This window comes from Ruegeria sp. H4, from assembly GCF_056533065.1.
In genome coordinates this window covers 1-111,210 of sequence record NZ_JBQFOC010000003.1, presented here as the reverse complement: position 1 = coordinate 111,210, position 111,210 = coordinate 1, and the positions used below count along the sequence as shown (strand labels likewise).

General features: G+C 58.3%; 121 protein-coding genes and 1 tRNA gene (1 of these 122 only partly in view). 52 read left to right on the top strand and 70 right to left on the bottom strand.

Going from position 1 to position 111,210, the window contains the following annotated elements; translation table 11 throughout:
• Positions 1-144, top strand: the end of a protein-coding gene (locus ACR0KG_RS16775) for an MAPEG family protein (protein WP_480544365.1). 267 nt of this gene lie to the left of the window's left edge; only the last 144 of its 411 coding nucleotides appear in the window; its start codon lies beyond the left edge, outside the window; its stop codon occupies positions 142-144.
• A gap of 69 nt (positions 145-213) precedes the next feature.
• The gene (gene lpdA / locus ACR0KG_RS16770) at positions 214-1,602 is read left to right on the top strand and encodes a dihydrolipoyl dehydrogenase (RefSeq protein ID WP_480827913.1); all 1,389 of its coding nucleotides are present in this window, start codon (positions 214-216) and stop codon (positions 1,600-1,602) included.
• A gap of 21 nt (positions 1,603-1,623) precedes the next feature.
• On the opposite strand, the gene ACR0KG_RS16765 is transcribed toward lpdA, so the two are convergent.
• The gene (locus ACR0KG_RS16765; protein ID WP_480544367.1) at positions 1,624-2,202 is read right to left on the bottom strand and encodes a TetR/AcrR family transcriptional regulator; all 579 of its coding nucleotides are present in this window, start codon (positions 2,200-2,202) and stop codon (positions 1,624-1,626) included.
• Between the two features lie 103 nt (positions 2,203-2,305).
• On the opposite strand from ACR0KG_RS16765, the gene ACR0KG_RS16760 reads away from it, so the two are divergent.
• A complete protein-coding gene (locus ACR0KG_RS16760; protein WP_480548535.1) occupies positions 2,306-2,899 on the top strand; it encodes an NAD(P)H-dependent oxidoreductase in 594 nt (197 codons plus the stop codon).
• A gap of 9 nt (positions 2,900-2,908) precedes the next feature.
• Here ACR0KG_RS16760 and ACR0KG_RS16755 read toward each other — a convergent pair whose 3' ends face one another.
• From ACR0KG_RS16755 to ACR0KG_RS16740, 4 genes are read right to left on the bottom strand one after another with little or no spacing between them, the layout of a single operon-like run.
• Positions 2,909-3,514 carry a pyridoxamine 5'-phosphate oxidase family protein gene (locus ACR0KG_RS16755; RefSeq protein WP_480827912.1) on the bottom strand — a complete coding sequence of 202 codons (606 nt, stop codon included), beginning with the start codon at positions 3,512-3,514 and terminating at the stop codon, positions 2,909-2,911.
• Complete coding sequence (locus ACR0KG_RS16750) at positions 3,501-4,241, bottom strand: lysophospholipid acyltransferase family protein (RefSeq protein ID WP_480827911.1); 741 nt, start codon at positions 4,239-4,241, stop codon at positions 3,501-3,503. Before ACR0KG_RS16750 ends, ACR0KG_RS16755 begins: the two co-directional genes overlap by 14 nt.
• The gene (locus tag ACR0KG_RS16745) at positions 4,241-5,140 is read right to left on the bottom strand and encodes a cell division protein FtsX (RefSeq protein ID WP_480827910.1); all 900 of its coding nucleotides are present in this window, start codon (positions 5,138-5,140) and stop codon (positions 4,241-4,243) included. Before ACR0KG_RS16745 ends, ACR0KG_RS16750 begins: the two co-directional genes overlap by 1 nt.
• A complete protein-coding gene (locus ACR0KG_RS16740) occupies positions 5,137-5,814 on the bottom strand; it encodes a cell division ATP-binding protein FtsE (protein ID WP_170535793.1) in 678 nt (225 codons plus the stop codon). Before ACR0KG_RS16740 ends, ACR0KG_RS16745 begins: the two co-directional genes overlap by 4 nt.
• A gap of 182 nt (positions 5,815-5,996) precedes the next feature.
• On the opposite strand from ACR0KG_RS16740, the gene ACR0KG_RS16735 reads away from it, so the two are divergent.
• Positions 5,997-6,746: a zinc-ribbon domain-containing protein gene (locus ACR0KG_RS16735; protein ID WP_480827909.1), complete on the top strand. Its 750-nt coding sequence runs from the start codon at positions 5,997-5,999 to the stop codon at positions 6,744-6,746.
• Between the two features lie 5 nt (positions 6,747-6,751).
• Here the strand turns inward: ACR0KG_RS16735 and ACR0KG_RS16730 are convergent, their stop codons facing one another.
• The 5 genes from ACR0KG_RS16730 to argH all read right to left on the bottom strand — a co-directional run bounded on the left by ACR0KG_RS16730 (position 6,752) and on the right by argH (position 12,434).
• The gene (locus ACR0KG_RS16730) at positions 6,752-9,295 is read right to left on the bottom strand and encodes a TIGR02302 family protein (RefSeq protein WP_480827908.1); all 2,544 of its coding nucleotides are present in this window, start codon (positions 9,293-9,295) and stop codon (positions 6,752-6,754) included.
• Positions 9,296-9,331: 36 nt separating this feature from the next.
• On the bottom strand, positions 9,332-10,597 hold the full coding sequence (gene lysA / locus ACR0KG_RS16725; RefSeq protein WP_480827907.1) for a diaminopimelate decarboxylase: 1,266 nt from the start codon (positions 10,595-10,597) through the stop codon (positions 9,332-9,334).
• A gap of 71 nt (positions 10,598-10,668) precedes the next feature.
• Positions 10,669-10,818 (bottom strand): hypothetical protein, encoded by a 150-nt coding sequence (locus ACR0KG_RS16720; RefSeq protein WP_170535788.1) that lies wholly within the window; start codon positions 10,816-10,818, stop codon positions 10,669-10,671.
• Positions 10,819-10,863: 45 nt separating this feature from the next.
• Positions 10,864-11,049, bottom strand: a complete 186-nt coding sequence (locus ACR0KG_RS16715; RefSeq protein WP_480827906.1) for an argininosuccinate lyase — start codon at positions 11,047-11,049, stop codon at positions 10,864-10,866.
• Complete coding sequence (gene argH, locus ACR0KG_RS16710; protein ID WP_480827905.1) at positions 11,046-12,434, bottom strand: argininosuccinate lyase; 1,389 nt, start codon at positions 12,432-12,434, stop codon at positions 11,046-11,048. The genes ACR0KG_RS16715 and argH overlap by 4 nt, the downstream gene beginning before the upstream one ends.
• A gap of 21 nt (positions 12,435-12,455) precedes the next feature.
• Between argH and ACR0KG_RS16705 the strand changes: the two genes are divergently transcribed.
• The 10 genes from ACR0KG_RS16705 (at position 12,456) to yddG (ending at position 20,536) form a co-directional block, all read left to right on the top strand.
• Positions 12,456-13,022 (top strand): TlpA disulfide reductase family protein, encoded by a 567-nt coding sequence (locus ACR0KG_RS16705; RefSeq protein ID WP_170535784.1) that lies wholly within the window; start codon positions 12,456-12,458, stop codon positions 13,020-13,022.
• 64 nt (positions 13,023-13,086) lie between these two features.
• Positions 13,087-13,452, top strand: a complete 366-nt coding sequence (locus ACR0KG_RS16700; RefSeq protein WP_480544377.1) for a hypothetical protein — start codon at positions 13,087-13,089, stop codon at positions 13,450-13,452.
• A 131-nt stretch (positions 13,453-13,583) separates the two neighbouring features.
• Positions 13,584-13,970, top strand: coding sequence for a hypothetical protein (locus ACR0KG_RS16695; protein ID WP_480827904.1), 387 nt, complete (start codon positions 13,584-13,586; stop codon positions 13,968-13,970).
• Positions 13,967-14,938, top strand: coding sequence for a sterol desaturase family protein (locus tag ACR0KG_RS16690; RefSeq protein WP_480827903.1), 972 nt, complete (start codon positions 13,967-13,969; stop codon positions 14,936-14,938). The genes ACR0KG_RS16695 and ACR0KG_RS16690 overlap by 4 nt, the downstream gene beginning before the upstream one ends.
• A gap of 96 nt (positions 14,939-15,034) precedes the next feature.
• The gene (locus ACR0KG_RS16685; RefSeq protein ID WP_480548517.1) at positions 15,035-15,223 is read left to right on the top strand and encodes a hypothetical protein; all 189 of its coding nucleotides are present in this window, start codon (positions 15,035-15,037) and stop codon (positions 15,221-15,223) included.
• A gap of 89 nt (positions 15,224-15,312) precedes the next feature.
• Positions 15,313-16,146, top strand: a complete 834-nt coding sequence (locus tag ACR0KG_RS16680) for an EAL domain-containing protein (protein ID WP_480827902.1) — start codon at positions 15,313-15,315, stop codon at positions 16,144-16,146.
• Between the two features lie 192 nt (positions 16,147-16,338).
• The gene (locus ACR0KG_RS16675) at positions 16,339-17,514 is read left to right on the top strand and encodes an acetyl-CoA C-acetyltransferase (RefSeq protein WP_480548513.1); all 1,176 of its coding nucleotides are present in this window, start codon (positions 16,339-16,341) and stop codon (positions 17,512-17,514) included.
• A 186-nt stretch (positions 17,515-17,700) separates the two neighbouring features.
• Positions 17,701-18,423 carry an acetoacetyl-CoA reductase gene (phbB, locus tag ACR0KG_RS16670; protein ID WP_353012069.1) on the top strand — a complete coding sequence of 241 codons (723 nt, stop codon included), beginning with the start codon at positions 17,701-17,703 and terminating at the stop codon, positions 18,421-18,423.
• A gap of 302 nt (positions 18,424-18,725) precedes the next feature.
• Positions 18,726-19,673 carry a transcriptional regulator GcvA gene (locus ACR0KG_RS16665; RefSeq protein WP_480548511.1) on the top strand — a complete coding sequence of 316 codons (948 nt, stop codon included), beginning with the start codon at positions 18,726-18,728 and terminating at the stop codon, positions 19,671-19,673.
• Positions 19,670-20,536, top strand: a complete 867-nt coding sequence (yddG, locus tag ACR0KG_RS16660) for an aromatic amino acid exporter YddG (RefSeq protein WP_480548509.1) — start codon at positions 19,670-19,672, stop codon at positions 20,534-20,536. Before ACR0KG_RS16665 ends, yddG begins: the two co-directional genes overlap by 4 nt.
• On the opposite strand, the gene ACR0KG_RS16655 is transcribed toward yddG, so the two are convergent.
• From ACR0KG_RS16655 to ACR0KG_RS16645, 3 genes are all read right to left on the bottom strand, one after another.
• Positions 20,533-20,697: a YdcH family protein gene (locus ACR0KG_RS16655; RefSeq protein WP_083445267.1), complete on the bottom strand. Its 165-nt coding sequence runs from the start codon at positions 20,695-20,697 to the stop codon at positions 20,533-20,535. The two genes, yddG and ACR0KG_RS16655, sit on opposite strands and share 4 nt — an antisense overlap.
• A 115-nt stretch (positions 20,698-20,812) precedes the next feature.
• Complete coding sequence (locus ACR0KG_RS16650; RefSeq protein ID WP_480827901.1) at positions 20,813-21,592, bottom strand: tRNA1(Val) (adenine(37)-N6)-methyltransferase; 780 nt, start codon at positions 21,590-21,592, stop codon at positions 20,813-20,815.
• Complete coding sequence (locus ACR0KG_RS16645) at positions 21,589-21,804, bottom strand: putative signal transducing protein (RefSeq protein WP_170387439.1); 216 nt, start codon at positions 21,802-21,804, stop codon at positions 21,589-21,591. The genes ACR0KG_RS16650 and ACR0KG_RS16645 overlap by 4 nt, the downstream gene beginning before the upstream one ends.
• A gap of 56 nt (positions 21,805-21,860) precedes the next feature.
• Here ACR0KG_RS16645 and ACR0KG_RS16640 point away from each other — a divergent pair, with 56 nt between their 5' ends.
• Positions 21,861-22,859 carry a polyprenyl synthetase family protein gene (locus tag ACR0KG_RS16640; RefSeq protein WP_480548505.1) on the top strand — a complete coding sequence of 333 codons (999 nt, stop codon included), beginning with the start codon at positions 21,861-21,863 and terminating at the stop codon, positions 22,857-22,859.
• On the opposite strand, the gene ACR0KG_RS16635 is transcribed toward ACR0KG_RS16640, so the two are convergent.
• From ACR0KG_RS16635 to soxR, 4 genes are all read right to left on the bottom strand, one after another.
• A complete protein-coding gene (locus ACR0KG_RS16635; protein WP_480548503.1) occupies positions 22,852-23,673 on the bottom strand; it encodes a 4-(cytidine 5'-diphospho)-2-C-methyl-D-erythritol kinase in 822 nt (273 codons plus the stop codon). The genes ACR0KG_RS16640 and ACR0KG_RS16635 overlap by 8 nt on opposite strands.
• A complete protein-coding gene (locus ACR0KG_RS16630) occupies positions 23,663-25,375 on the bottom strand; it encodes a tetratricopeptide repeat protein (RefSeq protein WP_480827900.1) in 1,713 nt (570 codons plus the stop codon). Before ACR0KG_RS16630 ends, ACR0KG_RS16635 begins: the two co-directional genes overlap by 11 nt.
• 104 nt (positions 25,376-25,479) lie before the next feature.
• Positions 25,480-27,126 carry an electron transfer flavoprotein-ubiquinone oxidoreductase gene (locus ACR0KG_RS16625; protein WP_480827899.1) on the bottom strand — a complete coding sequence of 549 codons (1,647 nt, stop codon included), beginning with the start codon at positions 27,124-27,126 and terminating at the stop codon, positions 25,480-25,482.
• 135 nt (positions 27,127-27,261) lie between these two features.
• Positions 27,262-27,717, bottom strand: a complete 456-nt coding sequence (soxR, locus tag ACR0KG_RS16620) for a redox-sensitive transcriptional activator SoxR (protein ID WP_353013598.1) — start codon at positions 27,715-27,717, stop codon at positions 27,262-27,264.
• Between the two features lie 88 nt (positions 27,718-27,805).
• Between soxR and ACR0KG_RS16615 the strand changes: the two genes are divergently transcribed.
• From ACR0KG_RS16615 to ACR0KG_RS16605, 3 genes are all read left to right on the top strand, one after another.
• Entirely contained in the window at positions 27,806-28,186 is a 381-nt protein-coding gene (locus tag ACR0KG_RS16615) for a VOC family protein (RefSeq protein ID WP_480544390.1), read from the top strand.
• A gap of 235 nt (positions 28,187-28,421) precedes the next feature.
• Positions 28,422-28,892 (top strand): transcription elongation factor GreA, encoded by a 471-nt coding sequence (greA, locus tag ACR0KG_RS16610; RefSeq protein ID WP_480827898.1) that lies wholly within the window; start codon positions 28,422-28,424, stop codon positions 28,890-28,892.
• A 14-nt stretch (positions 28,893-28,906) separates the two neighbouring features.
• Entirely contained in the window at positions 28,907-29,902 is a 996-nt protein-coding gene (locus ACR0KG_RS16605) for a hypothetical protein (protein WP_480548497.1), read from the top strand.
• Here the strand turns inward: ACR0KG_RS16605 and ACR0KG_RS16600 are convergent.
• From ACR0KG_RS16600 to ACR0KG_RS16580, 5 genes are read right to left on the bottom strand one after another with little or no spacing between them, the layout of a single operon-like run.
• Entirely contained in the window at positions 29,899-30,447 is a 549-nt protein-coding gene (locus ACR0KG_RS16600) for a GNAT family N-acetyltransferase (RefSeq protein ID WP_480548495.1), read from the bottom strand. The two genes, ACR0KG_RS16605 and ACR0KG_RS16600, sit on opposite strands and share 4 nt — an antisense overlap.
• A 41-nt stretch (positions 30,448-30,488) precedes the next feature.
• Positions 30,489-32,534 (bottom strand): molybdenum cofactor synthesis domain-containing protein, encoded by a 2,046-nt coding sequence (locus ACR0KG_RS16595; RefSeq protein ID WP_480548926.1) that lies wholly within the window; start codon positions 32,532-32,534, stop codon positions 30,489-30,491.
• Between the two features lie 20 nt (positions 32,535-32,554).
• Positions 32,555-33,046: a molybdopterin-guanine dinucleotide biosynthesis protein B gene (mobB, locus tag ACR0KG_RS16590; protein ID WP_480827897.1), complete on the bottom strand. Its 492-nt coding sequence runs from the start codon at positions 33,044-33,046 to the stop codon at positions 32,555-32,557.
• A complete protein-coding gene (mobA, locus tag ACR0KG_RS16585) occupies positions 33,043-33,690 on the bottom strand; it encodes a molybdenum cofactor guanylyltransferase MobA (RefSeq protein ID WP_480827896.1) in 648 nt (215 codons plus the stop codon). The genes mobB and mobA overlap by 4 nt, the downstream gene beginning before the upstream one ends.
• Positions 33,687-34,625: a formate dehydrogenase accessory sulfurtransferase FdhD gene (locus tag ACR0KG_RS16580; protein WP_480548489.1), complete on the bottom strand. Its 939-nt coding sequence runs from the start codon at positions 34,623-34,625 to the stop codon at positions 33,687-33,689. Before ACR0KG_RS16580 ends, mobA begins: the two co-directional genes overlap by 4 nt.
• Here ACR0KG_RS16580 and ACR0KG_RS16575 point away from each other — a divergent pair.
• The gene (locus ACR0KG_RS16575) at positions 34,624-35,334 is read left to right on the top strand and encodes an AzlC family ABC transporter permease (RefSeq protein ID WP_480548488.1); all 711 of its coding nucleotides are present in this window, start codon (positions 34,624-34,626) and stop codon (positions 35,332-35,334) included. The two genes, ACR0KG_RS16580 and ACR0KG_RS16575, sit on opposite strands and share 2 nt — an antisense overlap.
• A complete protein-coding gene (locus ACR0KG_RS16570; protein WP_480548486.1) occupies positions 35,331-35,663 on the top strand; it encodes an AzlD domain-containing protein in 333 nt (110 codons plus the stop codon). Before ACR0KG_RS16575 ends, ACR0KG_RS16570 begins: the two co-directional genes overlap by 4 nt.
• Here the strand turns inward: ACR0KG_RS16570 and ACR0KG_RS16565 are convergent.
• The 7 genes from ACR0KG_RS16565 to ACR0KG_RS16535 form a co-directional block, all read right to left on the bottom strand.
• Positions 35,652-36,284 (bottom strand): hypothetical protein, encoded by a 633-nt coding sequence (locus ACR0KG_RS16565; RefSeq protein ID WP_170535739.1) that lies wholly within the window; start codon positions 36,282-36,284, stop codon positions 35,652-35,654. The two genes, ACR0KG_RS16570 and ACR0KG_RS16565, sit on opposite strands and share 12 nt — an antisense overlap.
• Positions 36,285-36,304: 20 nt before the next feature.
• The gene (locus tag ACR0KG_RS16560; RefSeq protein WP_170535738.1) at positions 36,305-36,439 is read right to left on the bottom strand and encodes an aa3-type cytochrome c oxidase subunit IV; all 135 of its coding nucleotides are present in this window, start codon (positions 36,437-36,439) and stop codon (positions 36,305-36,307) included.
• 67 nt (positions 36,440-36,506) lie between these two features.
• A complete protein-coding gene (locus tag ACR0KG_RS16555; RefSeq protein ID WP_480544400.1) occupies positions 36,507-37,067 on the bottom strand; it encodes a hypothetical protein in 561 nt (186 codons plus the stop codon).
• Complete coding sequence (locus ACR0KG_RS16550) at positions 37,054-38,892, bottom strand: glycerophosphodiester phosphodiesterase family protein (RefSeq protein ID WP_480827895.1); 1,839 nt, start codon at positions 38,890-38,892, stop codon at positions 37,054-37,056. The genes ACR0KG_RS16555 and ACR0KG_RS16550 overlap by 14 nt, the downstream gene beginning before the upstream one ends.
• A 56-nt stretch (positions 38,893-38,948) precedes the next feature.
• Complete coding sequence (locus tag ACR0KG_RS16545; protein WP_353013580.1) at positions 38,949-39,401, bottom strand: DUF6173 family protein; 453 nt, start codon at positions 39,399-39,401, stop codon at positions 38,949-38,951.
• 3 nt (positions 39,402-39,404) lie between these two features.
• Positions 39,405-40,430: an MBL fold metallo-hydrolase gene (locus tag ACR0KG_RS16540; RefSeq protein ID WP_480548480.1), complete on the bottom strand. Its 1,026-nt coding sequence runs from the start codon at positions 40,428-40,430 to the stop codon at positions 39,405-39,407.
• A gap of 19 nt (positions 40,431-40,449) precedes the next feature.
• Positions 40,450-42,153: an acyl-CoA dehydrogenase gene (locus ACR0KG_RS16535; protein WP_480544403.1), complete on the bottom strand. Its 1,704-nt coding sequence runs from the start codon at positions 42,151-42,153 to the stop codon at positions 40,450-40,452.
• Positions 42,154-42,292: 139 nt separating this feature from the next.
• Here ACR0KG_RS16535 and ACR0KG_RS16530 point away from each other — a divergent pair, with 139 nt between their 5' ends.
• Positions 42,293-43,240, top strand: a complete 948-nt coding sequence (locus ACR0KG_RS16530) for an L-threonylcarbamoyladenylate synthase (RefSeq protein WP_480548478.1) — start codon at positions 42,293-42,295, stop codon at positions 43,238-43,240.
• On the opposite strand, the gene ACR0KG_RS16525 is transcribed toward ACR0KG_RS16530, so the two are convergent.
• Complete coding sequence (locus ACR0KG_RS16525; protein WP_480548476.1) at positions 43,241-43,795, bottom strand: YqgE/AlgH family protein; 555 nt, start codon at positions 43,793-43,795, stop codon at positions 43,241-43,243.
• Positions 43,796-43,940: 145 nt separating this feature from the next.
• Between ACR0KG_RS16525 and ACR0KG_RS16520 the strand changes: the two genes are divergently transcribed.
• Positions 43,941-44,753 (top strand): protein-disulfide reductase DsbD domain-containing protein, encoded by an 813-nt coding sequence (locus ACR0KG_RS16520; protein WP_480544406.1) that lies wholly within the window; start codon positions 43,941-43,943, stop codon positions 44,751-44,753.
• A gap of 4 nt (positions 44,754-44,757) precedes the next feature.
• Positions 44,758-45,177, top strand: coding sequence for an NUDIX hydrolase (locus ACR0KG_RS16515; protein ID WP_480548474.1), 420 nt, complete (start codon positions 44,758-44,760; stop codon positions 45,175-45,177).
• Here ACR0KG_RS16515 and ACR0KG_RS16510 read toward each other — a convergent pair.
• The 5 genes from ACR0KG_RS16510 to ACR0KG_RS16490 all read right to left on the bottom strand — a co-directional run bounded on the left by ACR0KG_RS16510 (position 45,174) and on the right by ACR0KG_RS16490 (position 52,032).
• On the bottom strand, positions 45,174-48,575 hold the full coding sequence (locus tag ACR0KG_RS16510) for an efflux RND transporter permease subunit (protein WP_480827894.1): 3,402 nt from the start codon (positions 48,573-48,575) through the stop codon (positions 45,174-45,176). The genes ACR0KG_RS16515 and ACR0KG_RS16510 overlap by 4 nt on opposite strands.
• Before the next feature lie 5 nt (positions 48,576-48,580).
• Positions 48,581-50,029 (bottom strand): efflux RND transporter periplasmic adaptor subunit, encoded by a 1,449-nt coding sequence (locus ACR0KG_RS16505; RefSeq protein ID WP_480827893.1) that lies wholly within the window; start codon positions 50,027-50,029, stop codon positions 48,581-48,583.
• Between the two features lie 105 nt (positions 50,030-50,134).
• Positions 50,135-50,671 (bottom strand): molybdenum cofactor biosynthesis protein B, encoded by a 537-nt coding sequence (gene moaB, locus ACR0KG_RS16500; protein WP_480827892.1) that lies wholly within the window; start codon positions 50,669-50,671, stop codon positions 50,135-50,137.
• Entirely contained in the window at positions 50,672-51,268 is a 597-nt protein-coding gene (locus ACR0KG_RS16495; protein WP_480828049.1) for a metallophosphoesterase family protein, read from the bottom strand.
• Positions 51,268-52,032, bottom strand: a complete 765-nt coding sequence (locus ACR0KG_RS16490; protein WP_480828048.1) for a uracil-DNA glycosylase — start codon at positions 52,030-52,032, stop codon at positions 51,268-51,270. Before ACR0KG_RS16490 ends, ACR0KG_RS16495 begins: the two co-directional genes overlap by 1 nt.
• Before the next feature lie 169 nt (positions 52,033-52,201).
• Here ACR0KG_RS16490 and ACR0KG_RS16485 point away from each other — a divergent pair, with 169 nt between their 5' ends.
• The 8 genes from ACR0KG_RS16485 (at position 52,202) to ACR0KG_RS16450 (ending at position 57,422) form a co-directional block, all read left to right on the top strand.
• Positions 52,202-52,450, top strand: coding sequence for a hypothetical protein (locus ACR0KG_RS16485; protein ID WP_480827891.1), 249 nt, complete (start codon positions 52,202-52,204; stop codon positions 52,448-52,450).
• A 340-nt stretch (positions 52,451-52,790) separates the two neighbouring features.
• Positions 52,791-53,726: an aspartate carbamoyltransferase catalytic subunit gene (locus ACR0KG_RS16480; protein WP_480827890.1), complete on the top strand. Its 936-nt coding sequence runs from the start codon at positions 52,791-52,793 to the stop codon at positions 53,724-53,726.
• Complete coding sequence (locus ACR0KG_RS16475) at positions 53,723-54,241, top strand: hypothetical protein (protein WP_480827889.1); 519 nt, start codon at positions 53,723-53,725, stop codon at positions 54,239-54,241. Before ACR0KG_RS16480 ends, ACR0KG_RS16475 begins: the two co-directional genes overlap by 4 nt.
• Positions 54,226-54,612 carry a hypothetical protein gene (locus ACR0KG_RS16470; protein ID WP_480827888.1) on the top strand — a complete coding sequence of 129 codons (387 nt, stop codon included), beginning with the start codon at positions 54,226-54,228 and terminating at the stop codon, positions 54,610-54,612. The genes ACR0KG_RS16475 and ACR0KG_RS16470 overlap by 16 nt, the downstream gene beginning before the upstream one ends.
• Positions 54,609-55,889, top strand: a complete 1,281-nt coding sequence (pyrC, locus tag ACR0KG_RS16465) for a dihydroorotase (protein ID WP_480827887.1) — start codon at positions 54,609-54,611, stop codon at positions 55,887-55,889. Before ACR0KG_RS16470 ends, pyrC begins: the two co-directional genes overlap by 4 nt.
• Positions 55,889-56,494 (top strand): glycerol-3-phosphate 1-O-acyltransferase PlsY, encoded by a 606-nt coding sequence (gene plsY, locus ACR0KG_RS16460; RefSeq protein WP_480827886.1) that lies wholly within the window; start codon positions 55,889-55,891, stop codon positions 56,492-56,494. Before pyrC ends, plsY begins: the two co-directional genes overlap by 1 nt.
• On the top strand, positions 56,491-56,760 hold the full coding sequence (locus ACR0KG_RS16455) for a hypothetical protein (RefSeq protein WP_480827885.1): 270 nt from the start codon (positions 56,491-56,493) through the stop codon (positions 56,758-56,760). Before plsY ends, ACR0KG_RS16455 begins: the two co-directional genes overlap by 4 nt.
• Before the next feature lie 188 nt (positions 56,761-56,948).
• The gene (locus ACR0KG_RS16450; protein ID WP_353013544.1) at positions 56,949-57,422 is read left to right on the top strand and encodes a YHS domain-containing (seleno)protein; all 474 of its coding nucleotides are present in this window, start codon (positions 56,949-56,951) and stop codon (positions 57,420-57,422) included.
• 130 nt (positions 57,423-57,552) lie between these two features.
• Here ACR0KG_RS16450 and ACR0KG_RS16445 read toward each other — a convergent pair whose 3' ends face one another.
• The 3 genes from ACR0KG_RS16445 to ACR0KG_RS16435 form a co-directional block, all read right to left on the bottom strand.
• Entirely contained in the window at positions 57,553-58,536 is a 984-nt protein-coding gene (locus ACR0KG_RS16445) for a quinone oxidoreductase family protein (protein WP_480548454.1), read from the bottom strand.
• Between the two features lie 108 nt (positions 58,537-58,644).
• On the bottom strand, positions 58,645-59,631 hold the full coding sequence (locus tag ACR0KG_RS16440) for an NAD(P)H-quinone oxidoreductase (RefSeq protein ID WP_480827884.1): 987 nt from the start codon (positions 59,629-59,631) through the stop codon (positions 58,645-58,647).
• Positions 59,632-59,688: 57 nt separating this feature from the next.
• A complete protein-coding gene (locus ACR0KG_RS16435) occupies positions 59,689-60,381 on the bottom strand; it encodes a COQ9 family protein (protein WP_480544420.1) in 693 nt (230 codons plus the stop codon).
• Between the two features lie 111 nt (positions 60,382-60,492).
• On the opposite strand from ACR0KG_RS16435, the gene rpsU reads away from it, so the two are divergent.
• Together rpsU and ACR0KG_RS16425 are read left to right on the top strand one after the other, a co-directional pair.
• Entirely contained in the window at positions 60,493-60,699 is a 207-nt protein-coding gene (gene rpsU, locus ACR0KG_RS16430; RefSeq protein ID WP_008207378.1) for a 30S ribosomal protein S21, read from the top strand.
• 302 nt (positions 60,700-61,001) lie between these two features.
• Entirely contained in the window at positions 61,002-62,057 is a 1,056-nt protein-coding gene (locus ACR0KG_RS16425; RefSeq protein WP_480827883.1) for a CAP domain-containing protein, read from the top strand.
• Positions 62,058-62,123: 66 nt separating this feature from the next.
• Here ACR0KG_RS16425 and ppk2 read toward each other — a convergent pair whose 3' ends face one another.
• On the bottom strand, positions 62,124-63,059 hold the full coding sequence (ppk2, locus tag ACR0KG_RS16420) for a polyphosphate kinase 2 (protein ID WP_480544422.1): 936 nt from the start codon (positions 63,057-63,059) through the stop codon (positions 62,124-62,126).
• 235 nt (positions 63,060-63,294) lie between these two features.
• Between ppk2 and ACR0KG_RS16415 the strand changes: the two genes are divergently transcribed.
• Positions 63,295-64,125, top strand: coding sequence for a CPBP family intramembrane glutamic endopeptidase (locus ACR0KG_RS16415; RefSeq protein WP_480827882.1), 831 nt, complete (start codon positions 63,295-63,297; stop codon positions 64,123-64,125).
• Here the strand turns inward: ACR0KG_RS16415 and ACR0KG_RS16410 are convergent, their stop codons facing one another.
• Positions 64,126-64,584: an Lrp/AsnC family transcriptional regulator gene (locus ACR0KG_RS16410; RefSeq protein ID WP_480544424.1), complete on the bottom strand. Its 459-nt coding sequence runs from the start codon at positions 64,582-64,584 to the stop codon at positions 64,126-64,128.
• 138 nt (positions 64,585-64,722) lie between these two features.
• Here ACR0KG_RS16410 and ald point away from each other — a divergent pair, with 138 nt between their 5' ends.
• Positions 64,723-65,841, top strand: coding sequence for an alanine dehydrogenase (ald, locus tag ACR0KG_RS16405; RefSeq protein WP_480827881.1), 1,119 nt, complete (start codon positions 64,723-64,725; stop codon positions 65,839-65,841).
• 184 nt (positions 65,842-66,025) lie between these two features.
• Here the strand turns inward: ald and ACR0KG_RS16400 are convergent, their stop codons facing one another.
• Positions 66,026-66,835, bottom strand: coding sequence for a mechanosensitive ion channel family protein (locus tag ACR0KG_RS16400; protein WP_480544496.1), 810 nt, complete (start codon positions 66,833-66,835; stop codon positions 66,026-66,028).
• A 96-nt stretch (positions 66,836-66,931) separates the two neighbouring features.
• On the bottom strand, positions 66,932-67,360 hold the full coding sequence (gene mscL, locus ACR0KG_RS16395; protein ID WP_480548445.1) for a large conductance mechanosensitive channel protein MscL: 429 nt from the start codon (positions 67,358-67,360) through the stop codon (positions 66,932-66,934).
• A gap of 145 nt (positions 67,361-67,505) precedes the next feature.
• Between mscL and ACR0KG_RS16390 the strand changes: the two genes are divergently transcribed.
• Positions 67,506-68,204 carry a glutathione S-transferase family protein gene (locus tag ACR0KG_RS16390; RefSeq protein WP_480827880.1) on the top strand — a complete coding sequence of 233 codons (699 nt, stop codon included), beginning with the start codon at positions 67,506-67,508 and terminating at the stop codon, positions 68,202-68,204.
• A 63-nt stretch (positions 68,205-68,267) separates the two neighbouring features.
• Here ACR0KG_RS16390 and ACR0KG_RS16385 read toward each other — a convergent pair whose 3' ends face one another.
• On the bottom strand, positions 68,268-68,717 hold the full coding sequence (locus ACR0KG_RS16385; RefSeq protein ID WP_353013522.1) for a YtoQ family protein: 450 nt from the start codon (positions 68,715-68,717) through the stop codon (positions 68,268-68,270).
• 85 nt (positions 68,718-68,802) lie between these two features.
• Positions 68,803-69,372 carry a class I SAM-dependent methyltransferase gene (locus ACR0KG_RS16380; protein ID WP_480827879.1) on the bottom strand — a complete coding sequence of 190 codons (570 nt, stop codon included), beginning with the start codon at positions 69,370-69,372 and terminating at the stop codon, positions 68,803-68,805.
• A gap of 150 nt (positions 69,373-69,522) precedes the next feature.
• Here ACR0KG_RS16380 and ACR0KG_RS16375 point away from each other — a divergent pair, with 150 nt between their 5' ends.
• On the top strand, positions 69,523-70,407 hold the full coding sequence (locus ACR0KG_RS16375; protein WP_480548441.1) for a LysR family transcriptional regulator: 885 nt from the start codon (positions 69,523-69,525) through the stop codon (positions 70,405-70,407).
• A gap of 45 nt (positions 70,408-70,452) precedes the next feature.
• Here the strand turns inward: ACR0KG_RS16375 and pheT are convergent, their stop codons facing one another.
• The 9 genes from pheT to ACR0KG_RS16330 all read right to left on the bottom strand — a co-directional run bounded on the left by pheT (position 70,453) and on the right by ACR0KG_RS16330 (position 80,338).
• A complete protein-coding gene (pheT, locus tag ACR0KG_RS16370; RefSeq protein WP_480827878.1) occupies positions 70,453-72,849 on the bottom strand; it encodes a phenylalanine--tRNA ligase subunit beta in 2,397 nt (798 codons plus the stop codon).
• A gap of 78 nt (positions 72,850-72,927) precedes the next feature.
• Complete coding sequence (locus ACR0KG_RS16365; RefSeq protein WP_480827877.1) at positions 72,928-73,731, bottom strand: CE1 family esterase; 804 nt, start codon at positions 73,729-73,731, stop codon at positions 72,928-72,930.
• A 301-nt stretch (positions 73,732-74,032) separates the two neighbouring features.
• The gene (locus tag ACR0KG_RS16360; protein WP_480827876.1) at positions 74,033-74,476 is read right to left on the bottom strand and encodes a hypothetical protein; all 444 of its coding nucleotides are present in this window, start codon (positions 74,474-74,476) and stop codon (positions 74,033-74,035) included.
• Positions 74,473-75,546 carry a phenylalanine--tRNA ligase subunit alpha gene (gene pheS / locus ACR0KG_RS16355; RefSeq protein ID WP_480827875.1) on the bottom strand — a complete coding sequence of 358 codons (1,074 nt, stop codon included), beginning with the start codon at positions 75,544-75,546 and terminating at the stop codon, positions 74,473-74,475. Before pheS ends, ACR0KG_RS16360 begins: the two co-directional genes overlap by 4 nt.
• 85 nt (positions 75,547-75,631) lie before the next feature.
• Entirely contained in the window at positions 75,632-76,702 is a 1,071-nt protein-coding gene (locus ACR0KG_RS16350) for a Hint domain-containing protein (RefSeq protein WP_480827874.1), read from the bottom strand.
• A gap of 106 nt (positions 76,703-76,808) precedes the next feature.
• Positions 76,809-78,179 carry a glutamate--cysteine ligase gene (locus tag ACR0KG_RS16345; RefSeq protein ID WP_480548430.1) on the bottom strand — a complete coding sequence of 457 codons (1,371 nt, stop codon included), beginning with the start codon at positions 78,177-78,179 and terminating at the stop codon, positions 76,809-76,811.
• A 67-nt stretch (positions 78,180-78,246) separates the two neighbouring features.
• Positions 78,247-78,774: a hypothetical protein gene (locus ACR0KG_RS16340; RefSeq protein WP_170535662.1), complete on the bottom strand. Its 528-nt coding sequence runs from the start codon at positions 78,772-78,774 to the stop codon at positions 78,247-78,249.
• On the bottom strand, positions 78,771-79,616 hold the full coding sequence (locus tag ACR0KG_RS16335; RefSeq protein ID WP_480827873.1) for a GNAT family N-acetyltransferase: 846 nt from the start codon (positions 79,614-79,616) through the stop codon (positions 78,771-78,773). The genes ACR0KG_RS16340 and ACR0KG_RS16335 overlap by 4 nt, the downstream gene beginning before the upstream one ends.
• The gene (locus ACR0KG_RS16330; protein ID WP_480544437.1) at positions 79,613-80,338 is read right to left on the bottom strand and encodes a 16S rRNA (uracil(1498)-N(3))-methyltransferase; all 726 of its coding nucleotides are present in this window, start codon (positions 80,336-80,338) and stop codon (positions 79,613-79,615) included. The genes ACR0KG_RS16335 and ACR0KG_RS16330 overlap by 4 nt, the downstream gene beginning before the upstream one ends.
• 12 nt (positions 80,339-80,350) lie before the next feature.
• Here ACR0KG_RS16330 and ubiA point away from each other — a divergent pair, with 12 nt between their 5' ends.
• The 3 genes from ubiA to ACR0KG_RS16315 all read left to right on the top strand — a co-directional run bounded on the left by ubiA (position 80,351) and on the right by ACR0KG_RS16315 (position 83,618).
• Positions 80,351-81,313, top strand: coding sequence for a 4-hydroxybenzoate octaprenyltransferase (ubiA, locus tag ACR0KG_RS16325; RefSeq protein WP_480548427.1), 963 nt, complete (start codon positions 80,351-80,353; stop codon positions 81,311-81,313).
• A 63-nt stretch (positions 81,314-81,376) separates the two neighbouring features.
• Complete coding sequence (locus ACR0KG_RS16320; protein ID WP_480827872.1) at positions 81,377-83,296, top strand: OmpA family protein; 1,920 nt, start codon at positions 81,377-81,379, stop codon at positions 83,294-83,296.
• Between the two features lies 1 nt (position 83,297).
• Positions 83,298-83,618 carry a hypothetical protein gene (locus ACR0KG_RS16315; protein ID WP_170446384.1) on the top strand — a complete coding sequence of 107 codons (321 nt, stop codon included), beginning with the start codon at positions 83,298-83,300 and terminating at the stop codon, positions 83,616-83,618.
• Between the two features lie 39 nt (positions 83,619-83,657).
• Here ACR0KG_RS16315 and ACR0KG_RS16310 read toward each other — a convergent pair whose 3' ends face one another.
• The 4 genes from ACR0KG_RS16310 to pgsA all read right to left on the bottom strand — a co-directional run bounded on the left by ACR0KG_RS16310 (position 83,658) and on the right by pgsA (position 85,810).
• Positions 83,658-84,365 (bottom strand): hypothetical protein, encoded by a 708-nt coding sequence (locus ACR0KG_RS16310; protein ID WP_480827871.1) that lies wholly within the window; start codon positions 84,363-84,365, stop codon positions 83,658-83,660.
• A gap of 82 nt (positions 84,366-84,447) precedes the next feature.
• Positions 84,448-84,891, bottom strand: coding sequence for a molybdenum cofactor biosynthesis protein MoaE (locus ACR0KG_RS16305; protein WP_480544440.1), 444 nt, complete (start codon positions 84,889-84,891; stop codon positions 84,448-84,450).
• A 1-nt stretch (position 84,892) separates the two neighbouring features.
• On the bottom strand, positions 84,893-85,138 hold the full coding sequence (gene moaD, locus ACR0KG_RS16300; protein ID WP_480544441.1) for a molybdopterin converting factor subunit 1: 246 nt from the start codon (positions 85,136-85,138) through the stop codon (positions 84,893-84,895).
• A gap of 3 nt (positions 85,139-85,141) precedes the next feature.
• Positions 85,142-85,810, bottom strand: coding sequence for a CDP-diacylglycerol--glycerol-3-phosphate 3-phosphatidyltransferase (gene pgsA / locus ACR0KG_RS16295; RefSeq protein WP_480827870.1), 669 nt, complete (start codon positions 85,808-85,810; stop codon positions 85,142-85,144).
• Between the two features lie 169 nt (positions 85,811-85,979).
• Between pgsA and ACR0KG_RS16290 the strand changes: the two genes are divergently transcribed.
• Entirely contained in the window at positions 85,980-86,864 is an 885-nt protein-coding gene (locus ACR0KG_RS16290; RefSeq protein ID WP_480827869.1) for a DMT family transporter, read from the top strand.
• Here ACR0KG_RS16290 and uvrC read toward each other — a convergent pair.
• The 6 genes from uvrC to ACR0KG_RS16260 all read right to left on the bottom strand — a co-directional run bounded on the left by uvrC (position 86,861) and on the right by ACR0KG_RS16260 (position 93,534).
• Positions 86,861-88,735, bottom strand: a complete 1,875-nt coding sequence (gene uvrC / locus ACR0KG_RS16285) for an excinuclease ABC subunit UvrC (RefSeq protein WP_480827868.1) — start codon at positions 88,733-88,735, stop codon at positions 86,861-86,863. The two genes, ACR0KG_RS16290 and uvrC, sit on opposite strands and share 4 nt — an antisense overlap.
• Positions 88,736-89,025: 290 nt before the next feature.
• Positions 89,026-89,805, bottom strand: coding sequence for an SDR family oxidoreductase (locus ACR0KG_RS16280; RefSeq protein WP_480827867.1), 780 nt, complete (start codon positions 89,803-89,805; stop codon positions 89,026-89,028).
• A gap of 21 nt (positions 89,806-89,826) precedes the next feature.
• Positions 89,827-90,777 (bottom strand): calcium/sodium antiporter, encoded by a 951-nt coding sequence (locus ACR0KG_RS16275; protein WP_170535642.1) that lies wholly within the window; start codon positions 90,775-90,777, stop codon positions 89,827-89,829.
• A 168-nt stretch (positions 90,778-90,945) separates the two neighbouring features.
• Entirely contained in the window at positions 90,946-91,743 is a 798-nt protein-coding gene (locus ACR0KG_RS16270) for a S49 family peptidase (RefSeq protein ID WP_480548413.1), read from the bottom strand.
• Between the two features lie 103 nt (positions 91,744-91,846).
• A complete protein-coding gene (locus tag ACR0KG_RS16265; RefSeq protein WP_480827866.1) occupies positions 91,847-92,608 on the bottom strand; it encodes an ABC transporter permease in 762 nt (253 codons plus the stop codon).
• Positions 92,605-93,534, bottom strand: coding sequence for an ABC transporter ATP-binding protein (locus ACR0KG_RS16260; RefSeq protein ID WP_480544447.1), 930 nt, complete (start codon positions 93,532-93,534; stop codon positions 92,605-92,607). Before ACR0KG_RS16260 ends, ACR0KG_RS16265 begins: the two co-directional genes overlap by 4 nt.
• A 158-nt stretch (positions 93,535-93,692) precedes the next feature.
• Between ACR0KG_RS16260 and ACR0KG_RS16255 the strand changes: the two genes are divergently transcribed.
• Entirely contained in the window at positions 93,693-94,802 is a 1,110-nt protein-coding gene (locus tag ACR0KG_RS16255; RefSeq protein WP_480827865.1) for a CaiB/BaiF CoA transferase family protein, read from the top strand.
• 58 nt (positions 94,803-94,860) lie between these two features.
• Here ACR0KG_RS16255 and hemE read toward each other — a convergent pair whose 3' ends face one another.
• On the bottom strand, positions 94,861-95,895 hold the full coding sequence (hemE, locus tag ACR0KG_RS16250; protein ID WP_480827864.1) for a uroporphyrinogen decarboxylase: 1,035 nt from the start codon (positions 95,893-95,895) through the stop codon (positions 94,861-94,863).
• Positions 95,896-96,002: 107 nt separating this feature from the next.
• Here hemE and hemC point away from each other — a divergent pair, with 107 nt between their 5' ends.
• On the top strand, positions 96,003-96,974 hold the full coding sequence (hemC, locus tag ACR0KG_RS16245; RefSeq protein ID WP_480548405.1) for a hydroxymethylbilane synthase: 972 nt from the start codon (positions 96,003-96,005) through the stop codon (positions 96,972-96,974).
• Between the two features lie 218 nt (positions 96,975-97,192).
• On the opposite strand, the gene ACR0KG_RS16240 is transcribed toward hemC, so the two are convergent.
• The 6 genes from ACR0KG_RS16240 to ACR0KG_RS16215 are packed head-to-tail and all read right to left on the bottom strand — an operon-like array spanning position 97,193 to position 102,642.
• Complete coding sequence (locus ACR0KG_RS16240) at positions 97,193-98,464, bottom strand: aspartate aminotransferase family protein (protein WP_480548403.1); 1,272 nt, start codon at positions 98,462-98,464, stop codon at positions 97,193-97,195.
• Positions 98,465-98,497: 33 nt separating this feature from the next.
• Positions 98,498-99,604 (bottom strand): mandelate racemase/muconate lactonizing enzyme family protein, encoded by a 1,107-nt coding sequence (locus ACR0KG_RS16235; RefSeq protein WP_480827863.1) that lies wholly within the window; start codon positions 99,602-99,604, stop codon positions 98,498-98,500.
• On the bottom strand, positions 99,601-99,885 hold the full coding sequence (locus tag ACR0KG_RS16230; RefSeq protein ID WP_480548399.1) for a cupin domain-containing protein: 285 nt from the start codon (positions 99,883-99,885) through the stop codon (positions 99,601-99,603). Before ACR0KG_RS16230 ends, ACR0KG_RS16235 begins: the two co-directional genes overlap by 4 nt.
• Complete coding sequence (locus ACR0KG_RS16225; protein ID WP_480827862.1) at positions 99,882-100,988, bottom strand: mandelate racemase/muconate lactonizing enzyme family protein; 1,107 nt, start codon at positions 100,986-100,988, stop codon at positions 99,882-99,884. Before ACR0KG_RS16225 ends, ACR0KG_RS16230 begins: the two co-directional genes overlap by 4 nt.
• Positions 100,985-101,563, bottom strand: a complete 579-nt coding sequence (locus ACR0KG_RS16220) for a dimethylsulfonioproprionate lyase family protein (RefSeq protein ID WP_480827861.1) — start codon at positions 101,561-101,563, stop codon at positions 100,985-100,987. The genes ACR0KG_RS16225 and ACR0KG_RS16220 overlap by 4 nt, the downstream gene beginning before the upstream one ends.
• Positions 101,560-102,642, bottom strand: coding sequence for an alcohol dehydrogenase family protein (locus ACR0KG_RS16215; protein ID WP_480827860.1), 1,083 nt, complete (start codon positions 102,640-102,642; stop codon positions 101,560-101,562). The genes ACR0KG_RS16220 and ACR0KG_RS16215 overlap by 4 nt, the downstream gene beginning before the upstream one ends.
• A gap of 96 nt (positions 102,643-102,738) precedes the next feature.
• Between ACR0KG_RS16215 and ACR0KG_RS16210 the strand changes: the two genes are divergently transcribed.
• From ACR0KG_RS16210 to ACR0KG_RS16170, 9 genes are all read left to right on the top strand, one after another.
• Entirely contained in the window at positions 102,739-103,626 is an 888-nt protein-coding gene (locus ACR0KG_RS16210) for a MurR/RpiR family transcriptional regulator (RefSeq protein ID WP_480544457.1), read from the top strand.
• Between the two features lie 134 nt (positions 103,627-103,760).
• On the top strand, positions 103,761-104,462 hold the full coding sequence (locus ACR0KG_RS16205) for a hypothetical protein (protein ID WP_480827858.1): 702 nt from the start codon (positions 103,761-103,763) through the stop codon (positions 104,460-104,462).
• Positions 104,459-105,769, top strand: a complete 1,311-nt coding sequence (locus ACR0KG_RS16200; RefSeq protein WP_480827857.1) for a hypothetical protein — start codon at positions 104,459-104,461, stop codon at positions 105,767-105,769. Before ACR0KG_RS16205 ends, ACR0KG_RS16200 begins: the two co-directional genes overlap by 4 nt.
• Entirely contained in the window at positions 105,759-106,715 is a 957-nt protein-coding gene (locus ACR0KG_RS16195) for an AAA family ATPase (protein ID WP_480827856.1), read from the top strand. Before ACR0KG_RS16200 ends, ACR0KG_RS16195 begins: the two co-directional genes overlap by 11 nt.
• Positions 106,716-106,897: 182 nt before the next feature.
• Positions 106,898-107,995, top strand: a complete 1,098-nt coding sequence (locus ACR0KG_RS16190) for a DUF58 domain-containing protein (RefSeq protein ID WP_480827855.1) — start codon at positions 106,898-106,900, stop codon at positions 107,993-107,995.
• Positions 107,995-108,990 carry a stage II sporulation protein M gene (locus tag ACR0KG_RS16185; protein WP_480827854.1) on the top strand — a complete coding sequence of 332 codons (996 nt, stop codon included), beginning with the start codon at positions 107,995-107,997 and terminating at the stop codon, positions 108,988-108,990. Before ACR0KG_RS16190 ends, ACR0KG_RS16185 begins: the two co-directional genes overlap by 1 nt.
• Entirely contained in the window at positions 108,987-109,883 is an 897-nt protein-coding gene (locus ACR0KG_RS16180) for an RDD family protein (protein WP_480548381.1), read from the top strand. Before ACR0KG_RS16185 ends, ACR0KG_RS16180 begins: the two co-directional genes overlap by 4 nt.
• A gap of 118 nt (positions 109,884-110,001) precedes the next feature.
• On the top strand, positions 110,002-110,793 hold the full coding sequence (locus tag ACR0KG_RS16175) for a hypothetical protein (RefSeq protein WP_480548379.1): 792 nt from the start codon (positions 110,002-110,004) through the stop codon (positions 110,791-110,793).
• A gap of 141 nt (positions 110,794-110,934) precedes the next feature.
• Positions 110,935-111,024 (top strand) — tRNA-Ser (locus ACR0KG_RS16170).
• Positions 111,025-111,210: the final 186 nt, after the last annotated feature.

The window sequence follows — 111,210 nt, the reverse complement described above, 5'->3', positions numbered from 1 at the left end:
ACGACCACCTGCGCGTATATCTATCTGACTGCGCGCGTCCTGTATGTGCCAGCGTATTACTATGGCCTCAGACCCTGGCGCACACTGATCTGGTTGGTCGGATTTCTGGCCACAACCCTCATGCTTTTGGCGGTGTTATTGTGACCCCGCTGTTGTACAAATTGTTCATAGGCCCAAACCCTGTGACAGCCCGACTTCTCAAGGAGATCCCTCATGGCAAACTATGACGTCATCGTAATCGGAGCAGGCCCCGGCGGCTATGTCTGCGCCATCCGCTGCGCCCAGTTGGGCCTGAAAACCGCCGTGGTCGAAGGACGTGAGACGCTGGGTGGCACCTGCCTGAACGTGGGCTGCATCCCATCCAAAGCGCTTCTGCATGCCAGTCATCAATTGCACGAGGCCGAACATAACTTTGCCAAGATGGGTCTGAAAGGCAAAAGCCCCTCGGTCGATTGGAAGCAGATGCAGGCCTACAAAGAAGAGACAATTGAAGGCAATACCAAGGGCATCGAGTTCCTGTTTAAGAAGAACAAGATCGACTGGCTAAAAGGCTGGGGCTCGATCCCGGCTGCCGGCCAGGTTAAGGTGGGTGACGAATTGCACGAAGCCAAGAATATCATTATCGCTTCGGGCTCGGAACCGGCTTCGCTGCCTAGCGTCGAAGTGGATGAAAAGGTTGTTGTGACCTCGACCGGTGCGCTGTCTTTGGGCAAAATCCCCAAGAAAATGGTCGTGATCGGCGCGGGTGTAATCGGCCTGGAACTGGGCTCGGTCTATCAGCGTTTGGGGGCTGAGGTCACGGTAATTGAATTCCTCGATGTGATCACTCCGGGCATGGACCCCGAGGTGCAGAAAACCTTCCAACGTATCCTGAAGAAGCAGGGTCTGAAATTCGTGATGGGGGCCGCAGTTCAGAAAACCGAGGCCACTAAGACAAAAGCCAAAGTCACGTACAAACTGCGTAAAGATGACAGCGAACATGTGATCGACGCAGACGCCGTGCTGGTTGCCACCGGGCGCAAGCCGTTCTCAGACGGTCTGGGGCTGGATGCTCTGGGCGTCGAAATGACACCGCGTGGTCAGATAAAGGTCGGTGCCGACTGGCAGACCAACGTGCCCGGTATTTATGCCATCGGCGACGTGACCGAAGGCCCAATGCTGGCGCATAAGGCCGAGGATGAAGGCATGGCCGCAGCCGAACAGGTCGCGGGCAAGCATGGTCATGTCAACTATGGCGTCATTCCGGGTGTGATCTACACCTGGCCCGAGGTCGCCAATGTTGGCGAGACCGAAGAGACGCTGAAAGAACAGGGCCGTGCCTACAAAGTTGGCAAGTTCATGTTCATGGGCAACGGTCGCGCCAAGGCGAACTTTGCCGCCGATGGGTTCGTCAAGATTCTGGCCGATAAGGAAACTGATCGTATTCTCGGCGCACATATCATCGGCCCGGCCGCAGGTGATCTGATCCATGAGGTCTGCGTGGCGATGGAGTTTGGTGCCTCTGCCGAGGACCTCGCCCTGACCTGCCACGCCCACCCGACCTATTCCGAAGCCGTGCGCGAGGCTGCACTGGCCTGCGGTGACGGACCAATCCACAGCTAACGCTCATGACCCCGGCCGCGATCAGCGCGCTGGGGTCAGCCACGCCTCCAGATATGTTTCCAGCCGATCTGTAAATGTCGTCGCAGAATGCAGCGCGCAGAATCTCAGAGACATGGCCTGAATCGCAAAAGCCTGCACGCCCTCGGCCAATAGCTCTGATGGCACATCCTTGCGCATCTCGGTGGCATCAAGCCACATCATCACCACGCGGAAATACCGCTCAAAGCAATAGGCGATGGGCCCGATTTCAGCGATAGCGGTTGCACCTGAATATCGGATCAAAAGATCGAAGACATACCTCTCGGACGTCATGAAACTGTGAACCGGTTCAAGGGCGGTGATGATCTCGGCGACGGTTCCTGGCTTTGGCCCGTTGTCAGCCTGATCCAGACAGGCATTCAATTTGTCCGCGATCATGATCTCCATCAACGCATCTTTGTCGCGGAAATGGGCGAAGAAAGTGCCTTTGGCAACGCCAGCCAGTTGCACCACCTCCTCGACCCTTAAGGCCTCGTATCCGTTTTTCTGAATCAACTCTTCCGATGCTGCCATCAGGCGGGCGCGGGTTTTCAGTGTGCGTTTCTGAACTGTCTTTTGCATGAGCCCAGATTGCATATTTTTTGACCGCGGTCAAATTTATTATTGACCGTGGTCATTTTTTGATTCTATAAGATGACCGCGGTCATTTTTTAGGAGAAACCCAATGCAACCGAAGAAAATTCTGATCCTGGACGGGCACCCTGGTAAAAACAGCCTGTCACGCACCTTTGCGCAGACATATGGCGACGCGGCACGCCAGAATGGTCATGACGTGCGCGTCGTTCACCTAAGCGATCTTCAGTTTGACCTGGATTTCGGTCAGGGCAATTACCATGATTTCAAACCCCTCGAACCCGAACTGGAACAGGTTCTGCAAGATATTGAGTGGAGCAATCATCTGGTCCTGACTGCGCCTATGTGGTGGGGTGGATTGCCTGCGAAACTAAAAGGGCTGATCGACCGGATGTTCATCCCGGGGCGCACTTTCGACACGCGCAACACGACGAAACTCGGTTTTCCAGCCCCGATGCTGACCGGGCGTACTGCGCGCGTAATCCTGACCTCGGATACGCCCGGCTGGTTCATGCGCTTGATCTATCGCCAAGCGCTTATCCGTCAGGTGCGTGATCAGATATTGGGGTTTGTCGGCTTCAAACCAACGAAGTTCACATACTTCGCAGGTGCCAGCTATCCAAAAGCCGGCAGCGTCGAGCGCTGGATTTCGAAGGTTGAAAAAATCGGGGCGGCGGCGGTTTGATCGCGATGCCTACCACATCGTTTTGGCGGCGCGCGGAGCCCATTCCTGATCATAATGTGCGCCGCCTTCCTCACCGTCCGACGCTTCGGCAAGGATCTCTCCCACCGTTGGGAGACCTTGGGATTCATCTTCGCTTGACCAGGTTTTAGCCCGCATCAGCGCACGGGCGCATTGCGTGTAGACTTCCTGGATGTCAATCACGATAACGGTCGCTGGGCGTTTTCCGTGCTTTTCGAAGCGCGCGCGCAAATCGTCATCAGCCGTCAGCCGTGCCGACCCGTTCAAACGCACCACATTGTTCGAACCCGGCACAAAAAACATCAACGACACGCGCGGGTCACGCACGATATTGCGCAGCGAATCCAAACGGTTGTTTCCTCGCCAATCCGGCAGGGCCAGCGTAGCGGGATCCAGTTCCAGAACCACCGGGCCATCGTCACCGCGCGGGCTGCCATCTACGCCTTCCGGGCCAACCGTACTCAGAACGCATAGTCGGGACGCCATAATCCACTTACGATAAAGCGGCGTAAGCTGTCGCACCACCTTACGCAAAGATGGCGCGCCCGGTGTGCCGTAGAGCCCTTCTAACGTGCTTAGATCGTCAATGAACTGCATCCGGATCAAACCCCACTTCTTGCATCAGCGCGTCAGAACGTGTTTCGATTACGTTTTCTAGACGTTCCAGAAATTCTTCGCGTTCTACACCGGGCTCAATGGGTTCAAGGAAGTCTACAATCGCAAGGCCCGGCTTGCGCATGAGACCCGTACGCGGCCAAAACACGCCCGCATTTGTCGCCACAGGGACACAGGGAAAACCCAACCCTTCGTACAAAACGGCAGTGCCAACTTTGTAAGGTTTCTTGGCCCCCGGTGCGACGCGGGTGCCTTGCGGATAGATGACCAGCTGACCGGGTTCGGTGAATTCTTTAGCGACGTCCTTGACCATCTTGGCCACTGCGGCGCCCTTCTTGCCCCGGTTCACGGGAATACAGCCCAGACGGCGCGCATACATCCCGATGATCGGGGTCCACAACAGCTCTCGCTTCATGATGAACTTGCCATGCGGGATAGCGTTGAAGATCATGATGATATCGAGAAAGGATTGATGCTTGGCACCGATCACAACCTCACCTGTCGGCGGTGTACCGCGTACTTCGCTGCGAATACCCACCATCCAGCGCGCCAGCCACAATGTGCTGCGCGCATAGGTTTTGCAGGCCCTTGATGCCCCCCGTTTTGCAAAAATCGCATAGGGTAAAAATACGATGCCAAGAAGCAACATCCAAAGGTAGATCACGAACATAAAGACCAACGAGCGGACCCATTGAACAGCCTTGGACATCAGGAAAGCTCCTTCAACTTGCGGCGCGCAGCGGTCCAAGTCGCGAAGAAAGCGACAACGGCACCCAGAATTGGGATCACCACCGGCAGCGCCCAATCCGTCCCCTGAAATCCAACGCCGGACAAGAACCCTCCGGCATCCGAGGCTTCGGGCAATAGCAGAACACCGATCATGCCCAGCATTGTGCCCACAGCCGCACCGAACAGCGCGCGATAGGTGAACCGACGCACAAAGGCGCCCGCGATGAACCGGTCGCGCGCACCGACCTGACGCAACACCTCGATGATCTGCGCATTCGCCGCCAGCGAGGCATTGGCTGCCAGCGTGATCATGGCCGCCGTAGCCCCTCCGATCAGCAGGATCGAAATCCAGCCAAGCCGCCGCAGTGACATGGCCGCATCCACCAAAGGTTCGCGCCATCGCGTGTGGTCGTCCAGCACGGCACCTGGCACTTCAGCGCCCAAACGCAAGCGCAGGCCCGCGGCATCCAAGCCGGGCGCACCTTCGACAATCTCGATCAGCTGAGGGATCGGCAGTGTGTCCAGCGGCAGGTCCAGCCCGAACCAGGGCGACAGCAACGCCGCTTGCTCATCCGCAGTCAGTGCACGGGCTGATGCCACACCCGGTGTCTGATTCAGAATGGTCAGAGCGACCTCGGTCTGGGCAGCCAGTTGTTCACCAGGGGCGTTGATCCGCAGCGTTGCCGCCCCGGCCAGTTCCGAGGCCCAGCGATCCGCGATCCGGCCCGAGGCCAGAGACAAGGCCAACGCAAAAACCGTTAGAAAGGCCATCGCGCCAGAAACGAACAACGTCAGATGAGCGGTATACCCAGTGGGTGGCACCACCCGATCGGCGCGGCTGTCGCGGCGCAGCAGGTTTCGGATGTCACCCTTGCTCATAGATCGGCCCCCGCCAGTTGCAACCGGCGTTGCGAAATTCGCAGCACGCGGGCCTGAACCTGGCTTTTTGCGGCGCGGATCAGGCTTAGATCATGGGTGGCGATCAGGACGGTTTTGCCCATTTTGTTCAACTCGACCAGCAAGCGCAACAGACGCTGCGACATCTCCCAATCCACGTTTCCCGTGGGTTCGTCCGCCAATACGACATCGGGTGACAGGATCAGGGCACGCGCCAGTGCGGCACGTTGGCGTTCACCTCCAGACAATTCGGGCGGATGTGCTTCTAGCCGCGAACCTAACCCGACCCATCCCAGCAATTCTGACAGATTGCTTTGTTCCTCGGCCTCGGCGCGGCCCGAAACCATCAACGGCAAGGCCACGTTTTCTGCCAGCGTCATGTGATCAAGGAACTGACAATCCTGATGTACAACACCGATCCGGCGGCGCAGCAACGCCATCTCATCACGGTCTAAGGCTGAAACATCCTGCTCAAAGGCGCTCAGACGCCCCGACGTTGGCAACAACGCACCATAGCACAGCTTTAGAAAAGTGGTTTTGCCCGCCCCGGATGGACCCGTCAGAAAATGAAACGAGCCCGGCTGCAATTGCACCGAGACGTCGCTCAGCAATTCGCCGCCACCATAGGTGTAGCTGACATTCTCCAGCTCGATCACACTTGTCCCCTTTATTATGCTGCTCTTCTTGCCCGAGCGCGAATGTGGTTTCAATGCCTGTACCGAGTCCAATTGGTGACACTTGGACCCTGAAACCGAAATCGCGCTTTGCTGTTGGGTCTTAACGGAATAATATGCCTGAAAAAACTATTATCCGCCGAATTGCCGGCCGGGGAGGCAGCATGCGTCTTACATGTCCGAATTGCAGTGCCCAATATGAGGTGCCAGACGAGGTCATCCCCGAAGAAGGCCGCGATGTACAGTGTTCGGCCTGTGATCAGACATGGTTTCAGGCGAAATACCCCGCCGATGAAGCAGCTGGGGTGGAAACCACCGAACTGAAAGCCAAGCTGTCTGAGCTTGAGACGTCGACTCCTGAGGAAGAAGACGACACAAGCAGTGACAGGTCTCCGGTCGAGGAAGCCTTTTCCGACCAAGAGACGGAAGTGGCCAAGGCTGAAACCAAGACGTCCGGAAACATCGATCCTTCAGTTGCCGATATTCTTCAAGAAGAGGCCGCACGAGAATCCGAACTCAGAGCGCAGGAAGGCAGTAGCCTTGAAACGCAGCCTGATCTCGCATTGGATGTCGCACCAATTCCGAAAGTCGAACCCAAAACGCCAACCGCATCAGAAACATCCCAAGATGCCGGTCAGAAAGAGGCGTTGCCGGATGTTGAGACCATCAACTCCAGCATGTTGGCCGAAGACCCAGATGCCGCGCAACCAGCACGCAAATCCGGTGGCTTTGTACGCGGGTTTGCATTGGTTCTGATCATCGCGGTGATCCTGTATCTGATCTACGGCAATGCGCAGCAAATCAGCGAAGTCGTCCCACAGGCCGATCCAGTGCTGAAACCCTACGTGTCGCTGATCGATCAGGCGCGTATCTGGCTTGAGGCACAGGCCGGCTCAAGCGCGTCACAGAACTGACGGCCTCAGAACCGTTCCAGCAGCCGTTTCAGGTATTCCAACTCGATCGTAGGCCGGTCGGTTTCCCCGGTCCGGCGGCGGATTTCGTCCAGCAGCTCACGCGCGCGGCGGTAAACATCTTCGCCTTGCAACAGATTGTCATCCGTCGAGATCGACCCCGCAGCCCCGGGGTTTCGGCCCAGTGGATCACGGTTATTCGCTTGGGCCTCGCCTTCCTGCGCACCTTGACCGGATTGGTTTTGCTGGTTCTCGGCCAACGCCTCACCAAGTGAGCGCATGCCTTCGCGCAGGGCTTCCATCGCTTCGGATTGACGATCTATCGCCTCGGCCAGATCGTCGCCGCGTAGGGCCTGTTCGGCCTCATCCATGGCCCGACCCGCACGGCCCAGCGCATCGCGGGCGGCTTCGCCCTCCTGCGTACCGGCACCCGGCAGGCCCTGTTCCTGACGCCGCAATTCATCGCGCAGCGCCTGTTGACGATCCGCCAGACTACCCTGACCGGATTGACCTTCACCAGCCTGATCCGAATCCTGCCCCTGACCGCCCTGCCCTTCGTGGCTTTGACCCCGACCCTGACCACCATTGCGACCTTCGTTGCCCTGGCTTTCACCAGCCTGGCCGCCCGGGTTGAATTGTTCCTGCAAATCGCGGAAGGCCTGATCGCTCAGACCCTGTTGTTCGCGCAATGTCTCGGCCAGACCTTCCATGGCCTGTTGCCCCTCGGACTGGCCACCTTGACCCTGACCTTGGGTGACACGCATGTTTTCCATCATCTGCTGAAACTCTTCCAGCGCCTGCTGGGCTTCGGCCATGCGGCCCTGTTCCATCAGTTCTTGAATGCGGTCCATCATGGCCTGCAGATCATCCTGCGACATCTGCAGCGACTCGCCATTTTGCCCAGACTGACGTTCACCATCTTCGCCATTCTGTTGCGCCAGACGCTGCAACTGTTGCAGATAGTCCTGCGTCGCTTCGCGCAGCTCCTGCATCAACTCTGCAATCTCTTCATCGCTCGCGCCATTTTGCATCGCCTCGCTTAGGCGTTCCTGCGCGCGGCGCATCCGCTCAAGTGCATCGGCCAGAGTGCCGTCTTCGATCAGCACCGCCAGATCCCACAGGGCTTGCGCGATTTCTTCCTGCTGAGGCTGCTTCAACCCGTATTGATTAAAGGTCTCCAACCGACGCAATAACACGCGCAGTCGCAGATAGGCCGTATCCGAGCGGAACAGACCCTCGGGCTGATGCGAAACTGCCCGCAACACCTGAGCGACCCGTGCGCCGTTCTCGCGCGACCAAAGCAGATCGCGCCGTTGTTCGATCACAGCAGCCGCAAGCGGATCAAAGAACCGGCGCGCAGGCAAGGGGGTCAGATAGGGTTGCGATTCCGATTCCTGATCCGCCGCATCGCGCGCCATCAGCGTTATACGCACCGGCAGATGCGCCCATGGATGCTGCGAGAAGTCTTCAATCAGGTCTTCGGTAAAATCAGCCCGGTCGCCGGTGATGGGCATGGGCAGTTCAATCTCGATCACCTCGCGCGGCTCAGGTTCGGTGGTCAAACCATACCGGCGATCTACGGCGCCCAGATCAAGTTCAATCAGGGCAGAGCCAGAAACAACGCCATAGTCGTCACTGGATTGAAACGGCAGTTTCATCTGTCCGCCTGCTTCGGCCTCGGCCCGACCTGCCACGTCAATAGTCGGAGGGGCATCGCCAATCACGTCAACAACCCAATCCCGGCCTGCAGGTCCTTCGATCCGCAATTGCCCCGATTGCGTGACAACAAAATCCTGTTCTGGTTCAGTGGCAGCTTCGGTTCCAGTGACCGAACTTGTTTCGGTCAGGCTGTGCGCACCGACCTCACCATAAAACCTCAAGGTCACACTACTGCCCGCAGGCACGGACAGAGCGGGCCCCGATTGATCGGCAAGATAGAGTGTTGGCAGGCCGGTATAGCGCGGTGGCTCAACCCAGCCCTCCCAGGTTGGTCCCTGCCCCGCGACCGCCGTTCCCGGCGTCATCTCGGCGACGGAGCCAATGCGCCATAGCGATCCGAACAGCATGGCGACTACCAATGCCAATAGAGCGGCATAGCGCAGGGCGTATGGATCGCGCGAAGCAAGGCGCAGATCAGGTTTCACTGCCTCGGCCTGAGAGACGCGCTGCGCCATCCGTGCCTTGTGTGCCTGCCACAAAGCAACTGAATCCGCATCCGTCGCCCCAATGGCCTGGTCATCGATCAACGCCTGAATAGGGCGTCCGGGCAATGCCTCATCCAAGCGCACAAGCGCCTCAGTAAGCGTCGGCCGATGGAATCGCCGAATCCCAACAGCCGCAGCCACACTCAGCGCGATCAGGCTAACTGCACCTGCGGCCCAGACAAATTCAACGCGCACCTGATCCTGAAGTCCCAGCATCAAAGCAGCCAGAACAGCCATCAAAATCGAGAAAAACGGCCAGAAGGCGCGCAAAACCTGCTCGGCCAGCATTCCTGCATGGGTCAGCCAGAGCGAACGTTTTGGTATCGGCAGTTTCACTTTATCGCGCAATGCGGGCCTCCTGATCGGGCCCTTACGCTGATTGCGTCAAAGCCACATAGGTATGGTATCGCGGTTTATGATTTCGTCAAAGCTTGGGCGTTCACGAATAACTGCAAATTGATCCCCATGCACCAGAACCTCGGGGATGAGGGGTCGCGTGTTGTATTCGCTCGACATCACCGCGCCATAAGCACCGGCACTGCGGAACGCCACCAGATCGCCCGCATCAAGCGGCGGCATGTTGCGCTGTTTGGCAAATGTATCGCCGCTTTCGCAGACTGGGCCGACGATGTCATAGGGTTGTTGTTCAACGCCAGGGACAGGTTCCTGAACGGCTATAATGTCGTGATACGCCTCGTACATCGCCGGGCGGATCAGATCATTCATTGCGCCATCAAGGATCAGAAAATCTCGACCCTCGCCGGATTTCACATAGATCACCTTGCTCACCATCAATCCGGCATTGCCCGCGATCAGACGTCCGGGTTCGATCTCAATTTCACAATCCAGATGGCCCAGCGTCTTCTTGATCAGCGCGCCATATTCGACAGGCAGCGGCGGCGCATCATTAGAGCGCGCATAGGGAATGCCCAAACCGCCCCCCAAATCGAGACGGCGGATATTGTGCCCTTCGGCCCGCAACTGCTCGGTCAGTTCAGCGACCTTGGTATAGGCAAGCTCAAACGGCTCCAACTCGGTCAATTGTGACCCGATATGAACGTCAATCCCAATCACTTCGAGCCCCGGCAAGCTGGCGGCCAGCGCATAAACCTCGGATGCGCGCGAGATCGGAATGCCAAATTTGTTTTCGGATTTACCTGTCGCAATCTTGGCATGAGTCTTCGCATCCACATCCGGGTTTACTCGGATTGTGATCGGCGCAACCATCCCCAGCGCTGCCGCGACCGCGCTGATCACCTGCATCTCGGGTTCGGATTCCACGTTGAACTGGCGGATACCGCCGGTCAGGGCAGTCCGGATCTCATCTGCCGTTTTGCCGACACCCGAGAACACGATCTTATCGCCCGGAACGCCTGCGGCCTTGGCCCGCAGGTATTCCCCGCCCGAAACAACATCCATCCCGGCGCCTGCCTGTGCCAATGTCTTCAGGATTGCCTGATTGCTGGCCGCTTTCATCGCGTAGCAAACAAGGTGATCAGTTCCCTCAAGCGCATCATCAAACAGCTTGAAATGACGCAGCAAGGTGGCTGTTGAGTAGACATAGAACGGGGTTCCGACCGCGGCAGCGATTTCGGAGACAGGGACATCCTCGGCGAAAAGCGCGCCGTCGCGGTAGAGAAAGTGATCCATATCTGCGCGCTTAGACCAAAACGGCCCCCCGGTTCAATGGATTCGGGCGCTCAAGAGCCCCACGCAGCTATTTAGAACTCGGTCGAGACCCCGGCACGTGCATAGCCGGATACAGAAATGCCGGACTGTTTTGGCTCTGGCTTAGGATCAGGGCGCGACGCAGATGTGGATTCGCACGCCGCCAAAACGGCAAGCGTTAGAACTAGGCCGATGGTTCGCATATGCCGTTCTCCTTAGGCTCGGTGCTAACGGTGTTGGATTTCGGATCAGACACTCAGATAAAGGCCGAGACCGCCCTTGCGCAGGCCTACGCCTCCGCCAACATGTGTCCCACTGGATCCGACGCCAACACCCAGGCTGGCGGTCGGCTGAACAGGTTCGCCATCGGCACCACAGGCTGCCAAGGCAAAACCGGTCAAGATCAGCAGAATGACCCGAAACATACGCATCATACCAACGCCTTCCATCGTTTGATCTGAGCCCGCACCTGATCAGGCGCAGTCCCTCCATAAGACTGGCGCGAGTTTACCGAGTTTTCAACGGTGAGGACAGAATAGACGTCATCGGTGATATCCGTGTGCACCGAATTCATATCCTCAAGTGTTAGGTCAGGCAGGTCGCAACCCTTGGTTTCGGCCAAAGCAACCAGTGATCCAGTCACATGGTGCGCATCGCGGAACGGCAGGCCGAGGACCCGTACCAGCCAGTCGGCTAGATCGGTCGCGGTCGAAAATCCAGACCCCGCAGCGGCAGCAAGGCTATCGCGGTTGGCGGTCATATCCTTGACCATGCCTTCCATCGCGGCCAGCGCCAGCATCCAGTTGTCGGCGGCGTCAAAGACCTGTTCCTTGTCTTCCTGCATGTCCTTGGAATAGGCCAGCGGCAGGCCCTTCATCACCATCATCAGCGCAGTGTTCGCACCAAAGATGCGGCCAACTTTGGCGCGGATCAGCTCCGCCGCGTCGGGGTTTTTCTTCTGCGGCATGATCGACGAGCCGGTCGAGAACCGGTCGGACAGCGTCACAAACCGGAATTGGGCCGAGGACCAGATCACCAGTTCTTCGGCAAAGCGCGACAGGTGAACGGCGCAGATCGAGGCAGTGGACAGGAACTCTAGCGCGAAGTCGCGGTCACTGACGGCATCCAGCGAGTTCGCGGCAGGGCGGTCAAAGCCTAGCGCTTCGGCCGTCATGTACCGGTCGATTGGGAAAGATGTCCCGGCCAGCGCAGCGGCCCCCAGCGGGGATTCGTTCATCCGGGCGCGCGCGTCACGCACGCGGGACAGGTCGCGACCAAACATCTCGACATAGGCCATCATGTGGTGGCCCCATGTTACCGGCTGCGCGGTTTGCAAATGGGTAAAGCCCGGCATGACCCAATCCGCCCCGGCCTCGGCCTGCGCCAAAAGCGCGCGGATCAGAGCCAGAATGCCGGTTTCTGCCGCATCCAACTGATCGCGGACCCAGAGTTTGAAATCGGTCGCCACCTGATCATTGCGCGACCGACCCGTGTGCAGACGGCCTGCGGGTTCACCGATCACCTCTTTCAGGCGCGCTTCGACATTCATGTGGATGTCTTCCAGCGCGGTCGAGAACTGAAAGTCTCCGTTTTGGATTTCTGACAAAACGGTGAGCAGCCCTTCCCGAATAGCCTGCGCGTCACTATCACTAATAACGCCTGTGGCGGCCAACATGGCGGCATGGGCGCGCGAGCCTGCGATGTCCTGGGCTGCCATCCGCTGATCGAACCCGATCGAGGCATTGATTGCCTCCATGATCGCGTCTGGACCGGCGGCGAAGCGGCCGCCCCACATCTGGTTCGAGGATTGATCGGTCATGAAAGAAAACCCGGAGTTAATATGCGCCTGTTACGTCTGATCCCCCTTTATATGGCCCTAGCGCTGGGTGCAAACGCCGCTTTGGCAACCGATGCCGAGACATTGGGGCCGCTGCGCGAGGACAGCCTGAAGCGACTGATCCTGCACAAAGAGCCCAAACCGGTTGAAGCGGTTGAATTTGAGTTGGAAGATGATGGCGGCACGGCGTCTCTGGAGGACTATAAGGGCAAATACATCCTCCTGAACTTCTGGGCCACCTGGTGTGCCCCGTGCCGCAAGGAGATGCCCCAGATCGCTGAACTTCAAGAAGAGTTCGGCGGCGACAGGTTCGAGGTGCTGACGTTGGCCACCGGGCGCAACTCACCCGCCGGGATCAAAAAGTTCTTTGACGAGAACGGGATCGACAACCTGCCTCGCCATCAGGACCCCAAACAGGCCGTGGCGCGTGAGATGGGCGTGATTGGCCTGCCGATCACCGTGATACTTGATCCGGACGGCAATGAGATCGCGCGACTGATTGGTGATGCCGAATGGAACTCGGATAGCGCGAAGGCGATTATCTCGGCTCTCGTCAACGCTGAAAGCTGAGAAATTCTGCTCTAAACCGTTAGAATCATGATACTCTCTTGCCGTTTAATCAGGAGAGTATTTTATGAAGAGTATCGTAACACTTGCCGCTGCTACCTTTATTGCACTGGCGGCGGCGGTGGCAGCCGACGCCAAGGACATCAAAAAGCAGAAGCAATTCCTTGATGCAGTTGCTGGCAAAACGCTGACTGGGAACGGGGCGACCCTGGTCATTTCGGCCGACGGAAAACTGTCTGGTAAACTGGACGACGGTCGAAACGTTGCCGGGGCCTGGGTTTGGAACAAACGGTTCTGGTGCCGCAATCTGGTGGTTGGAAGCGATACGTTGCCGCAAGATTGCCAGACCGTTTCGCTGGACGGCAATCAGGTGACGTTCACCCGCAACAAAGGCAAGGGTGACTCTGGCGGGACTTACACGATCAGCAACTGATATAATTTTGACCCGATCGAGTTCTCGAGGGGCGCAACCACCGCGGCTGCGCCCCTTTGCCATTCCGCCTTACGCCACGCCACCTTTGACAGCTGCAAAGGCCGGCTGCACTCTGGCCGCGGGAGGGCCAAATGCCGCTGGAAATTCTTCTGGTGCTGGTGGTCGGAGGAATCGCTGGTGTCACGCTGTTGCTGCACCTGACAGGCCGATCGCAATTGCGCGCGCTGACACAGGACAACACGCGTCAGGAATGGCTGCGCCATTTCCCGGACGATGACGTGATCGATCTGACAATCGCCCACGATGGCCACACTGCCCTGATCCGAACCACAAACGGCCCTGGTCTGATCTGGTCCTTTGGCGCGGATACCGTCGCGCGGCACTTACTGGATTATGACCTGCTGGACCAACCCGACGGGTTCGAAATCCAGTTCCACGACTTTGCCACACCCAGATGTCTTGTCCGTCTGGACGAATTCGAACGCAACCATTGGCGTAACCTGATGGAACCCACATGACAGACCAGATTACCTTTCCCGACGCCGTCCAATGGGCAGTTCCCTTTTTCATCGCCGCGATTCTGGCCGAATTCCTTTGGATCGCTGTCAAAGGCCGGGGTGGCCGGTATGAAACCCGCGATGCGGTGACCTCATTGATCATGGGGGCCGGAAACATCGCCTCGGGCTTTCTGCTGGGGTTCATCGCCTATGCGTTCTTCATGTGGCTGTGGCAGATCACGCCACTTGATCTGGGTACATCTATCCCGGTGATCATCCTGTGCTTTGTACTGGATGACCTGCGGTACTACTGGGTGCACCGGTTCGGTCATCGTATCCGCTGGGTCTGGGCCAGCCATGTGAACCACCACAGTTCACAGCACTACAACCTGACCACCGCATTGCGGCAGACTTGGACCTATACGTTCACCTTCATGATGGTGGTCCGCGCACCTCTGATCCTGCTCGGCTTTCACCCGGCCATGGTCCTGTTTGTCGGCGGGTTGAACCTGATCTACCAGTTCTGGATCCATACCGAAGCCATCGGCAAAATGCCCCGCTGGTTCGAGGCCGTGATGAACACCCCCAGTCACCACCGGGCCCATCACGGCCGCAACGCGCGCTATCTGGATTGCAACTATGCGGGCGTCTTCATCATCTGGGACAAGATGTTCGGAACCTTTGTACCCGAGCAGGAAGATGATCGCGTCGACTACGGGCTGGTCCACAACATCGGCACCTTCAACCCGCTGCGCGTGGCCTTTCACGAATGGGTTGGCATCTGGCGCGACGCCACACAACCCGGCCTGACTTTGCGCCAAAGGCTGGCCTATTGTTTTGCACCACCCGGCTACAGTCATGATGGCAGCCGCGACAGCTCAGAGCAGATCAAACAAAAGCATCTGGCACGGCACCCCGAAGATCGCGGAACGCCCGGTTTCCAGCATCTTGGCGATGAATTGCCCAATCTGAAGGCAAAACAATTCTGAACTGCGCGTGATCATGCCTGTCTCAGCTTGAAATATCGGTTACGGGTGCCATATGGGGTCCATGGTTTGAGATAACGAGTGACCGGAGACCCGCAAATGACCCGCTTGACTACCCTTTCGACATTGGTCGGTTTGCTGGGTCTGATGTTGGCTATGGTCGCTGCGATTGCCAGCGCTTTGGCCGGTTTGATCGCGTTGGGCTTTCTGATGATGCTTTTGGGCTTTACCGGAGCAGTGATCGGGGCCGCATCCTCTTTGGCGCGCGCCCAACACTCTGCCCGCTGAAAATTCACCCGCTTTAACCGCAGATTCACCTGTTTGCCCTGACATTGGGACCGAAACTCTATTCGGACATGTTCAGGGAACTGGCGCTTATGCGGGACAAGAAACTTGCAGATTTACCTGAAGGATCGGACAACCCGTTAAACTCGGCCATCTCGGCGCGGGATCGATCCGTGGTGAAAATGGCGACCGAAGCGGTGAAGCACAAACAGTGCAAGCTGGCCTTTCAGCCGGTTGTGCAGGCGCACGCGCCCGGCGGCATTGCTTTCTATGAAGGTTATATCCGTGTATTGGACGAAACCGGGCGCGTGATCCCGGCGCGAGAGTTCATGCCACAGGTCGAAAATACACCTTTGGGGCGAGAACTTGATTGCATCGCGCTGGAAGTTGGTTTGCAGACATTGGTGCGAAACCCTGGCATACGCTTGTCGATCAACATGTCCGCCCGCTCGATTGGGTTTTCACGCTGGACAAGGGTGCTGGATCGATTCCTGAAACGTGACGAGAGCATTGGTGAACGGCTGATCCTGGAGATTTCGGAACAATCCGCCATGCAGGTACCCGAACTTGTGATCGACCTGATGGATCGCCTGCAGGAACGCGGTATTGCCTTTGCGCTGGATGATTTTGGCGCCAGCGATTTTGGATTGCGTCATTTTCGTGAGTTTCTGTTCGACGCCGCAAAGATCGATGGCCAGTTCATTCGAGGCATAAGTGAACAGCCCGACAATCAGGCACTGGTGCGCGCGTTGATCCTAGTCGCACAGGAATTCGAGATACTGGTGACTGCCGAATCGGTTGAAAATCAGGCTGACGCCGAGTTTCTGCGCAACAGCGGGGTCGACTGTTTGCAAGGTTTTCTGTTCGGAGCGCCCACAGTCGCCCCTCCTTGGAAGCAGGAAAACAAATCCAAAACAGGCTCTTAAGCAAAAATCGGCCCAGTCGTTTCAATCACTCAAACTGCTGAGACAAGCTGCCCGTTGCTGCATATGCAGCATTGCGATATGCCATAAAGCGCTGGAGCGGGGAACTTGGGGCGCTCTTGTTTTGTCAGAGACCTCTCTGCCACCTGCGCCGTCAGATTTCCCAAAGGACCTTGACGGTAAAGGACTGACTATATGACCAACGTAGTAATCGCATCCGCCGCACGCACGGGCGTGGGCAGCTTTAGCGGTTCGTTTGCGAACACCCCTGCACATGATCTGGGCGCTGCCGTTTTGGAAGCGGTCGTGGAACGCGCCGGAGTAGAAAAGGGCGAAGTAAGCGAAACCATCATGGGTCAGGTTCTGACCGCCGCACAGGGCCAGAACCCAGCCCGCCAAGCGCATATCAATGCCGGCTTGCCGCAGGAAAGCGCAGCTTGGGGCATCAACCAGGTCTGCGGCTCGGGCTTGCGCGCTGTGGCTCTGGGTGCGCAGCATATCCAACTGGGTGATGCGGACATCGTCGCCGCCGGTGGCCAGGAAAACATGACCCTGTCGCCCCACGCCGCCGCCCTGCGCGCCGGTCACAAGATGGGCGACATGAAATATATCGACACGATGATCCGCGACGGCTTGTGGGATGCTTTCAACGGCTACCATATGGGTCAAACCGCCGAGAACGTCGCCGAGAAATGGCAGATCAGCCGCGATCAACAGGACGAATTCGCCGTTGCCAGCCAGAACAAAGCCGAAGCTGCGCAGAAAGCAGGCAAGTTCTCGGATGAGATCGTGCCCTTCACTATCAAGACCCGCAAGGGTGACATCGTGATGGATAAGGATGAGTACATCCGCCACGGCGCCACCATGGAAGCGATGGCAAAACTGCGCCCAGCTTTCACCAAAGACGGTTCGGTCACCGCCGCCAACGCCTCGGGCCTGAATGACGGCGCGGCGGCGACTCTGCTGATGTCGGCCGAGAACGCCGAAAAGCGCGGGATTGAGCCTCTGGCGCGGATCGCATCCTACGCAACCGCCGGTCTGGACCCGTCGATCATGGGCGTTGGCCCGATCTACGCCTCGCGCAAAGCGCTGGAAAAAGCTGGCTGGTCGGTTGACGATCTGGATCTGGTTGAAGCTAACGAAGCCTTTGCCGCGCAGGCCTGTGCTGTGAACAAGGACATGGGTTGGGACCCGTCCATTGTGAACGTCAATGGCGGTGCGATCGCCATCGGCCACCCGATCGGTGCCTCGGGCTGCCGCGTTCTGAACACGTTACTGTTCGAAATGAAACGTCGCGATGCCAAGAAGGGTCTGGCGACCCTGTGCATCGGTGGCGGCATGGGTGTCGCCCTGTGTGTGGAGCGCGACTAAGTGCTTTGACAGCCAAATAGAAAAGGGCGTCCCACCGGCGCCCTTTTTTGTTACAATCGAAGCTTATCCGCTAGATGCGACAATATCGCCAGACAGAAAGCCCAAACTGCTACGAAACGATATTGCGCAACACTATCTCTCAGAGTAACAGAATTACCAAGACGACTAAATTTGGAGGATTCCTAAATGGCACGTACAGCACTCGTTACCGGCGGTTCCCGCGGCATCGGCGCAGCGATTTCCAAGGCGCTTAAAGCCGAAGGGTGTAATGTTGCGGCGACTTACGCAGGAAACGATGAAGCCGCAGCAAAATTCACCGAAGAAACCGGCATTGCCACATACAAATGGAACGTGGCCGACTATGACGAGTCCAAAGCCGGCATCGAAAAGGTCGAGGCCGAAGTTGGCCCAATCGACATCGTTGTGGCAAACGCGGGTATCACCCGCGACGCGCCGTTCCACAAAATGACGCCCGAGCAGTGGCATCAGGTGATCGACACCAACCTGACCGGTGTGTTCAACACGGTCCACCCTGTCTGGCCTGGTATGCGCGAGCGCAAGTTCGGTCGTATCATCGTCATCAGCTCGATCAACGGTCAGAAGGGTCAATTTGCGCAGGTGAACTATGCCGCGACCAAGGCGGGCGATCTGGGCATCGTGAAATCGCTGGCGCAGGAAGGCGCGCGTGCGGGCATCACCGCGAACGCGATCTGCCCCGGCTACATTGCCACTGAAATGGTTATGGCCGTACCAGAGAAAGTCCGTGAATCCATCATCGGCCAGATCCCGGCAGGCCGCTTGGGTGAGCCAGAGGAAATCGCACGCTGCGTCGCTTTCCTGGCCTCAGACGATTCGCAGTTCATCAATGGGTCGACCATCTCGGCCAACGGTGCTCAGTTCTTCGTCTGATCACACTCAGTAGCAACAAAAAACGGGCCGGTCCTGTTGGACCGGCCCTTCTTTATCCCGTAAGATCACGCGCGCTGTGATCAGCGGGAACCAGTTAACCAGGCCCAAAGTTGGTGGATGACTTTGCTGCGTTCTTCATGGGCGCGACGGATCGCATCTTGAACAGACGGGTTGGTCGTCATCTCGATCATGGCATATCCTCCTGGCTAAAGATGAACTTGACTTGCTCTCAACATGGCGCTTGATTTCAAAACGTACAAACGAGAGTTTTCGACAGCTCAGGTAAGTAAATCTTAAGTGAAATGTCCGACCGACTGCCTCCTCTGACCGCTTTGCGCGCCTTTGATGCCGCCGCGCGCCATATGTCATTTGCGAAAGCGGCTGATGAGCTGAACGTAACGCCCGCTGCGCTGTCCTTTCAGATCAAATCGCTGGAGGAGCATCTGGGCTACCCCCTATTCCGACGTTTAAACCGCGCAGTGGAATTGACCGAAGCGGGCAAAGCACTTGCCCCAGGAACGGCCGAGGGGTTTACCACGCTCAAATCCGCATGGACCGCGACCCGCAGATTGCAGGACAATACAACGCTCACCGTTACAGCCGGACCGGCGCTAACGGCAAAATGGCTTGCCCCGCGCCTATATGATTTTGCGCGCGCACATCCAGAAATCGATCTGCGGTTTTCGGCCACCCTGCGCAATATGGATTTGGAACAGGATGATGTGGATGTTGCGATCCGCTTTGGATCTGGTCAGGACGAGGGGATGTATAGCCTGCCGGTGCGCAAGGAATGGCTGACGCCGGTCATGACACCCGAGCTGGCAGAGCAGTTTTCCACCCCCGAAAGCTTGCGTGATGCGCCCTTGATCCATGATGATTCAATCGCGTTTCTCAAACCACCAGCCGATTGGCCGACCTGGTTCAAGGCCGTTGGGATGGAGTTCACGCCAACACATGGCGCGCATTTCTCGAACGCGGATCACGCGATTGATGCTGCGGTGGCCGGGGTTGGTGTCGCCTTGGGGCGGCGCGCGATGATCATCAAAGACATGACCGAGGGGCGATTGATCGCCCCGTTCAAAACCGCCATCGAAACCAAGGGGCGGTTTCGGTTTCTGTGCCTGCCCGGTGCGGAAAACCGGCCACAGGTCGCCGCGTTCCGCGATTGGTTCGCGACCGAGATTGAAAAGACCGCCCATATCTCGGATGAGTTCACTATCATTCCCGTAGAAGACGTCTTAGCCAAATGACTAGAAACCGCGCCACTGCCACCGGATTCATCGCTGTTCTGCTGTGGGCCTTGCTGGCGCTATTCACCGTCGGCTCGGCCCCGACACCGCCCCTTTTGCTCAATGCCATATGTTTCAGTATCGGCGGTTCTCTGGGTTTGATCTGGACATGGCAATCCGGTGGGTTTTCCAAACTGCGCAGCATCAGTTGGAAAATCTATGCATTCGGCACTGTTGGTCTGTTCGGATACCACGCGCTCTATTTCTCGGCTCTGCGCATGGCCCCTGCGGCAGAGGCTGGGCTGATTGCCTATCTCTGGCCCCTCCTGATTGTCCTGTTTTCAGGACTTCTACCCGGCGAGCACCTGAGACCGGGCCATCTATTCGGGGCCTGCCTCGGCTTTGCCGGTGCCGCGCTGATCATCACTGGCGGTGGCAGCGCAGGCTTTCAGATTGACCACCTGCCGGGATACGCGCTGGCCTTCCTCTGTGCTCTGACATGGTCGGGGTATTCGGTGCTGTCCCGTAAACTGGGTGAAACGCCCACAAGCACTGTTGCTGTGTTCTGCGTGCTGACTGCCATCGCCTCGTGGGTGCTGCATTTCGCACTCGAAACCACCGTCTGGCCCGATACCGCCCTCAGTTGGGCCTCAACCTTTGCCTTGGGTCTGGGGCCTGTAGGGCTGGCGTTTTATGTTTGGGATATCGGGGTCAAACAGGGCGACATACAGATGCTGGGAACCAGCTCTTACGCCGCACCTTTGCTGTCTACTGTTGTGCTGGTTGGTGCCGGGATCGCCATGCCGACATGGACATTGGCGATCGCGGCGGTACTGATCACCGGCGGCGCTGTAATTGCGGCGCGCGCCAGCCTGACTGGCTAAGCTGACAGGCGTTCGATCTCTTCCTTGAGCTTAAGTTTCTGCTTTTTCAGCTGGGCGATATGGAGATCATCGATGCCTGGCGAGCGTTGGGCTTGTTCCACTTCTAGACCGAGAGATTCGTGCTTCTTCTTCAGTTCCGTCAGATGTGCGCTTACGCTCATGGCGATCCTCCTTGGTTACGTGTCTAAAAGTCACGTAAGAAGTTGAGCACATCGTTTCCACCCTGTCACGCTGCAGGCGCACAGAATCTGTAATAAATCCGACAAATTCGGCTGGTCATCGCCGAGAGGTATGAAACGGCCCCATGGCTGCACCATCCCTCAGCACGGCTAAAATCTCAAGGCTATAGCTTTCGCCATCCTGTTCGTGCCGATCCCCTTGATGCAGAATCAGCGGGGCGTGCAAACGGAATGCAGCGCGCCCGCCCTTACGGGCACGCAAAATGACCAGTTCGGCTTCACGCCCTGATCGCGCCGCCAAGGGCAGCACTTCGACCGAGCCCAGCTGGCCCTGGCAGGCCATCAGCATATCCGGCAGGCGGTCCGCTTTTTGGATCATGTGTAAATACCCGCGCGGCGCAAGGCGTTTGGTGGCCACATCGATCCAATTGGCCAATGGGGTCTGTTCGCCCAAGGCAACACTGCGCCCTGAATCATGGGCCGGACTATGGGCACCAGCACGGTAGTAGGGCGGGTTTGCGATCACATGATCAAACTGACGTTGTTTTAGCTCTGTCGGAAGTGCGCCTAGATCAGCGGTTGCAACCTCCAGCGTAATGGAATTGTCGGCGGCGTTGCGACGCGCCAAACCCGCATAGGGTGGTTGCAGCTCAACGCCGCACATTTGCAAACCCGGAACCCGTGCAGCAAGACAAAGAATGGCCGCCCCGGCCCCGCATCCAAGCTCGAGCACTGATTGGCCGCTGGTGGCCGGAACCGACGCGGCAAGTAAAACCGGATCGACCCCGGCGCGATACCCTTTGACAGGCTGCCACAAGTGCAGCTTGCCGCCCAAAAACGCATTTTGGCTTAGGTCTTTATCCTCGAAACGGGTCATCGTCCCAGCGGGATGTCATTATCGCGCATCACGCGTTCGGCACGGGTCAGATCATCCGCCCGAACCATCAGGCGACGAGGGAAGATTCCAATGCCGCCTTCGAGGATGCTCATATTTACGTCCATCTGAAAGCAGTCTATATCCTCGCCCTCAAGAAGAGCGGATGCAAAGGCCAGGATTGTCGGATCGGTGCTGCGCAATAGTTCTTTCATGGGGATGGATGTAAGGGCAAGGCAGGACAGAAGTCGAGCCTTGTATCAGGAGTGTGATGGACGTCAGCACAATCTCGAAACCGCATGAGCGGCTCGCTGAAATTCTGACCGGCGAAATGGAGGCGGTGAATACGCTGATCCGGACCCGGATGGCATCTGAGCACGCACCGCGCATCCCTGAAGTGACCGCACATCTGGTCGAAGCGGGTGGCAAACGTCTGCGCCCGATGCTGACATTGGCGGCAGCGCGTCTGTTTGGCTACACGGGCGAGCATCATGTGCGTCTGGCCGCGACGGTTGAATTTATTCACACTGCGACCCTGCTGCATGACGACGTGGTCGACGAAAGCGCCCAGCGGCGTGGGCGGCCCACAGCGAACCTTTTGTGGGACAACAAATCCAGCGTGCTGGTGGGCGACTATCTGTTTTCACGCAGTTTTCAGTTGATGGTAGAAACCGGATCGCTCCGTGTTCTGGATATTCTGGCCAATGCTTCGGCCACCATTGCCGAAGGCGAAGTGCTGCAAATGACCGCCGCCACCGATCTGGGCACGGATGAGGCCGTTTACTTGCAAGTCGTGCGCGGCAAGACAGCGGCGTTGTTCTCGGCAGCGACCGAAGTGGGCGGTGTGATCGCCGGTGCGACAGAACCACAGGTCGAGGCCCTGTTCGATTATGGCGATGCGCTGGGTATTGCCTTCCAGATTGCCGACGATCTGCTGGATTATCAGGGCGATAGCAAAGCGACCGGCAAGAACATTGGCGACGATTTCCGCGAACGGAAGCTGACCCTGCCGGTAATCAAGGCAGTGGCGCAGGCCACACCCGATGAGCGCGTGTTCTGGGAGCGCACGATCGAGAAAGGCCGGCAGCAAGATGGCGACCTGGATCATGCACTGAGCTTGATGGCCAAGTATCAGACGCTTGAAGCCACACGTCAGGATGCGTTGGGATGGGCCAACAAAGCCAAGGCGGCACTGGAGTTGCTGCCAGATCATGAGCTACGGACCCTGCTGCGCGACCTGGCGGACTACGTGGTGTCTCGGCTCAACTAAGCTGAGTGGCGCGGCACCACCAATCAGGGTGGGCTGCACCAATCTCATAGGCTGCAAAATGGGCCGCTTTCAGGGATGGATAGAGCGCAAAGCAGGTTGAGCCCGAGCCGGACATACGCGCCAGTAACACCTCCCGAGTCCCGGTCAATTCGTCCAGAACACGCCCAATCATTGGGGCGATGCTAATAGCAGGGCTTTGCAGGTCGTTTCGCTGATTGGACAACCAGAAGGCACAGTCAGCAACGCCCTCAAAAATCGGAATATCATCTGGCATCTGTGGGTTTTGACGCGATTCCATGACTTTGAACACAGCCCCTGTGGGCACTTCAACGCCGGGATTTACCAAAAGGGCAGGCAACTCAGGCAAGGTCATCGCAGTCACCTGCTCACCAATCCCTCGCATCCGCGCAGCCTTGGCCATTATGCAAACCGGGATGTCCGCCCCCAGAGAGACGGGGAGATCGGGTGGAATATCAATGTCCTGATCTTGCGAATGGCGTAACATCGCAGCAGCATCAGACGATCCGCCGCCAATGCCAGCACCGTGTGGTAGTGCCTTGTTCAGATCGATATGTCCGGTCCAACCAGTGGCTTCCGCCGCCTTCCAGACAAGGTTGCGCGCATCTGAGGGAACGCCAGCCGCGTGCTCTCCGCTAACGGAAATCGACAGATCGGGCCCCGGCGCAAACTCCAGTTGATCCCCGACATCTGCAAACGCCACGAGCGAATCCAACAGGTGATACCCGTCCTCCCGTTGGCCGGTAACATGCAGTGTGAGGTTTATCTTGGCGGGTGCGAAGCCCTTAGTTGCCATTGGCAACCTTCAAAGGATCGGAGCCTTCCTCGGCCAATACTGCATCCAGACCCACCTCGAGCTTGCGGCGGATGCGCTCAGGGTCAGCTTCGCCATCAATCTCTTCCGGGTCAATAAAGGACAATGCGCGTTTCCACTGGAACTCAGCCTCACGATCCCGGCCAACGGCCCAATAGACATCGCCCAGATGGTCATTGACCACCGGATCAACCGGCATCAGCGCAACAGCGCGTTCCATATGATCCACGGCTTCGTCATAGCGCCCAAGGCGGAACAGGACCCAACCCAGGCTGTCGACAATGTAACCGCTGTCCGGGCGCGCGGCGACGGCGCGTTCGATCATATCCAACGCCTCATCCAGTTTTTCGCGGCGTTCGACAAGCGAATAGCCCAGATAATTCAGAACTTGCGGCTGATCCGGGTTCAACTCCAGCGCCCGCCGAAAATCCGCTTCGGCCTGATCCCAGTTCTTCAACCGCTCATGCGAGATGCCGCGCGCGTAATGCAGGAACCAGTTCCCGCTTGACGCGGCGTCTGTCAGGGCGATTGCACTGTCATAGGACGCTACTGCGGCCGCATAGTTTTCCTGTTGCCGCTGGATATCCGCAAGTGCCACGTGAACGCTGGGCAGATTGGGTTTTTTTGCCGAAAGATTCTGTAGCACTTCGATGGCGGCATCTGTTTTGCCTGACCGGCTGAGCACCTCGGCCCGACCCAGCTCAGCGGCATGGTGATCATTGCTGTCAGCTGGAACCTTTCGATAGGTATCGACGGCCAGATCATATTGCTTCAATTCATCCAGAAGCTCTGCGCTCAGCAAGATTGCATCTACATGATCGGGGCGCAGGAAGCTTGCGACGCGAGTGTACAGCAGTACATAGTCAGGCGTCGCTTCGGTGTTCAGCACCGCAGCGACCGAGAAAAAGATCTCGGCCATGCCATCCTGAGCGGATCGAACATGGGTAAAGGGCAGTGTTTCACCAGCATTCAACTGGCTGACATAATCTTCAATCGAAGGGTCACTGCCCGCCGCAAAGACGGTTTCCAAGAACGCCAGCGCATCGGCGTTTCGGTCAAGCTGCGACAGAACCTCAGTCCGCGCCATCGCTGCGCGGCGCGAGAATTGGGCAATCGCACCATCATTTTCCGCAAAGATCGCCTCGGCCCCCTCAAAGTCACCGATCGAGGCCAGTGCCATTGCCTTGTGATACAGCGCAAATTCGCGCAGCCCATCCTGGGTGGATACAGTGTCGAACTGCTCCATCGCTTTGGTCAATTCACCTTGACCAAGATGGGCCCAGGCGATCATCAGCCCGTCTACCAGCGGGCCAACACCCTTTGTTTCGGGGTCGCGCGCCAAAAGCTCTGCCAGTTTGTCATTTGCAATCAGATTGGCGGCGACCACCATTCTGGCGGCCTGGCTGGGTAGTTCAGCCTCTTCAATCGTTTGCGCGATGGGCAAGGCGCGCTCGATCTCTCCCAGCGCCAGTCGTGCCACCACAACACTTTCCAACAAAAGCGCGTTCTGAGGGTCAAACTTTAGCGCCTGCGCATAGTATTGCTCGGCTGCTGTATAGTCGCTTTCATAAATCGCCTGACGACCGGCCAGATAGGCCCCTGCCCCTGTATCCGCAGACACTGGCACACTGACCGTCGAAAAAAGCAGCGCGGCCAATACCGCGCGATGCACAAGGGAAATCACCTAAATCCTGCCCTGCTAACATAGACTGACCGATAAGCTAGGGCCTTGGCTGGCAAGAGGCAATGGCAGAGCCTTCACGACCCTGCCAGTGCACCGGTTTTCGCCTACATATTGGGATAGTTCGGGCCATCCCCACCCTGCGGTGTGGTCCAGGTGATGTTCTGGCTGGGGTCCTTGATATCACAGGTTTTGCAGTGGACGCAGTTCTGAAAGTTGATCACGAATCGCGGGCCGTTTTCGTCTTCGACCACCTCATACACACCTGCCGGGCAGTAGCGCTGCGCCGGTTCGTCGAACTGAGGCAGGTTAACCTTTACCGGAACCTCTGGATCAGACAGGCGCAGATGGCAGGGCTGGCTTTCCTCGTGGTTGGTCATCGCAAACGACACGTTGGTCAGACGGTCGAAAGACAGAACACCATCAGGTTTCGGATAATCAATGGGTTTGTGCTTGCTGGCATCCTCGGTCGCCTCGGCATCGTTTTTACCGTGACCGATGGTGCCGAACAGGGAAAAGCCCAGCGTATTGGTCCACATGTCCAAACCACCCAGCATCAGTGACGCGGTCAGGCCCCATTTCGACCAGATCGGCTTGACGTTGCGCACTTTCTTGAGGTCGCTGCCGATGGGGCCACTGCGCACTTCGGTCTCGTAATCGGTCAGCTCATCGCCAGACCGCTCAGCCTTGATGGCGTCAAAAGCGGCCTCAGCCGCAGCTTTGCCCGACAGCATCGCGTTGTGGTTGCCCTTGATGCGCGGCACGTTGACCATACCCGCCGAACAGCCCAGCAGCGCCACGCCCGGCGCGACCAGTTTCGGCATCGACTGGAACCCGCCTTCGGTGATCGCCCGGGCGCCATATGCCACGCGCTTGCCGCCTTTCAACAGATCAGCGACGACCGGGTGATGTTTGAAACGCTGGAATTCCATATAGGGATACAGATGCGGGTTTTTATAGTTCAGGTGAACCACAAAGCCGACATAGACCTGATTGTTTTCAAGGTGATAGATGAACGATCCACCGCCTGCGTTGCTGCCCAGCGGCCAGCCCATGGTGTGCGTGACGCTGCCTTCTTTGTGCTTGGAAGGATCGACCTCCCAAATCTCTTTCATGCCGACGCCGTATTTCTGCGGCTCTTTTCCAGCAGACAGGTCGTATTTGGCAATGACTTCTTTGGACAGCGACCCGCGCACACCTTCCGACAGGAAGACATATTTCCCGTGCAATTCCATGCCAGGCTCGGTGTTTGGACCGTAAGAGCCATCAGCTTCCAGGCCAAAGACACCTGCGACCACACCTTTGACTTCGCCGTTCTCGCCATAAACAAGCTCCGAACATGCCATGCCAGGGAAGATTTCCACGCCTAGCTCTTCGGCCTGTTCGGCCATCCAGCGGCAAACATTGCCCATCGAGACAATGTAGTTACCGTGGTTGTTCATCAGCGGCGGCATTGGGAAGTTGGGGATACGGATCTGACCCGCCTCTCCCAGCATATAGAAGTTGTCTTCGTTGACCGGTGTGTTCAGCGGCGCGCCTTTTTCCTTCCAATCGGGGATCAGCGCATCCAGACCACAGGGATCAAGCACCGCGCCTGACAGGATATGCGCGCCGACTTCGGACCCCTTTTCCAGAACCACAACGTTCAGATCCGCATCCAGCTGTTTTAGACGGATGGCCGCCGACAGGCCCGCAGGACCTGCGCCCACGATCACCACGTCATATTCCATCGCTTCGCGTTCAATATCGGCCATCGCGGGCTCCTTAGCTAACTTTCCGAATTGGCGCTTTTCTCGTGCAGTCGGCGCAATTTTGTTTCACGGCTGATTACATGGTCGGAAAGACCTTGGTCAATCAAAACACGGCGTAACATTGCTGCAATGCGGCAGTTAAGCCTCTGGAGAGTCGCCCATCAGGTATCTGGGACCGCTCCCATTTGATTTGGCGCGATCATCTGGATTGTACAGTGCACATTTCGGCAGGCTTAAGCACCCACAGCCAATGCAGCCATCCAGATTGTCGCGTAGCCGTACCAATGTGTCGATTCGCTGATCTAAATGCGCCCGCAGCGTTACACTGATATCCTTCCAATCTTGCGGTGTCGGGGTGCGGTTGCCCGGAAGGCCCGACAGAACCTCGCGGATTTCCGGCAGGGTCAAGCCGAACTGCTGTGCGATCATCACAAAGCTCAGCCGTCGGATATCGGCCCGCTGATACCGCCGCTGCCCGCCCGCGTTGCGCCACGGCGAAATCAGGCCCTGAGCCTCATAATACCGAATGGCCGATACCGCCAAACCGGTGCGCCGGGCCAGTGCGCCGATTGCCAGCCCTTCAGATGCAGCCATTAGACCCTCGTAAAAAATACCTTGACCTAAAGTTAGGTTTAGAAATTACGGTGAGTCGTGACAAGCCTCAATTCGTAAAGGAGATCCCATGATGGCGACGCTTGAACACACCAATTTCACCGTTCGCGACCCGCAGGCCTCGGCGGCGTGGATGCAAAAGGTCTTTGGCTGGAAGACCCGCTGGGAAGGCCCGGCCATTGCGGGTGGCTACACTGTGCATGTGGGCAGCGCGCATACCTACCTGGCGCTTTATGCGCCCAGTGATCCCAAACCCGCAGGTGAAAGCAGCTATGACATCGTCGGTGGCCTGAACCATGTTGGCGTTCTGGTCGAAGATATCGACGCCACCGAAGCCAAAGTACGCGACGCCGGTTTCACACCCCATAACCATGCGGATTACGAACCAGGCAAAAGGTTCTATTTCGACGATGACAACGGCATAGAATTCGAAGTGGTCCAATATGATTGAGATGCTGTGGCTATGCACCCATTCGCGCCGCTGGCGCCGGGACAAGCCCCCCGATCACCGCCACAGGCGCGCGCCTGTCCCGTCCGAACGGCGCTAAGCCGCGAATTGAACGCGGGCTGCCCCTTGGCCTCTTGCAATTCACGCCCCATTTAGGTCAGGTACTGAACGACCCATCATTCGCCCCGACGCTTTCCCTGCGGCGGGGCGGCTCAATTTATGCGTGGACAACAAGACTATGGAAAAGATTCCAATGACGCCTGCGGGCAATGCCGCGCTGGCAGCAGAGCTGAAAAACCTCAAATCCGTCGAGCGCCCAGCGATCATCGAAGCGATCGCAACGGCCCGAGAACTGGGTGATTTGAAGGAAAACGCCGAATATCATTCTGCCCGCGAAAAGCAGGGCTTTATCGAAGGCCGCATCAAGGAACTGGAAGGCATCCTGTCTCTGGCCGATGTGATCGATCCCGCCAAACTGTCTGGCGCGATCAAATTCGGCGCAAAGGTCACATTGGTCGATGAGGATACCGACGAGGAAAAGACCTGGCAGATCGTCGGAGAGTATGAGGCCAATATCGAAAACGGCCTGCTGAACATCAAATCGCCCATGGCCCGTGCTTTGATCGGCAAGGATGAAGGCGACAGCGTCGATGTGCGCACACCCGGCGGTGTGCGATCCTATGAAGTTCTGAGCATCGAATACGCCTGACCGGAGCATCTGACATGTCGGGGAACGAACCTGACCAAGAAACCGAACGGCCGACCTCGCTGGGGATCTATGATCGCCCGGACCGGACACCTGTAACCTCGATCGAAATCGCCGCCGCTGTGCTGAGTGTCGTCTGGCTGGTGATATCGGTCGTGTTTCTTGTGCTGCCCGATCAGGCCGAAGGTAGTGGGATCATTGTGACCTTTCTTGCGGTGTTCATGCCGGTCGCGATGATCTGGGTCGCGGCCACCGCCATGCGTGCCAGCCGCATAATGCGAGAGGAAAGTGCCCGGCTCCAGACGGCCATCGATGCGATCCGTCAGGCCTATGTCGTGCAACAGCAGCGCGCTGCCAGCTCTTACGAACCGACGGTGAGCAAAAAGCTGGACGAGATCGCCGCAGCAACCAAAAAGGCCGAGGATGCCTTGGCCACATTCTCGACCAAACGCCGCGAGCCTGTTCAGACCCTTCAGTCAGCCCCGGTTGCCGGAGATCAAACCTCGCTGGCACTGGGCACCACGGCCGAAGAGATCACGCCACCACTGACAACCGATATCTTCATCCGCGCCCTGAATTTTCCCGAGACCGATAAAGATACCGAAGGCTTCAATGCGCTGCGGATGGCACTGAAGGACCGAAAGGTCGCCAAGCTGGTACAGGCTTCGCAGGATGTGCTGACCCTGCTCAGCCAGGAAGGCATCTATATGGATGACCTACGCCCCGACATGGCACGGCCTGAGATCTGGCGGCAATTCGCTCAAGGTGCTCGTGGGCGTGCCGTGGCGGCTTTGGGTGGAATTCGGGATCGATCGTCACTGGCGCTGACGGCGGCGCGGATGAAGCAAGACCCAATTTTCCGGGATGCGGCGCATCATTTCCTGCGACGGTTCGACAACATGATTGTTGAATTTGAACCTGACGCCAGCGATGCCGAACTGGCTGCGCTGGGTGACACCAGAACGGCGCGCGCCTTTATGCTGGTGGGACGTGTTGCCGGGACGTTCGATTAGACGGGTGTAACGGCCCAACTCATCTTGGTTGCACTGCTGAACCCAAACACATACCCGAATGGCCCCGTCTCTTCATAACCTACCGGTTTGAATCCTTCGCGTTCATACAAAGCCTGCGCGCGCGGGTTTGTATCGATCACATCCAATTGCACTTCGGTCATGCCACGGCTGCGCGCCTCATCCTTGATCGCGCTCAGCAATGTCGTCCCGACGCCCTTCCCGCGCGCCTCAGCTGCGACAAAGATACCATCCATTTGGAACACACCGGGTTTCAGGTCTCGCTCCAACACGCTCAGCACCGTGCCGCGCCACAGTGCCCCGAACCATCCATAGACCCGCGCAAGGTCAGACAGGCTGCCTCCGGCCAGACCACCCTCGTTGGTCTTGAAACCGGCAAGCCCCAGTATTTGTCCGGACGAGTCGTGTGCAACCAATGCGAAATTGGGATTAAGAGCCTGCTCGAAAAAGGCCAAACCCCGTTCTTCCGGGCCCATCACTTTGTGCAATTTCGCTGCGAAGGCCTGCCAAAACAGTGCAGCAGCCATCGGCCGTTCATCTGGACTAAACCCTTTCGAGACGGTGACACTCATAGCCCGAAACTGCCGTAAGGAATGAACCGTACCGGATCGCCCGGTTGAATATGCCGGGCACCATCGTCGATTTCGACCAGCCCCTCGGCCCAGCTCAGCCCGCTGATCCGGCCTGACCCTTCCGAATGAAACACCTCGGCTATGCCATCGCGCAGACGCGCGCGCAGGTATTCGCGGCGCCCAGGTTTCTTGCGCTTCTCAAACGCGGCAGGCACCTCGAATCCCTGCGGTTCAACCCATCCTTCTCCTGACATCAGGCAAAGAGCAGGTCGTGCGAAGATCAGGGTGCACACCATAGCCGCGACGGGGTTGCCGGGCAGCCCAAAGACAGGCGTGTCCGACCAAATGCCCAGCGCCAAAGGTCGCCCGGGTTTCAGCGCAATCCGCCACTCCTGCATCGCACCCGCGTCACGCAAAAGGGCTGAGACATGATCCTCATCCCCTGCCGAGGCCCCGCCGCTGGTCAGGATGACATCCGCCTGCGCGGCGGCCTCATCCAGCCGTTTGCGCAGCACATCCCGGTCGTCCTCGACTCGGCCCATATCAACAGGCACAAATCCCATCCGCTCAATCAGAGAAAGCAACATTGGACGATTGGCATCGAAGATTTGCCCTGCACCCGCCGCCTCGCCCGGCTCGACAAGTTCATCCCCGGTAGACAGAACCGCCACGCGTAAGGTCTGACGCACCGGAACCTCAGCAACACCGACGGCGGACAATAAAGCCATATCCGCGGGCGTTAGCCTGCGCCCGGCTGCAAGGGCTGTGTCACCCTCAACCACATCCTCACCCGCGCGGCGCGTGTTTGCACTTTTTTTCAACGGCCCTCGGAACGCGATGTGACCATCCTTCAGCGTCACATCCTCTTCAAGGATCACCGTATCCACGCCCTTGGGCAGGGTCGCCCCGGTCAGGATGCGCAGCGCATGGCCGGGCGGGACCTGGCCATCAAATGGAATGCCCGCCGCTGCACGACCTTCAGTCAAAGGCATCACCTGTGCACCATCTGCGGCAGGGCCTGCAAAGCCATAGCCATCAACCGCCGTGTTGGGTTGCGGCGGGTTCGAGCGTTTTGCCACCACGTCTTCGGCCAAAACCCGGCCCACGGATCGCGTCAACGGAACAGTTTCAATCCCGGTCACGGGATGTAACCGGCTCTGAAGCAAAGCCAAGGCCTCATCCACCGGCGTCCAGTTCACTCCCGCAGGCAAGGCAAAACAATCGTTTCGCAATCGCGGCAGCGCTATGTTCGGTCTGTCTTGAGGTACACCCAAAATCCACCCCTCCTCGGGGGCTGAAACATCCAACTGTTCTGTCAATTCCTGATCGCTAAGCCGGGACAAAGTCAAGGCGACCTGTTCCATCTGCCAGGCATCCTTGATCCGATCCGGCGGGGCGGACCCTAGATTGAGCGAGGGCCAGATCTCGACAAACGCGACCGGTTTGTCCAGCGGCTGAAACGGCCAGACGGCGACCTTTCCGTCGAAGGCATGCCGCAATCGGCTGAGCACCGGCAGGCCCATCATCACCTGCCCCCCGACAGACCCGGCCCCGGCCATTTGCCAACAGGTAAAGCTGCCCTTCGCCAACAATTCGACTGCACGGCGGTCGGGGAACGGGTTGTGATAGTCCTTTTTCGTGCGCGGCAACCCGTCGATATCGCGGCGCAGCGCATTCATCCAGAACGGGCCCTTGCCACCAAACCGGCTATTGATCAGCCCCGCCAGATCGAAGCGATTATTGGCGTTGGGTGAATCCTCGACTTGTGCCTCTAGCCAATCCCACAACGCCAACGGATCACCGTAGCCTGTCATGGCTTCGGCAAATCCTTGAGGGTAGCCAAACGGGAAATCGAACCCCAGAAACAGGCGTCGACCCGCCGCCAATTCGGTCTCGATCAGTTCACGCAGACAGGTTTCAGCCACCACACGGTTGCGCAGATAGTCAAGCGCCTGCACTTTGCCATCACGCACAACACAAGCCCAGATCGCATCTTTGCGCGGGGTCGGCCCGGTATCGTTACCACCTGACCAGTCCACCATCGCAAAGCTGTCAAACAGGCTCACAAACCGACCTCGGCCAGAATGAAATCCGCAATCGCAACCGTATCATTCAGATCGAAAACAGGGCGATCCAGCGTCAGCGGCGTGTCACTGGCAACCGCACGGATCGTGGGGTCGCCCTTGGCGATCAATTGATTGCCCGGCTCGGCACGAAACGCTTCGACTTTGGGGTGAGGTTCGTGCTTGTACCCCTCGATCAGCACCAGATCGACCGGTGACAGGCGGGCCAGCAAATCCTTAAGCGCCGGTTCCGGAGCACCCCGCAATTCCTGCATCAACGCCACCCGCTGCCCCGAGGCCAGCAGAACCTCACTGGCGCCCGCCATTCGGTGGCGATGGCTGTCACGCCCCGGCTGATCAACATCGAAAGAGTGATGCGCGTGTTTGACGGTCGAGACCGAGAAGCCCCGCCCGGTGATCTCGGCCACCAGCCGCTCCATCAACCCGGTTTTGCCCGCGTTTTTCCAGCCGGTGACGCCGTAGATCTTCATGCCTGTTCCAACAGCTTTTCGGCCAACGCCAGATCATCCGGCGTGTTGACGTTGAAAAAGGGATCAAAGGGATCAGCCGGGAATAGCGCCTCGCGACCGCCATGCTGGTCGGTCCACAGCACCACCTTGCGCAACCCGTCGTTCAGTGCTGCCCTCAGATCATCGCGCAAAGCGACGGGCCAGAGGCCAAAGGTCGGGTGCCGGTTGACCCGTCTGCTGCCGCCCGATTTCAACGCCTCATCGCCGGTGCGCGGAGTGGTCGCCAAAACCAGCGGATAGGTCTGACCTTCGGCTGCGGTAGTCAGGCGCGCGACAAGATCACGTGGCAGGAACGGCGTATCCGCCGCTGCCGTAACGATGCTGTCCACCCCTTGCTCTGCCGCCCAGTCGAGCCCTGCCAAAACACCCGCCAAAGGACCCGCGAACCCTTCGATTGTATCCGGTATGACGGGCAGGTTCATGTCGGCGAACCGTTCCGGATCACCATTTGCGTTCAGAGCCAGACCACTCACCTGTGGGGACAAACGGTCGATCACGTGGTTCAATAGGCTCTGCCCGCCAATCTGCAAGAGGCCCTTGTCGCCGCCTCCCATTCGGGTCGCAAGCCCGCCTGCGAGGATGATGCCGAGGGGTGTCTCGTTCATCCCGCACTCTTCCGTCTATGCTTCTTGTCCTCAACCGCCACACTCGCCGGATCAATGTCCCGCAGCAACCGATCCTCGCCCGACAAACATACAAACCGCTGACCCCGCATCCGGCCAATCAGGGTCAATCCAACCTCGCGTGCGATCTCGACGCCCCAAGCAGTGAACCCCGATCGCGAGGCCAAAACCGGGATGCCCATCATCGCCGTTTTGATTACCATCTCGGATGTCAGGCGGCCTGTGGTGTAGAGGATCTTGTCATCGGCGGCCTCACCTTCAGACAGCATCCAGCCTGCGATCTTGTCGACCGCGTTATGGCGGCCCACGTCTTCCATATAGACCAGCGGCCGGTTCTGGCGGCACAGGACCGTTCCGTGGATCGCGCCTGCCTCAAGGTACAAAGACGGTGTGCGATTGATCTTGGCAGCCAGATCATACAGCCACGAGGTGCGCACCGAGACCTGAGGCAGGCGCACATCCTCCAACCCGTCCATCATGTCACCAAAAACAGTGCCCACAGCGCAGCCGCTGGTGCGGGTCTTCTTCTTCAGCTTGTCCTCATAGGAAGTCTCACGCGCCGTGCGGACCACAACCGTTTCCAGATCATCATCATATTCGACACGTGTGATCTGATCATCAGGCAGCAACATCCCCTGATTGCGCAGAAAGCCCAGCGCCAGGTATTCTGGATAGTCGCCAATCGTCATCGCCGTCACGATTTCCTGTGAATTCAGAAAAATCGTCAGCGGGCGTTCTTCGACCACCGAGATCTGGCTGACCTCACCATTCTGATCCACACCTTCGACGGCACGGGTCAACCGGGGCGCACCCGGATCAGGTGCGATGATGTAGTCCGAGACGTTCGGTTTCGTGGCCAATTGCAACCCTCTCTCAAGATCGCTACTGCTGCTGCGATCACCATAGGATTTCGCCATGGCAGACGCCACATCCAAGTCATACTTCTGGAAGGGTTTTCGCGACGGGACGCCGTTCATATTTGTTGCCATTCCGTTTGGCACCCTGTTCGGCGTCTTTGCGACCGAGGCGGGTTTGAACGTTGTGCAGGTGGTCGCCTTTTCCGCCACGGTCTTCGCTGGCGCGGCGCAATTCACCGCGTTGCAGCTGATGCAGGAAAACGCACCAACGGTAATCGTGCTGGCCTCGGCATTGGCGGTGAACCTGCGGGTGGCGATGTATTCGGCGTCTCTGACACCGTTTCTGGGCGCGGCCCCGATGTGGCAGAGGGCTTTCGCGGCGTATCTAACGGTCGACCAATCCTATGCCTGCAGCATTGTGCAGTTCGAAAAAGAACCGAAGATGACGCTACCACAGAGGATGGCGTATTTCTTTGGTTCGGTCACACCGATCACGCCGCTTTGGATTTTGGCCACTTATCTGGGCGCCGTGCTAGGTGCGCGCATTCCAGAAAGCTGGGCGCTGGATTTTGCGCTTCCGATCACCTTTCTGGCCATGATCGGGCCGATGATGCGCACGCTTCCCCATGTGATCGCAGCCTTTGTCGCAATCATCGTCGCCCTCCTGACCGTCTCTGTCCCGTTCAACCTGGGCCTGTTGATCGCAGGAACGGCGGGAATGATCGCAGGTGCACAGTCCGAAGTGATGCTGGAGCGGAGGAAGACATGACCCAGATTGATCCTGTCACCATGTGGACTGTCATAATCGGGCTGGCGATTGGCAGTTTTGCCCTGCGCTTTACCTTTATCGGTCTGGTCGGAGACCGCCCGATGCCGCCATGGCTGCTGCGCCATCTGCGTTATACGGCTGTGGCGATCCTACCCGCGTTGATCGCGCCGCTGGTTGTCTGGCCCGCGGCCACCGAAGGCCAGCCCGATATTGCACGTATGGCGGCGGCAGCAATGGCACTGGGCGTCGGGGTGCTTACCAAAAACGTCCTCGCCGCGATCTTTTCGGGGGCTGCGACGCTTTATGGTTTGCTCTATCTACTCGGCTAGGGCCGCGTCCAACTGATTGAGACGCGCATTGTTCGCCGCCAGACCTTTTTGCAGATCGGCATCATCGTTTTCACGATAGTCTTCAGTCACCACACCGGGCAATTGACCAAATTGATCCGAGAGTTTCACAGGATAGAAGGTCACATCGATCTGCTCGAATCCGGGCACCTGTTGCAGCAATCGCGCTGTTGAGTTCGCACAGAACGCACCCGCGACCGGGCCGCTCTGTTTGGCCAACTGCAAGGCAATTTCCGCCTGCTGGGGTGAGACTTGAATGGTCTGAACACGCGCATAATGCGACTCGCGGGCATGCGAGCTGCGATAGGCCTGCTCGACTGCCGGGGTAATGCCATAGAGAACATCGTCCTTGACCGGCACGACATCGGCCCGGAAAGACCCCGCTGGATCAAAAATCACCCGTTCACTGCCACCGATCATCAGCGACGTATGCGCCCCGGACCCAGTGCGCGTGTTGATCATTGTATAGAGCGTCAGCGTTGACGGCCCCGGATCACGGTAAGACCGGGATACGATCTCTGACGGATCAGCTTGAGGGCGCTGCGAGCCTGCGCAGCCTGCAACGGTTGCTGCCAGTAGGCAGGCAATCAAAATCCGGAACACGGGGCAGCCCTCGCTACGCGTTACGCTGCGAAAACCGCCAGGAACAGGCAGAGGAAGGCGATAGCAATCACACACCAGGTTGTGGCTTTGATAAAGCCGTTGAAGGTTTTGGTTTGAACGGTGATGTCCATTTCGCCGTGCTTGTGGTCAGCCATGAGTCTCAGAATCCCAATTCGCGTGTTTTCCTGTTGGATAATCGAAAAGGCAGTGGCTGTCACGACGTCATTCGCGCGCAGGGGTGCGATCCCCGAAAACAGAACACCCCGGATACCCAAACCCCCAGCGCCACGGCAGCCCGCTGCAAGGTCCGCCGCCGAACCGAACGGCACCATACATTGCATCTGCCGTCAGCGCATGAACGTTGCGCACTTGATCCGGCGTCATGTCATAACGCTGTGCATAATCCTCGGCATATGTGTCCCCATGATCCTTGACGCAGGCGCGCAGGGTCTGATCTGCGGACAGTCGCGCGTCGTAGCTGTCCTCGGGCAGCAAGGCTGCGCCCGCATTGTGATAGGCCCGGTCGTGGATCACGCAGCATTCCTCCCACGGGGGGTGGGCCTCGTATAAGTCTCCGATCTGCGGAAATGTATCGGCCACCCAGCGCCAACTGGTCGACAGACCGCCTGAACAGCCATCTGTTTCAAACGGTGTCAAAGGCACAGTGCCCCGTTGCGCAATCAAAGCGCGATGTGCAGGCATCTCGACGCTGCGCATCAAATCCTGAGCCGCCGCAGCGCCGGATAGGCAGACCAGCAGCACCGCTACCTTACGGGCTTGCATCGCGCATCGCCTGCGTGTCGACCTGCATACCAAAGGTGGTGGCGAGCCACAGCAGAAGGCGTTCAGCCGGGCCCATCTCGGCCCGGATCTGTAGAACCTCTCGCGCCATTGCCGGGCGATCGGTGATCAACCCGTCAACGCCCATCGACGCCATGGCAGACATCTGCAGCGGATCGTTCACTGTCCAGACATAGATATCTTTGCCCGCGTCGTGCACGGAACGGATCAACCCCGGAGAGACCGACGCCGCATTCACGGCGACAAAGTCGCCTTCAAGGCCAGACAAATCCCCCACTGCCGTTGCGGCCAAAACACCCGCGCGCCAATTGGGACGCAAAGATTTCATCTTTTGTACCGCAGGATACTTCAGAGACATCGTGGCGATCTGATCCTGCATCCCGAACTCTTCGACCAGCGCAACCACCCGGTTTTCCAGATCGATATCGTGGCCATAGTATTTCAGTTCGATGATAACCTTGGCTTTGCCCTTTACAGCTTCTAGAACTTCGCGCAGCGTTGGGGTGCGCTGATCCGCGTATTCAGGGCCGAACCAACTGCCGATGTCGATCTCTGCCACGTCCTCCATCGTGGCATCCCAGACCTTCAGATCGACCTGCGCCAATTTCATGAAGTCACTGTCATGCGCAACAATCACCTCATTATCCGCGGTTTCCTGCACATCGATCTCAACCCAATCCGCGCCATCCTCGATCGCCTTTAGAACCGAGGACATCGTGTTTTCGGGCCTCAACGCTGCCGCGCCACGATGACCGATCACCTCGGCCCGATCGGGCGCCTGTACCTGCTCCAGAAGGCGATGGCCAAACCAGCTGCCGACCAGCAACGCAATCACCGAAAGGCCCACCGCACCGATCAGCGACAGGCGCAGACGACGCGGTTCGGGATGCGGGATATCCGCGACCTGAGGTTCAAAGAACCCATCCAACAGCAACGCAAGCGCGCCCAGCGCCATTGCCGCCAGAACCAACCCCGATAGTGACCAAAGCCCCGCGATCACCAGGCTATAGATCAGCGCCAACCGCAGATGATCGCTGCCTTGCAATGGAACCAGCGCAAACAGTAGCCCGGCAATCGCCGCAATCGCCGCTGCGATCACAAGGCGCAGGCCGAGCCAGGCAACCAAAGACAACTTCAACCGTCCTTGCCGCCCTTCCATCCTTATCGCGCTGACCCCAAACACATGCGCCGGGTGGACATTTTCGAACAGCACAAGATGCAGCGACAGCGCCCATGCCGACAATCTGCGGATCAGAACCCAAGCCATCACCAATGCAACCGCGCCAATCAGCAGAACGGCAATCCAAAAGGCGGGCAGGTGCAAGGTCAGGTAGTAGTTGATGTCGTATTCCGTCAGCGCCCACCACGCGATCAGGCCCGAGATGGCCAGAAAGGGCAGTGCCAGAATCAGAACGCGCAGAATAAAACGCCAAGCAAACCCAAACAGGGCTGGCAGGCGCGACACCACCAGCCGGATGGCGGAACTGCCCGCCCGCCACGGGTTAGGTTCATCCATGCGTAGAGAGCCTGCCATGACGGCAAAGACGAAAACCTCAGCCATCAGAAACAGGCTCAGCACGACCAGGGCCGCGATGAACCCTGCGGGCGATAGGATGAAGGTGGCGATATCCTGATCCGTCAACGCCGACTGATCAGACAGAGAAACTGCCAGATTGATCGCTGCGGCGATAGCCGGCGCAATGAGTGCGATCAGCAGCAGGCGCACTGCAATGTAGATGGGAACAAAGGTCTGCCGCCGGGCCCAGGCACCAGAATAGGCCCGAACTATGACTGAGACATATGACACGTCGTGGCCTCCTGAATGATGGGATCATTCAAGGCCGCGTAGCCGTGAATTGCAAGTCAGCTTTCTTCCAGATCGGCGGCCAGCCGGAACCCGATACGATTGGCTGGTTTGTCTTCGACCGATTTCGGCAAGGCGCGCAACATCACATTCAGTTGGCTGACATGCTGCACCAGCTGGGTACGGCCACCGGCCCCGTCCGAGCCGTAGAAGGTGATGATATCAGGATCAAAATAGCCCATGCCTTCGATCCGCAGCACACCCGCGTCTCCGCCAGTGAAGCCCATCGCGACCTCATGATCGCCATCCAGTGTCTTTTCGAAGTTCTGGATGTATAGGATCAGTCGTTCATAAGCCCATTGCGCCGGGCTTTTGGTTTCAACCGGTTTCTGCAATGGTTCCGGCAAAGGCTTCGACCCAGACTCGGCTTCGGAATTGGCGTGCACCTCATAGCAGCGCGGCAGCGCCGCCGCTTCGGCTGCCTCGGCTGAGGTCTCGATCTCGTCCTGCATTCTTTACCCTTTGCGTTGGTAGACCCAGGCTCCGTCTGCGCGGCGCGTCCGGGTGACGGACCCAATGTGGTAAAGATGGTTCATATGTGCAACCGCTTCGACCAGCGCGAGGCCATATTCCCCCTCACGAATGGTCCGTTTGAACAGCGGTGCAAAGCAATCCGCCGCAGCTTTGGGTGTGTCCAGATCATCCAACAGGCGCTTTAGCGCACCATGATGGTTGTCGATCAGTTGACGCATACGCAGGGGCAAACCGGTAAAGGGCAGCTTATGCCCCCCCAGAACCAGATGATCGGCCCGCGCAAGCCCTTCCAGCCGTTCACACGCCTCTAACCAACCTGAGACTGGATCAGCTATGGGTTCGGTAGCATAGACACCCAGATTTGGACTGATCGAGCTGAGGATCTGATCGCCGCTTAGCACCAGATTGTCATCTCGGCTCCAGAGTGTGACATGTTCCGGCGCGTGGCCGTTGCCCATATGCACATCCCAATCGCGCCCACCTGCGCGCAGAACATCGCCCTGTTTCACCCGCGTGAACCCCAATGGCATCGGATATACCGTGTCGGCGAAGTTGAAGGGCCGGTCAGCCTTGCGCTTGTTCAGAACCTCGGCAGACATGCCCGCGCTTTGGTAGAAGTCCAGCGTTTCCTGGGGCCAGCTTTCCTGAACATCCAATGTCAGCATACGCGCAAACAACCAGGCGGTTCGGCTGGTCAGAAGTTCGGCGCCATGTTCAGACTGAAACCAACCCACATTCCCGACATGATCAGGATGATGATGGGTCGCCAGCACGCGGCGGACGGGTTTGCCCGCAAGCGGACCGGACATCAACTGCTGCCAGATCGCGCGTGTTTTCCCGGATGAAATCCCGGTATCCACAAAGGTCCAGCCATCCCCATCGTCCAGCGCATAGACATTGACGTGATCCAGCGCCATGGGCAGCGGCAAGCGCATCCACAAGACACCTTCGGCAATCTCAATCGCCTCACCCGGTGCGGGCGGTTCGGGCCAGGGATATTCGATCATCGACACCGCCATTCAGCTTTTAAGCCGCCAGATCATCTGCACTGAGCGCGAAAAGGTCCTCGGCCCCGTTTTGCGCCTGCGCCAAAAGACCGGAATACTGCGGCAGCAACCCGTTGATGTAGAACCGCGCCAGCTTGCACCGCGCGCCTCGCGGATCGGCCAATGCCGCCTTGAGGTGGTAGTGCCCGCCCAGAACGCGGGCAAAAGCACTCAGATAGGCATGCGCCCCGGCAAATCGGTTGTTCATATCCCCTTGGCTGACCATCCATTCGGTTGCTTCACGCAGGGATTCGGTTGCTTCCCAGACCGGACCTGCAAGATCGGGCAGCGTGGCACGGGCCTGTTCGGCATGGTCTTCGATCTCATCCAGCAGGCGCGAGGCAGCCTCGCCCCCATCCATCATCTTTCGGGCGACAAGGTCCATGGCCTGAATGCCATTCGTGCCCTCATATATCGCCGCCACGCGGACATCGCGGTAGTATTGAGCCGCCCCGGTTTCTTCGATCACACCCATGCCACCATGCACCTGAACACCTGTTTCCGAGACGCGCATCCCGGTCTGTGATCCAAAGGCTTTGCAAATGGGGGTCAACAGCGCGGCACGCGCAGCCCAATCGGCATCCCCATTGGCCTGCGCCATATCAATGGCCACCGCATTCGCCAGCATGACCGCACGCGCGGCAAAGGTGTCGGCGCGCATCTCTGCCAACATCCGGCGTACATCAGCATGATCTATGATGGTGCCCGAGGGCGTTTTGCCCTGTTTGCGATCCATCGCATAGGCCAGCGCGTGTTGATATGCAGCCTCGGCCACGCCCACGCCCTGCCCGCCAACGCCCAAACGCGCGTTGTTCATCATTGTGAACATAGCCGCCATACCGCCATGCTCTTTGCCCACAAGCCAGCCGGTCGCCCCGTCATACTGCATCACACAGGTCGGCGAGCCGTGCAGGCCAAGCTTGTGTTCAAGCGAGACGACCTTCAGATCATTGGCAACGGCCGGGTTGCCCTCGGCATCCGGAATGAACTTGGGCACCAGAAACAGCGAGATCCCTTTGGTGCCGGGAACCCCATCCGGGAGACGCGCCAAAACCAAATGGCAGACATTCCCCGCAAAGTCGTTGTCACCCCATGAGATATAGATTTTCTGCCCCGTGATTGCGTAGGTGCCGTCCCCGTTGGGTTCAGCTTTCGAGGTCAGCGCGCCAACATCGGACCCGGCCTGCGGTTCCGTAAGGTTCATTGTGCCAGACCATTCACCTGCCATCATCTTGGGCAGGTACAATGTTTTGAGGTCATCGCTGGCATGATGTTCCAACGCCTCGATTTGGCCCTGTGTCATCAGCGGGGCCAGTTGCAGCGACAGGCAGGCCGCACTCATCATCTCGTTCACTGCGGTGGTAACGGTCATCGGCAGGCCCATGCCGCCATATTCCGGATCGCCACTGATGCCAATCCAACCGCCTTCGGCAATCGCGGTCCAGCCATCGGCATACCCGGGCGAGCTGCGCAGAACACCGTTTTCCAGACGTGCGGGCGTCAGATCACCGGGCCGCTGAAGCGGGGCCAGAACCTCTTCGCACATCTTGCCCGCCTCAGACAGGATCGCGCTGACCACATCGGGGCTGGCATCCGCAAAGCGATCTGTCGCGGCGATCTGATCGAACCCCACAACGTTTTCGAACAGGAACTGATAATCTGAAAGCGGCGCGCGGTATGGCATTTTTTCCCTCAGGAGCTGTCTGATCGGCTGTTTGCAGGCGGGCTTGGATTTCCGACACTGCACCGGTATGCATCAAGGCTTGGAAGCATTACCTAACGTTCCCTATGTTCCGAGCAACCGAAACGCGGCGTCACCAGACATGATCCCAACGACTCTCGATCTGACAGCGGACCCAGGCGGCATCGCACGGGCCGCAGACCTTTTGCGGCAGGGCTTGCTGGTCGCCTTTGCGACCGAGACAGTTTATGGGCTTGGTGGCGACGCCCGGAACGGCGAGGCGGTCGCCGCGATCTATGAGGCCAAGGGACGACCCAGCTTTAACCCGCTGATCGCTCATGTCGCCTCGGTCGAGGCAGCCCGACGATTTGTCGACTGGTCAGACCATGCAGAAACGCTTGCCAATGCGTTCTGGCCCGGACCGCTGACGCTGGTTCTGCCCTTGCGTGATGGTCACAGTATCTCTCCGCTGGTCACGGCAGGGTTGGAAACACTGGCTGTGCGCGTCCCCGCACACCAAACCGCCCGGGACCTGCTGGCTGCCTTTGACGGCCCAGTGGCCGCCCCATCTGCCAATCCATCCGGCCTGATCAGCCCCACCACCGCTGATCATGTGCGCGCAGGGCTTGGCGGCCGGATTTCTGCCATTCTGGATGACGGACCCTGTGGGGTCGGGCTGGAATCGACCATTGTTGGTTTGGCCGGGGAACCTACCTTGTTGCGCCCCGGTGGTATCGCGCTTGAGGATATCGAAACCGCTCTCAACACACGCCTGCACCTGCACCAAGTCGGGGATAACCTGACGGCACCGGGACAACTGCAATCCCACTACGCCCCTGACGCCCCCGTCCGCCTGAACGCTTTGTCGAAGCGGGGCGAGGAGGTTTTGCTGGGCTTTGGTCCGGTAGATTGCGACCTGAACCTTTCTGAGAGTGGAAACCTGATCGAAGCCGCCGCCAATCTGTTTGCTGCTTTGCACAGGTTGAATGAAACGGGCCGACCTATTGCTGTGTCCCCGATACCCGATCACGAGCTTGGGGCGGCTATCAATGACCGCCTGCGCCGTGCTGCGGCACCGCGCGACAGCTGACTACGCACGCCCGGCGCTGGCCGACAGGGTCAGTGGATCGACACCCAGCGTGGCCAGCGCGGCCTCCCACTTGTCGTCATCGGGGACATCGAACACCAGTTGCGGGCTCGCCTCAGCCGTCAGCCAGCCATTCATGGCGATCTCATCCTCCAGCTGACCGGGACCCCAACCTGCGTATCCCAGCGTGACCATTGAATTCAGTGGGCCCCGGCCAGAGGCCAAATCCTCAAGCACATCCAGCGTTGCGGTCATGCTGAAAGACTCTGAGATTTGCAGCGAATGCAGATTGGCATCGTAGTCGGCGCTGTGCAGGACAAAGCCGCGCGACATCTCGACCGGGCCACCGAAATGCACCAACCGTTCCCCCACCACCGGAATACGACAGGCTATGTTCAGTTGGCCTAGCAAGGCTTTGATCCGCAGGTCTGAGGGTTTATTCACGATCAAGCCCATCGCGCCGTCATCACCATGACTGCACATATAAACAACCGAATGGTCGAAGCGCGGATCACCCATGCCGGGCATCGCAATCAACAGTTTTCCGGTCAGGTCCATGGGGCGGGGTCTCTTTCAAATGGCACCTCAACAATGGCCTCGCGGCACAGGGATTGGCAAGATGGCACTGAGGTTTTTGGCAGATTTCAGTCCGGTGACCCGAACGTGACTTGGATTTCATCCGCATACCACGCATGTATAGGTCATGATCGCGTTCAAGAAACCCGTCACGGCCGCTGTTGCGGCTTGCCTGTGTGCCGTCTCGCCTGCCCCGGCGCAGCAACTGGATGGTGTCGTCCAACTGGACGTTCTGGATGGGGGTCGGACCACCAACGGCACCTATCTGGGGGCATTGCGCCTGACCTTGCAGGATGGCTGGAAAACCTATTGGCGCGCGCCGGGGGATGCGGGGATTCCGCCGCAATTTGACTGGACCGGGTCGCGTAATGTTGGCGATGTGTCGATCACATGGCCTGCCCCGGATGTGTTTGACCAAAATGGGCTGCAATCCATCGGGTACGAGGATCAATTGGTTTTGCCGGTCGAGATCACGCCGAAAAACCCTGCCAAGCCTGTTCGCCTGCGCGGCGAGATGGATTTGGGCGTCTGCAAGGATGTCTGCATCCCAGAAAGACTGGATTTTGACCACACGCTGGACGCCAAGGCCGACCGCAACCCGGCTATCGCTGCGGCCCTTGCTCAACGCCCGTTTTCCGCAGGCGAAGCCAATGTTTCAGCCGCACGATGCAGCCTGACACCTACGGTAGACGGCATGCAGATCGAAGCGCGCGTGACCATGCCCTCGGCTGGCGGGCAGGAAATAGCAGTGATCGAACCGGGCAATCCGGTGCTTTGGGCCTCGCAGCCTGAAACAGTGCGTCAGGGCGGCACGCTGATTGCAACGGCGGAAGTTATCAACGCCTCGGGCGCGCCCTTCGCGCTGGATCGGTCCGAAATTCGAATCACGGTTCTGGGCGCAAACCACGCGGTCGACATTCAGGGTTGCACTGCGGGTTGATCACATGAGCCAAACCCCAAAAATCGGTGCGCTGGCCGTTGTTCTGCATCAGGGTCAGGTCCTGCTGGTGCAACGCAGCAAACAGCCCGACCGTGGGCTTTGGGGCTTTCCGGGCGGCCATGTGGAATGGGGCGAAACCGTTCTTGAGGCAGCGCAGCGGGAGCTGTTCGAAGAAACCTCGGTCACCGCGGAACCGCTGCACTATCTGGACAATCTGGATCTGCTGCGACGGGATGAGGCAGGAGAAGTCATCTCACACTACTTACTCGTCGGCGTGGCCTGCCGCTATCAGTCAGGCGAACCCAAAGCCGGCGATGACGCGCTGGACGCACGCTGGTTTCCGATTGAACGGATACGTCAGGGCGATTTACAGATGAGCGCGCGCGTACCCCAGCTTTTGGAACGGGCCCTGCGCGTGGGCTAAGTGCCAACCCGGCCTTTCAACCGCACATAAAGCAATCCGGACGCTGCAAAGCTGAGCGCCAGTATCGGGAGAGCTCCGGCCAAAAACGCACCCAGCCCCATATCCAAGACACCCGCGCCGCCCTCATCCGGGTAGAGCGCAGAGAGAATGCCCATCGGTGCACCAGCAACTGCAGGCCACACCATCGTCACTGCAAACCACAGCATCAGCACGACCCCGGTGGCCGCAACAGCGCTCTGCATCACCCGATCCGGTGCGCGCATGGCCCGGCGCATGGCTGTCATCGGACGGGAGACGTCATTCAGAATAGCCAGCAAGGCAGGAACCAGGACCAAAACCAGCAACATGCCGAAACCCAAGCCGTAGACCAGAGTGATAACGGTCGGCTTCAAAAATTGTGCTTGCTGAGAACCTTCATACAGCAACGGTGTCAGACCCAGCACTGTCGTCAGCGTCGTCAGCATCACCGGGCGCAACCGGTCAGCCGTGCCTTCGACAATCGACGGGACCAGACCGCGTTCCTGCTGATAGCCATCTATGGTTGTCACCAAAACGATTGAATCGTTGATGATGATACCGGTCATGCCCAGCAGACCAACAACCGTGAACATGCTCAGCGGCACATCCCAAATATAATGCCCCCAGATCGCACCCACCAAGCCAAACGGGATAATGGCCATCACCACCAGAGGTCTGGACCAACTGGCAAAGACCCAGGCCAGCACCAGATAAATCCCGGTCAAACACAGGATCAGACCCGTGCGCGCCTCGGAGAGGAACTCGTTTTCCTGCTCGCTCAGCCCTGCCATGCGCCATTCGACCTGTCGTTCAGCAGCGATATTGGGCAGAATCTCTTCGTTCAGTGCGCGTTCAATCTCTGCCGCGCGGGTCGGATCATCCTCGGAAATGTCGCCATTCACCGAGATCACCCGCAGCCCATTCTCGCGCCGCACAGTTGAGAAGCCGGATTTCCGCTCGACCGAGACAATATCGGCCAGCGGCACATACACCCCGTCGGGTGTGCGCATCAGGGTGCGTTCCAGGAAGTCAGCCGTCAGCTCGCCTTCGGGCAGTTCCACCCGGATCTCGGCGCTGCGTGGCCCGTCCGGGAAGGTCGCGGCCTCGATCCCGTTCAACCTGTTGCGCAATACGCGCCCCAGAGTTTCGATGCGGAAACCCAAGGCTTGCCCCTGCGCGGTCAGGTCAAGAATGTATTCTTCTTTGTCATAGGCCAGATTGTCTTCCAACGCCGAAACTTCGGGGTACTTTGACAGTTCGGTCTGAAGGTCTTCAGACGCAGCCTTGAGCGTGTTCACATCGGAACCGTAGAACTGCACGTCGATGGCATCGCCACCTGGGCCTGACCGCCAGCCTCGGAAGCTGATCAGCTCGACCTTGGGATGGCGGGGCACGAAATCCTGCAGCTCGCCCACAAATTCAAAGCTGGAATAGGGGCGCAGGTCAGCATCAATCAGTTCGATCGAGATGCCACCCAGCAGATCATCATCCTTACCTTCGGCAGCCGACAGGCCAAACCCGGCGCTGCCGCCAACCTCGGCCAAAACGTAATCGATGGGGTTACGACCATGACGTTCCTCGTAGATTGCGCCCAGTTCTTCGGCGGCTTGCTGCAACTGTCGCATCATCTCGAACGTATCGGCGCGGGTCGCCCCTTCGGCCATGATAAAGTTGCCGGTGACCGAACCACGCTCGGGCGCGTTGAAGAACCGCCAGTTCACATCGCCCCTGATGAACAGGGCAATCTGGCTGGCCAGAATGACAACCATCAGGGCGACAACCACATAGCGGGCCCAGACCACCCAGGCGATGAAGGGCCGGAACAGGCGATCCCGCACCCAGCGAAACCCCCGGTTGACGACCCGGTTGGGCAGGTCGTACCAATGTTCCTTCGCCGAATGGGCGATGGCATGGGCCATGTGGTTGGGTAGGATCAGGAAACACTCGATCAGTGAGGCCGCAAGAACGGCGATCACGGTGAATGGGATGTCCCGGATCAACTCTCCGAACCGACCACCGACAAGAGTCAGGCCGAAGAATGCGATCACGGTTGTTAGTGTTGCCGCGAATACCGGCATGGCCATCCGCCGGGCGGCGCGTTCAGCGGCAACCATGGGCGGCTCACCTAGTCGGCGGGCACGAAAATCAGCGTGTTCGCCCACCACGATCGCGTCGTCCACCACGATGCCTAGGGTGATGATCAGGCCGAATAGCGAGACCATGTTGATCGACAAGCCACCCAGATACATCAGCGCAATAGCGGCTGACATTGCGACGGGAATGCCTGCGGCCACCCAGAAAGCAATCCGCGCATTGAGGAACAGAAAAAGCAGGCATACAACCAGCCCAAGCCCGACAAGGCCGTTGTCGATCAGAATGTCCAGCCGGTCTGTGATGGACTGCGCTCGCGTCCGGATCAACTCGACGGTGACGCCTTCAGGCAGGCTGGCCTGCATCTCGGCCACCACGTCTTCGACCTGATGTTGAATGCCGATGGCATCGCCCAGATTAGAACGATCCACCCGGATGGACATGGCTGGATCTTCGCCCACGAAATAGCTTCGATTGCGGTCGACCCCTTCAATCCGGATCTGCGCGACATCGCCCACGAACAGTTTGGAACCATCTGCAAAATTGCGCAGTGCGATGCCTTCGATCTCTTCCGGGGTGCGCTTCTCCGAACCTGTTCGGATACGGGCATTGGCGCCCGTGACATCCCCGGCGGGGCTGGCGTTAACCTCAGCCGCAATGGCCGAGGAAATGTCAGACAAGGCAATGTCGTTTGCGATCAACTGCGCCGTTGGAACCTCGACCACCACACGCGGCGCGGCCAAGCCGCGGATCGTGGTGCGCGTAACACCCGCAGCGAACAGCCTGTTGATCAGTTCATCAGTAAACTTCGCCAATTGGTCAGGCGCTACTGGGCCGGTGATCACAACATCGGTCACACGATCACGCCAGGCCCCGCGCCGGATCGAGGGTTCTTCGGCGTCTTCAGGCAAGGTTGTGACACTATCAACGGCGGTCCGAACATCTTCGACGGCGCGGGACATATCCCAGTTGGCTTCGAACTCAAGCCGGATGTTCGCGGACCCTTCTCGTGAAGTGGCTGTGGTACTGGCTACGCCCTCGACCGCCAGCAGCTCGGGCTCCAGCAACTGAACAATACCGTTGTCAACATCCTCGGGGCCTGCGCCCTCCCACTCGACGTTAACATCGACCCGTTCCAGAATGACATCGGGAAAGAACTGCGCGCGCATGTTGGGAATCGCAGCAGCCCCCAAAACCAGCATGACCAGCAGCAATAGATTGGCGACCGTCCGGTGCCGGGTGAAATAGCTCAGAATGCCGCCCGCCGCGCTTGGGATTTCGCGCATCATAGCGCTTAGCCCCCAGCCCGGTTTTCAATCCGGCGGACCAGCGAGGCGGGCACTTGCGCCGCTTCCAACTGACCCAGCATTCGGGTTTTGACATCCTGAGGCATACCTTCGCTGGCCTCAACCTGCGCGACAAGCTGCGCGCGCTGCGTATCCGTCAACTCGACCATATCCGCGTCAGCGCTTTCCTCGACCCGCAGGGGGCGCACGCGCACGCCGGAACCCAGCAACGGCGTGCGGCCAATAACCACTTCGCGGCCTTCCAGTCCGTCGCCGCGCAGCAAAACCTCATCACCCTGCCGTCGTATCAACTGCACCGGCAGGGTTTCCAGACGGTCATCCGCGCCCAGCACCAAAACCGTGCCCGCCGCATCCAGAACGGATGAGGGCAAACGCACAACGGCGTCGACCGCCTGTTCCTGAACGGTGACCGTCACAAAATCCCCTGGTTTGAAGCCCGAGGCGCTATCCAATCGTGCAAAGATCAGACGACCTGTCTGCCCCTCGCCTGCTGATCCGCTGTCGCGGCTGATCCGTCCTGTTGCAGTCAGGTCGGCCCCCGTCACCTCAAGCGACACCGTTACCGGAGCGTTTAGTAGGGTGCCATCTTCATCCAGCAATCGGACAAATTGGGCCGTTGAAACCCGGAAGGCAACTTCCAACGCATCAGGGTCCACCAGCTCAGCCAGTTTTTCGTTGGCGGCAACCAGTCGTCCTTCGACCAATGTTACATCGGTCAGTGTACCGCCGAACCCGGCCCGAATGGTCATGTCATCCAGATCGCGTTCTGCCGCTTCAAGCGCAATCCGCGCGCGGGCCAATAGCGTGGTGGCCTGATCCACACGCGATTCAGCCTGCGCCAGTGCAATCCGACGCGCCAGAACAGATTGCTGGGCCGAGGTGGCCGACAATTCGGCCTCTTCCACGCTCGCAGTCGCACCCACACCACGGGATTCCAGATCGCGTTGCCGTTGCAAAGCGCGTTCGCGCAGCTCAGCCTGCGCTTCTGCCGATTTCAACTCATCCTGCGCCAGCAGCAGGGATCGTTCCGCATCGCGTTCCTCGAACTGGGCATCCAGCAGATCGGATTTGGCCCGGTCCAAGGCGGATTGCGTGTCCGCAGGGTCCAGCTCAACCAGAACTTCACCCGCCGTAACCGTCCCGCCATCCTCGAAATCATCGGCGAGTGAGATCACACGCCCACCCAGCGCCGCGCGTAGTTCAAGCCGGCGGCGGCTTTGCACCTCACCAAAGGCTTCCAGATAGGGTGTTACGGTCTGCAACTCGGCTGTTCTGACCGACACTGTAAACACACGCTCGCGCGCCGGGGGTTTTGCGGTGTCGCGCGCAATCACGTCTTGCACAGCACCTGTGATCATCTGGACAGCGACAAACAGCAAAGCCAACGTCAGCGACGCCAGAAAGACACCGACAAGACTTTGCCTTAGAAAACGCATTCTCACTTACCCCGGTTGCAATGGGCTGCCTTACGCAAAATGTAGCCGGACCGTGAAATATGCCAAGCCACAATGCGGTTATAAGGTGTTAAACGTACGGGCAGTCTACTTCCGTCGCAGATGTTCGTCCAATCGTGGCATTATTTCCACAAAGTTGCAGGGGCGATGACGGTAGTCGAATTGTTTCTCCAAAATACCGTCCCAGGCATCCTTGCACGCACCCGGGCTGCCCGGCAGGGCAAACAGATAGGTGCCGCCAGCAACACCGCCTGTGGCGCGGGACTGCACGGCCGAGGTTCCGATCTTCTCCATCGACAGAATGGTGAAGACGGTTCCAAAGGCATCGATCTCTTTCTCATAGACGTCGCGATGCGCTTCGACAGTCACATCGCGCCCGGTCAGGCCCGTGCCTCCGGTCGAGATCACAACATCGATCTGAGGATCCGCGATCCATACGCGCAGCTGATCCGCGATCTGCGCGCGCTCATCGGGTAAGATCTGCCGATCTGCAACGGCGTGGCCCGCCGCTTCGATCCGATCGACCAACGTTTGGCCGGATCGATCTTCGTCAAGCGATCGCGTGTCCGAAACTGTTAGGACAGCAATGCGGACAGGGATAAAATCTTTGTCTTGATCGATCATTCAGAGCACCTCGAACCAGTTCACTTTGGGCCCCAGATTGGCGATCTGCGTTCGACCAAGATTACCACGATACCCCCAGCTGTCATGGATGTGACCACAGAAGACCAGCCGGGGCTGAAGCCGTTCCACCGCATCGCGCACGGCCACCGAGCCGACGGAGGAACCTTGCGATGTTACGTCCCCGTGTCCTTTGGGCGGAGAATGCACGATCAGAATATCGGCAGTGTCACAGCGATCCAGCAGTTCCGAAGCCTCTGGCTCGGACAGATCACAGGACCAATCGCCAAATGGCGTGGCGGGTACTCCGTAGCCCAGCCCGAACAGGTGTATACCGTCGACTGTCATTCCGTTGCCATGCAGGACATGGGCGCTATCTGGCGCAGCATCGGCTAGCTCATCCGCGTTTTCTGCATTTCCCGGAACCAGAACCAGCGGGGCCGAGATACCCGACAGCATCTGCATAGCCTCGTTCAGTCCCTGGCGCATATTGCAGTAATCCCCGGCCCCAATCACCAGATCGGCCTGCGCGCTGGCCTCCACCAGATCAGCCGCCCGGTTGCGCGCCATGTGAAGGTCTGAGAAAGCCAAAATGCGCATCATCCTGCCCCCAGCCGTGCTTTCAACTCCAAAAGATCGGCCCAGGCCTCTCGTTTCATCTGTGGCTGGCGCAGTAGGTAGGCGGGGTGGAACATCGGGATCACCGGCAAATCCAACGCGTGTTCCCAAGTACCGCGCAGCCGCGTGATTCCGCGTTTTCCCAGAACGGCCTGACAACTGATATTGCCCATCACCACCAAAACCTCGGGCTTGGCCAGCGCCACATGGCGTTCCAGAAACGGCTTCATCATGCCAATCTCTTCAGGCTTCGGGTCACGGTTCTGCGGCGGGCGCCAAGGCAACACATTGGTGATATAGACATTCTGCGCGCGATCCAGATCAATCGCCGCCAACATCCGATCCAGCAACTGACCCGCCCGGCCAACAAAGGGCTTACCTTCGCGGTCTTCATCCCGGCCCGGAGCCTCTCCGATGATCATCACGCGTGCACCAGGCGTACCATCGGCAAACACCAACTGCCGCGCACCGCGCTTTAGCTCACAATGCTCAAATGCGTCCATCGCCGCACGCAATTCATCCAGTGATCCGGCGCTTTGTGCTGCGGATTTTGCGATGGCAACTGGGTCAACCTGCTTGGGTTTCTCGAGCGCGGCCTCGGGGCTGGCCGGTTTTTTTGACTTGGGCGCAGTATCGGGCAGCGCATACCGGTCGATTGGCACGTCTCCAATCGCCTCGGTCACGCCCAGTTCGATCTGCCAGTCCAACAGCGCCCGTGCGGTGTGATAATCCATGCCCGATTCCATACCCCACAATCTAACCGGCTTTTGACCGATGGAAAGCGAATAGACCTTGCCACGGCGCTGGGTCGCACCGACCATGATCCTGTTATGCCATCGATCTTGCGATTCCTTCTGATTGCTCTGCTTCTGAGTGCCCCGGCGGGCCCGCTACGCGCGCAGCTTTCCATCGGCAATGACCAATGCCGCGGGGGTCAATTCGCCTGCGGCAGCCGGTGTTGTTCGGGCGGGCAAAGATGCAGCTTTGATGGACACTGCATCCCTCTGGGCGGCACCTATTGCGGTGGTGGGCGCAGCTGTGGCCCATTCGAGCGCTGTGTCGCGGGTGGCACGCGATGTGCACCACAAGGTGCAAATGCCTGCAATTCGAGCCTCGATTGCCCCAGCGGGAGCCGCTGCAATGGCCGTCGCAAATGCGAGCTGATCCGCCCCGATATCGAACTAAACCTACCGCAGCCCTGCGCTGATGGCCGGATATGCGCTCGCGGATCTTACTGCATGCCGCAAGGCGGATGCTCGCGTCCCGGATGGTACCTATGCGAAAAAACCGGGTCTCAGTGTCGTCAGGGTTTCAAATGCTCCAGAAATCAGGGCTGTGTCCCTGTCAAAGCCATCGATTGCGGGTACGGCAAGTGGTGCAAACCGGGCGAACAATGTCTGCCAAAGGGGGGATGCCAGAAACTGCCCGACAGCACAGAACCTTAGGTTGCCTTGCCCGGCGCGGCTTTCTATAAGCGGTCCGATTGTCAGACAGGAGCCCGCCCATGCGTTTCGCCCATCGTCACCTTCTTGGCATCGAGCATCTGTCGCAATCCGATATCACCGCCATTCTCGACCTGGCAGAGACCTATGTGGATCTGAACCGTCAGTCGACCAAGCACTCGGATGTGCTGTCCGGGCTGACCCAGATCAATATGTTCTTTGAAAACTCGACCCGCACGCAAGCGAGCTTTGAGATCGCGGGCAAGCGTCTGGGTGCAGATGTGATGAATATGGCGATGCAGGCCAGTTCGATCAAAAAGGGCGAAACCCTGATTGATACAGCGATGACATTGAACGCGATGCATCCCGACCTGCTGGTGGTGCGGCATCCGCAATCCGGCGCCGTCGATCTGCTGGCGCAAAAGGTGAATTGCGCTGTGCTGAATGCAGGCGACGGGCGGCACGAACATCCGACACAGGCGCTGCTGGATGCGTTGACCATCCGCCGCGCCAAGGGGCGCTTGCACCGCCTGAACATCGCCATTTGCGGCGATGTGGCCCATTCCCGCGTTGCACGTTCGAACTTGATCCTGCTGGGCAAGATGGAGAACCGCATCCGTCTGATCGGGCCACCTACGCTGGTGCCTGCGCAATTCGCCGAGTTCGGGGCCGAGATTTATGACGATATGACCGAAGGCCTGCGGGATGTGGATGTGGTCATGATGCTGCGCCTTCAGAAAGAGCGGATGGATGGCGGGTTCATCCCGTCAGAGCGCGAGTACTATCACCGCTATGGCCTCGATGCAGTGAAGCTTGCGCAAGCCAAACCTAACGCCATCGTCATGCACCCGGGCCCGATGAACCGGGGGGTCGAGATTGATGGCACTCTGGCGGATGACATCAACCGATCGGTCATTCAGGAACAGGTCGAGATGGGCGTCGCAGTCCGCATGGCCGCCATGGAACTGCTGGCCCGCAACCTGCGCGAGGCCGCATGAGCGAACTGATCGCCCTTCCCCACGAACGCGGCGTCATCCGCCTGTTTGCCCTGAACATGCGCCCGGAAGAGGCCAAGTTCCTGCGCGAACCGGGTGCTGTTGATCAGGTTTTAGGGGTCGCGGATCTGGACCTTGAACAGATCGACATCTTTCCTATGTCCGACCTCGAAGACCTGGGCCTTTGGGGCTATCTGAACGAAGGGTGTGGCGTGCCCGAAGATCAATTGGATCGCGCGGCGCTTGATGCGGTCGAAGGCTGGGTAATGGCTCTGCGCAGCGCCGCGTTCAAAGGACAGCCTGCAGTGCTTACGCTTGATCCGCGCGTGCAGTTGATTGGCCTGTTCACCGAAGAGGCCACAAACTGGAGCGGCGGTCGGATCGAAACCGAAAGCGCCAAGCCGTTTTCGGCGCCGCAGACACCGGCGCAAGACGACAGGCCGCGCCAAATGGGCTCGGCCGTGCTGGCCGTGTTCATCTTGCTGGTGATCGGAGGTGCGCTGTGGCTGATCCTGTGATCTTTACCCCTGACAAGGGGGCGTATATTCGCACCAACGCCTGGCTGGCCGCCGTGGCAATGGCCGGGGCGATGGCCGTACTCTGGTTGATCGGAAACCCCTATGTTTGGACCGGTGCGCCTGCTGGACTTGCCGCCATCGGCCTGCGCGCATGGTATCTGGCTTCGGAAGAGCTGACCGCCAAATGGGAAATGACCGATACTTTGCTGACGGGTCCCGGCCCGCGCAAGGTTGCGCTGACCCAGATTGAGGCCGTGAACACCATGGGCAGCTTCGTCCAGCTTGTGACCAAAAGCGGCGACAAGCACCTGATCAAATATCAAGCGAACTCCGCCGCCACCAAAGCCGCTATCGAAAGGGCCTTGCCATGAGCACCGTTTTGTTTACCAACGCGCGCCTGATCGACCCCGAGAACGGGACAGATGCGACCGGATGGCTGCATATCTCGAACGGGCGGATCGTGGCGAACGGCAACGGCGATGCCCCCGCAATGGACGGGCAGATCGTGGACTGCAATGGCAAATGCCTAGCCCCGGGCATTGTCGATATCGGTGTCAAAGTGTGTGAGCCGGGCGAGCGGCACAAGGAAAGCTATAAATCCGCAGGTCTCGCGGCGGCGGCTGGTGGGGTGACCACGATGGTCACGCGGCCCGATACCACACCCACCATCGACACGCCGGAAACGCTGGAATTTGCAACACGCCGCGCTCAGGCCGACACGCCCGTCAACGTGCTGCCCATGGCCGCCCTGACCAAGGGACGCGAAGGGCGCGAGATGACCGAGATCGGGTTTCTGATGGATGCCGGTGCGGTGGCATTTACGGATTGCGATCATGTGGTGACCAACACCAAGGTGTTCTCTCGCGCGCTGACTTATGCACGGTCTTGCGGGGCGTTGGTGATCGCGCATCCTCAGGAACCGGGCCTCAGCGCCGGGGCCGCAGCGACCAGCGGCAAATTCGCCGCGTTGCGCGGCCTGCCCGCAGTGTCAGCCCGGGCGGAACGGATGGGGCTGGACCGTGATATCGCATTGCTGGAGATGACTGGCGCGGCCTATCACGCAGATCAGATCACGACGGCTCGCGCCTTGCCCGCATTGGAACGCGCCAAGCGAAATGGTTTGGACATCACCGCCGGAACCTCGATTCACCACCTGACGCTGAATGAGTTGGACGTGGCCGACTATCGCACCTTCTTCAAAGTCAAACCGCCGCTGCGGTCAGAGGATGACCGGCAGGCGGTGATTGAGGCGGTGCGGACCGGCCTGATCGACACGATCAGTTCGATGCACACCCCACAGGACGAGGAAAGCAAACGCCTGCCGTTTGAAGAGGCTGCCTCGGGCGCGGTTGCGTTGGAGACATTGCTGCCTGCAGCGCTGCGCCTGTATCATTCAGGCCAACTGGACCTACCAACCCTGTTCCGTGCCATGACCCTGAACCCGGCCAAACGTCTGGGTCTGAACAGTGGTCGTTTGTCCAAAGATGCGCCAGCCGACCTGGTATTGTTTGATCCTGATGTTCCTTTTGTGCTGGACCGCTTTACACTCCGATCCAAATCGCAAAACACGCCATTTGACGGGCAGCGGATGCAGGGTAAGGTCATTGCGACCTACGTGGCCGGCAAAGAAGTCTACCGGAGAACTTGATGCCCTTGATTGACAGTACACAATCCGAATTGCTGCTGTGGGCGGCCATGGGCTACCTTTTGGGGTCAATTCCCTTTGGCCTGATCCTGGCCAAGCTTATGGGGCTGGGCAATCTGCGCCAGATCGGGTCAGGTAATATCGGAGCCACCAATGTGCTTCGAACCGGCAACAAGGCCGCCGCCGCCCTGACCCTGCTGTTCGATGCTGCAAAAGGCGCTGTGGCGGTTCTGCTGGCGCGCGCCTTTGCCGGTGAAGACGCGGCCCAGATTGCAGCGCTCATGGCGTTTTTGGGCCATTGCTATCCCGTTTGGTTAAGTTTCAAGGGCGGCAAGGGCGTGGCCACATTCCTCGGCCTTTGGCTGGCACTGGATTGGCGGGTGGGTGTTGCCTGCTGTCTGACGTGGTTGGTTGCGGCGGCGATCTGGCGGATATCCTCAATCGGCGCACTGGCGGCGGCTGCATTGTCGACCACCTGGGTCGTGGTGTTGACAGATGGCTCCACCTTCGTTTTGGGTATTGCGCTTACCTTGCTGGTCTACTGGCGCCACAACGCCAATGTAGCCCGCATCAAGGCGGGGACTGAGCCCAAAATCGGAAAGCCGTGAACGCGACCGACGCGTTCACCCGCGCCTTTTTCGCATTGCCCTTGGGCACATTCACTGGTCGCGCCCATGATCAGCGCTATGTCGTCTCACGTCAGGTCATGGCAGGAAACAAGTCCCATAAGCTTGTGGCGTATGAACTCGGTGGCGAGGACTATATCAGCCTGAACCTCTACCAAACCCGCAACAGCGGAGCATTGCTGCGCCCTTGCGAAATGCCTGCTCAAAAGGTCGTCGACTTTGTTCTGGCGCTCACACCCGAAGGCTAACCCAGCCACATTTTTGAACAGCATCTCTGCGCTTCTGCACAATCACAATTGATTGCTTTGAACGTGAACATCCGGCTTCCCACCTGAGTTTCTGTGACGGCCAATTACCGGTCGCACAGGACAAAATCCGGGATCGCAAATCGCAATTACGGCGACCACGCGCATCCTCTTTCACGAAAGGTGAAGCTATGAACACGTTTAAATCTCTGATCGGTGGCGTTGCGCTGTCTGTTGCCCTGGCAACTTCAACCCTGGCCGCTGGTGTTGAAATCAATGCCAGCTCGACCGGGCTGGCGATGCAGGGCTATGACCCGGTTGCGTATTTTACCGAAGGTGAAGCCACCAAGGGCGACTACCGGATCACCACGCTGCATGATGACGCAATGTACCGCTTCTCATCCGAGGAAAACAAAGCCGCGTTTGAAGCGAACCCCGAAGCTTATCTGCCCGCCTATGGCGGCTACTGCGCCTTCGGTGCAGCCATGGGCTTCAAGTTTGATGGTGACCCGAACCACTGGAAGATCGTTGACAACACACTGTACCTGAACCTGTCGCAAGACATCCAGGAACGCTGGGAAGGCGACATTCCGGGCTTCATCGAACAGGCCAGCGCAAACTGGGAAAACATCGCTGACAAGGCTCCGGCCGAACTGCAGCAATAACCCATATTCGGCAACTTTTGCGGTGGGAGCAGAAATGCTCCTGCCGCGCTCAAATCCCACTCTGAACGGAATACCCTTTGGAACCCGGCAGATTGAGCAAAACCCGGCGCGTTTCGCCGGGTTTTGTTATTCAGATATCCAAGATTGTGCTGCCCGTAGTCTGACGCGCCTCAAGCGCGCGATGCGCGTCGGCGATCTGATCTAGTGGGAAGCGCTGATCGATATGTATCTTGACCTCGCCGCCTGAAACTTTGCCAAACAGCCTCCGTGCCATCGCCTGACAGACCGTATGATCGCCGATATGCGTAAACAAGGTCGGGCGGGTGATCTTGAGCGATCCTTTCTGCCCCAAGATCCCGATATTCACGGGCGGAACCGGCCCCGAAGCATTGCCGAATGAGATCATCATCCCAAGCGGTTTCAGACAGTCAAGCGACCCTTCGAACGTGTCGGCGCCGACCGAGTCCATCACCACGTCGACGCCATGCCCATTGGTGATCTCGGCCACGCGTTCGACGAAGTTCTCGGTGCGGTAGTTGATGCAATGCGCTGCGCCATTGAACTGGGCCAGCGCGCATTTCTCATCCGTACCGGCAGTACCGATCAGAGTGATACCTTCGGATTTCGCCCATTGGCAGGCGATCAGGCCCACACCCCCGGCCGCAGCATGGAACAACACCGTATCTCCACGACGCAAAGGCGTGGTGCGGTGGAACAGATATTCAACGGTCATGCCCTTCAGCATCATCGCTGCCGCCGCTTCGAATGAAATGCCGTCTGGCAACGGGCAGAGCTGAGCCGCCGGCATCACCCGCGCTTCGCAATAGGCGCCCGACGGTGCGGCAGCATAGGCGGCGCGCTGACCTGGTGTCAGATGAGTGACCCCGTCGCCAACCGCTTCGATCACGCCCGATGCTTCCATCCCAAGCGCATGTGGTAGTTCCAGCGGATAGAGACCGGTGCGCTGATAAACGTCGATAAAGTTCAGGCCGCAGGCATGATGGCGGATACGAACCTCACCCGGACCGGGATCACCCAGGGGCCGATCTTCGATCTGCAAGGCCTCGGGGCCGCCGAATTCGTGGATAACGACTGTGCGCGCAATATTCTGCATTCTGAACCTCCTCGTGCCTGATCCCAAGCTAGCATGCTTGCGTGACAGGGCAATCAGGAGCTTGTGCTGCGGCGAGTTTGCGCGCGGATCAAACCCCGCGCATCGCCACTAGCCCGCCACGTTCAAAACGATCTTGCCAATATGGGTCGAGCTTTCCATATGGGCATGCGCTGCCGCAGCATCGGCCAGGGGGAATTCGCTGTCCATAACCGGGGCAACCTTACCGGCGGCCAGCAAAGGCCAGACGGCCTCACGCAGGTCCTGTGCGATCTTGGCTTTGGCCAGATCGCTTTGCGGGCGCAAGGTACTGCCCGTCAAAGTCAGGCGTTTCACCATCATCAGGGCAAAATTCAACTCAGCCACCGGGCCCTGTAGAAACGCGATCTGAACCAGACGCCCATCCTCGGCCAATGCCTTCACGTTGCGCGGGATATAGTCTCCGCCCACCATATCGAGGATCAGGTTCGCCCCGCCTTCAGCGCGCACAACACCCACGAAATCTTCGTCGCGGTAGTTGATTGCCTTCTCAGCACCAAGTTTCAGGCAGGCGGCACATTTCTCATCCGAGCCAGCAGTTGCAAAGACCCGCGCACCAAAGGCATTGGCCAGCTGGATCGCAGTGGTTCCGATGCCGCTGGACCCACCATGAACAAGGAAGCGCTCGCCTGGTTTCAGACCGCCGCGCGTGAACACGTTGGACCAGACGGTAAAGAACGTCTCTGGCAGACAAGCCGCTTGCTTCATGTCCATCCCGTCCGGCACTGGCAGGCAATGCGCAGCGGGTGTGGCGACGTATTCGGCGTAACCGCCACCGGGCAACAAGGCGCAGACCTGATCGCCCAGCGCCAAGCCCTCGACCCCTGCGCCCACGGCAACTACCTCGCCCGAGGCTTCCAGCCCCGGCAGATCGCTGGCTCCCGGCGGGGGATCATAGGCCCCTGCGCGCTGCAACGCATCCGGGCGGTTCACACCGGCATAGGCCACTTTCAGAACAACCTGCCCGGCCTCCGCCATCGGCATCGGTCGTTCGGTCAGCTTAAGAACATCGGGACCACCGGGCTGCGTGATTTCGACAGCGCGCATCATCTGGGTCATGGGCAAATCTCCTTTGCCCAATGCCTAGCTGTCATCTGAGCAAAGGCCAAGCTTTGACTACTTGCGCGGGTTCAGCAGGCCCGGCAAATCTGCTCGCATTTTCATCGGAGCCTTGACCTGACCCGCCAGCCAATTCGGAACGGCCAGAAACGGTTTGAACAACGGGTTGCTGTTCACCTGCGCCTTCAGCTTCTCAAACTGCATCACGTCGCCAATGCGCCTGTCCAGAAACTCCCACGTCTTCTGGTGATCAGGCGAATCGTCCCCCAGCCAGAACAAAAGGGTCGAGGAATAGACGCCCGACAGCGTCGCCCGCTTGGTGTACCAGTTTACGTCATCCGACGTGTCACCCAATGCATCCCAAATCAGATCGCAGGTACCCCAAACAGCCTTGGCCCCGTCACCTGCATGCATTGGCAGGGCAAACAAAGTCATGCCCCGGCGGACCAGTTCCTTGTCTTCGACCGCCTCAAGCCGGAACCGAACAGCAGCGGCTACCTTTTCGCGGAACTTAAGCGCGCTGAGGTCTTCAGATTTGATCCGGTCCAGCATCATCTGGTCCCCACGCGCATGATAGGCCAGCGCCAGATCAACCGCGCCGCGCGGGCAAATCGCCCGGGCAAGACCGTCATCCAGTTCGCATTCTGCAACGGCGGCGCGAAAGCTGGTTTCGGACCATCCGTCAAACGGAACATGGGCAAGCATCGCGTCCAGCATCTGCTGTTTTGCGTCTTCATAGGTCACTGTCATGGCGGTTCTCCGGTGTTCGGGGCCAGTACTAGACAAGATAGAACGGCTTTGCTATACGGCCAATTCCTGCAATTTCCTTGCAACTCTATCTAGAAAGGTGGTGACAACCACATGCAGGTTAGTGTTCGCGACAATAACGTCGATCAGGCGCTTCGTGCCCTGAAGAAAAAGCTGCAGCGCGAAGGCGTGTTCCGTGAAATGAAGCTGAAGCAACATTTCGAGAAACCGTCCGAGAAAAAAGCGCGCGAGAAAGCTGAAGCGATCCGCCGTGCCCGTAAACTGGCACGCAAGAAAGCCCAGCGCGAAGGTATGCTCTAAGCAGCAACCCGTCTCGTCCAGCTTTGGATGACACTATTTGACGACCCCCGAGGCCCCGCCCGGGGGTTTGTCGTTTCTAAGACCGGTTTGATCTTGCCGACTCGTGCGTGATGCTGTGCGGCAAGCTGCCATTTCGGCCCCGGCAGAATTTTGCCCGGCATTTTGCAGCGCAGCGAATCCCGCATCGGTAGCACTGCGATGCTCAAATTCTCCTGACAGGTCAGCCCACCTATCCGTCACAGGAAAGGTCTTTGTATCAGCCTCTCGTCTACTCAGACACCAAATCAATAACGGAGGCTACTATGTCGACTGCAAGCACAATCGAGCGCGAAATGCTCGCACTTATCAATGAAGAGCGAACATCCCGCGGGCTGAACCCACTGCAATTGGAAACCAACCTGAACGAATCTTCTGAAGATCACAGCACCTGGATGCTGGACCGCGATATTTTCAGCCATACAGGCGCAGGCGGGTCCAGCGCAACGCAACGGATGCAGGCTGCGGGGTTTGATCTATCGGGCAGCTGGCGCACGGGCGAAAACATCGCCTGGCAATCTGAGCGCGGCGCGCCGGGCATCAGCGACGACGTCGCTCAGCTGCATCAGAACCTTATGAACAGCCCGGGCCACCGCGCCAATATCCTGAATCCGAACTTCGACTATATCGGGATCGGGATCGAAACAGGCGATATGCAGGGTTTTGATGCCGTGATGGTCACGCAGAACTTTGGTGCAACCGGTGGTACGGTGGACCTGGATACAGGCACCACCCCAACCCCTACGCCGATGCCCGAAGAGCCCGAAACACCGGAAGAGCCTGAGACACCCGAAGAACCTCAGACGCCGGAAGTTCCAGAAGAACCAGAGACACCAACTGAACCTGGAACTCCGGAAGAACCGGAAACGCCCGAAGAGCCTGAGACGCCAGAAGAACCGGAAACGCCTGCGGAGCCGGAAGCGCCGGAGGAACCAGAGACTCCCATGGAACCCGAAACGCCAGAGGAACCCGAAGAACCTGTGGAACCTGAGACTCCGGAAGAACCAGAGGCGCCTGAAGAGCCAGAAACGCCTGAACCAACGGCTGAGAATGGTTTTGATATCGAAGCCTTTGTTGCGGCGCTGGAAGAATTCCTGAACGAGGTGCTGGCACTGGTCGATGATTTCGACTGGATCGACATCGAACTACCCGGCGCGCAACCCGGCGGTGATGTACCAATGGATGACGGTCTGATCCGGATCTCGGAAGCAGGCGATGGTGGAACGCCGCCGACAGAAGAACCCAACGCGGGCTTCACCGACGATGACGATATGCTGATCTTCTCCCCAATGGGTGGAGAATGCATGGTGGACGTCGTTTAACAACTCGTATTCTGGCGAGGCGCGATAATTCGCGCCTCGCTTTTTCCAGCTCGAATCCAGTTCCGCCTAGTAGATTTTCGGAACGTACAGCTCGTCGGGCAGAATACGACGTTCGTAATCAGGGTTATACCTACGATCAGGCAGATCGACCCGCTCCTGCGGCACGTCCGTATAGGGGATCTTGGTCAACAGATGCTCGATACAGTTCAAGCGTTCGCGCTTTTTGTCATTGCCCTCGACAATGTACCACGGCGCCTCAGAGATATTCGTTCGGAATAACATGTCCTCTTTGGCCTTGGTGTAGGATTCCCAGCGAATACGGGATTCCAGATCCATCGGAGACAGTTTCCACTGTTTCATCGGATCATGAATCCGCATGAGGAATCGCAGCTGTTGTTCTTCATCGGTGATCGAGAACCAGTATTTCAGCAAGATGATCCCGGACCGAACCAACATCCGTTCAAATTCGGGAACGTCCTGAAAGAACTGTTCGACCTGATCCTCGGTCGCAAAGCCCATGACGCGTTCAACCCCTGCCCGGTTGTACCAGGACCGGTCGAAGAACACGATTTCACCCGCCGCAGGCAAATGCGGGACATAGCGCTGGAAATACCACTGGCTCTGTTCCCGGCGGCTGGGTGCAGGCAGCGCCACCACACGCGCGACCCGAGGGTTCAGGCGTTGGGTGATCCGCTTGATCACGCCCCCCTTGCCCGCACTGTCGCGACCTTCGAACAGGATGCACACTTTGGCCCCGGTATGCTGCACCCAATCCTGAACCTTGATCAGCTCGGCCTGCAGGCGCAGCAGGTTGCGGAAATAGACCTTGCGATCCAGCATTTCGGGATGCTGATCCTTGTAGATCTTGCGCACTTCCATCGACAGCATGGGTTCGCTGAACTCGATCTCAAAGTCTTCGTCCAGCGTGTCTTCCAGCTCGGCCTCTAGCCAGTCTTTGGGAGAGTCGTTGTTTTCATACGCCAAAGTCTGTTCCTTCTTCATTCACCGGGTGCGGACAGTAATGCGCCTGTGTAACCGCCTGATGTCATCGGATAAGTTGATCTTACTACAGGCGCCGATGAGGTGACCGCTGCTAAGTAAAGACATTACGTGTAATTCTGAACCGCTCGCGCAGGGGATACAACCGTAAGAATTGCCGCAACTGGAAAGGCTTGCACCAGGGAAAGCTGCGCGCCATGACTAAGCCAGTCGAACTGTCGAGGCCACCGTGGCGTATGTGCTGACCCTTCTTCCGATGATCTGGCCCTGGCTGATACTGATCGCGGCCCAGATTACCGCGCTGAGCGGACGGATGGGCGTGGCATTGGCGCTGCTGGTTCTGTTCATCAGCGTCAGCTCAGTTGCCAATCTGATCACGCCATGGGCGATTGCAGTGATTGCGATCGGGTTGCTAGGGGCCGCGACCCTGCCACGCCTGAGCGGCGCGATGGCAGTTGCCGGGCATACGCTTCTGATCCTGTGGTGTTTCACCTTGGGCGCGCATCTGGTTCCTGAGTTCAACAATCTGCTTATCTTGGATCAGGTCCATGCCGGTGAAAACAGCGCCGCGTTTACGATGTATCTGAACCTCGACAAACCAATGGTGTTCTTTGCGGTCCTATTGGCTTGGCCCAGCATGCTGTTTGCGCGTCAGAAAACCAATGCCACGTGGCTCGTCATCGGGCTTGCCCTACTGCCACTGATCTTTCTTGCAGCTGTTTCAATCGGGGCGCTGCGGCCAGAAGTTAAACTTCCCCCTTGGTGGTTGGTTTTTGCAGTTTCAAACTTGTTTCTGACCTGTTTCGCGGAAGAGGCCTTTTTTCGCGGCTACCTACAATCTCTGTTCAGTTCGAAACTTGATCCTATTGGTGGCGTTGTCGCAGCCAGCCTGTTGTTCGGTTTGGCGCATTTCGGCGGTGGTCCAGCACTCGTGATCTTTGCCACGGTGCTGGGCTTGGGTCTGGGGCTGGCCTATGCCGCGACCGGGCGGCTTTGGGTGCCGATTGCGATGCACTTTGCCTTCAACTTTGTCCACCTCGCCTATTTCACCTATCCTGTGCCGGCCTGATCAGACCGGCAAGGCCGTGGTCTTGAACACCGTCCGCAAGGCAAACGAGCTTTGCATCTGCGCCACGCCCGGCAGGCGCGAGAGATATTGGCGGTGAATGCGGGCGAAATCTTCGGTGTTTTCGGCCACGACTTTCAGAAGGTAATCTGCCGTCCCCGCCATCAGGTGGCATTCCAACACATCCGGAATGCGGGCCACCGCCTTTTCGAATGCATCCAGAACCTCTTCGGCTTGACCTTGCAAGGTGATCTCAACAAACACGGTTGTGGGAACATTCATCTTCCGCGCGTCCAGCAAGGCCACGTAGTTTCGTATATAGCCCTCCAACTCTAGCCGTTGGACCCGGCGATGGCAGGCCGAGGGTGAAAGGTTCACCTTTTCGGACAGGTCCGCATTCGAAACCCGACCATTCTTTTGCAGGGCGGCCAGAATCTTACGATCAGTCGTATCCAAGCTCATTTGCGCATATCCATTGCGTTGATTCAGTATCTTTCGCTGGATTCTTTCAAAAGAAAGCCCAATAGCAGGCATTGTTTCACAGAAATTGCGCCACGTAATGCACATAATTTAGGCAGCTTATGAACGGAGGAGGGTCACATGAAAATCGGGTGCCCAAAAGAAATAAAACCACAGGAATTCCGCGTTGGCATGACACCGAATGCAGCTCAGGAAGCGGTGTCGCGTGGACATGAGGTGCTTATCGAAACCGGTGCCGGGATCGGTGCGGGGTTCGACAATGACGCCTATATCGCGGCTGGTGCGCGCATTCTGGACACGGCAGAAGAGGTGTTTGCCACCGCCGACATGATCGTGAAGGTCAAAGAACCCCAGGCCGGAGAGCGCAAGATGTTGCGCGAAGGTCAGTTGCTGTTCACCTACCTGCATCTGGCACCCGATCCGGATCAGACCCATGATCTGCTGGAATCGGGCTGTACGGCGATTGCCTATGAAACCGTAACCGATGCCAATGGGGGCCTGCCTCTGCTCGCCCCGATGTCCGAGGTGGCCGGGCGCCTGGCCCCTCAGGTCGGGTCATGGACCTTGCAAAAGGCCAATGGCGGGCGCGGTGTGCTGATGGGTGGCGTGCCTGGGGTTGGCCCGGCCAAGGTCGTCGTGATCGGCGGTGGCGTGGTTGGCACCCATGCGGCGAAGATCGCCGCTGGCATGGGAGCAGATGTAACCGTTCTGGACCGGTCCCTGCCTCGCCTGCGCTATCTGGACGATGTGTTTGGCGACCAGTTCAAGAACCAGTATTCAACGGCCGGTGCAACTGCCGAGTTGATCCGCGATGCCGATATGGTCATCGGCGCGGTTCTGATCCCCGGCGCAGCAGCCCCCAAGCTGGTCTCACGCGCGCAGCTGTCGACAATGAAACCCGGTGCGGTACTGGTGGATGTGGCCATCGATCAGGGCGGTTGTTTCGAAACCTCTCGCGCGACCACCCATGCTGATCCGATCTATGAGGTCGATGGGGTGATGCACTACTGCGTGGCCAACATGCCGGGCGCTGTAGCGCGCACCTCGACCATTGCGCTGGGCAACGCAACGATGCCGTTCATGCTGTCTTTGGCAGACAAAGGCTGGAAACAGGCCTGTCAGGACGATCCGCATCTGCTGGCCGGTCTGAACGTCCATGCCGGACAACTGACCTACTACGCAGTTGGCAAGGCGCTTGGGATCGACGTCGTCTCACCCAACGTGGTGATAAAGGCGTAATCCTCCCGCCCCTGAAAGCGCCTTTTGAAAAAGGTGCTTTAAGCCTTGGGCGCCGCGCCACAGGCGCGGCGCGGGTGCTTTAAACACTACGCGTTGAGAAAACGAAACAGCGCCGCACGATAGTGCGGCGCCGGGCCCAACCGGAGAAGGGCATTTTGAATGCCCGTTCGACGGGCGGGAGCCTTTAGCCCTGCTTCTGAATTTCGACCGAATGCGGATAAGGAATCGAGACACCCTTGGCGTCGAAGGCTTCCTTGATGGTCTTGGTCAGCTCGAATTTCACATCCCAGTAGTCCGCCGCAGCACACCACAAACGCGCAGTTAGATCGACCGAGCTGTCACCCAGATTTGTGACCCTCACCCAAGGCTCTGGATCCTTGTGGATGCGCGCATCCGCATTGGCGACATCCAAAATGATCTTCATGGCCTCATCCGCGCTGTCGCCGTAGTCAATTCCGAACACCAGATCGACACGCCGCGTTTCATGTGCGGAATAGTTGGTGATCACCGACCCCCAAGCCTGCCCGTTCGGGACTATGATCTGTACGTTGTCTGGCGTCACCAGCTCAGTGGTGAACAGGTTCAGGTCTTTGACCGTTCCTGCCGTTCCGCCGATATCCACATACTGACCCAGCTTATAGGGGCGGAACACAACCAGCATCACGCCCGCCGCCAGATCGCTGAGCGTCCCTTGCAGCGCAAGACCAATCGCCAGCGAGGCAGCACCCAGAATGGCAACGATACTTGTGGCCTCGATCCCGAAAATCCCCAGAACGGCCACGAGGACGATCGCCAAGATCACCCATTTGACAACGCTGGCCGCAAAATTGCCGAGCGTGGGATCGATCTGAGGCGTTTTGTTGATGCGACGCCGCACTACGCCCGACACCATCCCGGCCACGATCCAACCGATGATCAGGACAATCAACGCCTTACCCGCACTCAACAGTATCGGCAAATAGCCACTCGCTAAATCTACAGCTTGATTTGCCATATCGACTGTCTGATCCATGTCAGGTTTCCTTCTCGATCAAATTAGAAGGGGCACCAACAACGATGCGGAGCCCCGTTTGCTTGCCAACTTCCGGATTTACTTCTTCAAGGCGTCCCGGATTTCCATGAGGATATCCAGCTCGCTTGGGCCAGCGGGGGCTTCTTCGGCTGCTTCCTCTTCTTTAGCGGCTGCATCCTTAACGCGGTTCACGGACCGTACCAGCATGAAGACAACCCATGCGATGATCAGAAAGTTTATGACCGCCATGATGAACGCACCATAGGCAAACACCGAAGCGCCTGTTTCACGCGCGGCCTCCAGGCTCGCCCCTTCGGCAACGTCACCTGCAAGCACGGCATAGTTATTGGTAAAATCAATCCCGCCTGTGAACAGACCAATCAGTGGATTGATCAGGTCCCCGACCAATGATGTCACGATTGCGGTGAATGCAGCACCGATAATGATACCCACAGCCATGTCCATGACATTGCCCTTGGCAATGAATGTTTTGAATTCCTGGATCATGTGTTCCCTCTTTCCTGTTGTTAGCGTTTTTCGCCTCTGTTCGCGCATAGGCGCAGATTAATTGTGCGCTAATTGCACCCTAAAACATATTTTTTTATGGGAAAGCATGCCTATTTTTCCCCAATCAGATCATTCAGGAGAGCCCATGTCCGCTTTAGCCCCCTTCGCCGTGACCCAAAAATGGCCCGCCAAAGATCCATCGGTCATTCAGCTCTATTCCTTCCCAACCCCTAATGGGGTCAAAGCATCGATCATGTTGGAAGAAACCGGTCTTCCTTATGAGGCACATAAGATCACACTGGCCGATGCCGACGTCAAAAGCCCCGAGTTTCTGTCACTGAACCCCAACAACAAGATTCCGGCGATCATTGATCCCAACGGTCCGGATGGTGAACCTATCGGCCTGTTCGAAAGCGGCGCGATCCTGCTGTATCTGGCCGAAAAGACCGGCAAGTTCATCGGGCAGAGTGCATCCGACAAACACCATATTACCCAATGGCTGATGTTTCAGATGGGTGGCATTGGGCCGATGTTTGGCCAGCTTGGTTTTTTCCACAAGTTCGCAGGCCGCGAGATCGAAGACCCCCGTCCCCGTGAACGCTATGTGGCCGAGGCCAAACGCCTGCTGAACGTCCTGAACACGCAGCTTGAAGGTCAGGATTGGGTTGCCGGAGACTACTCGATCGCTGACATGGCCATCGCCCCCTGGCTGCGCGGATTGGACTTTTACGAAGCGAAGGATTTGGTCGACTGGGACGATCACGCCAATGTCGTGGCCTATCTGGATCGTTTCCTTGAACGGCCTGCGGTTCAAAAAGGCTTGGTGACACCCGCGCGAGACTAGGGCCCACCGTACCCGTTGCCGATATCGGGCTTGCGGCCAAGAACCGGTCACAAGCCCATCTTCTTAGCCAGGCAGCTTACCGGTCAGCACATAGCGCAGAACTTCGACCACCTGAGCGGGTTCCTCAGCTACAGCAAGTGCGGCGGCGTCGACCTCTTTCAGCGCGTGCTGATGATCCGGCCCGTGCAGCACGATCAACGATTTGCCCAATGCAGCTGCGTATCCGGCGTCAAACGCTGCATTCCACTGTTTGTATTTGTCGCCAAATCGCACAACCACTACATCGGCGTCAGCGATACCCTTACGTGTGCGGATCGCGTTGACCATCGCACCCTTATGGTCATGCCAATACTTGTTCGGCTCAGCACCCAGAATGGCAACGCCGCAATCGTCACTGGCGGCATGATCGGTGACCGGGCTGTTGAATGAAACATCCAGCCCCTGTGCACCATCGATGATTTGTTCGCGCCAATCGGTGTGAATTTCCCCAGATAGATAGACGTTCAGGCCCATGGTTTCCTCCAAAACAGTTTGGACCCTACTTAAGCGGCAATCACGCAAAGCCCAATGCGTAAGCCGAAGAAACCGCCCAGGATTGCTATTTCTTTTGCGCCACCAGATACCGAGACGGGGGCTTTGCCGGATAGTTCCCGCTTTCGACAATTTCAAAGCCAGCATCTGTGATCGCAGCTTCAAGCGTTTTTACGTCGAACAGGTTCACATAGGGCGCTTTGCCAAACAGCTGCATCACAGGCAGCATGAGTTTCATCAGTCCGAATTTAAAACCCAAACTTCCCTCGGTAAGGCAAGGTGTTTTGGATATGAACAACCCGCCCGAGGGCAGACGTTCATAGATGTCCGCAAAGGCCTTTTCAATATCCGGCACAAGATGAAACACGTTGAAGCCAAGAATGACATCAAAGGACTGTTCATCGTCTGGCAAGGTGATGTCGATAGGCGTGAACGAGATATTGTCGACCCCTTCTTTTTTCGCCTTATCCCGGCCAATATCCAGCATCGCGTCAGAGAAATCGCTGGCCGTGATATGCGCGACTGACGATGCAAGCAGCAGCGCGGTTGAGCCGGTTCCGCAGCCAAGCTCAAGAACGTTGTGCTGTTGGGTCAGATAGGACCGGGTCCGTCCCAGAGTGTATTCATACGACTCCATGTCACGGATTGGGCTACGCGCGTATTTCGCCGCAATGCCATCCCAAAACTATGCACCAGTCTTCATGGTAAATCTCCTTTGCGACCTATCTACTCATGCGGATATTGAATAGGAATTGCGGAAGATCGCAGAACACTTATACATATTTGTATGGCCAGCATCGATGAATTTGATTGGAACCACATGCGCGCCTTTCTGGCGACCGCAGATACTGGATCGCTTTCAGCAGCGGCGCGGCAACTGGGACAGAGTCAACCAACCCTTAGCCGCCAGATCGCTGCGCTTGAGGCCGATTTGGGCGTTTTGCTGTTCGAGCGCGTGGGCCGCGCGTTAGAAATCACGCAGGCTGGTTTGGAGATTCTGGAACACACGCGCGCCATGGGCGAAGCTGCCAATCGGATCGCCTTGACGGCATCTGGTCAAGCGCAATCGATCGAGGGGCGTGTTCGGATCACCGCGAGCGATGTCATGTCAGCGCACATTCTGCCGGATTTGCTACGCGAGGTTCAGGCACAAGCTCCACGTCTGCGCATAGAAGTGATCGCTTCGAACGATGTGAGCGACCTGATGCGGCGCGAAGCCGATATCGCAATCCGCCATGTGCGACCTGAACAACCAGATCTTATCGCCAAACTGGTGCAGCAAGCGCCCGGCCACTTTTATGCGTCTTCCGCGTATTTGAACCGCATGGGGCACCCTGAATCCAAAAGCGATTTGCCCAACCACGACTTCATTAGCTTCGGCGACGCCCATCAGATGATCGCTTATCTGGCGCCACTTGGCATTCACCTGACGGAAGATAATTTCAGGCTCGGTTCACAAAATGGCGTTGTTGCTTGGGAATATGCCAAACATGGCTTCGGCATCGCCCCCATGTCGCAGAATGTTGGGGATGCGGCTACGGAGATGGAGCGGGTTCTGCCAGATATGGACCCCTTTGAATTTCCAATCTGGTTGGTCGCGCATCGCGAGCTGCACACCAGTCGGCGCATCCGGTTGGTCTTTGATGTGCTGACCAAGTTCTTCTCAAACTGAAAAGCGCGCCAAAAGGCGCGCTCTGCAAAGTGTATATTGCTGCGACTACCCGCGTAGGACACCGCCCGTCGCTTTGGAAACCTTGGCGATGATCTTCTCGGCCACCGCCTCGATATCTTTTTCTTTAAGCGTCGCATCGGTTGGTTGCAGGCGCACGGTGATGGCCAGGGATTTCTTGCCTTCACCCAGGCTGCCCCCGATAAATTCATCAAAGACGCGCACATCCTCGATCAACGCTTTGTCGGCTCCCGCAGCGGCGTTGACCAGCGTCAGCGCCTCGACACCTTCATCGACGACAAAGGCAAAGTCACGCTCGACCGCCTGCAAATCACGCAGCTCCAAAGCCGCGCGGGTCGCGCCGGATTTACGGGGCAGAGGCACCTGATCCGGCCAAATGGTAAAGGCCATCGCCGGGCCCTTGATATCCATCGACTGCAGGATGCGTGGATGCAATTCACCAAACACGCCCAGCACCTTTTTCGGACCCAGGCAAATCTTGCCGTGACGGCCCGGATGCCACCAGGCATCCCCATCACGCAGGATCTGAACCTTAGCAGGCGCGCCGATGGCTGCCAGAACAGCCTCAGCATCCGCTTTGACATCAAATAGATCAACCGGTCGGGACGCGCCATGTACGTCCTTTGGACCCGAACGGCCAACCAGAAGGCCGGTGATCTGCGTTTGCTGTTCCCCTGGCTCGCCGTCATGGAACACCGGACCAACCTCAAACAGGGCCACATCCGTATAGCCGCGCGCCTGATTGCGGGCCGCGGCCTGAAGCAATCCGGGCAGTAGATCCGGGCGCATGTGGCTCATCTCGGACGAGATGGGGTTCTCAAGCTGGGTCGACGCATCCCCGCCTCCGAACAAAGCCGCTGCATCCTGATCAATGAAAGTGTAGGTAACACATTCATTGTAACCCAGTGCAGCGCAGGTGCGCCGCGCCATCGATTGGCGGCGCTGTGTCGGGGTCATCACCGGCTTCGGGATGCCATCGGTCACGCGTGGCAATGGTTTGCCCTGCAACTTGGTCAGCGAAGCAATCCGTGCGACCTCCTCCACCAGGTCAGCCTCACCCATGACATCAGGGCGCCAGCTGGGCACATGGGCCATTTCACCTTCGAGGCGGAAGCCCAGGCGCGTCAGGGTCTGGCGCTGATCGCTTTCAGGAATATCCATGCCAACCAGAGACTTCACACGTTCCGAATCCAGCTTGTAGGCACGCGCATGGTTCGGCGCTTTGCCAGCCTCAACCACCTTGGACGCTTCACCACCACAGATATCTAGGATCATCTGGGTCGCATGTTCCAGCCCTTCCAACGTGTATTCCGGATCAACGCCGCGTTCGAACCGATACCGTGCATCCGAGTTAATCTTGAGCGCACGACCCGTAAGGGCGATCTGCACGTGATCCCAGAAAGCGCTTTCAAGAAAGACATTCACTGTGTCTTCGGTACAGCCAGTCTCTTCCCCGCCCATGATACCAGCAATCGATTCGGGGCCGTTGTCGTCCGAGATTACCATCATGCCGGGGTGCAGCGTGTATTCCTTCTCATCCAGCGCGACCAGTGTCTCGCCACCCTTGGCGCGATGGACGCGCAGGTTTCCCTGTACCTTGTCCGCATCGAACACATGCAGCGGGCGGTTGTGGTCGAAGGTCATGTAGTTGGTGATATCCACCAGGGCCGAGATCGGACGCAGGCCAATCGCCTTCAGTTGATCCTGCAGCCATTGCGGGCTTGGGCCGTTCCTCACACCTTTGATCAGTCGTCCCGTGAAATGCGGCGCACCGTCCAGCGTGTCCTCATCAATGGTCACCTTGATCGGGCTTTCAAAATCACCGGGCACCGGAACGTAGTCGCGTATCTTCAAAGTCCCCAGACCGCGCGCTGCCAGATCACGCGCAATGCCCGCAACGCCCAGCGCATCGGGACGGTTCGGGGTGATCGCAATCTCGATCATCGGGTCGATCTTTGACGGGGCATTCTCGGCCAGCCAGTCAACGAACTGATCACCAACCTCGCCCGAGGGCAGCTCGATGATACCGTCATGTTCATCCGACAGCTCCAGCTCGCGTTCCGAGGCCATCATGCCAAAGCTTTCGACACCGCGGATCTTGCCAACACTGATGGTGATATCCAGACCGGGGATATACATGCCCGGTTTGCAGACCACGACAGTGATGCCTTCGCGCGCGTTAGGGGCGCCACAGATGATCTGCAGCTCGCCTTCGTCGGTGTCGACCTTGCAAACGCGCAGCTTGTCGGCGTCAGGGTGTTTTTCGGCATGTTTCACATGGCCCAGCGTAAAGCCCTTCAACCGGTCCGCCGGGTTCACGATCTCTTCGACCTCAAGGCCAAGATCGGTCAGCGCCTCGGCGATCTCATCAACCGACGCATCCGTATCGAGGTGGTCTTTCAACCAAGACAGAGTGAATTTCATTGCAAGCGGCCTTCTTGGGCAAACATCCGTTTGGCACAGGCAATGGCAAAGAATGGGCCGGGGTGCAAGCGCTGCGCGTCATGGATAGGTCGGGGTGCGTCCCAAAAGCTCGTCCAATTGCCGCCCGATCCAACCGTGGGGGATGAAATGCCCGCCGGGATGGGTGTCCAGCACCACCTGCCCCTGCGCGCAATCGGTCCATTCCATGCGGCTAAGCGTCAGGAACGGCTCGACACTCCAATCCCCGCGCGGGGTTGCATCATGGCAATCATAAGCCGCGCGCCACAGGGCCACCGGATAGGTCGTGTCGCCGTTTGCGCCATAGGGAAAATCCATCACTTTATCGCGCAGGCCATGCACATGGCGCGCCTCGACCGGGGCCTCTGGGCAGGTTTCGGTCTGCTGAATTGAACCGGCCACGGCCAGCAAGGCGGCGATGTCATCGCCCGACTGGCACACATAGCGCCACGCCATCGCGCCGCCATAGGAATAGCCCGAGACATAGATGCGGTCGCGGTCAATCGGATAGTGTTTGGCCACATCCTCCAGCACCCGGTCGGCAAAGGGCACGTCCCGTGTATCCGCCGACCAGAAGTTCCAGGTTTTGCCCAACCCGTTGGGGGCGACCAGCAGCACGCCCCGTAGCTTGGTCGCCCCGGCAATGCGTTCGTGGTTCACCACCACGGTCCCCTGCCGCGCCCAACCGTGGAAATGCAGAAGCACCGGCAGAGGTGTCTCGCCATCCCAGCCGTCAGGCTCCAGCACGTGGTACGAACGGTCGCCCACCTGACAGGCGGTATCGCCGTGGCATTCCGTGTTCCAGGGCCCCATGGCAAAGGCGGGTGAAGCGGTCATCAGAAGGAAAAGCAGTCGATAGATCATGGACCTGACCCTACCCAGCCTGAGCGCCGAGTCACGTCACAAGCCCGTGGGGCAATGTAACAAGCCGCGCTGTCGCCAGACCGCGGGATGGCGATCCTCGGCTTGTATTGGGCAGTTTATACTGGCCAAATCCGCGCGCTGTTCAAGCGTTGTGCTGGCGGAGACAAATCGCCAGCCCGTGCGGACGGTGTCGTCCATTGGGCTCGAACCAATGGCGCCACAATGAACGACCGATGGCGCGGCGGCCTATCGGCCTTTACTCCGCGCCGTTCAAATACGGATAGCCTACTTCTCAAAGTCTTCAGGGTTCATGCTGGGTTTGTATTTCCGACCCTTTCGGTTTGGTGCAAAACACAGACCAAGTCATCGCATCGGCTCGCATTTCCCAAACCATTCGATTGTAAGCTGTCATTACCTTGATGAAAGTTGGGTGCCCTGCGATTTCGACGGCAACCAATTCTTCCTGAGCATCAGCAAATGTCCGAAAATACTCTCCCGCAAATTTCAACGCATCTGCCGAAGCATAAAGCGTGAGAATGCCTATCTCGCGCTGCATCTCGATTGGCGAAACTTGGTCGGGTAGATGAGCTTCGTTCGGGCTTGGGCAGAACTTTAGAAAGTCCCGATAGGCCGTTCGTTTACGCTCTAAGATATTCTCGGACTGTGAGAAAATTTTCCCAAAAAGGAAACTAGCTGCACTCAAACATAAGCCCGAAAACCCAATGAGTGCAGCTTCCCAAGTCAACGCGACAAACCACCATGCAGGTTCGGCATATCCAGCGCAGCAAACCCATAGTGCCGCAACCAGCGCAGATCACTGTCAAAAAACGCCCGCAAATCCGGGATGCCGTATTTCAGCATCGCCAGACGGTCGATACCGATGCCAAAGGCAAAGCCCTGATAGACCTCGGGGTCGATCCCGCCGGCGGCGATCACCTTGGGGTGGACCATGCCGGAACCAAGGATTTCCATCCAGTCGTCGCCCTCACCGATCTTTAACTGGCCGCCTTCCCACGAACAACGGATATCGACCTCGGCCGATGGCTCGGTAAAGGGGAAGTGTGAGGCGCGGAAGCGCAGTTCGACGTCGTCGACCTCGAAGAAGGCTTTCACGAACTCTTCCAGAACCCATTTCAGGTTCGCCATCGAGATGTCCTTGTCGATGGCCAGCCCCTCGACTTGATGGAACATCGGCGTGTGGGTCTGGTCATAATCAGCGCGGTACACACCGCCCGGGCAGATCACGCGGATCGGCGCGCCCTGTTTCTCCATCGAGCGGATCTGAACGGGCGAAGTATGGGTGCGCAGCACGTGCGGCGGGCGGTTATCGCCCTCAGCGCGGTGCATATAGAACGTATCCATCTCGGCCCGCGCGGGGTGGTGGCCGGGGATGTTCAGCGCATCAAAGTTGTACCAGTCATCCTCGATCCGCGGCCCTTCGGCGACAGAGAAACCCAGTTCGGCAAAGATCGCGGTCAATTCCTCAGTCGCCTGGCTGACCGGGTGGATCGAGCCCTGACGGCGCGCGCGGGTCGGTAGGGTGACATCCAGCCATTCGGTGCGCAGACGCTCGTCCAGTGCCGCATCTGCCAGCGCAGCCTTTTTGGCGGCAAGCGCCGAGTTGATCTCATCCTTCAGGGCATTGAGCGCCGGGCCTGCGACCTGACGTTCCTCGGGTGTCATCTTGCCCAGCTCGCGCATCTTCAACGCGACCTCGCCCTTTTTACCCACGGCAGCGACACGGATCGCCTCAAGCGCGTTTTCGTCGCCCGCCTCGGCGATCTGACCCAGATATTTTGTCTTTAGATCGTCCATGACGCTTCCCGAACTTGGCCCTGATTGCTGTTGAAGACCTGCTATCACAGCAGCCCGCGAAAGCAAGAGGGGGCGCGTGGCGCAATCAGACCGAGCGCAACAATGCCACGGCTTTGCCTTGCCAAACAGGTCGGGTAACCTTGCCGTAAGATGCAGGTGAGCGCCGTAGTTCCGGGAACAAGGCAAACAGTTCTTCGGCCGTTTCCGGTGCCAGCCCAGCCAGACCCTGGCGACCAGGGAAAAAGCTTTCCGAGACAAGACCCGCGGTCCTGAGCAATTGGTGGTGATCAAACAGCAGGTGAACATAGGTGACGCTGTCGCTCGGCGCCTGGATCACGGTGGTTCCGTTGACCAGCGATATGGCGGGCACCAGTATCTCGGCTTCACCGAACATCAGTTCTGCCTGCCAGCCGGATATCAAAATGCGGTGCTGCGGCGAGACCAGCACATCAGTTTTTGCCCCCAGCGTGCCTGCGCAAATCTGGATCGGCGCGAACCGACCACGCCCGGGCACGGTACGCTGGCCAACCCAACGCACCGGTTGCAGGCCATTGTCCAACGTGCTGACAGAGTCGCCCGGTTGCAGCGTTTCGATCCGTCGCGCCCCATCCGATGTATCCACCATCGTCCCGGCGGTGAAGCAGGCGGCGCCGCTGTCCCCGGGGCTTACGGGAGCATACACCAGCGTATTGGTGTCTGGTCGATTGAACTGCAGCGATGTCGTGGTTTGGTTCGGGCCGACCAGCACGGGCAGATTGACCGAGGTTTCCCCCGCTGCAAGCCCATTCTGAGCAACGATATTCGTCGTGCCGCCACCAATATCGTAAAAGTCGATCACCTCTCCTGTGGCTGTGTTGGTTAGGGCGTACGCTTCGTAGTTTGTCGAGCCGCCACCGTTTGGATCAGTGAGCAGGATCGGGAAGTCATCCGCTGAGATTACATAGACAACCTCATTGTTGTCGGTGTCGACGGTCACTTGCGCCGTTGGAACACTGGTGAGCGGGATTTCAATCCCGACCTGACCATTGGCCTGATAAAAGGACACAGTGAAATTGGCCGGGTCTTCGGAGGCACCAATCGACACTTCCAAAAATTCGCTGACGCCCGAGCTTGCGGCATAGGCGTTGGAATAGTGGAGTTCGCTGATACGGGCCAAACATCACCCTCCGATACAGACACGCGACAATATCCGTCATCCCAGACCGTATTCAATCCGAGAGGAAGACACTGGCAAACCGAATGTTAACCGGAAAATGGCCTATTCAGTAGCTGTATTCGGGATAAATCCGCGTCAGATCGCCGTTCCAGTCACCATTGTAGTGTTCCAGCAACTCATCAGCAGGCACCTTGCCGGTTTCGATGCTTTCCTTCAGCGCATTCAGGAAATGCGTCTCATCTGGCACAAGACCCCCGGCACCCGGACGGGCGCGGGATTTGAGCCCGGCTTCTGAGATCGCCACAACCTCGCGCGCCAGATCGTGCATCTTGATGTCGCCAACTTGCGCTTGCAGGCCTTTGACGGCGGCTTGCACCCGCAATTCCTCGCGCGTTTCAGCATCCCAGCGCTTGACCAGATCCCAGGCGGCATCCAGCGCGCCTTGGTCGTAGGTCAGGCCAACCCAGAACGCAGGCAATGCACACAGCCTGCGCCACGGGCCACCATCGGCCCCGCGCATTTCCATGAATTTCTTGATCCGCGCTTCTGGGAAGGCGGTGGTCAGATGATCGGCCCAATCCGACAAGGTTGGTGTTTCACCGGGCAAAGCGGGCAATTCGCCTTTCAGGAAATCCCGGAAGGATTGCCCCAAGGCGTTGATGTATTCGCCGTTGCGGTAGACAAAATACATCGGCACATCCAGCGCGTATTGCACATAGCGTTCAAAACCGAACCCATCTTCGAACACAAAGGGCAACATACCGGTACGCGCATCATCCAGATGCCGCCAGATATGGCTGCGCCAGCTTTTCTGGCCATTGGGTTTGCCTTCGAAGAACGGCGAATTGGCGAACAGCGCCGTCGCCACCGGCTGCAGGGCCAGCGCGACGCGCAGCTTCTGAACCATGTCGGCCTCGGAGCCAAAATCGATATTGACCTGAACCGTACAGGTGCGGCGCATCATGGCTCGTCCCATGGTGCCGACTTCTTCCATGTAATCGTTCATCAGCCGATAGCGCCCCTTGGGCATCAACGGCATCTCCTCATGGGTCCAGATCGGAGCCGCGCCCAGACCAATGAAACCCACACCGATCTCGTCGGCGATGTCCTTCACCTCACGCAGGTGAGTATTCACCTCATCGCAGGTCTCGTGGATCGTCTCGAGCGGAGCGCCTGATAGTTCCAGCGCACCGCCGGGTTCCAGGCTGACATTGGCCCCGTCTTTTTCCAAACCGATCAGCTTGCCGCCTTCACGTACCTCGCCCCAGCCATGGCGATCCCGCAGCCCCTCCAACACCGCCACGATCGAGCGTTTGCCTTCAAACGGCAGCGGCTTAAGGGTGTCTTTGCAATAGCCGAACTTCTCGTGCTCGGTCCCGATGCGCCAATCTTCCTTGGGCTTGCAACCCGATTCCAGATATTCGGCCAGTTGTTCGTGGCGTTCGATGGGACCGCCGCCGGACTGAGGGATAGACATGAGACCTGTGCTCCGATCCTGATGTGTCTGTCTTGACGGTCAGTCGTGGGCGCAATTGGCGCCAGTGTCAATGCAACCGAAGATGCGCGGGACGTGAGGGCGTGCGCTCCCAAATCACCACCGGATGCGCCGAGCGGCCGTTCAATTCCGTCAGCATTTGCTCGGTTTTCAACCCCGGCAGGGCCGAGAAAACATCGAACAGCGCCTCGGCCCCTTCCGCATTCACAGGAATGTGAAGCGCCGGCTGCCCTGGTTGGTCCAAAACCCAATGCGCCGGGGCCGAGGTGGGATCAAGCGCCAGCCGTTCAATCTCACGCGTGGCAACCATGCCACCGTCCAGCGGTCCGAAATAGGTAATCTGGCCCTCGTCCACCGTCACAATGCCCTGCCCGCCCGATCCCGTACGAAACCGGGCACGTTGAACCCCGATCACAGCCAAGGCACTGGCGACCACAACCAGCACCCATCCAAGCCATCCCAGCAAACCACCCGGTCCGTTGATCCAACTGAGGCCGAGGATCAGAACAAACACAGCGATCAGCACTTCGCGCCAGCGCCATAGGGCCAGCTTTGCTTCGGGTCGGATAAAGCTCATGACAGCACCTTTTGTGGGTTTTGTAAAAGCGCGATGCGATACCAGCCAACCTGCTGGTACCCGAGCGCCTCGTAAGCCCGTGCAGCAGGTGGATTGTTGGCAAATAGAATGGCGGTGTCTGCACCCTGGTCCTTTGCCTGTTGCAAAAGCGCGGTAGTGACCTTGCGGCCAAGCCCCCGGTTTCTGTTCTCACGTGGCACGAAAACTCCGCCGACCTGAATATGACCCGCAACCGCCGCATTGATCGCTGCCATGGCCACCGGGGAGCCCTCATCCAGCAAAACGATGACGCGGCCGGATTGGACATCCATCGTGGCGCGACCGTCAGCCATATCGCGCGCTTCTTGACCGCTGGCCTGACCAGTGTCCTCGAAGTAGTCTGCAAACCAATTTAGCAGGATCGGGCGGTCCGCGTCGGTAGGGGCGCGATATGGCATCGGAGCTGTCGGGAGCTTCTGTAGATCAAGGCGATAAAGCGGCTCATCATGGTGCAGGCGATACGCTGCCTCCCCAATGCCCAGCGCTTTCAGAATAGCCTGAACCTGCGGGGCAACGCCGGTCATACCCAACACCGTCTGATCCTTGATCATGTCTGCGAAACCTTGCGCAGCCTCTGGCGTACTGTCCGGCAGCTGCGCCATCAGATACCCTTTTTTCGTCAGGCCGAACACGCCTTCGATCTGGTTTTTTCCCCAGACAAAGAATCGAGTCGAATGCTCAGATTCTGTGAACCCTACGCCATGCGCTGCTAGATTACTGCGCAGGAACATGGATGTATCGGGATAGTCGGCCAGAAACACCTCAATCGCCGGGGCATCAGATGGGTTGGCTTCCCGGATCATGACCAATCCCCCAATGCCTGTTGCCACATGGTCAGCGAGGCGACCGCTGCTGTATCGGCGCGCAGGATACGGGGCCCGAGGCTGACAACATGCGCATAGGGCAATGCCGCCAAACGCGCGCGCTCTTTGTCAGAAAACCCGCCCTCGGGACCGATGAGAATAGCCCATGGCTGGCCTTTCTCATTGGCGGCCAATCGAAGGGCCGAGCCAGCCTCGGCCTCATCACAAAACATCAGGTTCCGCCCCTCAGGCCATGTGTCCAGCACCCGGTCCAACCGCTTCAACTCGGCGACCTCGGGTACGAAGGTTCCGCCACATTGCTCGGCAGCCTCAACCGCATGGGCTTGCAGGCGATCTTGCCGAATACGTTCGGAATTGGTGAATTCTGTCTGCACCGGCAGAACCCGCGCAGCCCCCATCTCGGTTGCTTTTTCCACAATGAAATCCGTGCGCGCCTTTTTGATCGGTGCAAAAAGAAGCCACAAATCAGGGGGCAACTGCAGCGGTTTGGTCTGCTCCACACAGCTCAGAACACCGCCGCGTTTTCCGGCCTCGGCCACCTCGGCCAGCCACTCGCCATCCTCGCCATTGAACAGGGCCACAGACCCACCCACCGACAGGCGCATGACACCGAACAGGTAATGGGCCTGCTCGCGCGTCAATTCAACGGATTGCCCCTGACCCAAAGGCTGATCTACATACAGTCTGATCTTCGCACTCATGAGGCCTTACATATGCAAGGCAATGCCCCAACACCAGATGGTCAGGTCGCTGATGCCGTAAGCGGGAACTGGGTAGACACATATGCCCCGAACTTCACCCGCCCGTATCTGCGCCTCAGCCGCGCGGACCGACCTATCGGCACATGGCTGCTGCTGATTCCCTGTTGGTGGGGTTTGGCGCTCGCAATTTTGCATGACGGGCAACCCAGGCTCGAAGATTTGTGGATCGCCATCGGTTGTGCACTGGGTGCCTTCCTGATGCGCGGTGCGGGTTGCACCTGGAATGACATCACAGATCGCGAGTTCGACGCGCAAGTGGAACGCACGCGGTCGCGCCCTCTGCCATCCGGGCAGGTCACCGTTCGGCGAGCTGTGATCTGGATGATCCTACAATGTGTGCTGGCTCTGGGCATCCTGCTCAGCTTCAACCAAGCGGCAATTGCGATGGGCGTTCTGTCGCTGTTGCCCGTGACGATCTATCCCTTTGCCAAACGGTTCACATGGTGGCCTCAGGTGTTTCTGGGCCTTGCTTTCAACTGGGGCGCTTTGCTGGCTTGGGCAGCCCACACGGGCAGTTTGGGATGGCCCGCAATCACGCTCTATCTGGCGGGGATTGCGTGGACGTTGTTTTATGACACCATCTACGCGCATCAGGATGCGGAAGATGACGAGCTTGTCGGTATCAAATCCACCGCACGCCTGTTTGGCACCGATACCGCCAATTGGCTCAAATATTTTCTGGTGGCCACGGTGGCCCTGATGGGGCTGTCGATTGTCGACGCCATGGTTCCCCATGCATCCATTATGGCGTTGGTCATTGCGCTTGGCGGCCCCTGGGCCATGGGCTGGCACATGATGTGGCAGTTGCGCGGGCTGGACATCGAAGACAATAGCAAGCTGCTGCAATTGTTCCATTCCAACCGGGACACCGGCCTTATTCCGCTGATCTTCCTCTGCGTTGCACTGTTGCTCTGATTGCACCTTCTGGCCGGGGTCTGTAAGAGTTCGCCAAACGCCCGAGGAGTTCAAAGCCCGCACATGCGTCTGCCCTATGTTCTGTCTGTTTCCCTGATCTTTGCTGTGTCTGCGGGGCTCTCACTGTTGGCGGCCAGTTTTGCCGTCACAAAGATCGAAGAAACGTCGGAATTTGCCGTGCGCCGCGCGCTGGACCTGAACGGCCACGATTGGGCCGAAGTGCAATCCGACGGGCTGCGCGTTGTTCTGACCGGGACTGCACCGGATGAAGCCAAGCGCTTTAACGCCCTGACTGCCGCAGGCACCGAGGTCGATACTTCGCGCGTCATCGACGAGATGGGTGTCACCCTAACCACCGCTCTGGCCGCGCCCCGCTTTTCGACTGAGATTCTGCGCAACGACAGCGGTATCTCGATCATCGGCCTGATCCCGGCCAGTGAGGATCGGGAGGAACTTGTCGACAGGTTAAACGATCTGGACCCGACCGTGGCAGTGTCGGATCTGATGGAGACCGCGGACTATCCCAAGCCCGAGGGCTGGGACGATGCCATTACCTTTGCCATCAGCGCGCTTTCACGACTCCCCCGTGCCAAAATATCGGCCAGCCCAGGGCTGGTTCGGGTGACGGCGATTGCCGACAGTCAGGCCCAGAAAGAAAGGCTGGAGCAGGCGCTGACCCGCGCTGCCCCGCCCAGCTTGCGGATCGGCCTGTCGATCTCGGCCCCGCGCCCGGTGATCACACCCTTCACGCTGCGCTATCTGATCGGCGACGATGGCGGACGATTCGATGCCTGCTCGGCCCAGGATGAGGATGCCCGCGACCAGATCATGGCGGCGGCTCAGTCCGCAGGTTTGACTGCCCCGTTCAGCTGTACGATTGGCCTGGGCGTCCCTACGCCGCGCTGGCCCGAGGCGGCTTCGCTGGGAATCAAGGTATTGGCGGAAATCGGCCAGGGATCATTGACTATATCTGACGCAGATATGACCCTGATCGCCGCGCAGGGCACAAATCCGAACGTGTTTGATCGTGTGGTGGGCGAGTTGGAAAACGCACTGCCCGAGGTCTTCGCCCTGCACGCCGTTCTGCCAAAACCAGAGGCAGAGGGGGCAAATGAGCCCACCGAATTCTCAGCTACCCGCAGCCCCGAGGGCCTTGTGCAACTGCGCGGTCGGGTCAGCGATGAAACACTGCGCGACATGGTCGACAGCTATGCCCGCGCAACCTTCGGTTCGGAACAGGTGTACACCGCCACCCGTATTGTCCCCGAACTTCCAGGGGACTGGCCCGTGCGCGTTTTGGCCGGGCTTGAGGCGCTGTCTCAGCTTCACAATGGCGCGCTGACCGTTACGACGGAGACGGTCGACCTGCATGGCATCAGCCATGATCAGGAGGCAAAAGCCCGGATCGCTCGCCTGTTGTCCGAGAAACTGGGCGACGCGCAAGAATTTAGCCTGTCGATCACCTACGTGGAGCCGCCCGAGCCCGAGGATGCCCTGCCCGACCCAGAGCAATGCGAAGAACAGATCGTCCAGATACAGTCCGCCAGCAAAATCGCGTTCGAGCCCGGCTCTGCCACGATTGCAAGCGACTCGCGCAATACAGTTAATCAGATCGCCGACATCCTGCGCGACTGTGGTCCAATCCGGATGGAGATTCAGGGTCATACCGACAGTCAGGGCCGCGAAGAGATGAACCAACAACTCAGTCAGGCGCGCGCGCAATCCATATTAAACGAGTTGCGCGGAAGGCGGATTCCAACCTCAAGCTACACAGCCGTTGGCTATGGTGAAACGCAACCCATAGCCGACAATGAGAGCGAAGAGGGCCGCGAAGAAAACCGCAGAATTGAGTTTCGTCTGATCCGCCCCGCGCCCACCGAGAACACCGAGACAGGGCTGGAAGCGCTTGAGTCCGAGACAGGCGCGGCAGAACAGACCGACACGACCGCATCGGAACCCGAGGCGGATGCAGAGGACCAGTAAGTTGAACAGAATCGAATTCATCATCGCCACAGCCATCATCTTGTTCGCGGCGTTCTGCATGGGCTGGTTCGCCAACTGGCTGGCACATCGCCTGTCGCGCGTCCGTCAAAGCGACGTGGCCGATCTGGACCGCATGAGCCAGGAACTTCACGAAGCCGAAGAAACCCGCGATCAGGCGATCACCTACTTGCAACAGCGCGAGGCGGAGCTGACCAACCAACTAACCCAGACTGAGGCCGAGCTGGCCGCCGCCATGGACGGGCTGCGCGCGGCAAGGCAGGAGGCTGAGGAGTTGCGCGGACGGATCAACAACGCGGATTGAGTTCAACCAAAGATCAATGCCAACAGAAACTGTCAGCCTTCATTCGCAGGTTGTGCTCGCTTCAAATGTTTGTCGTGCATCGCCAGAAAATGAATTTAGGTTGGTCTGAATTGACTCAATGAACTTTTGATCTCCGTAACCGCCAATCAACATAAGATACTTGTCCGCAACACGTCGGGAAAACATTTTTTCATGCATGGGCTCTGCGCCCCCAAAGGCAAAAAATTCGCTTGTCAACCCGCGCTCAATCAGGCTCTGGGCAACTTTGGCGTGGAACAGCTCGAAGGATCTCATGAATTGGACGTAGTTTGCAACTTCAATTTCTGCTCCGAGTGCTATCAACGCACGGCGGGCATACTGATCATAGGGCGAAAACACTTCTGGCATTCTGCAGAAGAGATACTTAGAAACCAGAGAGACGGGCCTTCCGTAGGCAGTTCTCGTCTTATTCAGATCTTCTAAGTCCAGAACAAAACCAGGGCTGCTGATAGCGCACAAATTTTGGTATCGATCAGCAATTTTTGTAAGCGCTTCACACAGTTCCCGCCTTTTGTTCTTGTTTGCATTTCTAGCAACTTTCCAAGTTATCAAAAAACGTTTGAGTTGCTGCTCGGTAATTCTAACGTTGTATCGAATTCTGTCGCTATGCGCTTTTTCGCTTTCGTGTTTTTTCCCGCTTTGGAACCATGCGCGACTTGCTTCGAAACATGCCAATAGAAGTCGGTTTTCCGGATCGGAGAGCTGCACAGATGTTACTTTCCTTATAGTGCGTCTTCGGGAATCTGGTTCGTAGTTCTCACAGAGTAGCTTAGGCAGGGTTAATGATTTACTACCAACGCCCCAGCGCGTCTTCGTCCTCATCCTTTGCGGCAACCCATTCCGCGCCTGAGCGCGTGATCTCTTTCTTCCAAAACGGCGCGCGGGATTTGAGGTAGTCCATAAGGTACTCGGCCGCCTCGAACGCATCCTTGCGATGCGGGGCGGCCGTGGCCACCATCATGATCCGGTCCCCTGGGGACAACCGCCCATAGCGATGAATGACCAGCACATCCCCCAATGACCATCGCATCTGCGCCTCTTCGGCGATCTTGGTGAGGGCGCGTTCGGTCATGCCCGGATAGTGTTCGATCTCCATCACGTCCAGATCACCCGAGACCAGATCGCGCACCACGCCGGTAAAGGTCACGATGGCGCCATTGGCGTCGCCCCCGGCGGCAAAGGCATTAGCCTCGGCCCCCAGATCGAACGGCTGTTCCTGAACGACGATACGCATGTCAGCCGCCGGTCATGGGTGGAAAAAACGCCACTTCGCGCACACCATCCAAGGGCGCATCGAAATCCGATAGTTCCTGATCCAGCGCCACGCGCAGGGCCGAGATATCGGCAAATGCAGCAGCATAGCGGTCTTCACGTGCGCTGAGTTCTGCAACCAGTTCCGACACGGTCGCTGCATCTGTCTCGACCTTCTCTTTCGGCAGACCGATCCGCTCGCGCACCCAGGCGAAATACAGCACGTTCATCGGTTAGCTCTCCTTCAGATGAGGCATGGCTTTACGTAGGTAGTCATAGCCGGTGATCAATGTCAGCGCCGCAGCGATCCACAGCAGCCATAGGCCGATCTGGCCTGACCAGTACATACCCTCAAGCGTCCAGCCTATGTTGTTCACATCCTCTATTTGGCCGGTCAAAACCTGATCAATGGTGATCGCATCCATCCCGAATGTGGCCATCACAAAATAGTGCTCGAAAATACCCTGCGAGAACAGGATCGCAATCGCTACCATTTGAGCGGTTGTCTTCCACTTGGCCAGTTTGGTGACCTTGAGTGTACCAGCGACATCGCCCAAATACTCGCGCAGACCCGAGACGAAGACCTCGCGGAACAGGATCACGGTGGCGGGCAGAACCAGCCAAGGTGTCCAATGCTCGGTCGAATAGCCGACAAGGATCATCAGCGCGATCACCACCATCGCTTTGTCGGCAATCGGGTCCAGCATCGCCCCGATCTTGGTTTCCTGTTTCCACGCGCGCGCCAGATAGCCATCGAACCAGTCTGTAATCGCTGCCGACAGGAACAGGACCAGCGCAAACCAATCCGCATAGGGGCGGGTGAAATACAGAAACATTACGGCCAGACCGGGGGCTGCCAGCAAGCGCAGCAAGGTCAGAATATTCGGCAAGTTCCACTTCATGGGCTGACCCTACATCGCCGGGTCAGGACAGAAAAGACAAAGGGTTAAAAAACCGCACCAATCCCAGAGGCTTGGTCAAAGTGGCACAGCCGACCAGATGTGCCGTTTTCGCCCTTGGCCCCGGGCCGGAATGACGTCAGATTGCGGATGATTTTGCCAAAGGCAGACCATGACCTCACATATCGAAACGGACGCGCGCGCCAATTTGGTTGGCAGCGCCTGGATGATCGGCGCAATGGCGTGTTTCGCGCTGGAGGATGCGCTGCTGAAAGCAACCGCTTTGGCCTTGCCCATCTGGCAAACACTTGTCCTGTTCGGGCTGGGCGGATCGCTGATCTTTGCCAGCGTCGCCAAGGCGCGCGGCACACGCCTGTGGCAGCCCGACGTCTTATCGCCTGCAATGAAAATCCGTGCGGTTTTTGAGATTCTGGGGCGTCTGTTCTACATTCTGGCCTTCACGCTGACCCCATTGTCCTCGGCCACAGTCATCCTGCAAGCCACACCGCTGGTGGTTGTCGCGTGCGCCGCGCTGCTGTTCGGCGAAACCGTTGGCTGGCGGCGGTGGAGTGCCATTCTTGTGGGTCTGATCGGTGTCGTCATCATCATCCAACCAACAGGCGACAGCTTCAGCGTCCTATCTTTGCTTGCCGTGTTCGGGATGTTGGGGTTTGCGGGGCGTGATCTGGCCAGCCGTGCGGCACCGGCCAGTCTGGGCACCGAAGTGCTAGGGTTTTATGGCTTCGCCTGTGTGATCATCGCGGGGTTTGCCTATAGCTTTTGGGAACAAGCACCTATTGTATCGCTACCCCTCGACACAAGCCTGCATATGGCCGGCGCCGTGATCCTCGGAACCATTGCCTACGCGTCGCTGATGAAGGCCATGCGGACCGGAGAAGTGTCGGCTGTGACGCCCTTCCGTTACTCCCGCCTGCTGTTTGGGGTTGCGTTGGGCGCAATCTTCTTTGGCGAGCATCTGGATCAGACAATGTGGATCGGCAGCGCGCTGATCGTGGCATCTGGGCTTTACATCCTGTGGCGCGGACGGCGGGCCTAGCCCTTGTCATGGAAGAAATCGTAGACTTTTTGCGCCAACCCGGCTGAGATCCCCTCGACCGCTTTCAGATCTGCCAGATTGGCGCGGCTGACCGCCTTGGCGCTGCCGAAATGGGTCAGCAAAGCACGTTTGCGCGCTGCACCCACGCCGGGGATTTCGTCCAGAGGCGTCGCCCCAACCGCCTTGGCGCGTTTCGCGCGATGGGTGCCGATGGCAAAGCGGTGAGCCTCATCCCTGAGGCGCTGAATAAAATACAATACAGGGTCGTTGCGTTTCAGGGCAAAGGGGCGCTGACCGATGCGGTGGAATTCTTCCTTACCGTGGTCCCGGTCGACGCCCTTGGCGACACCCACCATCGGGATGTCTTCAACGCCATACTGTTCCATGATCTCTTGCACTGCGCTCACCTGCCCGGCCCCGCCATCGATCAGCAGCAGATCGGGCCACATGCCTTTGTCGCGGTCGGGGTCTTCCTTTTGCAGGCGGGTAAAGCGACGGGTCAGAACCTCTTTCATCATTCCAAAGTCATCGCCCGGGGTCAGGTCATCGCCGCGAATGTTGAACTTGCGATAGGCGTTTTTCATGTAGCCTTCGGGCCCTGCCACGATCATGCCACCCACCGCATTGGTGCCCTGGATATGAGAGTTGTCGTAAACCTCAATTCGTGCCGGAGGCGCATCCAGATCAAACGCTTCGGCCACACCGCGCAGCAGCTTGGCTTGCGTGGCACTTTCCGACATGCGGCGCGCCAGCGACTCGCGCGCATTGCGCAGGGCACCGGCGACCAGCTCTTGTTTTTCACCGCGTTGAGGCACAAGGATTTCAACCTTGCGACCTGCCTTTTCAGTCAGCGCCTCTTGCATCAGATCAGCATTCTCGACCCCGTCTGACAGGATCAACTGGCGTGGCGGTTCCTTGTTGTCGTAGAATTGACCTAGGAAGGCCTCCATCACCTCAGCCGGAGACACATCGGCCCCAACCCGGGGATAGAAATCCTTGTTCCCCCAGTTCTGGTTGGCCCGGATGAAAAACACCTGCACGCAAGCCTGTCCGCTGTCCATATAAAGGCCGATCACGTCCGCCTCGGTCACACCGCGCGGATTGATGCCCTGGCTGGTCTGCACCTGCGTCAACGCCCGGATGCGATCACGCAATCCTGCGGCGCGTTCGAACTCCATCGCTTCGGACGCGGCCATCATTTGGTCGGCCAGATCTTCCTGCACCTTGGTGGATCGCCCCGATAGGAACCGTTCCGCATCTTTGACACTTTCGCGGTAGTCGCCCTCGGAAATCAGGCCAACACACGGTCCCGAACACCTTTTGATCTGATACAGCAGACAGGGCCGCGTCCGGCTGTCGAACATGGAATCCGAGCAATTGCGCAGCAGGAATGCCTTTTGCAACTGGTTCAGCGTCCGGTTCACCGCCCCCGCACTGGCGAAGGGCCCGAAATACGTGCCTTTTTCCTTCTTCGCCCCACGATGCTTTTTGATCTGCGGAAAGGCATGATCTTTGGCGACCAGTATGTTCGGAAAGCTCTTATCGTCCCGCAGAAGCACGTTGTACTTAGGCTTAAGCTGCTTGATCAGGTTTTGTTCCAGCAGCAGCGCCTCGGTCTCGGTCCGTGTGGTCAGGAACATCATCGATGCGGTCGCGGCAATCATCTTCTCGATCCGACCGGAATGCCCCGGGCGCGTATAGTTCGACACCCGCGCCTTCAGGTTTCGCGCTTTGCCCACGTACAAAACCCGACTATCGGCATCCAACATCCGGTAGACGCCAGGCGAACTGTCCAGCGTCTTCAGATAGCGCTGAATGCAGGCGTAGCCGGTTGGCTGAGTGTCCGAGGTCGATTCGCTTGGGCCGGTCATAGCTCTGAGATATGATTCTCTGGCATTGGCTGCAATCTTGTGGACCACAGTTCAAGAGAAAACAAATCCACGGTTTCTGTGGATAAGTATGCAGATAAGTTTCCCTGATCTGGGAATCTTCCTTGTTTCATTGCCAGTTCGCCGATTTGCACAAAAATTAGGCGCTCTCCTAATGCTTTGTTTTATAATGCTATTTTTTTGAGGCGCCGGCAAGTACATGAAAAAAAAGACATTTTTGTAACGCGCATGTAACAGGAAAGCGAGCGGTGCAAAACTTACAGCGGATTTACCTATTCTACGCCCAGAACATCGGGGGTTTGCCACCCCAGATGCTGCCCGCCATCAACGCATAAAAGCTGCCCTGTGACCGCATGAGCATCGAGAAAATAGCCAAGTGCCGCCGTGATATCCGAGGGATTCGCACCGCGTTCCAGCACCGTGTTCGCGCGTTGGGCCTGAAAGTGCTCCTCAGATTGTCGATGTCCTTGCATGGTCGGGCCGGGCCCAATGGCGTTGACTCGGATCGCAGGTGTCAGCGCCTGCGCCGCCGTTCGGGTCAGTGCCCAAAGCCCCATCTTGGCAATGGTGTAGGTCATGAATTCCGGCGTCAGTTTGCGCACCCGCATGTCCACCATGTTGACGATCAGCCCGGTCGCCACCGGTTCACCCTGCGCATCAGTTTCGGGCTGCAGGCCCTGTTCTGCCATGGCCTGCGTCAGCACGAAGGGTGCCCGCAGGTTGCTATCGATGTGCCGGTCCCAGCTTTGGCGCGTGGCCGTGTGGATGTTGTCATATTCAAAGATAGAGGCATTGTTCACCAGACAGGTGATCGGCCCGCCCAGCGCCTCAGCCGCGCGTAGAAGCAAGGCCGCGACCTGAGCCTCATCCAACAGATCAGCCTGCAGCGGGACCGCCTTGCGGCCCAGGGCTTCGATCTGTGCAACCGTCTCTGACGCAGGCTGTTCCGAGGTCGCAAAATGAACGGCCACATCATACCCGCGCCCGGCCAGATACAGCGCCATTGCCCGCCCCAAACGGATTCCGGCTCCGGTTACTAAGGCTCGGGACATGGGCTACCTCTCTTTGTCAGATCACATCAGCAATGCGGTGAGATAAAGCGCATAAAGAAACGTCAAGACCAGACCCCAGATGCGAGAGATATCCTGTTTGAAAAACACAAACGGGATCAGCAGCAGCGATGCCCCCAGCATCACCCACAGGTCAAAGCGCAGGAATTCCGGGTCGACGGGGATGTTGCCGAACCAGGTGGCAATGCCGACAATGGCCAGAAGGTTGAACATGTTCGACCCTATCACGTTGCCCAGCGCTACGTCCGCCTGTCGCCTCAGCGCGGCCATAACCGTTGTCGCCAGTTCAGGCAGAGACGTCCCAATCGCGACCAGCGTGAGGCCGATCACGGTTTCGCTGATGCCATACATACGTGCGATAATTGTGGCGTTGTCCACCAGAAGGTGCGCGCCCATGGGCAGGCCGATCAGGCCCAGGATCAAGTAGATCGAAATCTTCCAATACGGCATGTCTGGATCAGCCTCTTCCAGACCATCCAACTCATCATCAGCCGCGCAGGCTTTGCGATGTGCTTTTGCATCTCGAAACGCGTTCCACAGAACCAGCCCAAGTGCGGCCAACAGGATTGCGCCGCTGAACAGGTTGAAGACACCACAAAAGGCCAGGCCAATGAACAGAACACTCGCCAGCAACATAAAGACATAGCTTTTGCGGCTGTCGCATTCGCTTGTGTGCAGGGTCGCTAGCAATGCGGGCACACCCAGTACCAACAGGATGTTGGCCGTATTGGACCCAACGACATTGCCCAGCGCAAGACCAGGCGCACCTTCGTCAATCGCGCTGATGGCGATCAACAATTCAGGCGCCGAGGTGCCAAAGGCCACGATGGTCAGGCTGACGATCAGGGCAGGTACCCCCAATCGTAGGCTCAGGTTCACTGCTCCGCGTACCAGCGCATCGCCTGCCAACAGCAGGATCACCAAACCCAGGCCGGAGAGCAGCCATGCCGTCATGTCCGGCCTCCTTTTTCACAGGCACAAGGCCCCTTGCCGATCTGGAATCTGCCACAGCGCGGACATTTGGCCGAGCTCAAACGTTTTTGCCCGGGAAACCGCAGCTTGCCGAACATCGCCAAAACACCCATGGCAACCAGAAACAAGGTGACAATTTTGATGATCACGTCACAGACCGAAACGCGCGTAGGCCGCCCGCTCCTCTAGCCCGGCAATGGCGTCTTGCACCAGCGAAGCCCCGAAGCGCGACCAAATTGGTTTGCGCACGCCGTAGCGCCGAAATTTAACCTTCTCGCCGAAACGCTCCTGCATCTTGGGTTTGAGATGGGCGATGCCTTCGATCAACCCCAACTCCTGCGCGCGTTTTCCAAGCCAGACTTCGCCCGTAAAAAGATCGGCACTTTCGTCCAGCTTGTCCCCACGGCGGGCTTTGACATGCGCAATGAAGTTTTCATGGATGTCGCCCAACAGGCCCTGCAGACGCTTGACGTCTTCCTTCTTTTCCGGCCGGAACGGGTCGAGCATCGATTTCGACTTGCCAGCCGTATGCACGCGCCGCTCGAACCCCTGCTTTGCCAGAAATTCATGCGCTCCAAAGCTGGCAGAAATCACTCCGATCGAACCCAAGACCGAGCTTTCATCGGCCCAGATTTCATCAGCTGCCGCTGCCAACCAATAGCCGCCCGAGGCCGCGACGTCCTCGACAAAGGCAATCACCGGGATGTCGAGCTCATCAGACAATCGCCGAATACGTGACCCAATCAGCGAGCTTTGAACCGGTGAGCCACCCGGAGAGTTGACCTCTAGCGCGACGGCAACTGGCTTTCCCTTACGAAACGCCTTTTCCAAAACAGGGGCGAGCGAGGTATCGTTTAACGCTCCGCGCCCGGCCATTCCAATAGCCCCGGACAGGCGTATGACGGCGACGACGGGATGTTTTTTGACAAACGGCAGGCGGAGTTTCATGGGTGCCGATGTAGAGTGCCCCCAACCCGTAAACAAGGGACTCATCCGGCCTTAAACGCGACGTGAACCAAATTCACACAGTCGACGGGCAAAAATGCAACGCCTAGCTGCGGATACGCCATCCGGTTTTGAATATCCAACCGATCACCGCAAGGCAGATCAGCGTGAACGCCACGATGGCCAGCAAGCTGAACACAACTGGTACGTCCGCCAGCCCGTAAAACGACCAGCGGAAACCCGATATCAGGTACACGACCGGATTGAATAAGGTGATAGTCTGCCACAAGGGGGGCAGCATCGAAATGGAGTAGAAAGTGCCACCCAGAAAGATCAGCGGCGTCACCACAAGCTGCGGCACCAGCGACATCTGTTCAAAGTTGCTGGCCCAGATACCGATAATGAACCCCAGCAGCGAGAAGCTGAGGCAGGACAGGATCAAGAACGCCGCCATCGCAAGAGGGTGTTCTATTCGGATATCCACAAAGAATGTGGCCGTGATCAGGATCACCAGACCAACGAACAGGGCCTTGGTCGACGCCGCCCCCACATAACCGATAACAATCTCAATAAAGTTCACCGGGGCCGAGAGCAGCTCGTAAATTGTGCCTAGAAACTTAGGGAAATAGATGCCGAAAGACGCGTTTGAAATCGACAGCGTCACAATCGACAACATGATCAACCCGGGCACGATGAAGGCACCATAAGACACGCCCTCGACCTCTTGAATGCGGCTGCCGATGGCGGTGCCAAAGACCACAAAGTACAGCGAGGTCGACAGAACCGGTGACAGAAAGCTTTGCGCCAAAGTCCTGAAGAAACGGGTCATTTCAAATCGGTAGATCGCAGCGACAGCAGACCAGTTCATGCGGGCTCTCCCGATACCAGATTAACAAATATCTCTTCCAGACTGGATTGCCGGGTCTGAACGTCCCGCAAGACCAATCCGGCCTGCGCCACATCATTCAAAAGCGTGGTGATCCCGGTTCGATCGGCATTGGTGTCATATGTATAAACCAGCGCGTCGCCATTGCCATTCAAGGCCAAGTTATGAGCAGCCAGACTATCCGGTATCTCTGATATCGGAGCCGCCAGCATCACTTCGATCTGCTTTTTGCCCATCTGCGCCATCAGCGTGTCCTTGTCCTGCACCAGCAGCAGCTCACCCTTGTCGATTACCCCGACCCGATCCGCAATCGCCTCGGCCTCTTCGATGTAGTGCGTCGTCAGAATGATGGTGACACCGGCCTGTTTCAACTCGGCCACAATCTCCCACATGTCCTTACGCAGTTCGACGTCGACCCCGGCCGTGGGCTCATCCAGAAACAGAATACGGGGCTCATGCGCCAGTGCTTTGGCAATCAGAACCCGCCGCTTCATGCCCCCCGATAACTCTTTGATCGCATTGCTGCGCTTGTCCCACAGCGATAGCTTCCGCAATATTTCCTCGATCCGGCTATCGTCGCGCCCATACCCGAACAGACCGCGCGAAAACCGCACGGTGTTGTACACTTTCTCAAACGGCTCCAACGCGATTTCCTGCGGCACCAGACCGATCATCCTGCGGGCGGCGCGAAACTCGGCCTGAATGTCATGGCCGCCAACGGTGACTGATCCGGAACTGGGCGTGGTGATCCCACAGACGGTCGAGATCAGGGTGGTCTTGCCCGCCCCGTTCGGCCCGAGCAGCGCCAGAATCTCACCTTCTTCAATGTCCAGCGAAACGCCTTTCAGCGCCTCAAACCCGTCGGCATAGGATTTGCGCAAATCCTTGATGGACAAAATAGCAGTCATGGCTGGCCCTCGTTTCTGGTCGGAACCATATCGCGACTTGCCAGCATGCGACAGGTCAGTTCCGCACAGTGTTCTCCGCATTTTTGTGGAAAGATCAATCGCCACCCTTGCAATCTTACCAATCCGCCGGAAACTTTGGCCAAAACAGGAGGCGTCATATGCTGAACGGATTACGCATCATCGAGGTTGAAGGGCTTGGCCCCGCGCCCTTTGCCGCCATGCTGTTGGCCGATCTGGGCGCGGATGTGGTCACGATCCATCGCAAAACAGGCACGCCACCGCCTGGAATGCCGGATCGCGCAATCCTGGACCGGGGCAAACGATCGATTGCGCTGGATCTGAAAGACGCTGACGATCTGGAAACCGCAAAGCAGTTGATCGACACCGCCGATGCGCTGATCGAAGGCTTCCGCCCCGGCGTGATGGAAAAGCTGGGCCTCGGGCCAGATGAATGCCTGCGAAGCAATCCAAAACTGGTCTATGGGCGCATGACTGGTTGGGGGCAGAACAGCCCCTTGGCCCAGACCGCAGGCCATGATCTGAACTACATCTCTCTTTCCGGTGCGCTTTGGTACGCATCAGCATCCGATGCGGTTCCACAAACCCCAGCCACACTGGTGGGCGATATCGGCGGCGGTGCGATGTACCTGGTCGCAGGGTTGCTCGCAGGCCTCATCAACGCCCAAAGCACTGGAGAAGGCACGGTGGTCGACGCCGCCATCTATGACGGCTCGGCCCATATGATGAACCTGCTGATGACCATGCGCCAAACTGGCAACCTGCAAGAGGCACGCGGTCAAAGCCTGCTGGACGGCCCGCATTGGAGCCGCACGTACACCTGTTCGGATGGGCGTTATATCACCGTTCAATGTCTCGAACCCAAGTTCTACGCCGAATTCCTGAAGATCATGGGGCTGTCTGAACACGACGCCTTTGAACCTCAATACAAGCCGACGCTCTGGCCCGAGCAGACCCGTCGCTTGGCGCAGCTATTCTGCAAACATCCGCGGGACCACTGGGCAAACTTGTTCCAAGGCTCAGACGCCTGTGTCGCTCCGGTTCTCAGCCCGGATGAAGCCGTCGCCCATCCCATGAACGATATGCGTCAAACATGGCAGAGCGTCGACGGCACCCTTCAGGCAGCAGCCGCGCCCCGCTTCTCAAACCGCTGCTGGACCCCGCAGCCCAGCCCGACCCGAGGCCAACACAGCGCCGAGATCAAAGCCGAACTCGACGGCTTGCGCCGATCCAACCCTTCATCTGGCTAAAAATATCCCGGGGGATGAATTGGCCAAAGGCCAAGAAGGGGGTTGGCCCCTTTCCCCCTTACTGACCCCGCACAGTGTCGATCATCAACTGCACATTCTCGGGGTCTGCATCCGGCGTGATCCCATGCCCCAGATTAAAGATATGGGGGCCATTTGAGAACGCCTCGACAATCTGCCGCGTCTCATCGACCAGCGCCTGACCGCCTGTGACCATATGCGAGGACGCAAGATTGCCCTGAACACAGCCGTCTACCTGTACATGCGCTGCCGCCCAATCGGGTGCGACCGAATTGTCCAAAGCTACGCAATCCACGCCAGTGTCTTTGGCAAAGCCGATATAGCCATCGCCTGCTTCTCGCGGAAAACCAATGACCGGGATATCGGGATGGCGCGCCTTGATGGTTTGGGTGATCACTCGGCAAGGCTCGACCGCGTACTTCCGGAACGCTTCACCCTTCAAAGAACCAGCCCAGCTGTCGAAGATTTTGACCACTTCCGCGCCCGCCTCGATCTGAGCCGAGAGATATTCGATCGTTGCCAGCGTGATCCGGTCCAGCAAAGCTTCAAACAGCGCAGTGTTCCCCTCGCGCAGCGCATGCGCAGGACCCTGATCCGGCGTGCCGCGCCCTGCGATCATATAGGTCGCCACTGTCCACGGCGCGCCGGCAAAGCCGATCAATGTAGTCTCGGATGGCAACTCGCGCGACAGAATCCGAACGGTTTCATAGACCGGAGACAATGTTTCATGAATATCTTCAACCGGTTTCAGAACATCAAAATCCGATTGCTGCGTGACCGTCGACAAACGCGGGCCCTCACCGGTCACAAACCACAGATCAGCCCCCAATGCCTGCGGCACCAATAGAATATCGGCAAACAGAATCGCCGCATCGAACCCGTATCGACGGATCGGCTGCAACGTGACCTCGGCAGCCAGCTCCGGATTATAGCAAAGCGACAGGAAATCTCCGGCCTGTGCCCGCGTTGCACGATATTCGGGCAGATACCGGCCAGCCTGACGCATCATCCAGATCGGCGGCACGTCTTGGACTTCACCCGCCAGGGTCCGCAACAACTTTTTCGTCTCGGCCATCTTTGCCCCCAAGTGTTCTAATTGGTCCACGGGGTCATCCTTTGGCGGCAATTTGTCAAGCGCAGCCCCCATTGTCAGGGCAATGTGACGCGACTAAAGCTGTGCCCATGACACTGACCCTGCCCACCCCCGCATCGCCGCTGAAGATCGGCACCCGAGGCTCGCCGCTTGCTCTGGCGCAGGCCTTTGAAACGCGCCAACGGTTACGTGATGCGTTCGATTTGCCCGAGAACGCGTTTGACATCGTGGTGATCAAAACCACCGGCGACAACCGCGCCATGATCGACGCGGACCGACCGCTGAAAGAAATCGGCAACAAGGGCCTGTTCACCAAAGAGATCGAAGAGGCGATGCTGCGCGGCGCTATCGACATCGCCGTGCATTCGACCAAAGACATGCCGGTTGCACAGCCCGAAGGTCTGGTGCTGGACGCGTTCCTGCCGCGTGAAGACGTTCGGGATGCCTTCATCTCTCCGCAGTTTCAGGCCATCCACGACCTGCCTCAGGATGCAGTGGTTGGCACCTCGTCGCTGCGGCGCAAGGCGCAATTGCTCAATCGCCGGCCTGATCTGAGTGTTGTCGAATTCCGGGGTAATGTTCAGACGCGCCTAAAGAAACTGGCAGATGGCGTGGCCGAATGCACGTTTCTGGCCATGGCGGGCATCCGGCGCCTGGACATGGCGGATGTTCCAGCCAGCCCGATCTCGCCCGACGAGATGCTGCCCGCCATTGCACAAGGCGCTATCGGAATAGAGCGTCGCGAAGATGACAGCCGCGCCGCCGAACTGCTTGAAGCAATTCACCATGTGGAGACCAGCAACCGACTGACAGCCGAGCGATCCTTGCTGGCGGCGCTGGATGGTTCATGCGAAACCCCAATCGCTGGTCTGGCCGAGATCAACAATGGTCAGCTAAGGCTGCGCGGCGAGGTTCTGCGCCCCGACGGGTCCGAAGCGATTGGTGAAGACACCACCGGAGCCATCGAAGACGGCGCTGAAATGGGCCGTGCCGTAGCTGATATCCTGCTCAAAAATGCAGGCCCCGGATTCTTTGATTGGAAAAAAATCGAAAAATTTTAACCAATGTGAACTTTTTCACAGCGCAGGGCCGGAATTCAGCTGATAGTGTGTTCATACCGGTTGGAAAATCGGGACAGTCTCGAAAGTATCGAAAAGTTTCAAGTTGTTAGTGTTTTAATCAGTGTTCGAGGGGGCGAGGCTGACCCCGACATTCAAAAGGTCCAGGGTCGCTGTTGGGGGTCAACAGCGGCCCGACTTTTTTGGATCATGACGTATCTTCAGCTTATGGCGCTGACAGCTTGCTGAATGGCATATTGTGTCTGTTCCAGATCCGCCTCGGTGATCGCCAAGGACGGATAGAGCTTACCTGGCGATTTGAAGATACCATGCGCGCGCAACACGTCATTGAACAGGACGTTGTGCTTCGGATCGTCATGCTTGGCGCTGCGATAGTCCCGACAGTCGCTACTGGTGAAGTAGACGTCAAACAGGGTCACGTCACCGCAAATCTGGTGCGCGATCCCGGCCTCATTCAATGTATCGGTCAGCATATTTTGCAAGCGCGCACCAATGTCGCGCAGGCGATCATAAGTGCCGTCGCGGCGCAGAATCTCCATCGTTTTCAGCCCGGCGACCGAGGCAACGGGGTTGCCTGACAAGGTGCCAAGCTGCATCAGCCATCCACCCTCGCCCACTTGCGATTTGTCGAAATGCTTCATGATATCGGCACTTGCGCCCAAAGCGGCCAGCGGGAAGCCACCACCAGTGATCTTGCCCATCGTACAGATGTCGGGTGTCACGCCATAGCGCTCCTGCGCGCCTCCATAGGCCAGGCGGAAACCAGTGACGATTTCATCAAAGATCAGCAAGACATCATGCTTGTCACACAGATCGCGTAGGCCCTGCAGATAGCCGGGCATGGGCGGGATGATCCGCTGCAGAGGTTCGACCATTATCGCGGCGATATCGCCATGTTCGTTCAGCAGGGCCTCAACCGCGTCCAGATCATTAAACGGTGCGATCAGCATCTGATCCGCGACCCCCTGTGGGATGCCGGCGCTGTCCGGTACAGCCTGTGGGAAATTGACCTGTCGGCTAGGGGCCAGGCTCATCTGTGCCTCGGCGCTCATCCCGTGATAGCCACCTTCGAATTTCAGGATTTTATCGCGCCCGGTATAGGCCCGCGCCAGACGGATGGCATACATATCCGCCTCACCCCCCGAAGCAACAAAACGGACCTGTTCGCAACAGGGCACCGCCTCAATGATCGCTTCGGCCAGTTCGATGCCCTTGGCGTTGTTGGCGAAAAAGGTCATACCCTTGGGCAGTTGCTCCAGCACGGCCTCCATCACCTCGGGATGACCGTGGCCCAGCAACATCGGCCCTGATCCGATCAGATAGTCGATGTATTCGTTGCCATCCTCATCCCAGACACGGCTGCCCTCACCACGAGAGATAATGATCCCCGGATCGAAATTGCCAAACCCGCCCGCTGGCAAAGCAGCATTCGCGCGGTCGATCCATTCGGCTTGAGTGTTGATCTTCAGCATGTCACGCGATCTCCATCGTAATAAACTCAGTGACTATTCATAAATCGCGACCGGGTCGCCCAGCGCGTCTTCATCGGGGTGCACGCCAAGGCCCGGAGCCTCGGGCAAATGCAAGTGACCGTTGATATTGCGGGGGCCGCGACCACCGGCAACGTCGACGGTGATCATATCCTGACAGGCCCAGACGGCGTGACAGTTGTGATCCGGGATGGTCGCAGCCAGATGCAGGGCCTCGGTATCGGCCAGAACCGTTCCGCCGGTCGCCATCACGAACATGTCGATCCCATGGGCCAGTGCGATATCACGTAGCCGCGCGGCCTTGGTCAGACCACCGACCCGGTTCAACTTGATCCCAAAGACCTCGGCGATCCCTTCGCGGGCGATGCGGGCGGCATCTTGCAACGTCACCAGACTTTCATCCACCGACACGGGTGAGGCATGACGGCCAGAGAGGGCGGCGATATCGTCGAGTGACTCGCCGGGCTGTTCGAACATCACGTTCAGGTCTTCACAGGCGCTCATCACCTGTAGGGCCTGTTGCCGCGTCCAGCCCCGATTGACGTCATACAGGACTATCTCACCCGGTCGCCGGATGCTTTCAACGTCGCGGACACGGGCGATGTCACGTTCCACATCGCCACCGATCTTCACCGAATGGGCCACATAGCCCCGGCTGCGGTAGCGTTCGATCACCTCGCGGGTTTCTTCGACTGTCTTCGCCCCAACGGACGAGGCAATCGGGCGCGGTGTACGGGATCCGCCGCCCATCAGATCGGCAATCGGCAGCCCCGCCGCCTGTCCGGCAATATCCCAGCAGGCCATATCAATCGGGCTTTTGGCATAAAGATGGCCGGGCAAGGCCAGATCCATCGCCCGTTCCACATCCAGCACCCTTCGCGGATCGAGGCCCAGAATGAACGGTGCCATGGTCTCGATCCCAGCCCGAATACCCGGCCCATGTGCGGGCACATAGGTGTGACCCCATGGCGTGCCCTCACCCCAACCGATCAGACCCGTATCGGTTTCTACTTTCACCAGCGTCGCGTCCAAAACTTCGAATTTCAGCCGCCCACCAGACAGCCAATAAGGGTGCTCAAGCGGTAGATCGACGTGATAGACCGAAAGGCGTGTGATCTTCATTTCAGTTCCACCTCGACAAAAGACATCGGTTCGTCGCCCGCGTTAATCACGTTATGCTCGACGCCTTCGTCGCGGCGATAGGCTGTTCCGGCCGGCACAGTGACCTCGTTGACGGAACCATCCGGCAGCTCAAGACGCATGTGACAATCAGTGATGGCCGCGATGACGTAATCCATCTGGTGCCGGTGCCACCCGGTTTCTGCACCGGGGGCAAAGTCAAAACGTGTGACGCGCACGCGCGCGTCGTCGATCATCTGGGTAGCGATGGCTTGAGGCTTCATAAGGCATACTCCGCCACTGGTGCGCCGAGGCTTTCAAAGTCTGGTTTGACACCCAGGCCGGGTGTGTCAGTCGCGTATAGCTTGCCATCACGGGCAATCGGGCCGCCGATGCCGGTGGATCGGGTGTTGTAGTTCATCAAATCGGTTGTGTTATGCAGATACTCCGACGGGGTCGAGGCCGCGAAATGGGCGACAACAGAAGATGTGATCTCACCGCCCCATGTATCCTCGCTGACCACGGGTATCCGGTTTTCGACCAGATAGTCCCTCACCCGCCGCGCTTTGCTGAGACCGCCGAGGTTCGAGATCTTCAGACAGCAAATCTCGGCCCCGCGATCTGCAACAATCCGCTGGGCCACGTGCATGCCGGTCAGGCATTCGTCCAGCTTCATCGGCTGCTCAGCAACACGTCTGACTTGCTGGCATTCCTCATACGTCTGGCAGGGCTGTTCGAGGATGAAATCCAGATCGCGCGTGGCACGGGCCACCCGGATCGCATTGTCAACCCTCCAGCCCTGATTTGCATCTGCCATCGCCTTTTCGCCGGGTTCCAGAAAGGGCACTGTGCTGCGAATGCGGTCAATGTCACTGGCCCAGTCACCACCCACCTTGATCTGGAACTGGCGGTAGCCCTGATCGCGATACCGGTTCATCTCGGCAATTGTTTCGTCAGTGTCTTTCTGCGGTGCAACCCGATACATCGGCGCACCGTCGGTCAGCTTGCCCCCCAACAGCATCCAGACGGGTTGATCGCAGGCCTGCCCCAGAACATCCCAGCACGCGGCATCGAACGGGGCCTTGGCGTAGCCGTGGCCTTGTACAAGATGATCCATGATCTGTTCGATCTGACCCACTTGTCGCGGGTCTTGACCCAACAGTGAGGATGCAACCAACCGCGCCAGCGCCGCGACCCCTTCGGAATGGGCAACCATGTAATTCTCGCCACAGGGCGTAAACTCACCACAGCCCTGCAGGCCAGCATCCGTGTCGATCACCACGACCGATGCAATGGCGGTTTCAATCGCGTTTCCCGCACCCCAAACATAAGCGCCCCCAACATAGGGCAATCCGGTCTGATAGATGCGGATGCGTGTGATCTTCATGCCGCTTCCATTCTTGGCAGATCGCCCATACCCGCGCCGCGCCACAGAACAAATGTCAGGATGGGTTGATCGGTTGTAACCATGGCATGGCTTTCCCAACTGGAGTGCATTCGGGTTTGATCGGGTCCGACGAAAGCCGCATCCGCGTCGGTCTTGAACACAGCGCCGCCCGCCAAGGTTAGATAAAGCTCCTCAGCCTGATGGCTGTGCCAGTCATAGTTCAGCCCCGGCCCCCAATAGGCGATGTAGCCGCGCAATTGGGTCGAGTGGAAATGGCCCGTGGGCCCGAACAGCTCGTAATACCCATAGCGTCGCAGGAAATCCGCGCCGACCTCCTCTTCGGTATAGGTCTGTTTCCAATGGGCCAGATGTGTGGTGCCCCGCACAGCCGCAACCAAGTTTTGGGTCAGTTCACTGCCTTTGATTTCAAAATCCCGCACTTGGTCTGCGGCTGCAATGTGACTGGGTTGGGTTTGTATAAGGGACAGGTCCGAGGGCCACGTGCTAAACGCAGACAGCGCGGGGTGTGCCTGATGCACCTGCCGAGCGGCTTCGAGCACATCATCCAGTGTCATGGGATCACCACGATATTGCCGGTGTGTTGTTTGGCGATGAACGCGGCCTGTGCCTCTCGCAATTCCTCCAGCGGATAGGTCGCGGCGAGGGCGGGTTTGATCTCACCTGCTTCGATGTATTTCACGAGGTGCTGCATGACCTGAGGGTCAATCACGGTCGAGCCGGTGAAGGTCAGATCGCGCAGATAGAATGTACGCAGGTCGAACTCGACCATCGGCCCGGCGATAGCGCCCGAGCAGGTGTACCGCCCACCGCGTTCCATTATGTCAATCAGGTGCGGCCAGTAAGGGCCACCCACAACATCGGCCACAACCGTGATTTTTTCTGCCCCAAGCGCTGCGCGCAGATTATCGGGCGCGCGGGGCAGGATTCTGTCCGGGCCCAGCTTGGCCACATCTTCGTGCTTTACCTCAGACGCCATAGCGATCACACGGGCACCCCGGCGTTTGGCCAGCTGCACCAAAGCACCGCCAACACCACCCGACGCGCCCGGTACCAGAACCGTATCCGCGCGGGTCACATTGGCGCGGGTCAGCATCCCTTCAGCGGTCGAGTAGGAACAGGAGAATGTGGCCAGTTCAGCGTCCGAAAGGTCCGAGGTGACTGGCACGGCATTCACCGCCAATGTCGTCGCGAATTCAGCAAAGCCGCCATCCCGTTCGGACCCGTAGTAGCCCGTCTTATCCATGTTCTGCGGATCGTCCGGGTCACGCAGCCAGCCATCGGTGATCACCCGTTGTCCGACGCACGATGGGTCCACACCCTCGCCAACCGCAACGATATGGCCACAAATGTCAGCGCCTTGAATGCGGGGAAAAGTGATGGGCGCACCGCCCCAAGTGGGATCATCTTCGCCAACCTCGGCAAACGCACCACCGGTTGTCGCGTCGGTCACGGTTTTCGAATACCAGCCCGACCGTGTGTTCACATCCGTATTATTCAGCCCGCATGCGGCCACACGGATCAACACCTCACCCGGCGCAGGATCGGGGCGCGGCCAGTTGTCGTGCAAAACCATCTGCTCGAGACCGCCATGTCCCATGGTCACCATGGCCTTCATTGTATCAGGCAGGGTCATCCTTTAGTCTCCGTAGTTGGGCCACGGGTTGATGCACGTTTCATGGCCTGCGATTCTGCTCGACAGGCTAATTTCACAACTGTACCATCGTCAATCATGAATGACACAAATGTATCATCAATCGTTCTGGATCGTCTGTCCGAGGAATGGGATGCCCTGACGCCCGAAGCCCAAAAGGCCGCACGGTATGTGCTGGAAAACCCTACGGATGTGGGCGTATCCACCGTGCGCGAGATAGCCGAGGCTGCCAAAGTCAAACCCAATACCTTTGTCCGCATGGCGCGACAGGTCGGGTTCGAAGGCTACGAAGATTTCCGCGCGCCCTTCCGCGAAGCGATCCGCAAAGGTTCGGTTTCATTTCCCGACCGCGCCCGCTGGCTACAGGAAATCGGCAAATCGGGCGAAATGGGAGGGCTTTACGCCGACATGATCGGCGCGGCCATCCGCAATATTGAAGAGACATTTGCCGGCATCGATGTCGAACGACTGCGCGCAGCCGCCGAAGATATCTGGAACTGTCGCCAGATTTTTACGCTGGGCGTTGGTGTGAACAACTCGAACGCGCGCAACTTTACCTATCTGGCCTCGACAGGGATGAAGCAGTTTCACGCCATCCCCCGGTCAGGTTCGACCCCGGTGGATGATCTGGCCTGGGCGGATGAACAAGATGTCCTGATCGCCATCACCTGCCACCCCTACCGGACCGAAGTGATCGATGCGATCAAACTGGCCCGGCGGCAGGGGATGACAGTTGTTGGCATCTCGGACAGCCCCGCCAGCCCGGTGATCCTGAATGCTCAGCACGGGTTTGTCGTGGCCGCGGATACGCCGCAGTTTTTCCCCTCCTCGGTATCGACCATCGCCCTTTTGGAAACGCTGTTGTCCTTCGTCATCTCGGTTTCCAGCGATGAAATCGTGGAACGTGTCGAACGGTTTCACCAGCGCAGGCATCAGTTGGGTCTGTATGCGGCAGAGCCTGAATAGACCTACTATGCGGCTCTATCATCGCCCGGTTTCACATCCTCGATGTGGCCAATAGCAACAGGTTGTGGACGATGATCCTGACAAACGCGTCTAGGTTGTTGCCTGCCATTCGTCACTGATCTATCGATACCGCGATGAGATTTGTTTTGGCCTGTTTTTCTGCGTGTTTTCTGTGCGCCGTATCCTATGCCTTCGCGCAGGAGGCGACGCTATCCCGACCGGACCTCAGCGCCTCGGGGCAGGACTATCTGAAAGCGGTCAGATATCGGGGAATCGACACGGATGTGCTGTATTTCGATCCCACCAAACCCGCGCCGCCGCTGGACACGGATTTCACGCCTCAGGCTGAAAACCAACCCGTTCAACTGTCTGCCGACAGTCGCTGGATCGTGGGTCTGGTCTCTGCGATTGCCCTGATTTTCCTGGCGCTTTTCATCTATAACAGTGCGAGTAAAACATCTGTTTCTTTCCGCAGATCCTCGGACAATGCCAGGCGCAAGGGTCGGCATGGCGACCCTGCGGCGGCGATAAACGGCGAGGAAATGCCTGATCTGGACGCGCTACTCAGGCTTAAGGATCGTGATCTGGCCGTCACCGGGTTGGCCCAGCTGGCACTGAGCCGCTGTCTGGCCGCCAATGAGGTGCTGTTCAAACGCAGCTGGACCCACCGCGAGGCCCTAAGCAGCATGCCGCAGAACCTGTGGTACATCCCTGATCTGCGCGCGCTGGTTCTGGAAAGCGAGCGCGTGAATTTCGGTCATCACTCGATCAGCAAGGGCGATTTTGACGCACTGCTCTCACGTATCCGGCCCGTCCTGCGCGAGGTGCGGGCATGAGCGAGACAACAGGGTTCCCACCGACAGATCGTATCCGTTTGGACTGGATCATCGTCGGCGTGGTGATTGCGATCTGCGTTGGCATATTTCTGTATGTCATGGCGGGTCGCCAATATGCATTGCGCGAGTCGGCCAGCGGGTTTGACGGGCTGGACCGCTGGCTGAACAGCCAATCGCACGCCACCCAAAGCTTCACGGGCGGCTGGCCGTTGGATCGCAGCACCGTGGGCCTTCTGGTTCAACCGCTTTACGACACGCGCCTCGATACGGATCGGACCGCCGCGAAGACCAAAGAAGAGTTGTTGTTTCAGCCCGATGAGTTCGATCAGGACATCGAAATCATCCGTGAGAAGGCACAATCTGTTCCCAGCCTGATCATTCTGCCGAAATGGCGCAGCGGCATGCGCCTGACCGGGTTTGGGCATCCCTTTCTGATCGCGCAAAGGACCGATCTTGAAACGATCCTGCACGGGCTTGTCGGGCCCGAGGTCGGAGTCCTGCACTTCGCGCGCAGACCGTTTCTGGACTATGAACTGGTCGCAGACCCACAGCTGAAAGCCCGAATTTATGCGGCCCAGACCTTTGCCGGAAACGGGTGCGATCCCATCGTCGGACAACCAGGTGAGATGCTGCTGGGCCTATGCCCGCTGCCGGGGTCTGAGGGCGAGCAACAAGTCTACATCCTGTCCGACGCGGATCTGTTGAACAATCACGGCCTGACCCTGGGTGACAATGCCTGGATTGCGGCGCGGGTCTTGCCTCAGATTGCAGGGGGTCAGCGGATCATCATCGATTACAGCGACCAGAACTGGCTGACCGCACCGGAAAACGTAGTCGCCCGTGAACGTACATGGGATGATTTGAAACGCCTGTTCGAACCTCCGTTTCGGGTTTTGTGGATCGGGGCGGGTCTTTTACTGGCGCTTTCGATCTGGCGTGGCGGTTTGCGCAGCGGGCCCGTGGTGGGCTTTGTCCCGACGCTGGGCACTGGCAAACGTACAGCCAATCGGGCACGCGCACGGCTTATGCGCCTGACGGATCAGGACGGCGCGATGCTGTCGGACTATGTCGACACACGGTTGCGCGCCCGCGCCACCGCACTGTTTGGCAATACACAAATGACAGTCGGCACACCTGAAGAGGCGTATCTGAAATACGTCCGGGCCAGAAAACCCGATCTGGGCACCCGCCTAGATACGCTAATCCAAACTATACGCGCCCAGCCCCCGCATTTGGGGGCGGATGACGCGATTTCCTACATTGATCAATTCGAACTGATACTGGAGCACCTTGCCAATGACGCTTGAAGAATTGTTCGCCCGGGCCGAGGCGTTGCGTGCCGAGATCGGCAAAGTTGTGCAAGGCCAGCAAGAGGCTGTCGACCTGTTGCTGACCGCCTTGTTCGCACGCGGGCACGTGCTGCTCGAAGGCCCTCCGGGCACCGCGAAAACCCTGCTGGCCCGCAGCTTTGCCGGGGCGTTGAACCTGCAATTCGGACGTATCCAATTTACCCCCGACCTGATGCCGGGCGACGTGTTGGGCACCTCGATCTACAACTTTCAGACCAGCGAGTTTGTTCTGACCAAAGGCCCTGTCTTCAGCCAGATCCTGCTGGCGGATGAGATCAACCGCGCGCCGCCCAAAACACAGGCCGCCCTGTTGCAGGCGATGAACGAGCGGATGGTGACGATTGACGGCACCGACCACATGCTGGGGTCGGAATTCATCGTCGTCGCAACCCAGAACCCGATTGAACAGCAGGGTACCTACCCCTTGCCCGAGGCGCAGTTGGACCGGTTCCTGTTCAAAGTGAACCTGAGTTTCCCGCCGGAAGATGTTGAGCTGTCGATCCTGCGCCAGCATGCGAATGAACCGCTGGATTTCCTGGGCGCCACCCAGACCGTGCAGCCCCTGTTGGATGCGCCGACCATGATGGCCGCGCGACAGTTGATCGACGGGATCGTGCTGGATGATGACATTCTGGCCTATATCCTGCGGCTGGTCCGCGCCACGCGCGAAAGCGCGGACATCGCCTTTGGCGCCTCGACGCGTGCGGCGGATGCAATTGCCGGGGCAACCCGTGCGACGGCCGCTCTGAACGGGCGCGACTTTGCGATCCCCGATGATGTCAAAACCCTGATCATCCACGCATTGCAACACCGCATCGTGCTGTCCCCGTCGGCCGAGATCGAAGGGCGCGGCCCGCGGCAGGTTCTGGAAAACATCCTCAACCAGATCGAGGCCCCCCGCTGATCCGGCCATCCCGCATATTACTGATCGCGGCCTGCGCGGCGCTGTGCCTGTCGCTGCTGGCGATTGTCCTGGGAGATGCAACCCGGCCCATCGCTGGTTTGCCCTGGGTTGTGCTATGCGGTTTGGCAATTGTTGATCTATTGCTGTCCTGGCCACGTCGGCGGTCTGTGACGGTTGACCCCATGCCGGATATCTTTGTGGGCGAGGCAAGCCAGATCGATCTAACCGTCTCACCCGCCGCGCCGGGCATGTTGGGAGAGTTGGACTGGCCATCGGGCCTGAACGGCCCGTCGGGCTTTGACCTGTCGAAAGGCACGGTTCAAATTCCGTTTCGTGCGGGACGAAGGGGCACCTGGGATTTGTCGCATTTGTGGCTGTCTTGGTCTTCTCGGCTAAGGCTGTTTGAATTCGTCCCCAAACTGAGCTTTGGCCTGAAGGTCCCTGTGGTGCCCAACATCCGCCGCGTCATGTCGGGTGAGATTTCGACCACCGTGCAATCACGGCTGTTCGGTGTGAAGGAAAACCGCGCCATCGGCGAAGGCACCGAATTTCACCAGCTGCGCGATTTTGCACGCGGCATGGATGCCGGCTCGATCGATTGGAAACGCTCGGCCCGGTATCGCTCGCTTGTGGCCAAAGAGGTGCGCGCCGAACGCAATCATCACGTGATCATCGCATTGGATAACGGTTATCAGATGCGCGAAGAGGTCGCGGGATTGCCAAAGATCGATCACGCCATCACTGCTGCACTGGCAACCGCCTGGGCCGCCGCCATCGGTGGCGATCAGGTCGGACTTTATGCCTATGACGCCAAACCACGCATGTTCCTACCCCCCGAACCGGGGCGCACCGCGTTCAACCGGCTGCGCAGCCGCACAGCCGAACTCAGCTATGAAAACGTCGAGACAAACCATACGCTGGCCATGACCGAGTTGAACGGACGCACGCCAAAGCGCAGCCTGATCATCGTCTTCTCGGATTTCGTGGACACAACCACAGCCGAGCTGATGGTCGAGAATGTCAGCATTCTGGCCAAGCGGCATTTGATCGTCTTCGTCACCCTGCGTGATCCGATATTGGAAGCGCAGGTCAATGAGGCCCCGTCGGATATGGACGGGGTGGCAGAGACGGTTTCGACCGGGCAACTGCTGCGCGAACGTCGCCTTGTACTGGAACGGTTGCATCAACTGGGTGTCACTGTGATCGATGCGGAACCGGGTGAGGTGTCGGCCCGCCTGATCTCCACCTATCTGGAAATCAAAGCGCGAGAGATGATCTGATGTCTGAACGTGACCTGATCCGCTCTGCCCGGTTTCGGCAGGAACGCGAAGGCGATTGGCGCAGATTGTCCGAACTGGTCGATAAGGCCGAGGGTCGGGGCCTGCATCGCATGAGTTTCCAAGAGGCGCGCGATCTGGCCGACCTGTACCGTCAGGCCACCACGTCCCTGTCCATCGCGCGTGAGATTTCGCTGGATCGCGGCTTGTTAGACTATCTCGAAGCCCTAACCAGCCGCGCCTATCTGAGCGTTTATGCCCCGCAACAAAGGCTGGGTGGTACCATTCGCAGGTTCCTGACCCGCGGCGGGCCACGGGCGATGCGATCCTCGTGGCGGGTCACACTGCTGGGGTTTCTGTGCATGGCTGCCGGGGCGCTGGCCGGATATTTCTTCTATTTTGACAACCCCGAATGGTTCTACGTCTTCATGCCATCCGACCTCGCCGGAGGACGCGGACCTGAGGCCAGCACCGACTACCTACGGTCAGCGATCTATGGTGAAGAGGACGCCACGGGCCTTGGCGCCTTTGCGACCTATCTGTTCTCCCACAACACCCGGATCGCGATTTTTGTCTTCGGCCTCGGCGCGTTCCTATGCGCGCCGACGATCATGCTGCTGTTCTATAACGGACTGATCCTTGGCGTATTCTACGCCCTGCATATCGACCGCGGGTTGGGCTGGGACATGTTCGGATGGCTCTCGATCCACGGCGTGACCGAGCTGTCGGCGATCTGCATCGCAGGCGCGGGGGGGCTGAAACTGGGTCTGGCTGTCCTGTTCCCCGGCCCTCAAACCCGAGCAGCGGCCCTGCGCGCGGCGGGCCATGATGCGGTCAAGCTGGCGCTGATCGCGGCGATGATGCTGGTGGTTGCGGCCCTTTTGGAAGGGTTCGGCAGGCAACTGGTTCAGGATCGCTCCACGCGCATTGCCATCGGCTGGACCATCGGGGCGCTTTGGCTATTGTGGTTCCTTCTCGGCGGAAGGAGGCGGTCATGAGCATTGCCGGAATGGACCGCCTGCTGCCACCTGAAGGTGTGCCGCTTTACTTCCGTGTCGCCGGTGTCGGCGTTCGAACCGCCGCGCAGCTAACCGACATTCTGATCACCGGGGCCGTGGCGGTTGCGCTGTTCCTTCTAGCGGTTTCCTTCGATCTGGTCGAACCGTTCACGGCTTCGGCAATTGGCGCGATGCTTTTCTTCGTCATCCGCATCCCCTACTACGCCGCCTCCGAGCTGATCTGGAATGGTCAAACCCTTGGTAAACGGCTGATGAAGATCAAAGTGGTATCGGCAGACGGTCAGGCCCTGACAACGCAATCGCTGGTCGTGCGCAACCTGATGAAAGAGGCCGAGATCTTCCTGCCCGGCACGATGGTGCTGACGCTGACAACCGATGCTCTGGTGCCATCCCTAATCTCGTTGGCCTGGGTCTTGAGCGTTCTGGCGATCCCTTTGTTCAATAAACGTCGGCAGCGGCTTGGGGACATCATCGCAGGCACATACGTGATCCATTTGCCGAAACCCATTTTGCTGCCGGATATGTCAGAAAACAACCGGCCACTAACAGCTACGCAATCCTCTTATCAATTCCTGTCGCATCAATTGGAACATTATGGTGCGTTCGAATTGCAGACCCTCGAAGGGGTTCTGCGCGGTGCCAATCGCGCCAAAGGCCCCGCCGCCTACAAGCAACAGAAAGAAACGCTGGCCGCCGTCTTTGCGCAAGTGCGCCGCAAGATCGAGTATGCCGACCCGGTTCCGAACGCAGACCACCAGGCCTTCCTCGAAGCCTTCTACAAGGCACAGCGCGCCTTCCTCGAACAACGTCAGTTGTTCGGAGACAAACGGAAGGACAAGCACCACACCGCCGAGAACGGAGACCTCCAATAAGAAGCTGTTGCCGTTTTGCCTAAGGGCGAGATTTAACGCGCGGTTTCCCCTTGCAGATGAAAGGCCGTGCGCTGCTTTATCTGAGCCAAGACCATATCGTTTAGTTTAGGATATACAGATGGCTGACACTGCAACTTCTGACTTCCACGCCCCCTTCGGAGTGGGCGCGGTTCTGAGTGATACATTTTCGATCTTCTTCCGGAAAATTCACATCGTGATCCTGTTGGGTTTCATCCCCGCTCTGATCGACGTCATTGTGAATACATATGCCTGGGATACGGATTTCGAAGCCGTTCCGGGGGTTGAGTTCGACTGGGCGACCTTCAGTTCCACCTTTGTCGTGGCCCTATTGATCTCATCCGTCGCCATCTCACTAACCTCGGCCATGGTCATCCAACTGGCCTATGACGCCAAATCCGGACGGCCCGCCCAGATTGGCCAATACTTCAAAAACGCCTTGGTCAACCTGCCAGCCTTGGCGGTTTTGTCCATCGTAAGCGGCATTCTGATTGTGATCGGGTTTGCGCTTGTGTTTGTACCCGGGCTTTGGCTCTACGCGGTATTCTCAGTCATCGTCCCGGCCATCGTCATCGATAAATCCGGTTTCGGAGCTCTCAATCGCAGCTCGCAGCTCACAAAGGGCTATCGCTGGCCAATCGTCGGCACGTTAGTCCTGCTTATTCTGTGCATCTTTCTGGTGTCTGCAGCAGTGGGGTTCGTATTTGCGTTTGGATTTGGCGACACCTCTGCCATCGGATTTGAACCCACCCTTACGTGGATCGTAGCCGAGGCTGTCCTGAACGCGCTGGCCTATGGCTGGACAGGTGTGGCAATCGCGATGATCTTTGCCCGCCTGAAAGAAATCAAGGAAGGCGTCAGCGTCTCAGATCTGGTCGACGTGTTCCGTTAGAGCCCGCATATGCCCGGCGGCGGCATAACTGCCGCCGGGGCCCTGCTTCGTTTCCAGAACCGGGCTTGAGGTCATAAAAAATGACTCTAGCACCAGAATCGACCTTGTAACTCCGTGACATGCAAGGATATACCCGTCGGCGGAGACGTGGCCGAGTGGTCGAAGGCGCTCCCCTGCTAAGGGAGTAGGCGGGAAACCGTCTCGAGGGTTCGAATCCCTTCGTCTCCGCCATCTAACCATTTTATCCATATATATATCCAGGTTATGAGCCTGACGAGGTGAAGACGTTAAGCGATTGATCCTGGGGATCAATTGTAGTCTGAACGGGCTGTTCTGAGGTTTTCTGACGCTGGTTGCGGGAGCAGGATTTGAACCTGCGACCTTCAGGTTATGAGCCTGACGAGCTACCGGGCTGCT

Coding starts and splice junctions, on each gene's coding strand:
- lpdA (WP_480827913.1), top strand. CDS start 214: ATGGCAAACTATGACGTCATCGTAATCGGAGCAGGCCCCGGCGGCTAT.
- ACR0KG_RS16765 (WP_480544367.1), bottom strand. CDS start 2,202: ATGCAAAAGACAGTTCAGAAACGCACACTGAAAACCCGCGCCCGCCTG.
- ACR0KG_RS16760 (WP_480548535.1), top strand. CDS start 2,306: ATGCAACCGAAGAAAATTCTGATCCTGGACGGGCACCCTGGTAAAAAC.
- ACR0KG_RS16755 (WP_480827912.1), bottom strand. CDS start 3,514: ATGCAGTTCATTGACGATCTAAGCACGTTAGAAGGGCTCTACGGCACA.
- ACR0KG_RS16750 (WP_480827911.1), bottom strand. CDS start 4,241: ATGTCCAAGGCTGTTCAATGGGTCCGCTCGTTGGTCTTTATGTTCGTG.
- ACR0KG_RS16745 (WP_480827910.1), bottom strand. CDS start 5,140: ATGAGCAAGGGTGACATCCGAAACCTGCTGCGCCGCGACAGCCGCGCC.
- ACR0KG_RS16735 (WP_480827909.1), top strand. CDS start 5,997: ATGCGTCTTACATGTCCGAATTGCAGTGCCCAATATGAGGTGCCAGAC.
- lysA (WP_480827907.1), bottom strand. CDS start 10,597: ATGGATCACTTTCTCTACCGCGACGGCGCGCTTTTCGCCGAGGATGTC.
- ACR0KG_RS16720 (WP_170535788.1), bottom strand. CDS start 10,818: ATGCGAACCATCGGCCTAGTTCTAACGCTTGCCGTTTTGGCGGCGTGC.
- ACR0KG_RS16715 (WP_480827906.1), bottom strand. CDS start 11,049: ATGATGCGTATGTTTCGGGTCATTCTGCTGATCTTGACCGGTTTTGCC.
- argH (WP_480827905.1), bottom strand. CDS start 12,434: ATGACCGATCAATCCTCGAACCAGATGTGGGGCGGCCGCTTCGCCGCC.
- ACR0KG_RS16705 (WP_170535784.1), top strand. CDS start 12,456: ATGCGCCTGTTACGTCTGATCCCCCTTTATATGGCCCTAGCGCTGGGT.
- ACR0KG_RS16700 (WP_480544377.1), top strand. CDS start 13,087: ATGAAGAGTATCGTAACACTTGCCGCTGCTACCTTTATTGCACTGGCG.
- ACR0KG_RS16695 (WP_480827904.1), top strand. CDS start 13,584: ATGCCGCTGGAAATTCTTCTGGTGCTGGTGGTCGGAGGAATCGCTGGT.
- ACR0KG_RS16690 (WP_480827903.1), top strand. CDS start 13,967: ATGACAGACCAGATTACCTTTCCCGACGCCGTCCAATGGGCAGTTCCC.
- ACR0KG_RS16685 (WP_480548517.1), top strand. CDS start 15,035: ATGACCCGCTTGACTACCCTTTCGACATTGGTCGGTTTGCTGGGTCTG.
- ACR0KG_RS16680 (WP_480827902.1), top strand. CDS start 15,313: ATGCGGGACAAGAAACTTGCAGATTTACCTGAAGGATCGGACAACCCG.
- ACR0KG_RS16675 (WP_480548513.1), top strand. CDS start 16,339: ATGACCAACGTAGTAATCGCATCCGCCGCACGCACGGGCGTGGGCAGC.
- phbB (WP_353012069.1), top strand. CDS start 17,701: ATGGCACGTACAGCACTCGTTACCGGCGGTTCCCGCGGCATCGGCGCA.
- ACR0KG_RS16665 (WP_480548511.1), top strand. CDS start 18,726: ATGTCCGACCGACTGCCTCCTCTGACCGCTTTGCGCGCCTTTGATGCC.
- yddG (WP_480548509.1), top strand. CDS start 19,670: ATGACTAGAAACCGCGCCACTGCCACCGGATTCATCGCTGTTCTGCTG.
- ACR0KG_RS16655 (WP_083445267.1), bottom strand. CDS start 20,697: ATGAGCGTAAGCGCACATCTGACGGAACTGAAGAAGAAGCACGAATCT.
- ACR0KG_RS16650 (WP_480827901.1), bottom strand. CDS start 21,592: ATGACCCGTTTCGAGGATAAAGACCTAAGCCAAAATGCGTTTTTGGGC.
- ACR0KG_RS16645 (WP_170387439.1), bottom strand. CDS start 21,804: ATGAAAGAACTATTGCGCAGCACCGATCCGACAATCCTGGCCTTTGCA.
- ACR0KG_RS16640 (WP_480548505.1), top strand. CDS start 21,861: ATGGACGTCAGCACAATCTCGAAACCGCATGAGCGGCTCGCTGAAATT.
- ACR0KG_RS16635 (WP_480548503.1), bottom strand. CDS start 23,673: ATGGCAACTAAGGGCTTCGCACCCGCCAAGATAAACCTCACACTGCAT.
- ACR0KG_RS16625 (WP_480827899.1), bottom strand. CDS start 27,126: ATGGCCGATATTGAACGCGAAGCGATGGAATATGACGTGGTGATCGTG.
- soxR (WP_353013598.1), bottom strand. CDS start 27,717: ATGGCTGCATCTGAAGGGCTGGCAATCGGCGCACTGGCCCGGCGCACC.
- ACR0KG_RS16615 (WP_480544390.1), top strand. CDS start 27,806: ATGATGGCGACGCTTGAACACACCAATTTCACCGTTCGCGACCCGCAG.
- greA (WP_480827898.1), top strand. CDS start 28,422: ATGGAAAAGATTCCAATGACGCCTGCGGGCAATGCCGCGCTGGCAGCA.
- ACR0KG_RS16605 (WP_480548497.1), top strand. CDS start 28,907: ATGTCGGGGAACGAACCTGACCAAGAAACCGAACGGCCGACCTCGCTG.
- ACR0KG_RS16600 (WP_480548495.1), bottom strand. CDS start 30,447: ATGGCTGCTGCACTGTTTTGGCAGGCCTTCGCAGCGAAATTGCACAAA.
- ACR0KG_RS16595 (WP_480548926.1), bottom strand. CDS start 32,534: ATGGTGGACTGGTCAGGTGGTAACGATACCGGGCCGACCCCGCGCAAA.
- mobB (WP_480827897.1), bottom strand. CDS start 33,046: ATGAAGATCTACGGCGTCACCGGCTGGAAAAACGCGGGCAAAACCGGG.
- mobA (WP_480827896.1), bottom strand. CDS start 33,690: ATGAACGAGACACCCCTCGGCATCATCCTCGCAGGCGGGCTTGCGACC.
- ACR0KG_RS16575 (WP_480548488.1), top strand. CDS start 34,624: ATGGCAGACGCCACATCCAAGTCATACTTCTGGAAGGGTTTTCGCGAC.
- ACR0KG_RS16580 (WP_480548489.1), bottom strand. CDS start 34,625: ATGGCGAAATCCTATGGTGATCGCAGCAGCAGTAGCGATCTTGAGAGA.
- ACR0KG_RS16570 (WP_480548486.1), top strand. CDS start 35,331: ATGACCCAGATTGATCCTGTCACCATGTGGACTGTCATAATCGGGCTG.
- ACR0KG_RS16560 (WP_170535738.1), bottom strand. CDS start 36,439: ATGGCTGACCACAAGCACGGCGAAATGGACATCACCGTTCAAACCAAA.
- ACR0KG_RS16555 (WP_480544400.1), bottom strand. CDS start 37,067: ATGCAAGCCCGTAAGGTAGCGGTGCTGCTGGTCTGCCTATCCGGCGCT.
- ACR0KG_RS16545 (WP_353013580.1), bottom strand. CDS start 39,401: ATGCAGGACGAGATCGAGACCTCAGCCGAGGCAGCCGAAGCGGCGGCG.
- ACR0KG_RS16540 (WP_480548480.1), bottom strand. CDS start 40,430: ATGATCGAATATCCCTGGCCCGAACCGCCCGCACCGGGTGAGGCGATT.
- ACR0KG_RS16535 (WP_480544403.1), bottom strand. CDS start 42,153: ATGCCATACCGCGCGCCGCTTTCAGATTATCAGTTCCTGTTCGAAAAC.
- ACR0KG_RS16530 (WP_480548478.1), top strand. CDS start 42,293: ATGATCCCAACGACTCTCGATCTGACAGCGGACCCAGGCGGCATCGCA.
- ACR0KG_RS16525 (WP_480548476.1), bottom strand. CDS start 43,795: ATGGACCTGACCGGAAAACTGTTGATTGCGATGCCCGGCATGGGTGAT.
- ACR0KG_RS16520 (WP_480544406.1), top strand. CDS start 43,941: ATGATCGCGTTCAAGAAACCCGTCACGGCCGCTGTTGCGGCTTGCCTG.
- ACR0KG_RS16515 (WP_480548474.1), top strand. CDS start 44,758: ATGAGCCAAACCCCAAAAATCGGTGCGCTGGCCGTTGTTCTGCATCAG.
- ACR0KG_RS16510 (WP_480827894.1), bottom strand. CDS start 48,575: ATGATGCGCGAAATCCCAAGCGCGGCGGGCGGCATTCTGAGCTATTTC.
- ACR0KG_RS16505 (WP_480827893.1), bottom strand. CDS start 50,029: ATGCGTTTTCTAAGGCAAAGTCTTGTCGGTGTCTTTCTGGCGTCGCTG.
- moaB (WP_480827892.1), bottom strand. CDS start 50,671: ATGATCGATCAAGACAAAGATTTTATCCCTGTCCGCATTGCTGTCCTA.
- ACR0KG_RS16495 (WP_480828049.1), bottom strand. CDS start 51,268: ATGCGCATTTTGGCTTTCTCAGACCTTCACATGGCGCGCAACCGGGCG.
- ACR0KG_RS16490 (WP_480828048.1), bottom strand. CDS start 52,032: ATGGAATCGGGCATGGATTATCACACCGCACGGGCGCTGTTGGACTGG.
- ACR0KG_RS16485 (WP_480827891.1), top strand. CDS start 52,202: ATGACCAATGCCGCGGGGGTCAATTCGCCTGCGGCAGCCGGTGTTGTT.
- ACR0KG_RS16480 (WP_480827890.1), top strand. CDS start 52,791: ATGCGTTTCGCCCATCGTCACCTTCTTGGCATCGAGCATCTGTCGCAA.
- ACR0KG_RS16475 (WP_480827889.1), top strand. CDS start 53,723: ATGAGCGAACTGATCGCCCTTCCCCACGAACGCGGCGTCATCCGCCTG.
- pyrC (WP_480827887.1), top strand. CDS start 54,609: ATGAGCACCGTTTTGTTTACCAACGCGCGCCTGATCGACCCCGAGAAC.
- plsY (WP_480827886.1), top strand. CDS start 55,889: ATGCCCTTGATTGACAGTACACAATCCGAATTGCTGCTGTGGGCGGCC.
- ACR0KG_RS16450 (WP_353013544.1), top strand. CDS start 56,949: ATGAACACGTTTAAATCTCTGATCGGTGGCGTTGCGCTGTCTGTTGCC.
- ACR0KG_RS16445 (WP_480548454.1), bottom strand. CDS start 58,536: ATGCAGAATATTGCGCGCACAGTCGTTATCCACGAATTCGGCGGCCCC.
- ACR0KG_RS16440 (WP_480827884.1), bottom strand. CDS start 59,631: ATGACCCAGATGATGCGCGCTGTCGAAATCACGCAGCCCGGTGGTCCC.
- ACR0KG_RS16435 (WP_480544420.1), bottom strand. CDS start 60,381: ATGACAGTGACCTATGAAGACGCAAAACAGCAGATGCTGGACGCGATG.
- rpsU (WP_008207378.1), top strand. CDS start 60,493: ATGCAGGTTAGTGTTCGCGACAATAACGTCGATCAGGCGCTTCGTGCC.
- ACR0KG_RS16425 (WP_480827883.1), top strand. CDS start 61,002: ATGTCGACTGCAAGCACAATCGAGCGCGAAATGCTCGCACTTATCAAT.
- ppk2 (WP_480544422.1), bottom strand. CDS start 63,059: ATGAAGAAGGAACAGACTTTGGCGTATGAAAACAACGACTCTCCCAAA.
- ACR0KG_RS16410 (WP_480544424.1), bottom strand. CDS start 64,584: ATGAGCTTGGATACGACTGATCGTAAGATTCTGGCCGCCCTGCAAAAG.
- ald (WP_480827881.1), top strand. CDS start 64,723: ATGAAAATCGGGTGCCCAAAAGAAATAAAACCACAGGAATTCCGCGTT.
- ACR0KG_RS16400 (WP_480544496.1), bottom strand. CDS start 66,835: ATGGCAAATCAAGCTGTAGATTTAGCGAGTGGCTATTTGCCGATACTG.
- mscL (WP_480548445.1), bottom strand. CDS start 67,360: ATGATCCAGGAATTCAAAACATTCATTGCCAAGGGCAATGTCATGGAC.
- ACR0KG_RS16390 (WP_480827880.1), top strand. CDS start 67,506: ATGTCCGCTTTAGCCCCCTTCGCCGTGACCCAAAAATGGCCCGCCAAA.
- ACR0KG_RS16385 (WP_353013522.1), bottom strand. CDS start 68,717: ATGGGCCTGAACGTCTATCTATCTGGGGAAATTCACACCGATTGGCGC.
- ACR0KG_RS16380 (WP_480827879.1), bottom strand. CDS start 69,372: ATGGAGTCGTATGAATACACTCTGGGACGGACCCGGTCCTATCTGACC.
- ACR0KG_RS16375 (WP_480548441.1), top strand. CDS start 69,523: ATGGCCAGCATCGATGAATTTGATTGGAACCACATGCGCGCCTTTCTG.
- pheT (WP_480827878.1), bottom strand. CDS start 72,849: ATGAAATTCACTCTGTCTTGGTTGAAAGACCACCTCGATACGGATGCG.
- ACR0KG_RS16365 (WP_480827877.1), bottom strand. CDS start 73,731: ATGATCTATCGACTGCTTTTCCTTCTGATGACCGCTTCACCCGCCTTT.
- pheS (WP_480827875.1), bottom strand. CDS start 75,546: ATGGACGATCTAAAGACAAAATATCTGGGTCAGATCGCCGAGGCGGGC.
- ACR0KG_RS16345 (WP_480548430.1), bottom strand. CDS start 78,179: ATGTCTATCCCTCAGTCCGGCGGCGGTCCCATCGAACGCCACGAACAA.
- ACR0KG_RS16340 (WP_170535662.1), bottom strand. CDS start 78,774: ATGAGCTTTATCCGACCCGAAGCAAAGCTGGCCCTATGGCGCTGGCGC.
- ACR0KG_RS16335 (WP_480827873.1), bottom strand. CDS start 79,616: ATGATCCGGGAAGCCAACCCATCTGATGCCCCGGCGATTGAGGTGTTT.
- ACR0KG_RS16330 (WP_480544437.1), bottom strand. CDS start 80,338: ATGAGTGCGAAGATCAGACTGTATGTAGATCAGCCTTTGGGTCAGGGG.
- ubiA (WP_480548427.1), top strand. CDS start 80,351: ATGCAAGGCAATGCCCCAACACCAGATGGTCAGGTCGCTGATGCCGTA.
- ACR0KG_RS16320 (WP_480827872.1), top strand. CDS start 81,377: ATGCGTCTGCCCTATGTTCTGTCTGTTTCCCTGATCTTTGCTGTGTCT.
- ACR0KG_RS16305 (WP_480544440.1), bottom strand. CDS start 84,891: ATGCGTATCGTCGTTCAGGAACAGCCGTTCGATCTGGGGGCCGAGGCT.
- moaD (WP_480544441.1), bottom strand. CDS start 85,138: ATGAACGTGCTGTATTTCGCCTGGGTGCGCGAGCGGATCGGTCTGCCG.
- pgsA (WP_480827870.1), bottom strand. CDS start 85,810: ATGAAGTGGAACTTGCCGAATATTCTGACCTTGCTGCGCTTGCTGGCA.
- ACR0KG_RS16290 (WP_480827869.1), top strand. CDS start 85,980: ATGACCTCACATATCGAAACGGACGCGCGCGCCAATTTGGTTGGCAGC.
- uvrC (WP_480827868.1), bottom strand. CDS start 88,735: ATGACCGGCCCAAGCGAATCGACCTCGGACACTCAGCCAACCGGCTAC.
- ACR0KG_RS16280 (WP_480827867.1), bottom strand. CDS start 89,805: ATGTCCCGAGCCTTAGTAACCGGAGCCGGAATCCGTTTGGGGCGGGCA.
- ACR0KG_RS16275 (WP_170535642.1), bottom strand. CDS start 90,777: ATGACGGCATGGCTGCTCTCCGGCCTGGGTTTGGTGATCCTGCTGTTG.
- ACR0KG_RS16270 (WP_480548413.1), bottom strand. CDS start 91,743: ATGAAACTCCGCCTGCCGTTTGTCAAAAAACATCCCGTCGTCGCCGTC.
- ACR0KG_RS16265 (WP_480827866.1), bottom strand. CDS start 92,608: ATGAACTGGTCTGCTGTCGCTGCGATCTACCGATTTGAAATGACCCGT.
- ACR0KG_RS16260 (WP_480544447.1), bottom strand. CDS start 93,534: ATGACTGCTATTTTGTCCATCAAGGATTTGCGCAAATCCTATGCCGAC.
- ACR0KG_RS16255 (WP_480827865.1), top strand. CDS start 93,693: ATGCTGAACGGATTACGCATCATCGAGGTTGAAGGGCTTGGCCCCGCG.
- hemE (WP_480827864.1), bottom strand. CDS start 95,895: ATGGCCGAGACGAAAAAGTTGTTGCGGACCCTGGCGGGTGAAGTCCAA.
- hemC (WP_480548405.1), top strand. CDS start 96,003: ATGACACTGACCCTGCCCACCCCCGCATCGCCGCTGAAGATCGGCACC.
- ACR0KG_RS16240 (WP_480548403.1), bottom strand. CDS start 98,464: ATGCTGAAGATCAACACTCAAGCCGAATGGATCGACCGCGCGAATGCT.
- ACR0KG_RS16235 (WP_480827863.1), bottom strand. CDS start 99,604: ATGAAGATCACACGCCTTTCGGTCTATCACGTCGATCTACCGCTTGAG.
- ACR0KG_RS16230 (WP_480548399.1), bottom strand. CDS start 99,885: ATGAAGCCTCAAGCCATCGCTACCCAGATGATCGACGACGCGCGCGTG.
- ACR0KG_RS16225 (WP_480827862.1), bottom strand. CDS start 100,988: ATGAAGATCACACGCATCCGCATCTATCAGACCGGATTGCCCTATGTT.
- ACR0KG_RS16220 (WP_480827861.1), bottom strand. CDS start 101,563: ATGACACTGGATGATGTGCTCGAAGCCGCTCGGCAGGTGCATCAGGCA.
- ACR0KG_RS16215 (WP_480827860.1), bottom strand. CDS start 102,642: ATGACCCTGCCTGATACAATGAAGGCCATGGTGACCATGGGACATGGC.
- ACR0KG_RS16210 (WP_480544457.1), top strand. CDS start 102,739: ATGAATGACACAAATGTATCATCAATCGTTCTGGATCGTCTGTCCGAG.
- ACR0KG_RS16205 (WP_480827858.1), top strand. CDS start 103,761: ATGAGATTTGTTTTGGCCTGTTTTTCTGCGTGTTTTCTGTGCGCCGTA.
- ACR0KG_RS16200 (WP_480827857.1), top strand. CDS start 104,459: ATGAGCGAGACAACAGGGTTCCCACCGACAGATCGTATCCGTTTGGAC.
- ACR0KG_RS16195 (WP_480827856.1), top strand. CDS start 105,759: ATGACGCTTGAAGAATTGTTCGCCCGGGCCGAGGCGTTGCGTGCCGAG.
- ACR0KG_RS16190 (WP_480827855.1), top strand. CDS start 106,898: ATGCCGGATATCTTTGTGGGCGAGGCAAGCCAGATCGATCTAACCGTC.
- ACR0KG_RS16185 (WP_480827854.1), top strand. CDS start 107,995: ATGTCTGAACGTGACCTGATCCGCTCTGCCCGGTTTCGGCAGGAACGC.
- ACR0KG_RS16180 (WP_480548381.1), top strand. CDS start 108,987: ATGAGCATTGCCGGAATGGACCGCCTGCTGCCACCTGAAGGTGTGCCG.
- ACR0KG_RS16175 (WP_480548379.1), top strand. CDS start 110,002: ATGGCTGACACTGCAACTTCTGACTTCCACGCCCCCTTCGGAGTGGGC.